Genomic DNA, 114,798 nt, shown 5'->3' with positions numbered 1-114,798 from the left:
AGTACGACGTGCTGCTGGTCTCGGACGAGGTCATCTGCGCCTTCGGCCGGCTGGGCACCATGTTCGGCTGCGAGAAGTTCGGCTACCAGCCCGACATGATCACCTGCGCCAAGGGCATGACCTCAGGCTACTCCCCGATCGGCGCCACGATCATCTCCGACCGGCTGGCCGAGCCGTTCTACAAGGGCGACAACACCTTCCTGCACGGCTACACCTTCGGCGGCCACCCGGTCTCCTCGGCGGTGGCGCTGGCCAACCTCGACATCTTCGAGCGCGAGGGCCTCAACCAGAAGGTGCTGGACAACGAGGGCGCCTTCCTGTCCACCCTCCAGCGGCTGCACGACCTGCCGATCGTCGGCGACGTGCGCGGCAACGGGTACTTCTACGGCATCGAGCTGGTGAAGGACAAGGCCACCAAGGAGACCTTCAACGACGACGAGGTCGAGCGCATCCTCTACGGCCACGTCTCCAAGGGGCTGTACGAGAACGGCCTCTACTGCCGCGCCGACGACCGCGGCGACCCGGTGATCCAGCTGGCCCCGCCGCTGATCTCCGACCAGTCGACCTTCGACGAGATCGAGCAGATCCTGCGGGCCACCCTCGCCGAGGCGTGGACCAAGATCTGACCCAGACCACCTGTCCCACCCTCCGCAAAGGGCGGCTCCCGGCAACGGGGGCCGCCCTTTGGCGTATCGCCGTAGTCATATATGTCTGATTTGATGTAGTTGACCCTGTGTGCCGCAACCCGTTCGTGTCCTTGCCGTTCTAATCTGACATCCGACACCTAGATCCGGAGGTTCTCTTGACAGCGGCCCCGCCGGACGGCGACGTACCCAGCGGCGACGTTCCGCGCGCAGACGCTCCAAGCGGCGACGCTCCAAACAGCGACCTGCTGTGGGCACGCGCGGTGGTCAAGTCGCACGACGGGACCCCGGCGCTGCGCGGCGCCTCGCTCGGACTGCGCGAGGGGGAGGTGCTCGCGGTCACCGGCCCGCGCGGGTCCGGCAAGACCACCCTGCTCAGCTGCCTGGGCGCGCTGCTGCCCGTCGACGAGGGCGAGATCTGGTTCGACGGCACCGCCGTGCACCGCCTCAACCGGGCCGGGCGCGAGCGGCTGCGCCGCGAGCACTTCGGCTACGTCGGCTCCGAACCGCAGCTCGTCCCCGAACTCACCGCCCGGGAGAACGTCGCCCTGCCGCTGCTGCTCGCCGGCGCCACGCACCGCGCCGCGTACACCGCCGCCGCCGAGTGGCTGGAGCGGCTGGACGTCGCCGACTGCGCCCGACTGCGCCCCGCCGACCTCATCCAGTCCCAGCGGCAGCGGATCGCCGTCGCACGGGCGCTCGCCCCGCAGCCCCGCGTCGTGCTGGCGGACGACCCCGTCGCCCCGCTGCACCGCGACGGACAGGAGCAGGTGCTGCGGATACTCACCACCGCCGCCCGCTCGCACGGCCTCACCCTGCTGCTCGCCCTGCACGACCCCGAACTGGCCAAGCACGCCGACCGCGCCGTGCCGCTGCTCGACGGGCAGCTCGACGCCCCGGTCGGCGCCCCGGCGAAGGCTGCCGCCCCCGCCCCCGCCTGACGCGCGGCCGCCCGGCCGGGCGGCCGCGCCCTGGAAGGAAGCCGTCCACCGGTGTTCTACCTCCGCCTGGCCCGGGGTTACCGGGTCCTCGACCTCGGTCGCTGGGTCCTCACCGCCGTGGCCTCCGCCGCCGTGGCGGCGCTGCTGCTGCGGGCGCTCGGCCGTACGCTGGTCGACCCGCCCGGGACCGGCACCGCGGCCTCGATCGCCCGCCTCGGCTGGTGCCTGCCGCCGCTCGCCGCCATCGGCTGGCTGGCCGCCTCCTGCGCGCGGGCGCTGCCCGGACAGCGGCCGGAGCGGGTCGCCGGGCTGACGGCCGCCGGCGCCGGACCGGCCCGCATCCGGCTGCTGCTCGCCATCGACACCGCGTTCGCCTGCACGGTCGGCAGCCTGCTGGCGCTGGTCGGCTTCCTGGTGCTGCGCAATGACATCGCCGGTGCCGGGCTCGCCCGCGAGGTCGGCATGGGCGCCGCCCTGCCGGCGGCGGCGCCGGTCACCCTGCTGCTGCTGGTCCCGCTGCTCGGCGCGGCAGCGGCGGCGGCCGCCGTACCGGCCCGGGACGGCCTGCCCGGACAGCGCGCGGAACCGGCCGTGCGCCGGCTCGGGCCGCTGCGCGCCGTCCTGGCGGCGGTGCTCATGGCGGCCGGGGTCGCGCTGGAGCTGTACGGGCGGCACTCCGGCGGCCACCGGCTGCGGGTCCCCGCCCGGCTGGGCAGCACTACCGCCACCACCGCCTCGGGCTGGGCGCTGGCCCTGCTCGGGCTGGCCCTCGCCGTACCGGTGCTGCTCTCCTGGGCGGGCGGGCTGCTGGCCGCCGGACGCCCGGACGCCACCCGGCTGCTGGCCGGGCGGGGCCTCCAGGCGGAAGCCGCCCGGCTCGGCGCGCCGGTCGCCCTGCTCACCCTCACCCTGGCCGTCGCCGCCGTGGCCGCCGCCCGCTGGGCGTCCGGCAGCGGGCCCGGCGGACCGCTGCCGGTGGTCGAGGCGGTACTGCTCGGCTGCTGCGCGGTACTGGCGGTCGGCGCCCGGCTGGTCGAGGCGCGTACCGTCCGCCGCCCGCAGCTGGCCCCGGTACGCCGCCTCGGCGCCCCCGCCACCCTGCTGCGCGGCGCCGCGCTGCTGCGGACGGCGGCGGCGGGCGGCGCGGTGCTGGTCACCGGCGCCGCCGCCGCAGGGTTGACGCTGCTGGCGCTGCTCGGCTGACCCGGCGGGTCAGCCGGCGGCGGCCAGCTGGCCGCAGGCGCCGTCGATCTCCTGGCCCCGGGTGTCGCGGACGGTGACCGGGACGCCGTGGGCCTCCAGCCGACGGACGAAGGCGCGCTCGTCCTCGGGCCGGGAGGCGGTCCACTTGGAGCCGGGGGTCGGGTTCAGCGGGATCAGATTGACGTGCACCCGGTGGTTCTTCAGCAGCCGGCCCAGCAGATCGGCCCGCCACGCCTGGTCGTTGATGTCCTTGATCAGCGCGTACTCGATGGAGATCCGGCGGTTGGAGCGCTCGGCGTAGTTCCACGCGGCGTCCAGCACCTCGGCGACCTTCCAGCGGGTGTTCACCGGGACCAGGGTGTCGCGCAGCTCGTCGTCGGGCGCGTGCAGCGACAGCGCCAGCCGTACGCTCAGGCCCTCCTCGGCCAGCCGGTTCATCGCCGGGACCAGGCCGACCGTGGAGACGGTGATACCGCGCTGCGACAGGCCCAGGCCCTCCGGCGCGGGGTCGGTGAGCCGGCGGATCGCGGCCAGCACCCGCTTGTAGTTGGCCAGCGGCTCGCCCATGCCCATGAAGACCACATTGCCCAGCCGCGCCGGGCCGCCCGGGATCTCGCCCGCCTGGAGCGCCCGCATCCCCGCCGCGATCTGCTCGACGATCTCGGCGGTGGACAGGTTGCGGGTCAGCCCGGCCTGGCCGGTGGCGCAGAACGGGCAGTTCATCCCGCAGCCGGCCTGGGAGCTGACGCACATGGTGACCCGGTCGGGGTAGCGCATCAGCACCGACTCCACCAGGGTGCCGTCGAAGAGCTTCCACAGGGTCTTGCGGGTGGTGTCGCCGTCGCAGGAGACATGCCGCACCACGGACATCAGGTCCGGCAGCAGTGCCTCGGCCAGCCGCTCCCGGGCCGCCGCCGGGACGTCGGTCCAGTCGGCGGGGTCGGCCGAGAGCCGGCCGAAGTAGTGGCGGGACAGCTGGTCGGCGCGGAACGGCTTCTCGCCCAGCTCGGCCACCGCCGCCCGGCGGTCGGCGGCGCTGAGGTCGGCGAGGTGGCGCGGGGGCTTGGCACCGCGCGGCGCGACAAAGGTGAGTTCTCCGGGAACAGGCATGGTGCCTCCAGTGTCTCAGGTCGGTGCAAATCCCAGGGCCGGGCCCCGGCATGGCGGGCAACGGCTGCGGCCCCGGGCTGATCGCCCGGGGCCGCGGCTGTACATACCAGCTGGTCAGCCGCCGACGAAGGCGGCCAGCAGCAGCCAGACCACCGGGGCGGTCGGCAGCAGGGAGTCCAGCCGGTCCATGATGCCGCCGTGGCCGGGGAGCAGGGTGCCCATGTCCTTGATGCCGAGGTCCCGCTTGATCATCGACTCGGCCAGGTCGCCCAGGGTGGCGATGACCGCCGCGCAGCCGCCCAGCACCAGGCCCTGCCACCAGACGCCGCCGTCGATCATCAGCTGCATGCCGAGCGCACCGGCCAGCATGGAGAGCGCGACGCCGCCGGCCAGGCCCTCGCGGGTCTTGCCGGGGCTGATGGTGGGGGCGAGCTTGTGCCGGCCGAACTTGAAGCCCACCGCGTACGCCCCGGTGTCGCTGCAGACGGTGACCAGCAGGAAGAGGATCACCCGCCGGGGGCCGTCGTCGGCGTGCAGCAGCAGGGCCACGAAGGTGGCCAGGAACGGCACGTAGAAGGCGGTGAAGACACCGGCGGTGACATCCCGCAGATAGTCCTGCGGGGGGCGGCTCATCCGGGCCACCAGCACCGCGAGCGCGGTGAGGGCCAGCACCGCCGCCGCGCCGCGCGTCCCGTAGGCGTACGCGGCGGCGACCATCAGCACCCCGCCGACCACCAGCGGGATCTGCGGGACGGCGACCGACTTGCGCTCCGCCAGCCTGCTGGTGAGCTCCCAGACGCCCATGCCGACCGCCGCCATCACCACGCCGAGGAAGAGCACCTTGACGAAGAAGAGTGACACGACGATCACCGCGCCGAGGCCGACGCCCACCCCTATCGCGGCCGGCAGGTTGCGGCCGGCACGGGGTTTGCGGGGCTGCTGGTCCGGCTGGGCCACGGTGGTCTCCTGCCCTGCCGGATCGGCGGTGCCGGGGGGTTCGGTGATGGCGGGGGTTTCGGTGATGGCGGGGGTTTCGGTGATGACGGACGTATGGGACAGGCCGGAGTGGGCCGGCGCCTGCGGGCCGGCCCACGGTTGGTGCGCCTCGACCCGGGGCGCGGGGCTGCCGGGCAGATCGGGCCCTGCGGGGCCCTGCGGGCTCCCGGAGCCGGGCGGCCGCCCGCCGGGAGGAGTCGGGGCGTGGTTCATCAGACCTCGAGCAGCTCGGCTTCCTTGTGCTTGAGCAGCTCGTCCACCTGGCCCACGTAGCGGGCAGTGACGTCCTCAAGCTCCTTCTCGGCGCGGCGGACCTCGTCCTCGCCGGCCTCGCCGTCCTTGACCAGCTTGTCGAGGGTCTCCTTGGCCTTGCGGCGGATGCTGCGGATGGAGATCTTGGCGTCCTCGCCCTTGCCGCGGGCCACCTTGATGTACTCCTTGCGGCGCTCCTCGGTCAGCTGCGGGAAGACCACGCGGATGAGGGAACCGTCGTTCGTCGGGTTGACGCCCAGGTCGGAGTCCCGGATCGCCGTCTCGATGGCCCGCAGCGCGCTCTTGTCGAACGGGGTGACGACCGCCATCCTCGGCTCCGGCACCGAGAACGAGGCGAGCTGGTTGATCGGCGTCGGGGCGCCGTAGTAGTCGGCGGTGATCTTGGCGAACATCGCCGGGTGCGCACGGCCGGTACGGATGGCGGCGAAGTCGTCCTTGGCGACCTGGACCGCCTTCTCCATCTTCTCCTCGGCCTCAAGGAGGGTCTCTTCGATCACAGTCTGCTCCTGTCCGGTTCCCTGCTCGCCCCTCGCCGCGCCCGGATGGCGGGCAAGGGGTCCGTAACGTCGTATCTCGCCGGGCCGCGCGGTGCGGTCAGGACTTGGCCCCGCGGCTGATCAGCGTGCCGATCTTCTCACCCCGCACCGCACGGGCGATGTTCCCGGCCGCGAGGAGTTCGAAGACCAGGATGGGCAGCGCGTTGTCCCTGCACAGCGTGATCGCGGTGGCGTCGGCGACCTTCAGGTCGCGGGCCAGCACCTCGGAGTACTCCAGGGCGTCGAACTTGACCGCGTCCGGATTGGACTTGGGGTCCGAGTCATAGACGCCGTCCACGCCGTTCTTGCCCATCAGCAGCACCTCGGCCTGGATCTCCAGGGCGCGCTGGGCGGCGGTGGTGTCGGTGGAGAAGTACGGCATGCCCATCCCGGCGCCGAAGATCACCACGCGGCCCTTCTCCAGGTGCCGCACGGCACGCAGCGGGAGGTAGGGCTCGGCGACCTGGCCCATGGTGATCGCGGTCTGCACCCGGGTCTCCACGCCCTCCTTGATCAGGAAGTCCTGGAGGGCCAGGCAGTTCATCACGGTGCCGAGCATGCCCATGTAGTCGGAGCGGGCCCGGTCCATGCCGCGCACCTGGAGCTCCGCACCACGGAAGAAGTTGCCGCCGCCGATGACCACGGCGACCTGGGTGCCCGAGCGCACCACCGCGGCGATCTCCCGCGCGATGGCGTGCACCACGTCGGGGTCGACGCCGAGACCGCCCCCGCCGGCGAACGCCTCACCGGACAGCTTCAGCAGCACACGGCCGTGCGCACCGATCTCAGCGGTCCCCTGCCCAGTCATCTGCATCGGGCGACTCCTTCTTGAGCACGTACACGTGAGGAGGCCACTGCCGCGGGAACCGATATGGTCACCTGCACGGCAATGGCCTCCTCGTCGTTCATGGTGTCGATCCCGCCCTCGGATACCGGAGGGGTGTTCGACGCATTCCGCTCTCTACCCTAGGGGTAGATGGGTGGAACGACCTCAGGCACCGACGCGGAAGCGGGCGAAGCGCTTGAGGGTGACGCCGGCCTCGTCCAGGACCTTCTGGACGGTCTTCTTGTTGTCCTTGGCAAACGCCTGCTCAAGCACGGCGCTCTCCTTGACGAAACCGGTGACGCGGCCCTCGATGATCTTCGGCAGGGCGGCCTCGGGCTTGCCCTCCTCGCGGGCGGTGGCCTCGGCGACGCGGCGCTCGCTCTCCAGCACCTCGGCCGGGATGTCCTCGCGGGAGAGGAACTTCGGCGCGAAGGCGGCGATGTGCTGCGCGACGTCCTTGGCGACCTCGGCGTTCTCCTTGTCGAGCTCGACCAGGACGCCGACCTGCGGCGGCAGGTCGGGAGAGGTGCGGTGCATGTAGGCGGCGACGAAGCCGTCCCCGGTGAACTGCGCGAAGCGGCGGAAGACGATCTTCTCACCGAGGGTGGCGTTGGCCTCGTCCACGAACTGCTGGACGGTCTTGCCGGGCTCGATCTCGCTGGCCAGCGCGGCCTCGACGTCGGCCGGGGCGGCCTTGGCGACGTGCGCGGCGATCGCGTTGGCGACCTCGACGAAGCGGTCGCCCTTGGCGACGAAGTCGGTCTCGCAGTTCAGCTCGACCAGCACGCCGGAGTTGCCGCCCTCGAGGAGGGAGACGACGGCGCCGTTGGAGGCGTCGCGGCCCTCGCGCTTGGCCACGCCCTTCTGGCCCTTGATGCGCAGGAGCTCGACGGCCTTGTCGACGTTGCCCTCGGACTCGTCCAGCGCCTTCTTGCAGTCCATCATGCCGGCGCCGGTGAGCTCACGGAGCTTCTTGACGTCCGCGGCGGTGAAGTTCGCCATGGTTGTGAATCTCTTCTCGCGTCTCGCGTGTCTGCTGGGGTGTCACCGGGGGCCGGCGGCGTCGCCACCGGGCCCGGCACAGGTGCGAGGGGCCGGCGGCCGCTGCGTGCTGCGGCGGCCGCCGTACCCCTCGACTGCGGAACGTCAGGCCTGGTCGCCCTCGGCGGCCGGGGCCTCGGCAGCGGCCGGCGCCTCGGTGGCGGGGGCCTCAGCGGCGGGGGCCTCGGCAGCCTCGGCGGCGGGCGCCTCGTCGGCCTTCTTCTCGCCCTCCAGGAGCTCGCGCTCCCAGTCGGCCAGCGGCTGGTCGGCGCCCGGCTCGACCTTGGCGTCACCGGCGGCGGCACCGGAGCGGGCGATCAGGCCCTCGGCCACGGCGTCGGCGATCACGCGGGTCAGCAGGGTGACGGAGCGGATGGCGTCGTCGTTGCCCGGGATCTTGTAGTCGACCTCGTCGGGGTCGCAGTTGGTGTCCAGGATCGCGACGACCGGGATGTTGAGCTTCCGGGCCTCACCGACCGCGATGTGCTCCTTCTTGGTGTCGACCACCCAGACGGCACTCGGGACGCGCTGCATGTCGCGGATGCCGCCCAGGGTGCGCTCGAGCTTCTCGTGCTCGCGCTGCAGGACGAGCAGCTCCTTCTTGGTCAGGCCGGAGCCCGCGACATCGGTGAAGTCGATCTCGCCGAGCTCCTTCAGGCGCTGCAGGCGCTTGTAGACGGTCGAGAAGTTGGTCAGCATGCCGCCCAGCCAGCGCTGGTTGACGTAGGGCATGCCCACCCGGGTCGCCTGCTCGGCGATGGCCTCCTGGGCCTGCTTCTTGGTGCCGACGAAGAGAACACTGCCGCCGTGGGCGACGGTCTCCTTGACGAACTCGAAGGCGCGGTCGATGTAGTTCAGCGACTGCAGGAGGTCGATGATGTAGATGCCGTTGCGCTCCGTGAAGATGAAGCGCTTCATCTTCGGGTTCCAACGGCGGGTCTGGTGACCGAAGTGGACGCCGCTCTCCAGCAGCTCCCGCATCGTGACGACGGCCATGGCCGTGCTCCTCTAGTTGTGCCCCCGCCGCGCCGGGGCGGGCAGGGTCAGCTCGGTTGTCCGCGGCGGTCGGGTGACCGTCGCGCCTGACACCCCGGCCGTGCCGTGCCGTGGGGGCCGGACGCAGCGGATGCTGTGTCGCGGCTCATCGGACCGAGCGGCACTCGCACCGTGCTAACGCGGGTTGCGAACCGCGTGCTGACGCATCGGTGGCGGGGCGTGCGAAGTCGACCCGGGCATGCCGGGTCGCGACAGAAGTGTACGGGACCGGTGGCATCACGGGCGACTCAGCGTTTCACCGGGTCGGAGAGGCCCTGGGCGGGGGCCGCGTCCCACCTGCGGGTGACGCCGGTTGTCCACAGGCCGGGGTTGTCCACAGGCTGCCGGACGGTGGTGGCGGCGGGCGGTGCGGACGGGCACCGTACCGGACATGACCGCTGCCCGGCCCGGTGCCACTCCGGGTCCTTCGTCGTACGGCTCCTCCGGTGACCGCTTCGGTGGCCGGAGGCCGGCCGCCCTGCTGGGCGGGTTGCTGCTGGTGCTGCCGGTGTTGCTGGTGCTGCTGGTACTGGCGGCGCTATCGGGGCTGCTGCTCGGCGCGCTTCCGGTGGCGGCCGCTGCGGGTGCGGGCGGTGGTCCGGTCAGCGGTGCGGTCGGGTCGGGCGGTGGGGCTGGTCCGGGTGGCGGGGCTGGGCCGGGCGGCGGGGTCGCGGCGGGGGCTTCGGCTCGGGCCTGGCCGGTCGCGGGGCGGATCGCCGTACTGCGCCGCTTCGACCCGCCGCCGCTGCCCTGGGCGCGCGGGCACCGGGGGGTGGACGTGGCCGCCGCCGACGGCGCCGAGGTACGGGCCGCCGCAGCCGGGACCGTCGCCTTCGCGGGACAGGTCGGCGGACGCGGCGTGGTCACCGTGGTCCACCCCGGGACCGGTACGCCACCGCTGCGCACCACCTACCTCCCGGTGGTGGCCACCCTGCCGGTCGGCAGCCGGGTCGCCGCCGGCGCGGTGATCGGGCGGTTGCGGGCCGGCGCCGACCACTGCGCGACGCCGTGTCTGCACTGGGGACTGCTGCGCGGTCGGCGGTATCTGGACCCGCTGGCACTGCTGGGCCTCGGCCGGGTGCGGCTGCTCCCGGGTCACTCTTCCCGGGCGACGCCGCGCAGGGCGAAGGCGACCGCAGTGGAGACGATCACCTCGGGGTCCTCGGCCGCGCCCAGTTCGAGCCTGCGTACCGCTGTCTCCACCACACCCTGGAGCAGCGCGGCCGCGAGCCCCGGCTGGGTGTGGCCCAGCTCCTGGAGCGCGGAGACCACCAGGCCGACCAGTCGCCCGTGCGAGGCGCGGATGCGGTCGCGGGCCGCGTCGTCCAGCTCGGCCGCCGAGATGGCGGCGACGGCGCGGTGCTGCGGGTCCCGCACCAGGGCCAGCTGGGTGCGGATGTACGCCTCGACCTGGCCGGAGGGCGTGTCGGCTGCGGCCATCGCGGTCTCGATACGGGCTGCCCAGACCGGGAAGTCCGCAGCGAACAGCTCCTCCACGACTGCGGCTCTGGAGCGGAAGTACTCGTAGACCGAGGAGCGCGCCAGGCCGGTACGCCCGGCGAGCGCGGGGAAGGTGAGGGCGTCGACCCCGCCCTCGGTGAGCAGCGCGCGAGCAGCGGCGAGGAGCGCGGTGCGCTGCATCTCGCGGTGCGCGGCCAGGTTGGCGGCTCGAATCTTCGGCACCCGTCCACTGTACGGAGGTACGTCGGCGCGTCGAACAGTGGCGCACCTACCGGGCGTCGGAGAGCTTGGCGCGTAGTTGCAGTACGGCCTTGGTGTGGATCTGGCTCACCCTGCTCTCGGTGACGCCCAGCACCTGACCGATCTCGGCCAGGGTCAGGCCCTCGTAGTAGTAGAGGGTCACCACCGTCTTCTCCCGGTCCGGCAGTGTGTTGACCGCGCGGGCCAGCAGCCTGCGCAGCTCGCGGTCCTCTGCCACCTCCACCGGGTCATCGGCGGCGGTGTCCACCAGGGTGTCCAACAGACTGAGCCCGTCGCCGCTCTCCCCCACCGGGTGCAGCAACTCGTCCAGGGCGGCCACGTTGGCCAGCGAAAGCTGGCTGAAAATGGCGTGCAGCTCCTCGACGGCGATGCCCATCTCGGCCGCCACCTCGGGCTCATGGGGGGTGCGGCGCAGCCGGGTCTCCAGGGTGGCGTAGGCACGCTCCACCGCCCGTGCCTTCTGCCGCACCGAGCGGGGGATCCAGTCCAGCGCCCGCAGCTCGTCGATGATGGCGCCACGGATGCGGCTGATGGCGTAGGTCTCGAACTTGATGGCGCGGTCGAGGTCGAACTTCTCGATCGCGTCGATCAGTCCGAAGACTCCGGAGGAGACGAAGTCGGCCTGCTCGACATTGGACGGCAGCCCGACGCCGACCCGGCCGGCGACGTACTTGACCAGCGGCGAGTAGTGCAGGATCAGCTGCTCGCGCAGGCGGCCGTCGCCGGTGGACTTGTAGGAACGCCACAGCTGGTCGAGCGCCGGACGCTCGCCCGGCAGGCCGCCGCGCCGGGCGCCGGGTGGCCTGGACGGCTCGGCCTGGACCTGGACCTGGGCTTGAGCCTGGACCTGGGCTTGAGCCTGCACCTGGGCCTGGGTGGCTGCGGTGGGGACGGCGTGGTCGGCCGTGGTGGTTCCGGTCGCCGTGCCGGCCGTGGTGGTACTGGTCGTCGTGGTACTGGTCGTCGTGGTACTGGTCGTCGTGGTGCTGGTTCCGGCGCCGGTGGTGGCCCCCTGCCCGTGCAGCCCGGAGCAGGCGTGGGCGGCGCCACCGGCCGTGCCCGGCCCCCTGACCGGCGAGTGGATCTCGGGGGCAGGGCCCGACCCGGCGGCCGATGCCGTCAGGGCCCTGTCGCCGCCGGTCGCTCTTCGCCGGGGAATATGTGTGGGCATGCGTCGTTGTGCGCCGTTCTGCCGAGTCGTGTGTCGGTATGGAAGTCGTGGCGAGCGTAGCGTGATCGGACCAGTGCCGAGAGCTACCACTCCTAGTCGTCCCTCGATCTGGTGGCCGGGTATGCCCAGGTCGGGGGGTTGCGGGCGGGGTACGGGCAGTGGCAAGGCGGCACCGCAAGGATTCCCCCCGGCCAGCGGTTGTACGGTGTTGCGTTCGATATCGATCGGGGGACCCGGCGTCACCCGGGCGGGGGCCGCCGATGGACGGTGGCCCGCCAGTGCGCGCCGAAGCGTTCGGCGAAGCCGAGCGATGCCAGCTCGTACAGCCGTTGCAGCACCTCGTCCGGAGGGAGCCCGACGGTGCGGACCACCGCTTCGACCGGTGCTCCGTCGGCCTGCGCCGGAAGCGCCTCCAGCACCCGCCTGGCCGGTGGCGGCAGCAGGTCGCGCGGCAGCACCGGGCTCTGGGGCGGCCGGGCCAGATCGCTGCCGATCCCGCCGACCAGCTCCACCACTTCGGCGGCGTCGGTGACCAGGGCCGCCGCTCCGGTGCGCAGCAGGGCGTGCACGCCGCCCGAGAGCGCCGAGGTCACCGGTCCGGGTACACCCAGGGTCAACCGATTGAGGTCTCGCGCCCGGCGGGCGGTGCTCAGCGCGCCGCTGCGGAGGGCCGCCTCCACGACCACGGTGCCCCGGGTGATGGCCGCGATCACCCGGTTGCGCAGGACGAACCGGAACCGGTTGGGGTGTTCACCCGGTGGCAGTTCGCTGACCAGCAGGCCCTGCTGGGAGATCCGGCGGAGCAGCTCGGTGTGGCCGCGCGGGTAGGCGACATCGACTCCGCAGGCCAGGACCGAGACGGTCGGGCCGCCCACCGCCAGGGCGCCGCGATGGGCGGCCGCGTCGATGCCGTACGCGGCGCCGGAGACCACCACCCAGCCGCGCTCGGCCAACCCGGCGGCGAGCTCGCCTGCGACATGGGCGCCGTAGGCGGTGCAGGCACGGGCGCCGACCACGGCGACCGAGCGCAGGGCGAGCAGTCGCAGTGAGGCGGTGCCGGTCGTCCACAGCCCGATCGGGCGGGCCGGGCCGAGGTCGTCCAGCTGGGTCGGCCACTCGGGGTCGCCGGGGATGACGAAGCGGCCACCGCGTGCCCGGACCCGCTCCAGATCGGCGGCCGGGTCGATCCCGGCGGCCCGTGCCCGGTATCCCGCCACCCTCGCTGCGCTGGCGCCCGGTGGTCGTCGGCCCTCCAGGAAGGTGCGCAGCAGGGCCACGGCGCCGAATTGCCGCAACCACCGGCCGATGGTGACGTCACCGGGCTCGGCCAGCCGGGACAGCGCCGCCCGCGCAAGCCGCTCCCGATCACCGGGCGCCCCCTCCCTCGGCGCCCCCTCCCCCGGAGCCGACGGCCCGGCTGGCACCGGTCCCTCACCGACCACCTCACTGGCCGCTGCCCCGCCCGGCGGCTCCCCCGCTGGGCTGACCGGTCGCGTCCTCTCTCCCGTCCCCTTCGCCACGCACGGCTCATCAAGGTCCAGGGCTACCTGTTCGAACGTCACCGGCGCCGGCCGGTCCGGGCGGTGGATGGGGTGAGTGCGGATCATCGGGGTCCTTTCGCTGCTGTGGTGGTGAGGTCGCCCAGGGGCTCGCCGCGTTGTACGCCGGTGCGGAGCACCAGGGCCGCGCGGACCTCGGCGCGGCCGGGGCGGTCGCGACCGGCCAGGTCCGCGACGGTCCAGGCGACCCGGAGCACCCGGTCCAGGCCACGGGCGGTGAGCAGACCGCGCTGCATCTCCCGCTCGGCGTCGTCCAGCGCGCCCGGCGCCAGCCGCCAGCGGGTGCGCAGCTCATGGCCGGGCACCTCCGCGTTGCCCCGCCACGGCGTGTCGCTGAGCCGGGCCGCCGCACGCTCGCGGGCTGCCCGTACCCGGGCGGCGACGGTCGCTGTGGACTCCGCTGCGGCGTCGCGCTCCAGGAGCTGCACCCGGGTCACCGGGTCCACCTCGACCCGGAGGTCGACCCGGTCCAGCAGCGGCCCGGAGAGCCGCCCCTGGTAGCGGCTGACCATGGCCGGGGTGCACTCGCAGCCCTCGCCCCGCCGGGAGTGGCGTCCGCAGGGGCATGGATTGGCGGCCAGCAGCAGCAGAAAGCGGGCGGGCAGTCGCAGCGAGCCCGCTGACCGGGCGACGATGACTTCGCCGGACTCCAGTGGCTGGCGCAGCGCGTCCAGCACCCGGACCGGGAATTCAGGGGCTTCGTCCAGAAAAAGAACTCCTCGATGGGCCAGCGAGACGGCCCCCGGGCGGGGCAGTCCGCTGCCGCCGCCGATGATCGCGGGCATGGTGGTGGAGTGGTGCGGGGCGCAGTAGGGGGCGGTGTCGATCAGCGGGCGGCCCGGCGGCAGCAGTCCGGCGACCGAGTGCACGGCAGTGACCTCCAGTGCCTCTTCGGGTAGCAGCGGCGGCAGCAGGCCGGGCAGCCGCTCGGCGAGCATGGTCTTGCCGGCCCCGGGCGGGCCCTTGAGGTAGAGGTGGTGGCCGCCCGCTGCGGCGATCTCCAGGGCGCGCCGGGCCTCGTACTGCCCGGCGACATCGGCCAGGTCCAGCTGGTGTGCCCGGCCGCCGCTCAGCCCTCGGGCGCTCACGCCGGGGAGGGCGAGCCCGGCCAGCAGCGGATCGGGGCGGCCGTCGGCAATCCGGTCGGGCGGCTCCTCGGGCACCGGGGCGTCGGTGAGGACCGCGATCAGCTGGCGCAGGCTGCGGATGCCGAGCACCGAGACGCCCGGGACCAGTGCGGCCTCGGAGGCGGTCTGCTCGGGGACGACGACCTGCCGGTATCCGGCGTCGGCGGCGGCCAGCACGGCGGGCAGTACACCGCGCACCGGCCGCACCCGGCCGTCGAGTCCGAGTTCGCCGACGATCAGCAGATCGGCGATGGTGGCGGGGTCGAGCCGTTCGGCTGCGGCGAGCACCGCGCAGGCCACCGCCAGGTCGAAGCCGCTGCCGCTCTTGGGTACGGACGCCGGGCTGAGGCCCACGGTGAGCTTGCGCTGCGGCCAGCTCTCCCCGCTGTTGACCACGGCGGCGCGGACCCGGTCGCGGGCCTCGCTGAGGGCCTTGTCGGGCAGGCCGACCAGGGTGAAGGCGGCGACGCCTGGTTCGAGGTCGGCCTGCACCTCGACCACTACGCCGTCGACGCCCACCAGGGCGACCGAGCAGGTACGGGCGAAGGCCATGTCAGACCACCCCGCGCAGATGCTCGACCAGTGCGGCGCCCCGGCGCCGCCCGGTGACGGCGATCAGGTCGATCCGCACCCCGCCCGGCGGGGCGGTCGCGCCCGGTGGTCCGCCGCGCAGCCGGGTGCGGTGCAGTGGCCAGCGCTCCCCGAGCCAGCGTTCGGCCAGCCGGCGCAGCCGGACGGCCTTGGCCTCGGTCACGGCCGCAGTCGGCCGTTGGAAGCCGCCCTCGTGGCGGGTCTTGACCTCGCAGACGGCGAGGGTGTCGCCGTCCAGGGCGACGATGTCCAGCTCTCCGTCCCGGCAGCGCCAGTTGCGCTCCAGGACGGTCAGCCCGGCCTCCGTGAGGCGGCGGGCGGCCACCTCCTCGCCGTAGCGGCCGAGGGCGGTACGTGGGTCCACGGGGATCACCTCCGGCTCAGCAGCGTGCCGGGGGCGGGGCCGGAGGGCGAGCGGCGGTGGGATTCCTGTGGACAACCCGGGGGTGTGGATAACTGATGTCACCCACACGAGTGAAAACAAGCGCCCTGGCTAGGCGCTCCACGTCGGTTCGATAAGAATCAGCGGCCGAAGCCCGCGTCGTCCGACGGCAGTTCGAGATCGGTCTTGGCGAGCTCCTCGACATTGACGTCCTTGAACGTCAGCACCCGAACCTTACGTACAAACCGGGCAGGCCGGTACATGTCCCACACCCAGGCATCAGCCATCGAGACCTCGAAGAAGACCTCACCCTGCACCGAGTGGACCTGGAGTTCGTAGTCGTTGGTGAGGTAGAAGCGGCGCTCGGTCTCGATCACGAATTTGAACAGGCCGACGACGTCGCGGTACTCCCGGTAGAGCTTGAGCTCCATCTCGGTCTCGTACTTTTCGAGGTCCTCGGCACTCATCCCCACGTCCCCTTAGCTGTCGCGCGTCCTCCCATTGTGGACCACCGGCGGGTTGCCGGGCGCCGCAGCGGCTCCGCCGCGCACCGCTAGCGTGCCGGACCGCCGCGCCGCCGACGGAGCAGGCCGTCGATCGGGCCGATCGCCGCCGTCACCAGGATGAGCAGCGCCCCGGCCACCGAGGCATAGGACGCCGCCGCCAGCGGCCCCGGCCCGGCCGCACGCGGGGCGCCCACCGGGTCGAAGGCGGCGGTGCGGTCCAGCACACCCAACTGCGAGGCCGGCCAGACGGTGCCGGCGACCCGGCCCACCACGTCGGAGGCCGGGACGGTACCGGAGAGCCGGTCCAGATGTTCGCGCGAGTCGAGAGAGGTAAGCCGGTTGTCACCCATCAGGAAGAGCCGCCCGGTCGGCACCTTCACCGAGAAGCTGCCGTTCACCGACCCCTTGGGCAGGTACGGCTCGTCGACCGCGACGCCGTCGACGGCCAGCCGCTGCCGGGAGTCGCAGCAGACCAGAGTGTCCCCGCCCACCGCGACCACCCGCTTGACCAGCAGCGAGTCACCCCAGGCGGCGTCCTTGAAGACCACCACGTCACCGCGCCCGACATCGGCGCCGTCGCTCTTGCGGGCGAGCACGGTGTCACCGGGGTGGATGGTGGGGTTCATCGAGTCGGTGGGCACGCGGTACGGCCGGTATTCGACGGCGATCAGGGCGAAGCCGCCGACCATCAGGACCAGGCCGATGGCGATGGCGACGCCTTGGAGCACCGCGCCCGGTCCGTGCGGCCGCGCCGCCGGGCCGGTCGGCGCCGGTGACCGCGCGGCGCCGCCGGGAGCCGCGCCCGTGGTCCGAGCGGCGGTCCTGCTCATCGGCACCGTCCCAGTTCGCCCGAGCCGCAGCGGCCCGCCTGCTTGCGGTGGCGCCCGCGAGGCCCGCCGCTCCCGACAGCCGTACCGGGACCGCCGGGCGGGGAGACAGGCGGGCCGTGGCACGTCCGAGCAGACTACTCGTCGGTACCACGGCCCGCGCAATGCCCCGGACGCGCTCGTCCGGCCGGTCCGGTCAGGCGGCGGCCGCCGCCCGGAGCCGGCGGCGGCGGATCACCAGGGTCAGCGGCACCGCGCCGGCCAGGCCGAGGGCCGGCGGGGCGAGCGCGCCGGCCGACAGGCCGCGCTGGTTGAAGGTGGCGGGCACCGGGAGCGTCGCCCACCGGGAGATCGGCCAGGCCACCACGAAGGCGCGGCCGACCACATTGCCCTGCGGGATGCTGCCGCCGCCGGGCTGGTCCATGTGGAAGCGGGAGTCCCAGGAGTCGTTGCGGTGGTCGCCCATCACCCAGAGCCGCCCGTCCGGCACCTTCACCGGCCCGAAGGGCTTGTCTCCGCAGGGGGTGGTGCCCGGGTAGACGTACGGCTCGTCCAGTGCCACGCCGTTGACCCGGACCGGTCCGGTGCCCTGGCACTCCACGGTGTCGCCGCCGACCGCGATGACCCGCTTGATCAGGTCCTTCTCGCTGGCCGAGGGCATCAGTCCGACAAAGCTGAGGACGTTCTGCACACCGCGCAGCACGGCGTTGGAGCTCCGCTCGGGCTCCTCGTTCAGCCAGCCGCCCGGGTCGTGGAAGACGACGACGTCCCCGCGCTCCGGCTCGGCGCCGAACCAGGGGGTGAACTTGTCCACCAGCACCCGGTCACCCTTGAGCAGGGTGTTCATCATGGAACCCGACGGAATCGAGAACGCCTGCACGAAGAAGGTCTTGATCACCAGCGCCAGGACCAGCGCGATGCCGATCAGGATCGGCAGCTCCTTCCAGAACGACCGCTGGCGGTGCTCATGCTCGGGGTGGTCCACGGCTGCCGCGCCCTTGGGCTCGTCCTGCGCCGCGCCCTCGTCGCCGTCTCCGTCGGCATCGGACGCGGCGGTGCCCGCCGCTGCCGTCCGGTCGCCGGTCCGGTGTGCTCGCTGTCCGACGGCTCCCGGGTCGCCCACGGAGTCCGCGGTACGGCTGCCGGGGTCCTCGGGTTCACCGGCGCCCGAACGGGTACCGATCACCAGATCCCCCACGACGTCTCCTCCCTGCTGTGCGAGCGCCACCGCGCCCACGCCAATCGGTGCCGCCCGCGGCACCTCGGTCCCAGACCTGCACGGCTCACACGATCCGCGCTCTCCAGGTGCCCGACGCCGCCCGCCGCACACCTGCGTCTCTCTATACACCCGCCGGGATCGCCCGCCGCGTGCGTACACGGCGCCTCCCGCCATTCAGCGGCGCGGGGGCACACCTCTCCGCCATCGGCGGACGGCGAGCGGCATCGCGCCCGCCACACCGATAACGAGCGACGGTTCTTCGGGACCCGGCTGCACCACCGGTCGGGGGGCGGATTGGCCAAGATTTTGACTACTTGGCGGTACGTCGGCGGCGTCGGGCAGCGCGGAGAGCGAGGGCGGCTCGGGCAGCCGGTGGACATGGGTGAACGGCCAGACGACCAGCATGGCGCGCCCGATGACGTTTCCGACCGGGATGGTGCCGCCGCCGGGGTTGGCCATGTGGACCCGGGAGTCGGCGGAGACATCGCGGTGGTCGCCCATCACCCAGAGCCGACCGGGCGGCACGGTCACCGTGAAGGGGATCTGCGACGGCAGGTTGCCCGGGGCGAGGTACGGCTCGTCTACCGGGGTGCCGTTGACGGTGACCCTGCCGTCGTCGTCGCAACAGGCCACGGTGTCGCCACCGACGCCGATCACCCGCTTGATCAGGTCGCCCTCGTCGTCGGAGGGCAGCAGCCCGATGAAGGCGAACACCCGCTTCACGCCGCGCGTCACCGGCCCGTCGGCGGACTTCTCGTGGTCCGTGTCCAGCCAGTGGCCGGGGTCCTTGAAGACCACCACGTCGCCGCGACGGTAGTCCTTGCCGAACCACGGGGTGAGCTTGTCCACCACCACCCGGTCACCCACCCGCAGGGTGTTCTCCATCGATGCGGAGGGGATCACGAACACCTGGAGCAGAAAGGTCTTCAGCAGCAGCGCGACCACCAGCGCCACCCCACCGACCAGCGGCAGTTCCCGCAGGTAGGAACGCTTGCGGCGGCGGGCGGCCCGGCGGGCTATTCGGCGCCGCTCGGCACGGCCCATCCCGGCGGTGCGGCGGCGCTTCTCACCGCGCCCGGCGTCGTCCCGGTCGGTCTCCCCCGGTCCGGGCGGGTCGTCCGCCGCCGGCTCGGGGACCCGCTCCCTACCCCTGCTCCCCATCCCGACCGCTCCTCCCTGCCGCCGCGTCCACCGCGCCGTACACCCCGGGGCGTACCAGGTGCCGCCAGTGCCCGACGGGGTAGACGATCCAGTCGGCCCGACCGATCACCTTGGACTCGGGCACGAAGCCGCCGCCCGGATCGCCCAGGTGGCCACGGGAGTCCTGGGAGGCGCTGCGGTGGTCGCCCATCATCCAGAGCTCCCCGGCCGGCACCTCGATGTCGAACGGCACCGAGGAGGCGGTGTCACCGGGGAAGAGGTACTCGGACTCGTCCAGCGGCACGCCGTTGACGGTGATCCGGTGCCGGCTGTCACAGCAGATCACCCGGTCCCCGCCGACGCCGACCACCCGCTTGACGTAGTCGTCATGCCCGGCGGTGGCCAGCCCCAGGTACGAGCCGAGCCCCCGCAGCGCGTCACCGAACCCGGTCGGTCCGGAGGAGTCGTCCCGGGTGAAGGAGCCACGGCCGTCGAAGACCACCACGTCACCTCGGTGCACCCGCCCGCCGAAGCGGTAGACGAGCTTGTTCACCACCACCCGGTCGCCCACCCGCAGGGTGTTCTCCATCGACTCGGAGGGGATCGCGAACGGCTGGGCCGCGTAGGTGTTCACCAGGGCCAGCAGCAGCAGGGAGAGCACGACCGGCAGCAGCAGCCCCCGGCCGCGCCGGGGGCGCCCGGCCTCCGGAGCGGCTGAGTCCGGGTCAGCCGGCTCGGGGCCGGCGGGCTCCGGGCCGGCCAACTCCGGAGCGGCCAACTCCGGAGCGGCTTCTTCCGGGCCGGCGGGCTCCGGGCCGGCCGGCTCCGGGGTGGCATCGGGGTCCACCGGAACGGCCGCGGACCGCGCCGGGGCCTCGACCCCGTCGTGGGGGCCGGAGACGCCGTCGCGGTCCGCGAGTGGTTCCTGGGTGCTCATCGGGCGAAGCCTATCCGGCCTCGTACGAGCAGTCCCGTCCCCGCCCGAAGCGGGGCCCGGCCGGAGCCGGGGTGTGGAGCAGCCGACCTCAGCGGTCGCGCTTCTCCTTGATCTTCGCGGCCTTGCCGCGCAGGTCACGCAGGTAGTAGAGCTTGGCGCGGCGGACGGCACCGCGGGTCACGACCTCGATCTTCTCCACGATCGGGGTGTGCACCGGGAAGGTGCGCTCGACGCCGACGCCGAAGCTGACCTTGCGGGCGGTGAAGGTCTCGCGGACGCCCGCGCCCTGGCGGCGGATGACGACGCCCTGGAAGACCTGGACACGGGAGCGGTTGCCCTCGATGACCCGGACGTGCACCTTGAGGGTGTCACCGGGGCGGAAGGCCGGGATGTCGTCGCGGAGCGACGCGGAGTCGAGGACGTCGAGCAGGTTGCTCATCGGGCTCTCCATCATGGGCGCCACGGGTCACCCACGGAATTCGCAAGGAAAGGGGGGTTGCTACTCGCCGGAGAGGCCCGGCCGCCGGCGTTCCCCCCGTGGCAGGGGCGCCTACACGCAGCAGCGGCCTATTCTTCCACACCACCGCTGTCCGGCTGAAATCGGCCCGCGGCCTCGTCCCAGCTCACACCCAACGCGTCCAGCGCCTTGCGGTCGTGCTTGTCGAACGCGGTCTTCTCCCAGCGGCCCACCAGATCGGGCCGCATCTCCAGGGTGCGGCGGAACGCCTGCTCCCGCCGCCAGCGGGCGATCAGGCCGTGGTTGCCGCTGAGCAGCACCTCCGGCACCGCCCGGCCACGCCACTCAGCGGGCTTGGTGTAGACCGGGCCCTCCAGCAGATCGGCCATGGCTCCGGGGGCGAAGGAGTCGTCACGGTGCGACTCGGCGTTGCCGAGCACACCCGGCAGCAGCCGGGCCACCGCCTCGACCATCACCAGCACCGCGACCTCGCCGCCGGCCAGCACATAGTCACCGATGGACGCCTCCACCACCGGCATCCGGTCGGCGGCCTCCTCGATGACCCGGCGGTCGATGCCCTCGTACCGGGCGGGCGCGAACGCCAGCCACGGCTCGCCGGCCAGCCGCTGGGCCAGCTCCTGGGTGAACGGGCGGCCGCTGGGAGTGGGGACCACCAGGGTGGGTACGGCGGCCGCGCCGAGTTCGGCGGCGCCCTGCTCCAGCACGGAGTCCAGCGCGGCGCCCCAGGGCTCCGGCTTCATCACCATGCCGGGGCCGCCGCCGTACGGGCTGTCGTCCACCGTGCGGTGCACATCGGTGGTCCAGTCCCGCAGGTGGTGCAGGTGGATGCCGAGCTGGCCCCGGGCACGGGCCTTGCCGACCAGCGAGACGTTCAGCGGTTCCAGGTACTCGGGGAAGATGGTGACGACGTCGATGCGCACGGCGCGGGTCACTCCTGCCCGTCGTCGTCGCGGCTGCCGGCCACCTCGGCCCGGTCGGGGTCGAGCAGGCCGGGCGGCGGGTCGATGACGGCCCGCTGGTTCTCCAGGTCGATCTCCGGGACGATCCGCGCCACAAAGGGCACCAGCACCTCGCCGCCGTCGGTGCGGCGCACCGAGAGCAGGTCCTGGTACGGCAGGTGGACCACCTCGGTGATCTCGCCGACCGCGCTGCCGTCGGCCAGCACCACGTCCAGTCCGATCAGCTGGTGGTCGTAGTACTCCTCGGGGTCCTCCGGCAGCTCCTCCGGGTCCACCTCGGCGATCAGCACGGTGTTGCGCAGCGCCTCGGCGGCGTTGCGGTCGCTCACGCCCGCGAAGCGCAGCAGCAGTCGGCCGCTGTGCACCTTGCCGGACTCCACGGTGAGCGGTCCGGCGGACGCCGGGTCGGTGAGCAGGACCGCGCCCGGGGCGAGCCGGAGTTCCGGCTCGTCGGTGCGGACCTCGACGGTCACGTCCCCCCTGATGCCGTGGGCACGGCCGATCCTGCCGACGACGAGCTGCACGGTGATCGCGCTCCTGTGTCTCTGCTGTGTCTCTGGCTGCGCTGCGTGTCCGGCTGCGCTGCGCCTCTGGGTTCCGCTGGGCGTCCGGCTGCGCGGTCCGCTGCCGGATTGCCGGGGTGGCGGAATGCCGGGGTACCGGGGTGCCGGGTGGGCGAATGCGGCAGGGCCGACCGGGACGAGGTGCGTCCCGGCCGGCCCTGTCGAAGAAGCCGTACGGCTCAGCGGACGTTGTCGACGTCGACCAGGTCGACGCGGACGTTCCGGCCGCCCAGCGCACCGACCACGGTGCGCAGGGCGCGGGCGGTGCGACCGCCCCGGCCGATGACCTTGCCCAGGTCCTCGGGGTGCACGCGCACCTCAAGGATGTTGCCCCGACGCAGGTTGCGCGAACGCACCTGGACGTCGTCGGGGTTCTCGACGATGCCCTTCACCAGGTGCTGGAGGGCGTCCTCAAGCATCCTCAGGCCTCGCTGGAGGCGGACTCGGCGGCGTCGGCCTCGGCGGCGTCGTCCTTCTTGTCCGACTTCTTGGCCTTAGGGGTGATGGCGGCACCGGTGGTGCTGTCCTCGAAGCCCTGGACGGCCTTGGCGAAGAGGTGGCTGTAGTCCTCGACCTTGGGCTCGGCGACCTTCAGCGGGGCCGGAGCCGGCTCGCCCTTGAACTTCTGCCAGTCACCGGTGAGCTTGAGGAGCGCGAGCACGGGCTCGGTCGGCTGCGCACCGACGCTCAGCCAGTACTGGGCGCGCTCCGAGTCCACCTCGATCTTCGAGGGGTCGTAGGTCGGCTGGTAGACGCCGATCTCCTCGATGGCACGACCGTCGCGCTTGGTGCGCGAGTCGGCGACGACGATGCGGTAGTGCGGGGCGCGGATCTTGCCCAGACGCTTCAGCTTGATCTTGACTGCCACTGGAGTGGGGTCTCCTGGTCTTGACGTGGGTGAGCGGCCGGGCGCGCCACGTGGGGTTGCGGGCGTCGGCTGCTCTACTGACACGCCAGCCGGAGGAGAGAGGGGTCCTGCTCGGCTGCCGAGTACTCAGCTGTCCATTCTGCCACAGGGCGGCCGGTGCTCCCGACCGCCGGAAACCGGGCAGCCGCCATCGCGGCGCCGCGAGGCCGCTGCCTGGCGGTGCCGTGCGGCACACCGGCCCGGGGCGCGGCCCTCGCGGGGCCGGGCCCTCAGGACTCCGGTGCCGGCTCGGCGATCCGGAACGGCTGCTGGCAGGCGCCGCAGACGATGGACGCCTGGGCGAGCACCGAGGGGACCACTCGGACGTTGCGCCCGCAGCCGCAGACCGCCTTGACCCGGACACCGCCACCGGAGGAGCCGTGGCGGGTGGCCGGGCCGCGGAAGGCGCGGCCGCGCCCGTCGCCGCTGACCGCCTCGGAGTGGGCACCGAGGGCCCGGTCGAGGCGCTCGATGGTGTCCGCGTACCGGGCGCGGGTCTCCGGCTCCATGGTGACCAGCGAGAACCCGCTGCTCGGGTGGGGCTCCACCGGGTGCGCCAACCCCAGCTCGTCGGCGATGCCGAGGAAGCGCCGGTTGTGGTAGCGCCCGGCCCGCGAGGTGTCGCGGATGCCCCGGGCGGCCGCCAGTCCGTGCGCCGCCTCGTGCAGAAGCCGCTCGAAGCTGAGCTCGGTGCCGCAGGCCGACGAGGACTCGCCGATCAGCGACTCCGGGGCCGCGAGATCGGGCAGGTCCGGATGGTGGCGCTGGATGTCGCTCCAGGCCGCGGCCAGTTCGGCCGCAAGAACGAGAGGCTGTGTCGTGCTCACGCTATGCCAACGAGGGAGTGCGGTCCGATGTTCCGCCCACGACGGATCTCTCGCGGTCCCCGGCTGCCGCGGAGTCCGCCCCGAGCTGCACAGAGGCAGCTTTCGAGCACCTGATTCAACGTCAAACTCCTGTCCCGTGCAGCTCATGGAGCGCATACGGAGGGTGAAATACGGCCCGCGGCCGCCACGAGATGGCCGCGGGCCGTACACGATATCTGCAGATCAGTAGGCGCGCGCCACGATGGCGACGTTACCCGGCTGGTCGTCGGCCGCCGGCACCGAGCCGTCGGCGGCGACCAGACAGCGCACGCTGACCCCCTGCTCGGCCAGCTTGGCCTCGCCCTCCGGGCCCAGCTCGGCCCAGGAGATGCGGCCCCAGCCGGTGGCGGCGGCCTCGACCGCCTCGTCCAGGGTCTTCACCTCAGTGGTGCGGGACTCCCGGCGCTCGCGCGACTGGCGCAGCAGCAGGGCCTGGTCCTCCTCCAGCGCGGCCGGCACCAGCGTCGGCAGCGCGTCGACCGACACCGGCTCCTTGCCGCCCGGGATGCGGCGGGCCAGCATCGCGGTGCCGCCCTCCAGGTCGCGCGGGCCGACCTCGACCCGCACCGGGACGCCCTTGAGCTCCCAGTCCACCGCGCGGCGGCCGAACGGGACATCGGTACGGTCGTCGACGACCACCCGGACACCGGCGGCCTCCAGGGCGGCGCCGATCTCGCGCACCTTGGCCAGCACCGCTTCGTCGCCCTTGATGGCGAGCACCACGGCCTGCACCGCCGCCAGCCGGGGCGGGACCCGTAGGCCGTTGTCGTCGCCGTGCGCCATGATCAGGCCGCCGACCATGCGGGTGGAGCTGCCCCAGGAGGTCTGCCACACGTGCTCGCGACCGCCGTCGGCGGAGAGGTACTGCGTGTTGAACGCCTTGGCGAAGTTCTGGCCCAGCTCGTGGCTGGTGCCCATCTGGAGCGCCTTGCCGTCGCCCATCATGCCCTCAAGGGTGAGGGTGTTGATGGCGCCGGCGAAGCGCTCCCGGGCGGTCTTGCGGCCGAGCACCACGTCGATGCCGAGGATGTTCTCCATGAAGTCGCCGTAGACGTCGCGGTGGATCATGTTGGCGTACGCGCGGGCGTCCTCGTAGGTGGCGTGGGCGGTGTGGCCCTCCTGCCAGAGGAACTCGGTGGTGCGCAGGAAGACCCGCGGCCGCATCTCCCAGCGGACCACATTGGCCCACTGGTTGATCAGCAGCGGCAGGTCGCGGTAGCTCTGCACCCACTTGGAGAAGTACTCATTGATGATCGTCTCGGAGGTGGGCCGGACGACGATCGGCTCGTCCAGCTCCTTGCCGCCGCCGTGGGTGACCACGGCCAGCTCCGGGGCGAAGCCCTCGACGTGCTCGGCCTCCCGGGTCAGGTACGACTGCGGGATGAACATCGGGAAGTACGCGTTGGCCGCGCCCGCCTTCTTGATCCGCGCGTCCATCTCCTGCTGCATCCGCTCCCACAGGCCGTAGCCGTACGGTCGGATGACCATGGTGCCGCGCACCGGGCCGTTGTCGGCCAGCTCGGCCTTGTTGATCAGGTCCTGGTACCAGCGCGGGAAGTCGTCCGCCTGGGGAGTGAGAACGGGAGCCTTTGCCATGGCCCGAATGGTACGGGGCCCGTGCGCCCGACCGTGAATCGCTCCCCCTGCCGCGCCCGGCCCGGCTGCGACCCAGGGGCGCACCACCGGCCGGCGCACGCGCCTCCCCGTGCTCCCCTGGACGCCGGACCGCGACGGGGGTTCTCTGTATCCGGGGGGTCGTGCACAGCCGTCGTGCACAGCCCTCGGGGGGCGTCGACCGTGCCGTGACCCGGCACAGCAGCCCACGTACCGGATGGGAGGCCACAGAATGGCTTCTGCTCAGGTGAGGAGTACGGCCGCGGAACCCGCGCGGGCCAGGCAGCGGGCCCGCGACTGGGCGGAGATCCAGGAACGCATGCTGGTGCCGCTGTACGAGGCCGTCTACCAGCGGCTGGAGGTCGGCCCTGCCACCAGCGTGCTCGGGCTGGGCTGCCGCTCGGGGCTGGCGCTGCTGCTGGCCGCCGCCAGGGGCGCGGAGGTGGCGGGGCTGGAGTCGGCCGGTGAGCTGCGGTCGCTGGCGCGGGACCGGCAGCTGCGGGTGCTGGCCGACGTGTACCGCGACGCCGCGCCCGGGGACGCGCCGCCGACCACGCACACGCTGGTCACCGCCTTCGAGAACCTCTACTGCGCGGCCGACCCGCCGGCCCTGGTGCGGCGGGCCGCCCGGCTCACGCTGCGGGGCGGGCATGTGGTGCTGGCGACCTGGGGGCCGCGTGAGCGCTGCCAGAGCGCCGGCGTGCTGGATGTCGCTCGGCGGCTGGCGGCGCCGGTGCCGGCTTCGGCTGCTCCCGGGGTCGTTTATGACCCGTTCGGGCTAAGCGCGCCGGGGAAGTTGGAGTCGCTGGTGGCGGGGGCGGGGCTGCGGCCGGACGGGAGCGGGCGGGTGTCGTGCCCGTTCGCTTATCCGGATCTGGAGAGTGCGGTGCGGGGGCTGCTGTCCACCGGGGTGTACGAGGCGGCTGCGGCGTACTCCGGGGAGACACTGGTGGGCAAGGAGCTGGCCGAGGCGCTGCATCCGTATCTGCGGGGGGATGGGTCGGTGCGGATGGCCAATGTGTTCCGGTATGTGGTGGCTCAGGCGGGGTGAGCGGGGGGTGGGGTCAGGGAGATTGGTTTACGGGGGGTGCTCACGGCCCTGGTGGGGTGGGGGCTGGGGTCGGGGGGTTGGTTTGCGGAGGTGGGGGGTTGGTCGCGCAGTTCCTCGCGCCCCTGGTGGGGTGGGGGCTGGGGTCGGGGGGTTGGTTTGCGGAGGTGGGGGGTTGGTCGCGCAGTTCCTCGCGCCCCTGGTGGGGCGGGGGCTGGGGTCGGGGGGGCTGGTTTGCGGAGGTGGGGGGTTGGTCGCGCAGTTCCTCGCGCCCCTGGTGGGGCGGGGGCTGGGGTCCGGGGGGCTGGTTTGCGGAGGTGGGGGGTTGGTCGCGCAGTTCCTCGCGCCCCTGGTGGGGCGGGGGCTGGGGTCCGGGGGGCTGGTTTGCGGGGGTAGGGGGTTGGTCGCGCAGTTCCTCGCGCCCCTGGTGGGGTGGGGGCTGGGGTCCGGGGGGGCTGGTTTGCGGAGGTGGGGGGTGCTCGCGCCCCTGGTGGGGTGGGGGCAGGGGTCCGGGGGATTGCTCGCGGCCCTGGTGGGGTGGGGGTTCTAGCGGGGTGGCCACTCTTCGGCGGTGAGGGCGTAGCGTTCGTGGTCGCGCCAGGCGTCGTTGATATACAGCATGCGCGGTGAGTAGCCCTCCAGGCGGAAGCCGAGGCGGCGAGCCATGGCGGCGGAGCGGATGTTGTCCGGCTGGACGTTGATCTCCAGGCGGTGCAGGGCCAGGCCGCCGGCGCCACGGGGGGCGAAGCAGCGGTCCACCACCAGCCGCAGGCCCTCGGTCATCCGCCCGGTACCGGCGTAGGGCAGGTAGGAGTCATAGCCCAGCGAGGCATTGCAGAAGCGGCCCATCGCGATGTTGGCCACGTTGCACTTGCCGACCAGGCCGCCGTCGGCGTTGTCCACGATCAGGAAGGTGCGCAGCGCGGGGCCCTGGCGTTGCAGCAGGTCGGGGAGGCCGTCCGGTTCCAGGGGGTTCCACGGGCCGATGTGGTCGGCGGACCTGCGCACGGCGGCGGCGTAGGCGTCGACGTCGGAGGGTCTGGGGTCTCGGATGGTCACTCGCACCCGTCCATCATCCTCGACGGGTACGGGACATCCTCGACGGGTGCGGGGCGGGGCCCGATGGGCGCCCGCCCCGCTCGCGTCACCGCCGAGGCTCACTGCCGGGTGTCACTGCGGGGGCAGCAGGTCCCGGAACTCCTTGGGCAGCTCGAAGTCGGCCGGTCCCTGGCCGGGGCCGAGGCCGAAGGCGCCGCCCGGCTGGGCCTCGGGGTTGGCGCGCCGCTCGGCGGCGGCCTTCTCCTCCGCCGCCCGCTTCAGCGGGTTGCCGGAGCGCTGCTTGCCCTTGGCCTTGCCCTGCTTCTTGGCCTGCTTCTTGGGGCCGCCACCGCCCATGCCGGGGATGCCGGGCATTCCCGGCATGCCCTGGCCGCTGGCCATCCGGGACATCATCTTGCGGGCCTCGAAGAACCGCTCCACCAGGTTGTTGACCTCGGTGACGGTGACGCCGGAGCCCTTGGCGATCCGGGCTCGCCGCGAGCCGTTGATGATCTTCGGGTCCTCGCGCTCGATTGGCGTCATCGACTTGATGATGGCGCCGACCCGGTCCACGTCCCGGTCGTCGATGTTGTTGATCTGCTCCCGGATCTGGCCCATGCCCGGCAGCATCCCCAGCAGCTTGGAGATGGAGCCCATCTTGCGGACCTGCTCCAGCTGGCCCAGGAAGTCGTCGAGGGTGAACTCCTTGCCGCCGCCGCGCAGCTTGGAGGCCATCTTCTCGGCCTCGGCCTGCGAGAACGTCCGCTCCGCCTGCTCGATCAGGGTGAGCATGTCGCCCATGCCGAGGATGCGGGAGGCCATCCGGTCGGGGTGGAAGGCGTCGAAGTCGTCGACCTTCTCGCCGTTGGAGGCGAACATGATCTGACGGCCCGTGACATGGGCGACCGACAGGGCGGCGCCACCGCGGGCGTCGCCGTCCAGCTTGGAGAGCACCACGCCGGTGAAGTCGACGCCGTCCAGGAACGCCTGGGCGGTGGTGACCGCGTCCTGGCCGATCATGGCGTCCACGACGAAGAGGACCTCGTCCGGCTGCACGGCCGTGCGGATGTCGGCGGCCTGCTGCATCAGCTCGGCGTCGATGCCGAGCCGGCCGGCGGTGTCCACGATGACGACGTCGTACTGCTTGGTTTTCGCGTACTCGATGGAGTCGCGGGCCACCTGCACCGGGTCGCCCACGCCATTGCCCGGCTCGGGCGCGAAGACGTGCACACCCGCCCGCTCACCGACCACCTTGAGCTGGTTGACCGCGTTGGGGCGCTGGAGGTCGCAGGCGACCAGCAGCGGGGTGTGCTTCTGCTGCGCCAGCCAGTGGCCGAGCTTGCCCGCCAGGGTGGTCTTGCCCGCACCCTGGAGGCCCGCCAGCATGATCACGGTCGGCGGCTGCTTCGCGAAGCGGACCCGCCGGGTCTCGCCGCCGAGGATGGCGATGAGCTCCTCGTTGACGATCTTGATGATCTGCTGGGCCGGGTTGAGCGCCTGGGAGACCTCGGCGCCCTGCGCCCGCTCCTTGATCTGCTTGATGAAGGCCCGGACCACCGGGAGGGCCACATCCGCCTCAAGCAGGGCGATGCGGATCTCACGGGCCGTGGCGTCGATGTCCGCCTCGGTCAGGCGGCCCTTGCCCCGGAGGTTCTTGAACGTCGCTGCGAGGCGGTCGGAAAGGGTGTCGAACACGTCGGTCGCGGGTCCCTCGTGGCATCGGTATGGGTACGGTCGTCGCCCCCAGGGTATCCGGCCGCCGTCCCGCCGGGGTCAACCGCTCCATTCCCGCAGCGGAACACCCGGCGCCCCGCCTCTCTCCTACCGGCATTAGTATTCGCACATCCGTCCGGAGGGGGGCGGACGCGCCGGCTTCCGGTGCCGACAACCACAGGGACGGGCATGGGATCGCGGAACACTCACGCGCATCGACCACTGGGATTCAAGGGCCGGGTCTGGCTGGGGCTGGGCACGGTGCTGATCGGCGGCGCGGGGGTCTCCGCCGTCGCGTTCGCGAGTGAGACCGAGCCGGTCCACCACCGGGCGGCCCACGCGCCGGTCACCCCCCGGCTCTTCCACAACGCGCTGACCGAGCTGCCCGCCGACGCGGCGCCGGCCGGCCGTGCCCGCACCGCCGGGAAGCACGTACGGGAGCGGGGGCTGACCCGGCGCGCCACCCAGCCGTTCAACCTGCTCGGCGTCAGCTGGGACAGCGCCCGTACCGAGATCGGCGCCGCCGTCCAGGTGCGCACCCGGTCGCTGGAGACCCGGCAGTGGAGCGCCTGGACCGACATCGAGACCTCCGACAGCGCCCCCGACCCGGGCGGCCGCGAGGCGACCGGCGCCCGGGGCGCCACCGAGCCGCTGTGGACCGGCCCCTCCGACGGCGTCGAGGTCCGGGTCGTACCCGGCAGCGGCACCCGGAAGCTGCCGGACGGGCTGCGGCTGGACCTGGTGGCCTCCGGCGACCTCCCGACGGGCGACGGCAGCGCCGCACCGTCCGCCGAGGCGGCCGCCCCGCGCGGCGGCGCGGGCACCACCCTGGCCGACGCGGAGCCCGCCGCCGCGACGGCCCCCGCACCGTCGGTGTGCACCTCCACCGGCACCACCGCGACCGTGCCGGCCAAGCCGGTCTCCAGCGCGCCGCAGCCCGCCATCGTCAACCGGCAGCAGTGGGGCGCCGACGAGTCGCTGCGCGACCAGACCCTGCCGTGCTACTCGACCGACGGCGTCAAGGTCGTCTTCGTCCACCACACGGCGGACAGCAACGACTACGTCTGCACGACCGACCCCACCGACCCGAACGGCTCCGCCGCCCGGGTGCAGGCCGAGTACGCCTACCACGTGAAGTCCGAGGGCTGGCGCGACGTCGGCTACAACTTCCTGGTCGACAAGTGCGGCACCATCTTCGAGGGCCGCTGGGGCGGCGTCGACAACGGCGGCGGCGAGTGGCTGCCGGTCTTCGGCGCGCACACGTACGGCTTCAACGCGGGCACCATGGGTGTCGCCGTGCTCGGCACGTACACCAGCACCGCCGCCGACCCCGCCGTGCTCTCCGCCCTCGCCAAGCTCGCCAACTGGAAGCTCGGCATGTACGGCATCGCGCCCGACAGCAAGGTGACCATGGTCGAGATGGGCACCGACGACGTCTCGAAGAAGACGCAGCGCTACCCCTACGGAACCGCCGTCTCGCTGGACGCGATCTCCGGCCACAGCGACGCGTACGTCACCGAGTGCCCCGGCACCCAGCTGTACGCCCAGCTGCCCGCCATCCGCACCCTCGCGGCGACCGGTCCCGCGCCGGTGGCCGTGCCCGCCCCGGTGCTCGGGACGCTGACCGGCGCGGTCAAGTCCGGCAGTACCTGGTACACCACCGGCAAGGTCACCGTGCCGTGGTCGGAGAGCTGGCCGTCCGGGGAGTTCAGCCGGTTCGAGGTGCTGGTGGACGGCAAGGTCGCCGCCAGTCCCGCCGCCACCGCCCGGTCCGCCGCCGTCACCCTGGCGGCGGGCAAGCACACCGTCGCCGTACGGGCCGTCCACGTCCAGGGCAAGACCGCCACCTCCGCCGCCGCGACCGTGCTCGCGGACAGCACCAAGCCGGTCTTCAACACGGCGCCGAACATGCAGCTCCGGGCCGGCACCGTGAACGCCACCGCCATCCCGGTCACCCTGACCTGGAAGGCCACCGACAAGCAGCTGCTGAAGTCGGTCGCGGTCACCGGGCCCACCGCCAAGACGTTCGCCCCGGCCACCACCAGCTGGGCGACCACCGCCAAGCCGGGGGCCTCCCGCAAGTGGTCGTTCAAGGCGGCCGACGTGGCGGGCAACTCCACCACCGCGTCGGTGGCCCGCACCCCGGTGATCTACCAGGAGTCCGCCGCCGCCAAGACCGGCAAGTGGACCAAGCGCAAGAGCAGCAGCTACCTGGGCGGCGCCTCGTACTCAAGCAACAGCAAGAACGCCAGCCTGACCTGGACCTTCACCGGGCGCAGCGTGATGTGGCTGGTCTCCCGGGCGACCGACTCCGGCAAGGTGACCGTCTACGTGGACGGCAAGAAGATCGGCACCTATGACGTCAAGGCAAGCAAGACGATGTACCGCCAGGGCGTGTGGGGCAAAAACTGGAGCACCAGCGGCAAGCACAAGCTGAAGATCGTGATCCAGGCGACCAAGGGCCGGCCCACCGTCACCACGGACGGGATCGCCGTCCTCAAGTGAACCCCTGATCGGCCCACTGACGCGGCGGCCGTACCGGGAGATGCCCGGTACGGCCGCCGCGTCAGTGCAGCGCCCGCTCCACCGCCGAGGCGACCTCGGCCGCTCGGGCAGCGGGGAGCGGGTGGCCGGCCGGGTCGGTGACGTAGAAGGCGTCCACCGCGTCGGCGCCCAGGGTGCTGACCCTGGCCGTACGAACCCGGACGCCGGTCTGCTCCAGGGCGCGGCCGATCCGGTGCAGCAGCCCGGGGGCGTCATGGGCGCGCACCTCCAGCACCGTCGCACGGGCGGAGGAGCCGCCCGGCGCCACGGTCACCCGGGGCGGCGGGGCGCCGGGCCGGTGGCGGCGCGGGGCGGCGGCGTCGCGCTCGGCGAGGCGCCGGGCGACGTCCAGCCCGCCGTCCAGCGCGCGGCGCAGGTCGGCCCGCAGCCGGGCCGGCTCCGGCAGGTCGCCGTACTCGGCGGCCACCGTCCAGGTGAGCAGCAGGACCGGCCCGGCCTCCCGGACGGCCGCCGCCCGCACGGTGAGGCGGTGCAGCGCCAGCACCCCGGCGACGGTGCCCAGCAGCGCCGGCCGGTCGGGCACCGCGAGGACCAGCTCGGCGGCGGCCGGTTCACCGGACCGGGGGCCGGGCGGCTGGGCGCGGACGGCCAGCACCGGGCCGCCGCTGCGGGCGGCCTCCGCCGCCAGCCGCTGCTCGGCGGCGCCGGGCTCGGCGGGCGGCGGGGCCGGGGGCGCACCGCTGGTCAGCAGCGCCTCCGCCCGGCCGACCAGGTCGGCCACCAGCGACGCCCGCCAGTCGCTCCAGGCGGCGGGGCCGGTGGCCAGCGCGTCGGCCTCGGTGAGGGCGTGCAGCAGCTCCAGTTCGCGGGCGGTGCCGACCACCCCGGTGACCGCCGCCACGGTGGCCGGGTCGTCCGGGTCGCGGCGGGTGGCGGTGTCGATCAGCAGCAGATGGTGCCGTACCAGCAGCGCCAGCACCTCGGCGTCCGCGCCGCAGAAGCCCATCCGCAGTGCCAGGTCGCGGGTGATCACCTCGCCCGCCTCGGCGTGGTCGCCGGGCCAGCCCTTGCCGATGTCATGCAGCAGGGCGGCCACCAGCAGCAGATCGGGGCGGGCGACCCGGCGGGTGAGCGCGGCGGCGCGGACCGCCGTCTCCACCAGGTGCCGGTCCACCGTCCAGCGGTGCACCGCGTTGCGCTGCGGGCGGCAGCGCACCCGCTCCCAGTCCGGCAGCAGCCGGGTGACCAGCCCCTCGGCCTCCAGCGCCTCCCAGACCGGCAGGCAGGCGCTGCCCGCGCCGAGCAGGGTGACCAGCTGCTCGCGGGCCTCGTCCGGCCAGGGCACCGGCAGCGGGGCAGCTTCGGCGGCGAGCCGCCGTACGGTGGCGTGGGCGACGGTGATGCCGGCCTGGGCGGCCGCGGCGGCGGCCCGCAGCGGCAGCACCGGGTCCTGGGCGGGCCGGGCGCTCCGGGCGAGGACGGCCTCGCCGTCCTGCTCCACCACGCCCTCGGCCAGCGGCCGCCGCTGCACCGGGCCCCGGTCGACGGCGCCCGCGGTGCGGCCCGGCCCGCCGAACAGGAACGCCGGGCGCTGCGGGCGGCGGCCCCGGCGGGAGCGGGCGGCCAGCACCCGGCCCACCTCGCGCCAGGTGACGTCGGAGGCGTAGGCGACGGTGCGGGCGGCCCGGTAGACCCGGCGCAGCAGGGTGTCGGCGTCCAGTACGCCCAGTTCGGTGGCGACCTGGTCCTGCTCCTGGAGGCTGAGCCGGTCGGTGGCCCGTCCGGCGGCCAGGTGCAGGGCGTCGCGGACGTCCGCGAGGTGCAGTACGGCGGCGTCCAGGCCGTCGCGCGGGGCGTCCGCGAGCCAGGAGGCGGCGACGGCGTCCAGCGCCACGGCGTCGCGCAGGCCGCCCCGGGACTCCTTGAGGTCGGGCTCCAGCAGGAACGACAGCTCGCCGTGGCGCTCGGCCCGCTCCTGACACATCCGGTGCAGCTCGGGGAGGCGCTGCGGTGCGGTGGCCCGCCAGTCCGCGAGGACGGTGGAGCGCAGCGCGGCGGTGAGCGCGGGGTCGCCGGCGATGTGGCGGGCGTCGAGCAGGCTCAGCTGGGCCTTGAGGTCGTCGGCGGCGACCTCGCGGACGGTGGCGAGGTCGCGTACGGAGTGATCCAGGGCGGCGCCGCTGTCCCAGACCGGGTACCAGAGCTGCTCGGCCAGGGCGGGGATGCCGCTGCCCCAGGTGTGGCCGTCGTGCAGCAGCAGCAGGTCGAGGTCGCTGCGGGGGGAGAGGGCGCCCCGGCCGTAGCCGCCGACGGCGACCAGGGCGACGCCGACCGGGGCGGGGCCCGCCGTGGCGGAGGGGGCGCGGACGGCGGCGGCTGCGCCGGCCAGCAGGGTGGCGAGCCAGCGGTCGGTGAGGGCGGCGAGCGCGGTGCGGCGGTGGGCGCCGACCGGGCCGGGTTCGGCGAGCAGCCGCTGCCGGGCGGCGGCGTAGTCGGTGGGGCGGTAGCCGGTGGGCTGGTGGTCGGTGCGGCGGTGGTCGGTCGGGCGGTGGCCCCGCACGGGGGTGTGGGGGTCGCTGGGGGTGTGGGGCACGGTCATCGGGTGGTCCCCGTTCCGTCGTGCCACGGCCGTCACCGGTCGCGGCGGTGTCGCCCGGGGCGCGGGCGGCGGACCCGCGACCGGTGGCGTGCCGGTCGCGGGCCCGCCCGCTGCGCCGGGGCTCGGCTCACAGCGCGTCCGGGCCCCGCTGCGCCGGGGCTCGGCTCACAGCGCGTCCGGGCCCCGCTCCCCCGTACGGACCCGGATCGCGGTCTCCACGGGCACGGACCACACCTTGCCGTCACCGATCTTGCCGGTGCGGGCGGCCTTGACCACGACGTCGAGCAGGTCGTCGGCGTCGTCGTCCTCGACCAGGATCTCGATGCGGACCTTGGGCACCAGGTCGACGGTGTACTCCGCGCCCCGGTAGACCTCGGTGTGGCCGCGCTGCCGGCCGTAGCCGCTGGCCTCGGTGACGGTGAGGCCGTGCACACCGAAGGCCAGCAGGGCGTCCTTGACGTCGTCCAGCCGGTGCGGCTTGATGACGGCGGTGATGAGCTTCATCGGGCGTCGACCTCGTTCTGCTGGGTGGCGGTCTGCTGCGGGGTAGCGTGCTGCTGCGTGGCGTACTGCGGGGTGATCGTGGCACCGGTACCGGCACCGATCGGGACGGCCATCCGGGCCACACCGCCGCCGAGCGAGCCGAAGTCGTACGCCGTCTCCGCGTGGTACGCCTGGTCGAGGCCGGTGACCTCGTCCTCCTCGGCGGCCCGGAAGCCGATGGTGCGGTCGATGGCCTTGGCCAGCAGCCAGGAGACGGCCAGCGAGTAGGCCGCCACCGCGAAGGCACCCGCCGCCTGCTTGCCGAGCTGGCCGAAGCCGGCGCCCGCCGTGAGGCCGTCGGTGCTGTCGAAGACGCCGATCAGCAGGGTGCCGAGCAGGCCGCCGACGGCGTGCACCCCCACCACGTCGAGGGAGTCGTCATAGCCGAGCCGGTACTTCAGCCCGACCGCCCAGGCGCAGACGGCGCCCGCGATGACGCCGATGGCGATGGCGCCCCAGACGTTCACCGCGGCGCAGGCCGGGGTGATGGCGACCAGTCCGGCGACCGCGCCGGAGGCCGCGCCGAGCGAGGTGAAGGCGCCGTGCCGGAGGCGTTCGTAGCCGAGCCAGCCGAGCATCGCGGCGCCGGTGGCGATCTGGGTGTTGAGGAAGGCCAGGCCGGCGGTGCCGTCGGCGGCCAGGGCGGACCCGGCGTTGAAGCCGAACCAGCCGAACCAGAGCAGCCCGGAGCCCAGCATCACCAGCGGCAGGCTGTGCGGCCGCATCGGGTCCTTCTTGAAGCCGATCCGCTTGCCCAGCACCAGCAGGGCACCGAGTGCGGCCATGCCCGCGTTGAGGTGGACGGCGGTGCCGCCCGCGAAGTCCTTCACCCCGAGCTTGAAGATCCAGCCGCCGGACTGCCACACCCAGTGCGCGACCGGGAAATACACCACGGTCACCCAGAGGGTGATGAACAGCAGCCAGGCGCCGAACCGCGTCCGGTCCGCCAGCGCCCCGCTGATCAGCGCCGGGGTGATCACGGCGAACATCAGCTGGAAGGCGGCGAAGGCGAAGACCGGGATCGAGCCGGTCAGTGTGGTGTCGGTGATGCCCTTCATTCCAATGAAGTCCAGGTTGCCCAGCAGCCCGGCGCCGGAGTCGGCGCCGAAGGCGAGCGAGTAGCCGTAGGCCACCCACAGCACACTGACGATCCCGAGGCTGACAAAGCTCATCATCAGCATGTTCAGCACGCTCTTGACCCGCACCATGCCGCCGTAGAAGAAGGCGAGACCCGGTGTCATCAGCATGACCAGCGCTGCGCAGATGAGGACGAACGCGGTGTCGCCCGCGTCGAAGCCCTTGGGCATCGGCGTCTCCTTGGTGTGAGGCCGCTCCGCCCACGGGGTCCCGTCCCATCCTTCCCGTGGGTTGTCGGCGCTGCTTAGGAGACTGGCGGAGGCCGGTTTCGCCCGATGCGCCCGGCTGTTTCACGGGGGTGACGACCGCCACCGGGGTGTTACACCCCGGTGAACGGCCGTAATCGGGCGGACGCTGTCGGGCTGATGCCGCCGGGCTTGTGTCCGTCGGGCTTGTGTCCGTCGGGCTTGTGTCCGCCGGGCTTGTGCCGTCGGGCTTGTGCCGTCGGGCCGGGGGTCAGATCGCCGCCGCGTACTCGGGGAGCACCGTGGTGATCCGGTCGGACAGCTGCTGCACATCCGACACCGAGGCGTACTGCCGCAGCGCGGCGTCGGTGGTCTTGCGGATACGGGTGTTCAGCCGCTCGGAGCGGACCCGCTTGGCGATGTCGACCGCCTGGTTGGCCATGTCGGCGGCGGCCTCCGGCTCGCCCTGGAGCAGATGGACGCTGGACATGCCGATCAGGTTGAAGGCGTACGACCGCCGGTGGGTGGCGTCCGCGCTGAAGAGGTCCACCGCCCGCTCCATCACCGGGGCGGCCATCGACGCGTACATCGGGCTGCGGGTGGAGTGGTAGGCGAGGTCGCGGAAGGAGTGCGCGTTCTCCGCGTTGAGCTCGGCCTCGGAGAAGAAGGAGATCCAGTCCGGATCGGTGTCGTCGGCGCGCACATCGCCGAAGGTGTCCTCGGCCAGCCGGGCGGCGCGGTGGCAGCGGTTGACCTCGCCCAAATTGGCGTAGGCGCGGGCCTCCATGGCGTGCAGCAGCGCGGTGGTGCGGGGCGTGGCGGTGTCGCGGCTGCCGTACTGGGCGAGGTGGATCAGCTCCAGCGCGTCCTCGCCCCGGTTGAGGTGGATCATCTGGCGGCTCATGTCGGAGAGGATCAGCGCGCCGAACGGGCGGTCGCCGGCCTCCTTGGCCGCGTGCAGCGCCAGCACGTAGTACTTCTGGGCGCTGGGGTGCATCCCCACGTCGTACGACATCCACCCGGCCAGGTGCGCCAGCTCGGCGGTGAGCCGGAACAGGCGCCGGGTGGTGTCCGCCGGGTAGGTCTCCTGGAGCAGGTCGGTGACCTCGTGCAGTTGGCCGACCACGGCCTTGCGGCGCAGGCCGCCGCCGTTCTGCGCGTCCCACTGGCGGAACATCATGGTGGTCTGCTCCAGCAGGTGGAGCTCCGGCGCGGAGAGCCGCCCGGTGTGCGGCTCGCCGCCGTTGGCCGCGGTCAGGATGGGGGTGGGGGCACCCGCCGGGCCGGGGGTGAGCCAGCGCTGCATGGGCTCGATCAGGGCGGAGCCGGCGGTCAGCGCCAGCGAGGTGCCCAGGAAGCCCCGGCGGTTGAGCATCAGGTCGCTGCGGGAGTACTCGCTGATCAGCTGGACGGTCTGCGGGCCGCTCCACGGCAGGTCGACCTCGCCCGCGCCGGCCACCGGGACGGCGGTGCGCAGCCCCAGGTCGGCCACGCTGACCACCGAGCCGAACCGCTCGGAGAACAGCTCGGAGAGGATCTTGGGGATCGGCTCGCGCGGCTGCTCACCGTCCAGCCAGCGCCGCACCCGGGAGGTGTCGGTGCTGATGTGGTGCGCACCCGTCTGCCGCGCCCGGCGGTTGACCTGGCGTGCCAGCTCGCCCTTGGACCAGCCGCTGCGCACGAACCATGACGCCAGCTGCTCGTTGGGTTGCTTGTCTCCCACCGGAACGCCCCCATACCGGGTTACCCCGCTGCATGCCCGATGGTTCCGGGCGGTGTCCTGAGTAGTGCCGCGATCACTGCCACATCACTGATTCAGACTCGCTGCCGCACCCGGTCCTCTACCACCCGGCCGGTGACCCGCGAGCTGACGCAGCGCCGCGATCCGCCGACCGAACGTAACGCCCTGTGGGCCACTCGGGGGAGCGTCGACGGGGAATCGCCACCATTCGCCACCCCAACGAGTGAACACATCCCTGCCATCCCGCGATTGACTGGTAGCCCGTCGGCCCCGGGGGCCGACATCGCGGAGCAGACAGAAACCGTCCGCAACGACGATCCCACCATCCGCCCGCGTCCCGCAATGGCGGGTCGGGGCACACGGAAGCCCGGCGGCGCGCGACCCGACCCGCACGCCGCCCGTCCGCGCCGCCTGCCGCACCGGCATGGCGACCCACTGTCACCGAGCCGTAACCACCGGCAACCGCAACCCGTTGGGGGAGGCATGGACAACCTGTTCGGCGATCTCAGGTTCGGCTCGCGGTTCGGCTCGCGGCGCCGCACCCGCGCCACCGCCCGCCAGGCGGCGGCCGAGTACGCCGGGCGCTGGGGCTGGGCCGTCGCCGCCGGCCACCCCGCCGGGCGGAACCGGGGCGGCACCGGGGCCGCCGACTGCCACTGCGCCGCGCCGCACTGCGCGGCCCCCGGCCTGCACCCGGCTGGCGCGGCCTGCCCCGAGGCCGGCCCCGGGGCGGACCGGGCCCGGGTGCGGGCGCTCTGGGAGGAGCAGCCGCAGGCGTCGGTGCTGCTCCCGGCGGGCCGTACCTTCGACGTGCTGGACGTCCCCGGCGCGGCCGGCCGCCGGGCGCTGGTGCGGCTGGAGCGGATGGGCACCCGGCTCGGCCCGGTGCTCGCCTCCCCGGCCGGGCGGGCGCTGTTCCTGGTGGCGCCGGGCGCCGCCCGGCAGCTCCCGGAGCTGCTCTACACCATGGGCTGGGACGACGCCTCGCTCGACCTGGTCGGCCATGGCAGCGGCGCCTATGTGGCCGCGCCGCCCACCGTGCTCGCCGGGCTGGGCCCGGCGCACTGGTTGCGCCCGCCCACCGCGGAGAGCGCCGGCGCACCACCGGAGGCCCGGCTGCTGCTGGGCACGCTGGCGTACGCCTGCCACCGCAGCCGTGAGCCGGCCCGCGCCGAGGTGGCCTGGCTCGCCTCCTGACCTCCTCCCCCGCGTCGCGGGCGGGCCGGCTTCCCCCTCCCGGGCCCGCCCGCGACACACCGAGGGCCGTCCCCGTGCCGGATACGGGGACGGCCCTCGGTCTTGCTGCTGCCTGGTCGCTCGGTCTGCCGGTCAGTCCCCGATCAGCGCGTCCACGAAGGCACCCGGCTCGAACGGCGCCAGGTCGTCGGCGCCCTCGCCCAGCCCGATGAGCTTCACCGGGACGCCCAGCTCCCGCTGGACCGCGATCACGATGCCGCCCTTGGCGGTGCCGTCGAGCTTGGTGAGCACGATGCCGGTGATGTCCACCACCTCGGCGAACACCCGCGCCTGCACCAGGCCGTTCTGGCCGGTGGTGGCGTCCAGCACCAGCAGCACCTCGTCCACCGGGCCCTGCTTCTCCACCACCCGCTTGACCTTGCCCAGCTCGTCCATCAGGCCGGTCTTGGTGTGCAGCCGGCCGGCGGTGTCGATCAGGACGGTGTCGGCGCCCTCCGCGCTGCCCTGCTTGACCGCGTCGAAGGCGACCGACGCCGGGTCGCCGCCCTCCGGTCCGCGCACCGTACGGGCGCCGACCCGCTCGCCCCAGGTCTGGAGCTGGTCGGCGGCGGCGGCGCGGAAGGTGTCGGCGGCGCCCAGCAGCACCGTACGGCCGTCCGCGACCAGCACCCGGGCCAGCTTGCCGGTGGTGGTGGTCTTGCCGACGCCGTTGACGCCCACCACCAGCACCACGGACGGCCGGCCGGCCGCCTCGGCGGAGTGATCGGCCGAGTGCAGCGAGCGGTCGGCGTCGGTGCCGATCAGCGTGACCAGCTCCTCGCGGAGCAGCTGGCGCAGCTCGTCGGGGGTACGGGTGCCGAGCACCTTCACCCGGGTGCGCAGCCGCTCCACCAGCTCCTGGGTGGGGGTGACGCCGACGTCGGCGGTGATCAGGGTGTCCTCGATCTCCTCCCAGGTGTCCTCGTCCAGGTGCTCGCGGGAGAGCAGGGCGAGCAGGCCCTTGCCCAGCGAGGTCTGGGAGCGGGAGAGCCGGGACCGCAGCCGGACCAGCCGGCCGGCGGTGGGTTCCGGCACCTCCAGCGGCGGCGCGGCGGCGGCCGCCTCCGGGGAGACCGTCGTCTCGGGCGCGGTGACGCCCGGCGGCAGCTCCACCTCCTCGATGGTCCTGGTGGGGGTGTCCCTGGGCGTCTCGGCTTCCTCGCCGACCCGGGGCTCGACGGTCGGCGCGCCCAGCGTGGGGGCCGACGACGGGGGCAGTGTCTTGCGCCGTCTGCCGCTGACGACGAGGCCGGAGATCGCGCCGATGGCGACCACGGCGATGGCTACGGCAAGGATCACGTATTCCATAACCCCCCCAGTATCGGTGCTGAGCCCCCGCCGCCATACCTGCGGCACCCTGCGAGTCCGCCACGCGGCGGTGCGGGGCGGGAGGGGCCGGTCGGCCCCGCCCCGCCCCGCAGGGGGTCATGCCTCGGCGGCGGCGATGTCGCTGACCTCGGCGTAGGGCGCGAGTTTGCGGATCGTCTCGATGCCCTTCAGGCACTGGTCCCGGGTGTCGTACGCGTCCCCGACGATCAGGACCTGGCCGTTGCTCGCCTTGAGGCGGAAGCGGAGGGAGCCGGAGTCGTCGGTGTATATCTCGAACTTGCCTGCCATGGGATTCCACCTTCCGTAGGTCGCCCCCCAGCCGCACCGTAAGGTCGCGGCGGCGGTCCCGGCATCCCCGGCTCGGTCATTCGGGTCACGCGGCCCGGCGGGGCAGCGGTGCCCGGTGGGCTGCCGCCAGTCGCCGGGGACGGTGCCGGGTGCAGTCGCTGGTGCTCCCCGGGGCTGACGGCCGTCAGGCCGGGCTCGGGGCCGGCTGCGCGGGGACGGCGCGGGCGCGCGGGCGGCGCTCGCGGTGCTCCTCGCGCAGCCGCTGGCTGATCACCTGGGAGATGCCGTCGCCCTTCATGGTGACGCCGTAGAGGGCGTCGGCGGACTCCATGGTGAGCTTCTGATGGGTGATCACGATGAGCTGGGAGGACTCCCGCAGCTCCTCCATGATCCCGATCAGCCGGCGCAGATTGGTCTCGTCCAGCGCCGCCTCCACCTCGTCCATCACATAGAACGGGCTGGGGCGGGCCTTGAAGATGGAGACCAGCAGCGCCACCGCCGTCAGCGACCGCTCGCCGCCGGACAGCAGCGAGAGCCGCTTGACCTTCTTGCCCGGCGGCCGGGCCTCCACATCCACCCCGGTGGTCAGCATGTTCTCCGGGTCGGTGAGCAGCAGCCGCCCCTCGCCGCCGGGGAACAGCCGCGAGAAGACGCCCTCGAACTGCGCCGCCGTGTCGTGGTACGCGGCGGTGAACAGCTGCTCCACCCGCTCGTCCACGTCCTTGACGATGTCCAGCAGGTCGCGGCGGGTCTTCTTGAGGTCGTCCAGCTGCTCGCTGAGGAACTGGTGGCGCTCCTCCAGCGCGGCGAACTCCTCCAGCGCCAGCGGATTGACCTTGCCCAGCTGCTGGAAGGCCCGCTCGGCGGCGCGCAGCCGCTTCTCCTGCTCGGCCCGGTCGTACGGGCGGGGCGCCTGGGCGGCATCCCCGTCTCCCCCGGTCTCCCCGTCTCCCCCGGCGGTCGACGGCACCGGCTGGTCCGGGCCGTACTCGCCCAGCAGCGCGGCCGCCTCGATGCCGAACTCCTCCAGCGCCCTGGCCTCCAACTGCTCGATGCGCAGCCGCTTCTCCGCCCGCAGCACCTCATCGCGGTGGACCGAGTCGGTCAGCTTGTCCAGCTCCTCCTTCAGCTCCCGGCCGCGCGCCCGCTCCTGGCCCAGCTCCGCCTCCCGGCCGGCGCGCGCCTGCTCGGCGGCCTGCCGCTCGGCCGCCGCCCGTTCCAGCGACACCTCCACGAAGGCCAGCAGCCGCCGCGCGCCGTACGCCACCGCCGCCGCCACCGCCGCCTCCTGCTCGGCGCGCCGCCGCCGGGCGGCGGCGCGGGCGCGGGCCTCCCGCTCGGCGCGGGCGCCCCGGTCCAGCGCGTCCGCCCGGCCCGCCAGGCCGCGCGCCCGCTCCTCATGGGTGCGCACCGCCAGCCGGGCGTCCATCTCGGCCTGCCGCGAAGCGGCGGCCTCCCCGGCCAGCCGGTCGCGCTCGGCGCCGTCCGGCTCCGCCGCCGCCGGGGCCTGCTCGGCGGCGGCCAGCCGCTCGGCCAGCGCCCGGTGCTCGGCTGCGGCCTGCTCCAGCGCCGCCTGCGCCTTGGCCACCGCCGCGCCCAACCGGTCGGCCTCACCGGCGGCGGCCCTGGCCTGCCCGCCGAGCCGGCCGAGCTGCTGGGCGACGGCGGAGCGCTCCTTCTCCGCGCTGCGGCGGCGTACCGACAGCTCCTCCACCTCGGCGGCCAGCTCCCGGCGCCGCTCGGCGGCCTCGGCGGACCGCGCGGCCAGCTGTCCGGCCCGGTCGGTCAGCTCCGCCAGCGCGGCGGTGGCCTCGTCCACGGCGGCCTGGGTCTCCAGCAGACTGGGCGCCCCGGCCGAACCGCCATGGGCGAAGCCGCGGCCCAGCAGATCGCCGTCTCCGGTGGCGGCGGTCAGTTCGGGGCGGGCGGCGAGCAGCGCTTCGGCGTCGGCCAGGGTGTCCACCACGGCCGTGCCGGCCAGCAGCCGGCGGACGGCGGGCAGCAGCGCGGCCGGGGCCCGGACCAGGTCGGCCGCCCAGCGGGCGCCGGGCGGCAGGGCGCCCGCCGGGTCCGGCGCGGCGGGGGCCCCGGCGACCAGCAGCGCGGCCCGTCCGGCGTCGTCGGCGCGGAGCAGCCGCAGCGCGGCGGCCGCCCCGGCCACGGTGTCGACGGCGACCGCGTCGGCGGCGGCGCCCAGCGCGGCGGCGACGGCCGCCTCGGCGCCGGGGGCGACGGTGAGCAGCGTCGCGGCGGGGCCGAGGATGCCGCCGAGCCGGTCGGCGGCGGCGAGCAGCGCACCGGTGCCGTCCTTGCGGCGCAGCCCGAGGGCCAGCGCGTCGCGGCGGGCGGTGAGGGCGGCGCGCTCCTTCTCGGCGGCGGTCGCGGCGTCGCGGGCCCGGCTGCGGGCCTCCTCCGCCTCGGTGAGCCGGTGGCGGGCGGCGGTCCAGTCGGCCTCCAGCCGCTCGTCACCGGCGTCCAGCCCGTCGACCTGCTCCCGCAGCAGCTCGTACGCGGTCTGCGCGGCCTCGGCGCGGGCCACCGCCTCGTCGCGGGCCACCGCGAGCCGTCCGATCTCGGCCTCGGCGCCGGCCGCGCGGGAGGCGGCGGCGCCGACCTGTCCCTGCAACCGGGCCAGCCCCTCGCGGCGGTCGGCGAGGGCCCGGTCGGCGGCCTTCAGTCGGCGCTCCTCCTCGGCGAGGGCGCGTTCCAGCTCGCCGCGCCGCTCCACGGCCTCCGCGAGCGCGTACCGGGCCTCGTCCAGGGCTGCGCCGAGGGCGGCCTCCTCCTCGCGGACCCGGGCGGCCTCCCGCTCCATGTCCTCGGGGTCGCGGCCGCGCCGCTCCTCGCCGGGCGCGGCGGTGGCGTGCTTGACCCGGGCGTCGGCCAGCCCGACGGTGCCGCGCACCCGCTCGGCCAGCGAGGAGAGCTGGAACCAGGTCTCCTGGGCCTGCCGCACCTGCGGTCCCAGCTGGTTCACCTGCGCCTCCAGCACCGCTTCGCGCTGCACGGCGTTGGCGAGCTGCTGCTCGACGGTGGAGCGGCGCAGCCGTAGTGCCATCTCGTCCGCGACCTCGGCCTGCACGGCGCGGCGCAGGGTGACCAGGTCGTCGGCGAGCAGCCGCAGCCGGGCGTCGCGCAGGTCGGCCTGGATGACGGCGGCGCGGCGGGCGATCTGGGCCTGCCTGCCGAGCGGCTTGAGCTGGCGGCGCAGCTCCGCGACCAGGTCCTGCACCCGGTTGAGGTTGGTCTGCATCGCGTCCAGCTTGCGCAGCGCCTTCTCCTTGCGCTTGCGGTGCTTGAGGACCCCGGCGGCCTCCTCGATGAAGGCGCGGCGGCCGGTGGGGTCGGCGTGCAGTACGGAGTCCAGCTGGCCCTGGCCGACGATGACGTGCATCTCGCGGCCGATGCCGGAGTCGGAGAGCAGCTCCTGGATGTCCAGCAGTCGGCAGGTGTCGCCGTTGAGGGCGTACTCGGAGCCGCCGTTGCGGAACATCGTCCGGGTGATGGTGACCTCGGCGTAGTCGATGGGCAGCGCGCCGTCGGTGTTGTCGATGGTGAGGCTGACCTCGGCGCGGCCGAGCGCGGGGCGCCCGGCGGTGCCGGCGAAGATCACGTCCTCCATCTTGCCGCCGCGCAGCGACTTGGCGCCCTGCTCGCCCATCACCCAGGAGAGCGCGTCCACCACATTGGACTTGCCGGAGCCGTTGGGGCCGACCACACAGGTGATGCCCGGTTCGAAGCGGAGGGTGGTGGCCGAGGCGAAGGATTTGAAACCGCGCAGGGTGAGGCTCTTCAGGTGCACGCGCCGCTCTCCTCGCTCTCGTCCCGCACCTTGGACTCTAACGGGGAGCGAAGGGTGGGCCGGGTGAGGCGCCGCGCGGTTTCACCGCCATCGGTGACGGGCAACCTGTTGTCGACCAGACTGTTGCGGACGGGGGGAACCTGCTTGGGGAACGACGAAGGGACGCCGGTGAAGGCGTCCCTTGCAGATTCCCGGCGGCACCGCTGCCTGATCGGGTTGGATCAGGTGAGGGCGGGCTCCCGCTGAGGTACGTCGATGCTGCTGAGCAGCCTCTGCTCGTCAGCGACGGCAGCCAGGGCGTCGTTCTCGGCCTGCATCCGGTTCAGCTCGGATTCCAGATCCTGGACACGCTGCTGGAGCCGTCGCATCTCGGCGAGCAGTCGCGGGTCGGGACCGCCGACGTAACCGAGAAGCGCCTTTGCCATGATGAGTGGTCCTCCACGCTGAGTGACCGACCTTTGTGAGGTATGGGTCGAGGGGGAAGGGTGCGCACCGCCACGCGCTCTTCGCAGATCCAGAACAGCTCTGCCGGGGGAAACACGTACGGGTGAGCGGGTTTCCAGCGTCTCACCAAACGCTGTATGGGTCAACACGATCACAGCGCGCGACGCCGGTCGTCCACCCGTACGGTGGTGTGTCCACACCGTGGGGACGACTGCGACGGCCGGTGGCCGGGCGATCACTACTAGGTGCGGAGTCAACCACGTCCCGGCCTGACCTGGCAACCATGTGACGCGGGCAGTTGCCGGAAGCACCCTGCGGCGGGCCGTTCAGCGCATCCCGAAGCCGTCGTACCCGGCTCGTGGCGTGCTCCAGATCTCAGTGACGCCGTCGACCCTGCCGGGCGTGTCGGCCTCGCGCAGCAGCCGCAGCAGCCGCTCGCACTCCTCCCGCGCGCCCTCGGCCACCACCTGGACCCTGCCGTCGGACAGATTGCCCGCATAGCCGACCAGGCCGATCTCCAGCGCCCGGGACCGGGTCCACCAGCGGAAGCCGACCTCCTGCACCCTGCCGCGCACCCAGGCGGTCAACCGGACGTGTTCCTGCATGGGACGACCCTAAGGCGGCCGGTCTCGCCTTTCCCTCCAGCCCCACCTGTCATGCCTGTACAGTCCTGCCATCACTCGTACGGGTGAGTAGCAGGCTTGTATCACCGGTCGGGGGGATCGGGAGGGTTCCGCTCAGCCATGTCCCGGCACGCGCGTACGTCCGCTCCACAGCAGCAGCCGCAGTCCCCGGCCGGGGAGGTCCCGGGGCGGCGGCGCCATGCCGCTGCCGCCGCTCCCCCGGTCCCGCCCGCCGGGCCGTCCTCCCATCGCCGGGGCGGCCGGGCCAGGCGCCGCAGCAGGGGGCCGGCCCGCGCCGTGCTGGTGGTCTGCTGCACGGCGCTGGCGGCGGGCGCGGGCGGGGTGCTCAGCGGCGTGCTGCCGCTGCCCTCGGGGCTGCCCGGCACCGTGGTGGCGGCGGGCGACCCCGGCGGCGACCCCGGCGCGGACGGCGGCGGGGTGGCGGCCACCGAGACCGGGGGGCCCGCCGGGGCGCAGGCCGCCCGAGCGGCGCGGGGGCGGCCGTCCGAGGCGGCGGGACGGGACGAGGACCGGGCTCCGGCGCCGTCCGCGACGCCCTCCCGTACGAAGCGGCCCGCCCGGCCGTCCGCCACGGCCAGTGCCCGGGTCACGGCCGCCACGACCACCGTGACGACCGTACGGGCGACTGCCACAGCCACGGCCGTTGTCTCCACCGGGACGGCGGACGGCAGTCTGGCGGGACTGGCGGCCGAGGTGGTGTCGCTGGTCAACCAGGAGCGGGCCGCGGCCGGCTGCGGGCCGGTCACCGCCGACGCCCGGCTGGCCGCGCTGGCGGCGGCGTTCAGCGACGAGATGGCGGCGCGCGGCTTCTTCGACCACACCGACCCGGACGGCCGGTCGCCGTGGGACCGGGCCAAGGCGGCCGGGATCACCAATCTGGGCGGCGAGAACATCGCGCGGGGGCAGCGGACGCCGGCCGAGGTGATGAACGCCTGGATGAACAGCCCCGGCCACCGGGCCAACATCCTCAACTGCGACTACACCACCCTCGGCGTCGGTGTCCACCAGGGCACCGGCGGCCCCTGGTGGACCCAGGACTTCGGCTTCTGAGCCTGCCCCTGGCGGGGCGCTGGGTGGCGCGGAGCGTTGTGGTTCACACCACTCGGGGGCGGCGGGTACTGGCGGTGCGGCGCGCTACGGCGGTGGGGGGTTGCTCGCGCAGTTCCTCGCGCCCCTGGCGGGGCGTTGGGTGGCGCGGAGCGTTGTGGTTCACACCACTCGGGGGCGGTGGGGGGTTGCTCGCGCAGTTCCTCGCGCCCCTGGCGGGGCACTGGGTGGCGCGGAGCGTTGCGGTTCACACCACTCGGGGGCGGTGGGGGGTTGCTCGCGCAGTTCCTCGCGCCCCCTGGCGGGGGGCTGCCCCTCCGGGGTCAGGAGGGTGGTGGCTGGCAGGTGGGGCAGAAGTAGCTGGAGCGGTTCATCCACGGCTCGCGGCGGATCGGGGTGCCGCAGCGGCGGCACGGCTCGTCGCGGCGGCCGTACGCGTCCAGGTCGCGGGAGAAGTAGCCGCTCTCGCCGTTCACATTGACGTACAGGCTGTCGAAGCTGGTGCCGCCGACCGCCAGCGCCGCCGCCATCACCTCGCGCGCCGACTGGAGCAGCAGCGCCGTCTGCGGCCGGGTGAGGCTGGCCGTGGGCCGCTCGTAGTGCAGCCGGGCCCGCCACAGCGCCTCGTCGGCGTAGATGTTGCCGACCCCGCTGATCAGGCCCTGGTCCAGTAGGGCGCGCTTGACGGTGGTGCGGCGGCGGAGCAGCGCGGTGTGGAAGACCTCGTCGTCGAAGCGGGGGTCCAGCGGGTCCCTGGCGATGTGCGCGATGGCCAGCGGGGTGGCCTCCGGGTCGCCGGGCTCGGCCTCGTACACGGTGAGGCCGCCGAAGGTCCGCTGGTCGACGAAGCGCAGTTCGCGGCCGCCGTCGGTGAAGCGCAGCCGGACCCGCAAATGGGTCTCGTCCGGCGCGTCGGCGGGCTGCACCAGCAGTTGGCCGCTCATGCCGAGATGGCCGAGCAGCGAGAAGCCGGTGTCGGCCAGCGGCAGCCAGAGGTACTTGCCGCGCCGGTGGGCCGGTCCGAAGGTGCGCCCGGCCAGCCGGGCGGTGAAGTCCGCCGGTCCGCCGAGGTGCCGGCGGACGGCGCGCGGGTGCAGCACCTGTGCCTCGGCCACGGTGCGGCCGGTGACCCAGCGCTCCAGGCCGCGCCGGACCACCTCGACCTCGGGCAGCTCTGGCATGCGCTAGGCGGCCGGGGTGGTGCCGTCGGCCGGAGTGGCGACACCGTACTTGTCGCGGATGCCGTGCCAGGCGCTCTGCGCGGCCTTCTGCTCGGCTTCCTTCTTGGAGCGGCCGGTACCGGTGCCGTACTCCTCGCCGCCGACCCGGGCGGTGGCGGTGAAGGTCTTCTCGTGGTCCGGTCCCGCCTCGCTGACCAGGTACTCGGGCACGCCGATGCCCACCGTGGCGGTGAGCTCCTGGAGTGAGGTCTTCCAGTCCAGCCCGGCGCCCAGGTTGGAGGACTCCTCGATCAGCGGGTCGAAGAGGCGGTGCACCAGCTCGGAGGCGGCGTCCAGGCCCTGGTCGAGGTAGACCGCGCCGATCATGGCCTCCAGCGTGTCGGCCAGGATGGAGGACTTGTCCCGGCCACCGGTGCCCTCTTCACCCCGGCCGAGCCGGATGAAAGCACCCAGGTCGAGGCTGCGGCTCACCTCGGCCAGCGCACGGGAGTTGACGACCGCGGCCCGCAACTTGGCGAGCTGGCCCTCGGGCAGATCCGGGTGGATCCGGTAGAGGGTGTCGGTCACCACCAGGCCGAGCACCGAGTCGCCCAGGAACTCCAGGCGCTCGTTGGTGGGCAGGCCGCCGTTCTCGTACGCGAACGAGCGGTGGGTGAGAGCACGTACCAGAAGGGCGGGCTCGAGTGTGTACCCGAGCCGCCCTTCCAGGACGTCGTTGGTGGTCGAGGTCGGCCGCCCGACCGCCTTACCCGTGGACTCGGCCCCGGATGAGGCACCCTTGCGAGAGGTCGTGGTTCCGTCCGACATCGATCCTTGCACCCGCCGATCAGACCGACAGGACCTGGCGGCGGTTGTAGGTACCGCAGCTCGGGCACGCGATGTGCGCCAGCTTCGGCTCGTGGCAGCGGTCGCATGCCACCAGGGCCGGGACCGCAGCCTTCCACTGCGAACGGCGGTGGCGCGTGTTGCTGCGCGACATCTTCCGCTTCGGAACAGCCACGGCTACTTCTCCTGGTTCTCGGCAGCACCCTTGCGGGCACCGCTGTCCTCGTCGTTCCCGTCACCCTCTCCCCCGGCCTTCGGCCGGGGGTGCCCCCCTTCGGGGGCGGCGGAGAGTCCTTGCAGTGCCGCCCACCGGGGGTCGACGGCGTCATGGTGGTGGTCCGGGTCGTCGCTCAGCCGCGCTCCGCACTCGGAGCACAGGCCCAGGCAGTCGTCCTGGCACACCGGCTGCAGCGGCAGTGCGAGCACCACCGCGTCACGCAGCACCGCCTGGAGGTCGAACAGGTCGCCCTCCAGGCGGTAAGTCTCTTCCTCGTCGTCCTCGTCGGACGGCCCGGCCGCGACACCGCGGACCCGGTCGTCCTCCGGGTAGTAGTACAGCTCCTGGAAGTCCACCTCGAGGTCGTCCTCGACGGGCTCCAGACAGCGTACGCACTCGCCGCGGAGACGGGCGGCGGCGGTACCGGTGACCAGTACGCCCTCCACCACCGACTCCAGCCGCAGATCCAGCTCGACGGGGCTGCCGGCGGGGACGCCGATCACGTCGATGCCGAAGTCGTCGGGGGCCTCGATGGTGCGGGTCACCCTGCGCATCGAACCCGGACGACGGCCCAGCTCGTGCGTGTCGAACACGAGGGGGTCGCGGTGGTCGAGGCGGTTCAGGATGTCCTGCTTCCTACGGCTCCGCGCGGTGAGGTGCGGAGCATACGGCTCGTGTGACTTGCGGCTCTGCGTCCCGACCGTCCCCCTGGGAGGGGAGTCGGGGCAGCCGACAACCCCGGCGCTGAACAGGCCGGAGCAGTCAGGATACCGGACCTGGGGGCCAGGCCCAACTTCGCTCCCCCGAGGCCCGCTGCGGGGCCGCTGCGGGGCCGCGCTCAGCGGCCGCCGCCCAGCTCCCGCAGCCGCGCCACGTCGATGACGCTGGTGTCGAAGAAGCTGGTCTCGTCCAGCCCGCCCTGCTGCTGCGGCACCGGAGCCTGCTCGGGGTAGCCGCCCTGCTGGGCGCCCCAGCCACCGTACGCCTCCTGCTGCGGGGCGTAGCCGGGCTGCGGCGGGTAGCCGGCCGCCTCCGGGCCCTGGGGGTAGCCGCCGACCGGGTTGCCGTACGGGTCCTGGGCGGCGGCCGGGTCGTGGCCCGGCCAGACCGGCTGGGCCTGCTGGGCCTGCTGGTCGGGGTAGCCGTAGCCGTACATCTCGGGGTACCCGCCCTGCCCGTCACCGAGGGCGGCGGCAGCGGCGTACGGGTCGGTGCCGGCCGGGGCGTACGGGTCGGCGGCGGCAGCGGCGGCGTACGGATCGGCACCGGGCTGCTGCGGCCAAGCGGGCTGGGCGGGCTGGGCGGGCTGGGCGGGCTGCGTGGGGTCGGCCCAGCCGGAGCCGCCGGGCACCTCGTCCTGGAACCAGGGCCGGCCCATCTCCTCGGCGGCGCCGGGGGCGCCGCCCTCCTCCGCCTCGGCGGCGGCGAAGCCGGCCGCGACGGCCTCGGCGCGGTCCTTGTGCTGCTGGGCCTGGTCGGCGGCGGCCAGATAGGCGGCCAGCTCGTCGATCGGCTGCTTGCCGAGCAGCTTGTCGCGGCCGCGCCCGACCGCCTCCAGGGTCTTGCTGAGCACCGTCTCCAGGGTGGCGAGCTTGACGTCGACGTACTCGTCCACCTCGGGGCTGGGCGAGACCCGCGGCCGGAACTCCTCGCCCTCCTCGCCGCCCTCGCCGTTCAGGTAGACCGGACTCTGGCCGTACTCGCCGCCCGCGTCGGGCCCGTGGCCGAGCAGCTTCTCCCGGCCCCGGCCGACCGCGCCGAGCGTCTTGGTGAGGACGACCTCGAAGTTGGCCAGCTTGCTGTCGACGTAGTCGTCGGCCTCCCGGCGCAGCTCCGCCGCCTCGGCGCGGGCCTCGGCGAGGATGCGGTCGGCCTCGGCCTGGGAGGTGCGGACCACCTCGGTGCCGGAGACCAGCGAGCCCCGCTCGGCGTGGGCACCCCGGATGATCTGCTCCGCCTCGGCGCGGGCCTCCGCGACCACCTGCTCATGGTCGGCCATCACCGCCTGGGCCTGGGAGAGTTCGGCGGGCAGTGCCTCCCGCAGCTCCCGCAGCAGGCCGATCAGCTCGGACCGGTTGACGACGCAGGACGCCGACATCGGCATGGATCGGGCGCTCTCGACGGCCGCGACGATGTCGTCGAGCTTGTTCTGCACGTCCACTGTGGCTCACGTCTTTCCGTGTGCGCCGGGGTGCGGCGGGGCGGCCCGGAAGCTGAGCGCCCGGTCGAACTCTACGACCACCGGGGGGTTCCGGGTGAACGGGTCCGGGGCCGCGACCCGGCCGGGCGGCGGCTGGTGACAGATCGGCAGAAAGCGTGTGCCCGGCGGCTACCGCTCGGCGGCGCGCTCGGCCATCCGCGCGGTGAGCCGGCGCAGCACCGGCCCGGGGACCAGGTGGCCGACGTCGCCGCCGTACGCCGCGACCTCCTTGACCAGGCTGGAAGAGAGGAAGCTGTAGGTCGGGGAGGTGGGCACGAAGAGGGTCTCCACGCCGGACAGGCCGTGGTTCATCTGGGCCATCTGCAACTCGTAGTCGAAGTCGCTGACCGCGCGCAGGCCCTTGACGATCGCCGGGATGCCCCGGTCGCGGCAGAAGTCGACCAGCAGGCCGTGGTGCGACTCCACCTGGACGTTGCCGTAGTCGGCGGTGACCTCCTCGATCATCCCCATGCGCTCCTCGACCGTGAACAGGCCGCGCTTGGCGGGGTTGATCAGGACGGCGACATGCACGACGTCATAGAGCTTGGAGGCACGCTCGATGATGTCGAGATGGCCGTTGGTGATGGGGTCGAAGGACCCCGGACAGACGGCGCGGCGCAACACGTGATCCTCGCTCTCCGGCCCCGGCGGCTCCGCCGTGAGGGTGGGCCGATCTGCTACCCGTTCGTTCCCGGCCGAACCGGACACATCATGATCCCGGAGCGGCGGCGGCGCGACCGTACCAGAGTGTCCCCTCGCCGTAGCGGCGGGAGCGCAGCGGCTCGAACCCCGTCGGCCAGCCGAAGTCGCCGCCCCTGGTGCTGCGTTCCACGGTGGCGAGTGCGTCGGCGGCGAGCCAGCCCCCGGCGTGGAGTGTGAGCAGGATCTCGCGTACCCCGGCGTCGGTGACCGCGTACGGCGGGTCGAGGAAGACCAGGTCGTAGGGGACGGCGGGCGGCGGCTCCTCGACCACCCGCTCGGCCTTGCCGTGCCGGACCTCGGCGCCGGGCAGCGCCAGGGTGCGGACGTTCTCCCGGATGGTCCGGGCGGCGCGGGCGTCGGCCTCCACCAGCAGGGCGTGCGAGGCGCCCCGGGAGAGCGCCTCCAGGCCGACCGCGCCGGAGCCGCCGTACAGGTCGAGCACCCTGGCCCCGTGCAGGGTGCCGCGCAGCGACTCCCAGGTGGAGAAGAGCGCCTCCCTGGCCCGGTCGGAGGTCGGGCGGGTGCCCTGTCCTGGCGGCACGGCCAGGCGGCGGCCGCCGGCCGCTCCGGCGATCACGCGGGTCATGGGGCTGGGCTTCCTCGGGGTCGGCGGTGGGGTACGCGCTCCACGCTATACGGCGGGAGCCCCGGCGGCGGTCCGGCGGGGCTCCCGCAGGCCGGTCTAGGAGGCGTCGGTGGCGGGTGCCTGGTCCGGTGCGCCGAGCAGGGTCGGGGAGGCGTAGCGGGACCAGGACAGGCAGCCGTCGGGCGGGCAGTACTCGGGGCGGCGCGGGTCATGGCCCAGCTCGCGCAGCTTGGTGCGGACGGAGTCGGGGGTGCGGCCGAAGCGGGCGGCGACCCGGGCCACGGTCTCGCCGTCGTGGAAGCGCCGCACCAGCTCCTCCTCGTGCTGCGGCACCCAGGGGGCGCCGTGGCCGGGGTAGAGCTCGCGGAGCACATCGCGGTCGGGGATGGGCTCGGAGACGTCGGCAACGATGGCGAGCGCCCGCAGCGCGCGGTTGAGGGCGATGCGCAGCGAGGCGACGTCCTCCACCGGGAGGCGGAGCCGGCCGGAGGCGAGCGGGTCGGCGGCCTGGCCGTCCCGCCAGCCGGTGAGGGTCAGGGTGACTTCGCGGTCGTCGTCGCTGGCGAGCTCGATCCGGAAGACCTTGTCGCCGAGCGGGAGTTCGTTGAGGTGACGGAATGCCATGTGATGAGCCCCCAGGTGTCCATGGGACAGGCACTGTCGGAGTGCCTCCCGAACACCTCCATTGTCGCGCAAGGCACTGACAATCGGCTCTGACCTGCGGCTTCGCGCTGGATCAGCCCTTCTCCAGATACTCGGCGCGCTCCTCGTCCAGCAGGCTCTCCAAGGCGCTCGCCAGATCCGGGTGGCGGGTCAGGTCGGGGTCGTCCGCGACCAGCCGGGCGGCCTCCTCGCGGGCGGCGGCGATGACGTCCTCGTCCTGGAGCACCGAGAGCACCTTGAGCGAGGACCTGACCCCGGACTGGGCCTGGCCCAGCACATCGCCCTCGCGGCGCTGCTCCAGGTCGATCCGGGAGAGCTGGAAGCCGTCCAGGGTGCCGGCCACCGCGTCCAGCCGGGCCCTGGCGGCGGTGCCGGCCGGCATGTCGCTGACCAGCAGGCAGAGGCCGGGGGCCGATCCCCGGCCGACCCGGCCGCGCAGCTGGTGCAGCTGGGAGACGCCGAAGCGGTCGGCGTCCATGATCACCATCACGGTGGAGTTGGGGACGTTGACGCCGACCTCGATCACGGTGGTGGCGACCAGGACGTCCAGCTCACCGGCGGCGAAGCGGCGCATCACCTCGTCCTTGGCCTCGGGCGGCATCCTGCCGTGCAGCACCTCCACCCGCAGCCCGGCGAGCGGGCCGCCGCGCAGCCGCTCCGCCACCTCCAGCACGGCCAGCGGGGGCCGCCGCTCCTCGGCGTCGGCCTCGGCGCCCTCGTCGACCTCCTCCAGGTCCGGTTCGGCGGCCCTGCGGGTCTTCCGGCGCGCCTTGGGGTCGTCCTCCTCGTCACCGATGCGGGGGCAGACGACATACGCCTGATGGCCCTTGGCGACCTCCTCGCGGACCCGCTCCCAGGCGCGGGCCAGGAAGTTGGGCTTCTCCAGCGCGGGCACCACATGCGAGGCGATCGGGGAGCGGCCGGACGGCAGCTGGTCCAGCACCGAGGTCTCCAGGTCGCCGAAGACCGTCATGGCGACCGTGCGCGGGATGGGGGTGGCGGTCATCACCAGCAGGTGCGGCGGCCGGTCGCCCTTGGCGCGCAGCGCGTCGCGCTGCTCCACGCCGAAGCGGTGCTGCTCGTCCACCACCACCAGGCCCAGGTCGTGGAAGCGCACCTTGTCCTCGATCAGCGCATGGGTGCCGACCACGATGCCGGCCTCGCCAGTGACCAGGTCGAGCAGCGTCTGCCGACGGGCGGCGGTGCCGGTGGAGCCGGTGAGCAGCCGGACCTTGGTGCCCAGCTCGGAGCCGCCGATCATGCCGCCCTCGGCCAGGTCGCCCATCATCTCGGTGATCGACCGGTGGTGCTGCTGAGCCAGCACCTCGGTGGGCGCCAGCAGCACCGCCTGGCCGCCGGTGTCGACCACGGCCAGCATCGCGCGCAGGCCGACCATGGTCTTGCCGCTGCCCACCTCGCCCTGGAGCAGCCGGTGCATGGGGTGCTCCTGGGCGAGGTCCGCGAAGATCTCGGCGGAGACCTGCCGCTGGCCCTCGGTGAGGGTGAACGGCAGCCGGGCGTCGAAGGCGTCCAGCAGGCCGCCGGCGGGTGCCGTACGGGCGACGGCGGGCAGTGCGCGGTCGGCGGCGCGGCGGCGGGCCAGGGCGACCTGGAGGACGAACGCCTCGTCCCACTTGAGGCGGGAGCGGGCCATCGCCACGTCCACCTGGGCGCGCGGCCGGTGGATGCGCTCCAGCGCCTCGGGCAGCGGCAGCAGTTCGCGGTCGGCGCGCAGCTGCGGGGGCAGCGGCTCCCCGACGCCCTCCCAGCCGGTGGCGGCCATGCTGTCCAGGGCCACCTCCACACACTGGGCGATCTTCCAGCTGGGGGCCTGCGCGGAGGCGGGGTAGACCGGGATCAGCCGCCCGGCGAACCGCTCGGCGGCGCCGGACCCCTCGTCGGCGTCCAGCAGCTGGTAGTCGGGGTTGGCCAGTTGCCGGACCCGCTGGAAGGCGCCGACCTTGCCGGCGAACATCCCCCGCGCGCCGGGGCGCAGCTCCTTCTCCCGCCACGCCTGGTTGAAGAAGGTGAGGGTCAGCCGGCCGCTGCCGTCGGTGACCACCACCTCCAGCCGGTTGCCGCGGCGCTGCCGGAAGGGGATGACGGTGACCTTCTCGATCCGGGCGACCACGGTGACGTGCTCGTCGACCTCCAGGTCGTCCAGCCGGGTCAGCTCGCCGCGCTCGGCGTACCGGCGCGGGAAGTGGTACAGCAGGTCGCCGGTGGTGTGCAGCTTGAGGCTGTCGGCCAGCACCTTCGCGGTGCGGTCGCCGACGAGCTTGTGGAGGGGTTCGTCAAGTGCGGACATCGGGTCCATTCCACCTCATGCCTCGGACAACGCGGCGGCGCCCCGCGCCTACTCCAGGCCGATCAGCAGCGGCGCGGACTCCTGGCCGCCGTCGTAGACCACCGTGTCGACCTCGGGGCGCAGCCGCCGCACATGGGCGACCAGCCGGTCCGCCAGCCGCTGCGGGACGCCCTCGCCGAGGATCAGGGTGAGCAGTTCGCCGCCGGCGGCGAGCATCCGGTCGAGCACCACCTCGCCGGTGGAGACCAGGTCGGCGCCGATCACGGCCACATCGCCGTCGATCAGGCCGAGGACGTCCCCCGCCTGGCAGACCCCGGCCATCGTCCAGGACTCCCCCTCGGCCACGGCCAGCTCGGCGTAGCGGGTGGCGCCGGCCGCCGAGGTCATGCCGACGACGTCCTCGTCGAAGCGCCGCCCGGTCTCGTGCACGGCGAGCGCGGCCAGCCCCTGGACCGGTGAGCGGGTGGGGATGACGGCGACCCGTATGCCGTCGCGGCGCAGCTGGTCGGCGGCGACCCCGGCGACCGCCCGCAGCTCGGCGTCGTTGAGCAGCAGCACCACCTCGCGGGCTCCGGCCCGGCGGACGGCGCCGGCCAGCTCGGCGCTGGACGGCGGCCGGTCGGGGTCGGCGTGCAGGACGGCGGCGCCGGCCTCGGTGCACAGCCGGGCGATGCCGGTGCCGTGCACCACGCTGACCACGGCCCGGCCCGGCTGCTCGTGGTGGTGCGGGGGCGGGTCGCCGCCCGCCGCCTGCCGGGCGGTGTCACCGAAGTGGGTGATCCTGATCCGGTGCGGGCGGCCGGCCGCCACTCCGGCCTCGACGGCTGCGCCGGCGTCGTCCACATGCACATGGACGTTCCACAGGCCGTCGCCGCCGACCACCACCAGGGAGTCGCCGAGCGCGTCCAGCCGGGCGCGCAGTGCGGGCAGCGCCTCGTCGGGGGCGTCCAGCAGGTAGATCACCTCGAAGGCGGGGTGGCCGGCCGCGACCGGCTCCGGGTCGGCCGCGCAGCCGCCGTCCGGCTCCATGGGGGCCTCCGGGTGGCGGGCGCGGCCGGGTTGCAGCGCGAGCGGGCCCATCGGGGTGTGGTCGGCCACGGCGTCCGCCAGGGCGCCGAGTACGGCGACCAGGCCGCGGCCCCCGGCGTCGACCACCCCGGCGCGGGCGAGGACGTCCAGCTGGCGGGTGGTGCGGGCCAGGGCGCGGCGGGACGCCTCGTGGGCGGCGGCGGCGACCTCGACCAGGCCGCCGGGGCAGTCGTGGGCGGCCTGCGCGGCGACGGCGGCGACGGTGAGCATGGTGCCCTCGACGGGCCGGGCGACGGCCTCGTACCCGGCGTCGGCGGCGCGGCGCAGTGCCCGGCGCAGCGCGGCGGCGTCCCCGATGGCCGGTCCGAGGTTGCCCGGTCCGAGGTTGCCCGGTCCGGGGCTGTCGGGTCCGGGGCTGTCGGGTCCGGCGCCGTCGGCCAGCACCTCGGTCATGCCGCGCAGCAGCTGGGCCAGGATCACCCCGGAGTTGCCGCGCGCCCCCAGCAGCGCGCCCCGCGCCATCGCCCGCATGGCGCCGGCCAGGCCGGGGGCGGCGCCGTCGGCGGGCTGCTCGAAGGCCCGGTCGAGCGCGGCGGCGGCCGACTCGACGGTGAGGTAGAGGTTGGTACCGGTGTCGCCGTCGGGTACGGGGTAGACGTTGAGCGCGTCGATCTCCTCGCGGGCCTGCCCCAGGGCGGCCAGCGACAGCCGGCACCAGGTGCGTACGGCGGGAGCGTCGAGCGTGTCCGGCACCGGGTCTCCTCACTGGCGCGTGCGGCGGACCCCGGTTCACGGTCCGCCCCGAATGGGCTGTCCAGGCAGGAAGGCTATCCGGGCCCGGAGGGCGGTCGGCGGCGGCCGGTGCCCGAGCCATGGTAGTTTCGTACTTACGGGAGCGGCGCGTGTATGCTGCTCCGGTTGCCCGGGGCCGACCCGGGCGTTCTCGGTCTGACCCAGTACCCGTACCCACGGTCCGCGGTCTTCCGGGGTTTTGGAACGTACCTGATCTGAAGTCTTTGGAGTGACTCCCGTGGCTGCCAACTGCGACGTCTGCGGCAAGGGGCCGGGCTTCGGCAACAACATCTCCCACTCGCACCGCCGCACCCGCCGTCGTTGGAACCCCAACATCCAGACGGTGCGTGCTGTGGTCGGTCGGACGCCGAAGCGGCTCAACGTCTGCACCTCGTGCATCAAGGCCGGCAAGGTCTCGCGCTGACGCGCAGGCCGGCACCCGGTTCGTCGAAGGCCGGTCCACCCCGCTGGGGTGGGCCGGCCTTCCGCTTGTCCGGGCAGGCTCAGGAGCGGGCTCAGCGGCCCGGGGCTCAGCGGCCGTCGATGCCGTGCGGGCGGCGGCCGGACCAGTCCGGTTCGACCTCGGCCCACTGCCGGGCCCACGCCTCGTCGTCGCGCCGCTCCAGGCTCCGGCGGGCGATGCCCGCGCCGGTCACGGTGAGGGCGGCGAACGCGGCGAGCGTACCGGCCGCGGCGAACCACGCGTCGGCGGCGATGTCGGCCCGGCTGCGCGGCGGCTGGGTCGGCTGCCCGGCGCCGTCCACCCACAGCGGCACCTTGGTCCCGGCGGCGGTGCCCGGGGCGACCATCACCGGGCCGCTCCTGGCGTGCCCGGCCGGGTAGCTCCACCGGGCGGCGGTCGGCACCTCGAACTGCTGGCCCACCCGGACCCGGTTGTCCGGCGCCCGGACCTGCGTCACCGCGGTCACCTGGTGCCGCCGCGCGGCCTGGGCGGCGGCGGCGTCCCGGCCGTGGCGGTAGACCATGCCGCTGGCCAGGGCGGCCAGCAGCGGGGCCAGCAGCAGCATCGCCACCAGGGCCAGCAGCAGCCTGGCCCGTCTGCGGTCGCTGCTGCGGCACAGGGGGTTGCGGTCGGCGGCGCACGCCTGGCGCAGGCAGAGCGTGGTGCGGCGCGCCAGCGTCCGGACGGGTCCGCGCCCGCTGCCGCCGCCGTGCGGCTGTGCTGTCTCGGCGGCCATCATCCTCGCCTCCCGAGCGTGCCCCGCAGTCGCGGAGGGACGACCGATCTCGCCTGCTGTTGCTGATGGGCCTTCCCCGAGAGCGCCCCACCCATGCGTACCGTCCCGCTCGGGCTCACCCGAGCGGGACGGTTCGGCCGGATCGCTCCATGCATGTGCGGGGTGCTCGCGCAGCGCGGAACTGCGGGCGTCACCAACGGGCGGACGGACTGTACGTACAGCCCACCACGCACATGCGTGGTTCCCGCGCAGTTCGCCGCGCCCCTGAACGATCACCCGGGGCCGCACGGGTCAGGCGCGGAGGCGCCAGGCGTGGTCGACCGGGCCGATGCCGGAGCCGAGGGGGAAGCCGGCGCGGATGGCGCCGGTGACGTAGTCCTTGGCGGCGGCGACCGCGTCGGGGATGTCACGGCCCTTGGCGAGTTCGGCGGCGACCGCGCTGGCCAGGGTGCAGCCGGTGCCGTGGGTGTGCCGGTTGTCGTACCGCTCGGCGCGGAACCAGTGCTCGCTGGTGCCGTCGCTGAGCAGGTCGGCGGCCTCGCCGGACAGGTGGCCGCCCTTGATCAGGACCCAGCGCGGCCCCAGCGCCAGCATCGCCTCGGCGGCCCGGTGCATGTCCTGCTCACCGGCCACCCGGACCCCGGTGAGCTGCTCGACCTCGTGCAGATTGGGCGTGGCGACGGTGGCCACCGGCAGCAGCAGCTCCCGTACGGTGGCGACCGCCTCGGCCGCCAGCAGCGCGTCACCGTGCTTGGAGACGCCGACCGGGTCGACCACCACCGGCGCGTCCACCCCGGCGAGCAGTTCGGAGACGGTGGTGACCAGTTCGATGGAGGCGAGCATGCCGGTCTTCACCGCCTGCACCCCGATGTCGTCCACCACGCTGCGGAACTGTGCCCGGACGGCCTCGGCGGGCAGCTCCCAGTAGCCCTGGACGCCCAGTGAGTTCTGCGCGGTGACGGCGGTGATCACGCTCATCCCGTGCACGCCCAGCGCCAGCATGGCCTTGAGGTCGGCCTGGATGCCCGCGCCGCCGCCGGAGTCGGAGCCGGCGACGGTCAGCACCCGGGGCGGGGCCTGGCGGGGGGCGACGGAGTCGGACGTGTGGATGTCGGGCATGGTCCCAACCTACCGCCGCCGTCTCAGAGCACCGCTTCGGCCTCCAGCAGCCGCTGCCGGGGGACGGTCTTGGGCTCGGCGATGGCGTCCGCGATCGGCATCAGCTCCACCAGCGTGCCGCGCAGCGCGGTGAAGTAGCCGGAGGCGCCCTTGTGGACGGCCTCCACCGCGTGCCAGCCGAACCGGGTGGCGAGCACCCGGTCACGGGCGGTGGGCGGGCCGCCGCGCTGGATGTGGCCGAGGATCACCGGCCGGGACTCCTTGCCGAGCCAGTGCTCCAGCTCCTGGGCCAGCCGGGTGCCGATGCCGCCGTAGCGGCGGTGGCCGTAGCGGTCGACGACGCCGGGGTCCAGCCGCAGCGTGCCGGGGGCCGGCCGGGCGCCCTCGGCCGCCACGACGATGGCGAACTTCTTGCCCCGGGCGAACCGCTCCTCGATCATCACGCAGACCGACTCGATGTCGAACGGCTTCTCCGGCAGCAGGATGCCGTGCGCACCGCCCGCCGTCCCGGCCTCCAGCGCGATCCAGCCCGCCTCCCGGCCCATCACCTCGACCACCATCACCCGCTGGTGCGACTCGGCGGTGGTCTTCAGCCGGTCGATGGCCTCGGTGGCGACCGACACGGCGGTGTCGAAGCCGAAGGAGGTGTCGGTGGCGTTGACGTCGTTGTCGATGGTCTTGGGTACGCCGACCACCGGCAGCCCGGCCTCGCAGAACAGCTGCGCCGCGGCGAAGGTCCCGTCGCCGCCGATCGCGATCAGCGCGTCGATGCCCAGCGCGGCGGCCAGCGCGGGCGCCTCGGCGACCGCCCGCCGGATGCGGGCGGGCTCGACCCGGGAGGAGCCCAGGATGGTGCCGCCCCGGGTGAGCAGGCCCTGGACGTCGTCGTGGTCCAGCGGCCTGGACCGCTGCTCGATCAGCCCCAGGTAGCCGTCCTCGATGCCGACGACCTCGTCGCCGTGCACGTCCACGGCGCGGTGCACCACGGAGCGGATCACCGCATTGAGGCCGGGGCAGTCGCCGCCACTGGTCAGCACACCGATGCGCATAACGTTGCCAGAGCTCCTGCCCGCCGTCTCGGCTCCCCCGGGTTCGGACATACCTCCCCAGACATACCCGAAGCAGCCGCCCGGCCCACCCGGACGCGCCGGTGCGCCGGGCGAGCCGCGCGCACGCCGGAGCGCGGCCGACCGCCGCACGCGGTCGCGGGCCAGGGCCGCTAGCCGCCGAAGTGGTCCCAGCCGCCCGCCCGGTCCCAGGGCGCGCCGTCCACGGTGACCGCGCCGGAGCGGCGGGGCGCCGCCACCTCGCCCACCACCCGCCAGCGGGCGGGCAGCGCCACCTCCGGCGGGAAGGTGGCGACGATGGCATGGTCCTCGCCGCCGGAGAGCACCCAGACCAGCGGGTCCACCCCCACCGCCTGCCCGATGTCGGCCATCTGGGCGGGCACGTCGAAGTCGGCGGCCCGCAGGTCGATGTCGACCCGGCTCGCCGCCGCGACATGGCCGAGGTCGGCGACCAGGCCGTCGCTGACGTCGATCATCGCGGTGGCGCCCAGCTCGGCGGCGGCCGGCCCGGCGTGGTACGGCGGCTCGGGGCGGCGGTGGGCCTCCACAAAGGCACGCGGCGAGCGGAAGCCCCGGGAGAGCACGGTGTAGCCGGCCGCCGACCAGCCCAGCCAGCCGGTGACCGCGACCACGTCGCCGGGCCGGGCGCCCGACCGGGTGACCGGCGCCCGGCCGCGCAGGTCGCCCAGCGCGGTGATCGCCAGCATCACGGTGTCACCGCGCACCACGTCCCCGCCGACCACACCGGCCCCTGCCACCTGGCACTCGTCCCGCAGCCCGTCCATCAGCTCGGTGGCCCAGGTGGCGGGCAGGTCGGCCGGGGCGACCAGGCCGAGCAGCAGGGCGGTGGGCACCGCGCCCATGGCCGCGATGTCGGCCAGGTTCTGCGCGGCGGACTTGCGGCCCACGTCATAGGCGGTGGACCAGTCGCGGCGGAAGTGGCGGCCTTCGAGCAGCACGTCCGTGGTGGCGACCACCCGGCCGTCGGGGGCCTTCACCACGGCGGCGTCGTCACCCGGGCCGAGGTCGACGGCCGGGTTGGGCGGCAGCCGGGCGGTCAGTTCCCGGATGAGTCCGAACTCCCCGAGCTCGCCCACGGTGCCCTGCATGTGCCGTCCTTCCCTGGACCACGGATCTCGTGTACGCCGGTCTTGTGCACAGCCGTCTCGTGTACACCGGTCTCGTGTACACCGGTCTCATGTACACCGGGCGGCCGCCACCCGGGGGCACCGCCGCCGCGGAGCCCGTACGGCCCTCCCAGCGCGCAGCGTAGCCCTGCCCGGCGACGCGGGTCTCCCCGCAGGGCCGTGCCGCGCGGTAGCGTGGCTTCGGGACGACGTGACGATCTCCACCCCCAGCTGCCAGGAGGTCCAACCGTGGTGCAGGCATACATCCTGATCCAGACCGAGGTCGGCAAGGCCACCGCCGTGGCCGGGGCCATCTCGGAGGTCCCCGGGGTGACCCGGGCCGAGGACGTCACCGGGCCGTACGACGTGATCGTACGGGCCGAGGCCGAGACCGTGGACGAGCTGGGCCGCCTGGTGGTGGCCCGCATCCAGCAGGTCGAGGGGATCACCCGGACCCTGACCTGCCCGGTGGTCCATCTGTAGCCCCCTCCTATGATCGGACGGTGACCGTCCCCGCCCGATTCACCTCCGGTACCGCGCAGCGCCGCCTGCTGCTGCTCTCCGCCGTGCTGGTGGCCCTGCTGGCCTGCGGCTTCCTGTGGTGGCGGTCGGACCCGAGGGTGGAGCCGCCCACCCCGGACGCCGCCGCCGCGCCGTACTGCGCCGCGCTGGACCGGGCACTGCCGCGCAGCGTGCAGGGACGCACGCGGCAGGACCCGCAGCCCGCCTCGCCGTACACGGCGGCCTGGCACAGCGATCCGCGTACCGTGCTCAGGTGCGGGGTGCCGGTGCCTCGGCTGCTGATCGAGCACCCGAAGTCCGACGCGGTCACCGTGAACGACGTGGACTGGCTGATCGAGCGCACCGGCGACGGCTACCGCTTCACCACGGTGGAGCGGCGGGCCGATGTGGAGGTGACCGTCCCGGACGGGGCGTATCCGAGCCCGACCGACGCGCTGCCGCCGATCTCGGACGCGGTGCGGAAGACCATCCCGTCCCGCTTCACCGAGTGAGGGGCCGCCTCACCGAGTGAGGGCCCGCTTCACCGAGTGAGGGGCCGCCTCACCGGATCACGCGTCAGCGCAGCCCGGTGGAGCGCCGCAGCGCCGCCTTCAGCAGCCGGTCGACCAGCTCCCGGTAGGGCACCCCGGTGGCCTCCCACATCTTGGGGTAGGCCGAGATGGGGGTGAAGCCGGGCATGGTGTTGATCTCGTTGACCACCCAGCGGCCGTCGTCCAGCCGGAAGAAGTCGACCCGGGCCAGCCCCTCGCAGCCCAGCGCCTCGAAGGCGCGCACCGCCAGCGCGCGCAGCGCGGCGGTCTCGGCGGCGGGGAGCCGGGCGGGGACCTCGACCTCGGAGGCGTCGATGTACTTGGCCTCGAAGTCGTAGAAGGCGAAGTCGCCGCCGACCTTGATCTCGGCCGGCAGGCTGGCGCGCGGCCCGTCCTCGAACTCCAGCACGCCGCACTCGATCTCGCGGCCGGCCAGGCCCTGCTCCACGATCACCTTGGGGTCGTGGCGGCGGGCCTCCTCGATCGCCGCGTCCAGCTCGGTGAGGTCCCGGACCAGGGTGATGCCCATGCTGGAGCCGGCCCGGCAGGGCTTGACGAAGAGCGGCGGGGTCAGCTCCCCGATCCGCTTGCGAGCGGCGGTCCGGCCGTCCTCGGTCTCCCAGTCCCGGGGGCGAACCACCGCGTATGGGCCGACCTCGATGCCGAACGAGGCGAGCACCCGCTTGGTGTACTCCTTGTCCATGCCGACCGCGCTGGCCAGCACCCCGGAGCCGACGTACGGCACCCCGGAGAGCTCCAGCAGGCCCTGGAGGGTGCCGTCCTCGCCCCAGGGGCCGTGCAGCAGCGGCAGCACCACATCGACCTCGCCCAGCAGCTTGGGCACGGCCCCGGGCTCGTTCCAGACCACCTCGCGGGAGACCGGGCTGACCGGCAGCACCACCTGGCCTTCGGCCGACTCCGCGACCTGCTCGACGCTGGGCAGCCGGCCGTCGGTGATGGCCATCCGCGCGGACTCGTCGCAGGTCAGCGACCAGCGGCCGTCCTGGGTGATGCCGATCGGCAGCACCTCGTAGACCGTCCGGTCGATGGCGCGCAGCACACTGCCGGCGGTGGAGACCGAGATGGCGTGCTCGGAGCTTCGCCCGCCGAAGACGAGGGCGACACGGAGCTTGCGCCCGGGGGCGGGCCCGTCCTGGTTCGCGGAGGTCGTTTCGCTGCTCATAACGCGGCCGACACTACCGGCGCGGTGCGGGCACGGCCCGGCGAGCGGCCGTCCGGCCGCCGCCCGTCCGGGTGTCCCCGCACCGCGCTGATGGGGCCGCTACCGGCGCTCGGCCTTCGCGGAGCGGGACATCAGCTCCTTGACCACCCGCCCGGTGGGCTTGCCGTTGTGCACCACGTCGACCACCGCCTCGGTGATCGGCATCTCCACCCCGCTGCGGCGCGCCAGGTCCAGCACCGACTCGCAGGACTTCACCCCTTCGGCGGTCTGGCTGGTGGCGGCGACGGCCTCCGCCAGCGTCATGCCACGGCCCAGGTTGATGCCGAAGGTGTGGTTGCGGGAGAGCGGCGAGGAGCAGGTGGCGACCAGGTCGCCCATACCCGCCAGCCCGGCGAAGGTGTACGGGTCGGCGCCGAACGCGCGGCCGAGCCGGGAGGTCTCGGCCAGGCCCCGGGTGATCAGCGACGCCTTGGTGTTGTCGCCCAGGCCCATGCCGTCCGCCATGCCGACGGCCAGCGCGATCACGTTCTTCACCGCGCCGCCCAGCTCGCAGCCGACCACGTCGGTGTTGGTGTACGGGCGGAAGTACCCGGTGTGGCAGGCCGCCTGGAGCCGCTTGGCGACGTCCTCGTCGGCGCAGGCCACCACCGAGGCGGCGGGCTGCCGGTTGGCGATCTCACCAGCCAGGTTGGGGCCGCTCACCACCGCGACCCGCTCCGGGCCCGCGTCGGCGACCTCCGCGATCACCTCGCTCATCCGCTTGGCGGTACCGAGCTCCACACCCTTCATCAGGCTGACCAGCACCGCGTCCGGCTCCAGCAGCGGCGCCCAGGCGGCCAGATTGCCGCGCAGCGTCTGCGAGGGCACCGCCAGCACCGCGAACTCGGCGCCGGCGGCGGCCGCCGCCGGGTCGCTGGTGGCGGTGATCGTTTCCGGCAGCCGCACCCCGGGCAGGTACGCCGGGTTGACATGGGTGCGGTTGACGGCGTCGGCCAGCTCCGCCCGGCGGCCCCAGAGGACCACCTCGCAGCCCGCGTCGGCCAGCACCATGGCGAAGGCCGTCCCCCAGGAGCCGTTGCCGTAGACGGCGCAGCGGGTCACTTGGCGGTCTCCTCGGGCGTGCCGGGCCGGGCGGCGGGCTCGGCGGGCTCCGCCGGCTCGCCGGCCTGGGCGGGCACCGTCTCGGCGGCCTCGGCGGCCCGCTGGGCGCGCCGCTCCTTGGCGCTGCGCCGCAGGTCGAAGCGGACGGCCGGCGGCTGCTCGCCCCGGATCTCCGCCAGCAGGGCGGTGATGGCGGCCATGATGTCCTCGGTGGCCTCGCGCAGCACCTCGGCGGTGAGGTCCTTGCCCCGGTACCGCTCCAGGTCCACCGGCGGTCCGGCCACCACCGTCACCCGCTGCCGGGGGAAGAACCGGAACCGGCGCTGCCCCGGCTTGGCGTACGGCGGGACGATCTCATGGGCGCCCCACTGCGCCACCGGGATCACCGGCGCACCGGTCATCAGCGCGACCCGGGCGGCACCGGTCTTGGCGGTCATCGGCCACAGGTCCGGGTCCCGGGTGAGGGTGCCCTCGGGGTAGACGGCGACGCACTCGCCGCTGTTCACCGCCGCCACCGCCGCCCGGAAGGCGTGCGCCGCGTCGGTGGACTCCCGGTAGACCGGGATCTGGCCCATGTTGCGCAGCATCATGCCCACGAAGGGGATCGCGAACAGCCCGGACTTGGCCAGGAGGCGCGGCGGGCGGCCGCTGTTGTACTGGTAGTGCCCATAGGTGAGCGGGTCGAAGTACGAGATGTGGTTGACGGCGGTGATGAAGCCGCCCTCCACGGGCATGTGCTGCCAGCCGCGCCACTCCCGCTTCACCAGGAGGAGCAGCAGCGGCTTCACGAGCACGGCCGCCAAGCGGTACCAGAAGCCGTATCCGGCGTTAGAGCGGCGGGCCACCCCAGGTCCTCCTCTGACTGCGCGGCACCCTGCGGGCCGCGGATCTTTGCCGTTCCCCGGCCTCCCCGGCGGTGGTCCGCGGAGACCGTCATCGGCCCGGTGGCGGCGGCCGGACCAGTCTGTCCCGCCGCTCGGCCGGCTGTCGAGGAACCCTCGCGCCGACCGGGCGCACGTGACGAAAGGCACGTCCGACGGCCCGGTGACCGGAGCGCGCGGGCGTCCGGCGGTACGAGAATGGCGCCGATGAACCAGGACACCGTACGCCCCTGTGCCGAAGCCGGCTGCGTTCCCCCCGCCGACTGGTCCCTGGTGCTGCCGCTGAAGCCGCTGGCGATCGCCAAGAGCCGGCTGGGCCCGTACGCCGGCGGGCTGCGCGGCGAGCTGGCGCTGGCCTTCGCGCTGGACACGGCGGCGGCGGCGCTGCGCTGCCCGGCGGTCGCCCGGCTGCTGGTGGTCACCGACGACCCGCAGGCCGGGGCGGCGCTGCGGGCCGCCGGGGCGCTGGTGGTGCCGGACGAACCGGCGCTGGGCCTCAATCCGGCGCTGCGGCACGGCATGGCGCGGGCCCGGGTGCTGGCTCCGGCGGCGCCGGTGGCGGCGCTGTCGGCGGACCTGCCGGCGCTGCGGGCGGCGGAGCTGGCCCGGGTGCTGGCGCGGGTGCCGGTCGGCGGGCGGGCGTTCCTGGCCGACGCGCCGGGGACCGGGACCACGCTGCTGGCGGCGGCGCCGGGCGTCGCTCCGGCACCCGCCTTCGGCGGCGGCTCCCGGCGGCGCCATCTGGCGTCCGGGGCCCGGGAGATCACGCTGCCGGACGTGCCCTCGGTGCGGCGGGACGTGGACACCGGGGAGGACCTGGCGCAGGCGCTGGCGCTGGGGGTGGGGCCGCGCACCGCCGCGGTCGCCGGGGCACTGCGGCCGTCGGGGCGCGGCGGGCGGCCGGTGGGGCGCCCACTACCCTGAGCGCATGCAGGCCACGGCTTTCACCTTCTCGCCCGACACGCGCTCCGGCTCGGTGCTGCTCGACGACGGGACGCCGCTGCCGTTCGACGCGGCGGCCTTCGACGCGGGGGGCCTGCGGCTGCTGCGGCCCGGTCAGCGGGTGCGCATCCGTACCGAGGGCGAGGGCGCGGCACGGCGGGTGGTCTTCCTCACCCTGCAGACCTTCCCCGATCCCGGCGCCTGAGCCGGGCGTACGGCGCGGGTACGGGCACGGCGCCGGGTACGGGGAGACGACGAAGCCGCAGGGCCCGGCCTCCGGTGACGCCGGGGGCGGCCTGCGGCTCGTGCCGTCGAGGGGTCGCACTGTCGCGGAATCGTGCTGTCGCGGGGTCGTGCTGTCGCGGGATCGGGGCGCCGGAGCGGCGGGGATCGGCGCGGCGGGGATCGGCGCGGCCGTCAGCCGGCCGGGGCGGCGATCTTGCGGGTGACCGCCCGGCGTGCGGCGGCCTTCCGGGCCGACGCGGTCTTCTTGGCGCCGGCCGAACTCTTCTTGGCAGGGCTCTTCTTGGCGGTCGACGCGGCCTTCTTCGCCGTGGTCTTCTTCGCCGCCGAGGCGGCCGTCTTGGCGGGCGCGGCGGTCTTGGCGGCGGCCTTCTTCGCGGCCGGCGCGGCCTTCTTCGCGGCGGCCTTCTTGGCGGCCGCCGGTGCGGCCTTCTTGGCACCGGTCTTCTTGGCGGGCCGCGCGGTGACGGCGGCCTCCGCCGCGGTGGCGGTGCGCTTGGCGGCGGCGCGCTTCACGGCCGCGGTCGTCCCGCCCTTGCCGGGGGTGAGCGAGCCCTTGGGGGCCTTCTTGACCGACGGGCCCTCCTTGGGCAGCTTCTTGCTGCCGCTGACCAGGTCCTTGAAGCCCTGGCCCGGCCGGAAGCGCGGTACCGAGGTCTTCTTGACCCGGACCTTCTCGCCGGTCTGCGGATTGCGGGCGAACCGCGCGGAGCGGTCCACCTTCTCGAACGTACCGAAGCCGGTGACCGAGACCCGGTCACCGGCCACGACAGCGCGGACGACGGTGTCGAGCACAGCATCCACTGCCTCGGCGGCGGCCCTACGACCACCGAGCTGCTCGGCCACCGCTTCGACAAGCTGTGCCTTGTTCACGTCTTCCCCTTCGGAAACCGGCACGCCGGTGAATCCACCGGCGTATTTCGCACGTTAGGCATGTATATGCAGTCTTGCAATTACCAAACGGACGAATCACCCTAGTGCCGCAGTGGATTCACGGGTCACCGGCCCGGCGGCGGGGGCAGCCGCCCGGCGTCCAGCTCGGCCACGATGCGTCCCAACCGCCGTGCCGCCGCCGGGAGATCCCGCTTCGCGGACTCGGTCACCGCGAGCAGTCGGCGGACCAACGCGACCCTGGTCTCCTCAGACACGTTCAGCGCACGCACTCGGGCGTGCGCCTGCTTCAGACGCTCGGCCACCACGGCGTAGAGCGCGGCCTCCTGCGGGTCGCCGCTCTCGTACGGGGGTTCAGGGCGGCGCTCCATGCTCCGATTGTGCCAGCTCGGGCGACTTGTCCCGGCGGCGGGTCCGGCGGCGGGTCCGGGTCCGGGAACGGCGAAGGCCGGCGGCCCGCCCCGAGGTGATCGGGAGCGGGCCGCCGGCCTTCGGTGCGCGGCAGCGGTCAGGCGACTGGCAGGGTGCGCGGCTTGAACGCGGGACGGGTCGCCTCGAAGGCGGCGATCTGGTCCTCCTGCGCCAGCGTGATGCTGATGTCGTCCAGGCCGTTGAGCAGCCGCCAGCGGACGTTCTCGTCCAGCTCGAAGTCGGCCGTGATGCCCTCGGCGCGCACCTGACGCGCCTCCAGGTCCACGGTGACCTCGGCCGTCGGGTCGGCCTCGACCAGCGCCCAGAGCCGCTCCACGGTCTCCTGCGGCAGGATCACCGTCAGCAGGCCGTTCTTCAGCGAGTTGCCCCGGAAGATGTCGGCGAAGCGGGACGAGATCACGGCCTTGAAGCCGTAGTTCTGCAGCGCCCAGACCGCGTGCTCACGGGAGGAGCCGGTGCCGAAGTCGGGCCCGGCCACCAGCACGGTGGCGCCCTGCCACTGCGGCTGGTTGAGGACGAAGGACTCGTCCTTGCGCCAGGCCTCGAACAGGCCGTCCTCGAAGCCGCTGCGGGTGACCTTCTTCAGCCAGTGCGCGGGGATGATCTGGTCGGTGTCGACGTTGCTGCGGCGCAGCGGGACGGCCCGGCCGGTGTGGTCGGTGAACTTCTCCATCGGTCTCAGGCCTCCACAGCGATGCGGTCGTTCAGGTCCGCCGGTGCGGCCAGCCGGCCGAGCACGGCGGTGGCGGCGGCCACCTGCGGCGACACCAGGTGGGTGCGGCCGCCCTTGCCCTGCCGCCCCTCGAAGTTGCGGTTGGAGGTGGAGGCGCAGCGCTCACCCGGGGCCAGCTGGTCCGGGTTCATGCCCAGGCACATCGAGCAGCCCGCGTGCCGCCACTCGGCGCCGGCGGCGGTGAAGACCTTGTCCAGGCCCTCCTCGACGGCCTGGAGGGCGACCCGCACCGAGCCGGGGACGACCAGCATCCGTACGCCGTCGGCGACTTTGCGGTCCTGGAGGATGGCCGCGGCGGCGCGCAGGTCCTCGATCCGGCCGTTGGTGCAGGAGCCGACGAAGACGGCGTCGACCTTCACCTCGCGCAGCGGGGTGCCGGCGGTCAGGCCCATGTAGGTCAGGGCGTTCTCGGCGGCGGTGCGCTCGGAGGGGTCGGTGAAGGACGCCGGGTCCGGCACGGCGGCGCTCAGCGGGGCGCCCTGGCCGGGGTTGGTGCCCCAGGTGACGAACGGGCTCAGCTCGCTCGCGTCGATGTAGACCTCGTGGTCGAAGACCGCGTCCTGGTCGGTGGCCAGGGTGCGCCAGTACGCCACGGCGGCGTCCCAGTCCTCGCCGGCCGGGGCGTGCGGGCGGCCCTTGAGGTAGTCGAAGGTGGTGTCGTCCGGGGCGATCATGCCGGCCCGAGCGCCCGCCTCGATGGACATGTTGCAGATGGTCATCCGCGCTTCCATCGAGAGCTTGCGGATGGCGGAGCCCCGGTACTCGATGACGTAGCCCTGGCCGCCGCCGGTGCCGATCCGGGTGATCACGGCCAGGATCAGGTCCTTGGCGGTGACGCCCTCGGGCAGCTCGCCCTCCACCGTGACCGCCATGGTCCGGAAGGGGGCCAACGGCAGCGTCTGGGTGGCCAGCACATGCTCGACCTGACTGGTGCCGATGCCGAACGCCAGCGCGCCGAAGGCGCCGTGGGTGGAGGTGTGGCTGTCGCCGCAGACCACCGTCATGCCGGGCTGGGTCAGGCCCAGCTGCGGGCCCACCACGTGCACCACGCCCTGCTCCACGTCGCCCAGCGAGTGGATGCGGACGCCGAACTCGGCGGCGTTGCGGCGCAGCGTCTCCAGCTGGGTGCGGGAGACCGGGTCGGCGATGGGCTTGTCGATGTCGAGCGTCGGGGTGTTGTGGTCCTCGGTGGCGATCGTGAGATCGGTCCGCCGGACCTTCCGCCCGGCCAGCCGGAGGCCGTCGAACGCCTGCGGGCTGGTGACCTCGTGCAGCAGGTGCAGATCGATGAAGAGGAGGTCGGGCTCGCCATCGGCGCGCCGGACGACGTGGTCGTCCCAGACCTTCTCCGCGAGTGTCCGTCCCATCGCTTTCCCTCCGACCGGCCGCACTGCCGGTCTTCTCGTGTGATGAAGCCGCCCTGCCGCCGCACCTGTACGCCGACGATTCCGGGCTGCCTCCCCAAGAGTGACGGAGATCCCGGGATAATGAACTTGCGTCTCGCGATCTGAGACTGCAATATCAGGGCATGGACAACTCTAGCGGCGTCGGCGTTCTCGACAAGGCGGCTCTGGTGCTGAGCGCTCTGGAGTCCGGCCCCGCCACTCTGGCCGGACTCGTCGCCGCCACCGGACTGGCACGACCCACCGCGCACCGCCTGGCGGTCGCGCTCGAGCATCACCGCCTGGTCACCCGGGACATGCAGGGGCGCTTCATCCTGGGACCGCGACTGGCCGAACTGGCGGCGGCGGCGGGCGAGGACCGGCTGCTGGCCACCGCCGGGCCGGTGCTGACGCATCTGCGCGACGTGACCGGTGAGAGTGCCCAGCTCTACCGCCGCCAGGGCGACATGCGGATCTGCGTGGCGGCCGCCGAGCGGCTCTCCGGCCTGCGGGACACCGTCCCGGTGGGCAGCACCCTGCCGATGAAGGCGGGCTCCGCCGCACAGGTGCTGCTGGCCTGGGAGGAGCCGGAGCGGCTGCACCGGGGTTTGCAGGGTGCCCGCTTCACCGCCACCGCGCTCTCCGGCGTACGGCGCCGTGGCTGGGCCCAGTCCATCGGGGAGCGGGAGCCGGGCGTGGCGTCCGTCTCGGCGCCGGTCCGCGGCCCGTCCAACCGGGTGGTGGCGGCGGTCTCCGTCTCCGGCCCGATCGAGCGGCTGACCCGCCACCCGGGCCGGATGCACGCCCAGGCCATCATCGAGGCCGCCGGCCGGCTCACCGACGCGCTGCGCCGCAGCTGACCCCCCGTCGCCCCGGAATCCCCCGCGTGGATTCCGGGGCGACGCGCGTTCCCGCAATCCCCGGGAAAAGCAGAAGTCCCCCGGCGCTGCCGGGGGACTTCTGTTGCTTGCGTCCAGCGAAATTCATCGCTGGGGTACCAGGACTCGAACCTAGACTAACGGAGCCAGAATCCGTCGGGCTGCCAATTACCCCATACCCCATCAGTACCCCCGACCGGATTCGAACCGGCGCTACCGCCTTGAGAGGGCGGCGTGCTAGGCCGCTACACAACGGGGGCTTGAACTGGTCTGGTACCCCCGACCGGATTCGAACCGGCGCTACTGCCTTGAGAGGGCAGCGTGCTAGGCCGCTACACAACGGGGGCGGGACCAGATCCACCGCACCGGCGGACCGGAGCGGAAGTCTCAAGAGTACCCCCGACCGGATTCGAACCGGCGCTACCGCCTTGAGAGGGCGGCGTGCTAGGCCGCTACACAACGGGGGCTTGATCTTGAGGTGGAGCGCTCATGGCCCGGCCCTCCGGTGACCGGAGGGCCGTGACCAGCGAGAACTCTCGCTGGGGTACCAGGACTCGAACCTAGACTAACGGAGCCAGAATCCGTCGGGCTGCCAATTACCCCATACCCCATCGCTCGACTCCCGGTGGGAGCTTCGCTTGGCTTGCGCCTCCTGGTCGGTCCTTGCGGTCCTTCCCGGGCGGCGCAGGAAGAACATTACCCGATGCCCGGCGCGGCTCCCAAATCGATAAGGCGTGGCAGCGCGGCCGGAGTCGCGAGCGTACGGCTGCCGGGCGCCCCGTGGCGACCCGATCCGGCCAGATCCGGTACGCCGCGCGCCGCCCGGGGCGGCGCAGCCGGTGGCAGGGCCCGCCACGGCCGGGGAACGGCCGGGGAACGGCGCAGGGCCCGCTCGGTGACGAGCGGGCCCTGCAAACGGTGCGGGAGGTCGGGCGCGCCGGTCAGCCCGCGTCGGCCGGGATCAGCTCCAGCGCGGCCCGCAGCCGGCGCAGGGTCTCCTCACGGCCCAGCAGCTCCATGGACTCGAACAGCGGCGGCGAGACCCGGCGGCCGGTGATCGCCACCCGCAGCGGGGTGAAGGCGAACTTGGGCTTGATGCCCAGCCCCTCCACCAGCGCCTCGCGCAGCGCGGCCTGGATGGGCTCCGGGGTGAAGTCCGCCAGCCCCTCCAGCGCCGCGACACCGGCCGTCAGCACCGGGCGGGCGTCGGCGGTGAGCACCTTCTGCGCGTCGGCCGGGTCGACCGCGAAGTCGGCCGGGGTGGCGAAGAGGAAGCCCAGCATCCCGACGACCTCACCGAGCACCACCATCCGCTCCTGGGTCAGCGGCGCGGCGCGGCCCAGCAGCGCCAGCTGCTCGGCGGTCGGCTCGGCGGGCAGCAGCCCGGCCGCCTGGAGGAACGGCACCAGCCGGCGGGCGAACTCGTCGGCGGGCAGCTCCCGCAGGTGGTGGGCGTTGATCGCCTCGGCCTTCTTCAGGTCGAAGCGCGCCGGGTTGGCGTTCACCTTGGAGATGTCGAACGCCTCGACCAGCTCCGCCATGGAGAACAGGTCGCGGTCCTCCGCGAGCGACCAGCCCAGCAGCGCCAGGTAGTTGAGCAGCCCCTCGGGGAGGAAGCCCCGCTCGCGGTAGAGGTTGAGCGATGCCTGCGGGTCGCGCTTGGAGAGCTTCTTGTTGCCCTCGCCCATGACGTACGGCAGGTGGCCGAAGTGCGGGGCGGTGCCGCTGCCGACGCCGATCTCACCGAGTGCCGCGTACAGCGCGATCTGACGGGGCGTCGAGGAGAGCAGGTCCTCGCCGCGCAGCACATGGGTGATGCCCATCAGGGCGTCGTCCACCGGGTTGACCAGGGTGTAGAGCGGGGCGCCGTTGGCGCGCACGATGCCGTAGTCGGGCACGTGCTCCGGCTCGAAGGTGAGCTCGCCGCGCACCAGGTCCTGGAAGGTGATGGTGGTGTCCGGCATCCGGAAGCGCACGATGGGCTTGCGGCCCTCGGCCCGGTAGGCGGCCTGCTGGGCCTCGGTCAGGTCGCGGCAGTGGCCGTCGTAGCCGGAGGGGCGGCCGGCGGCGCGGGCCGCGTCGCGGCGGGCGTCCAGCTCCTCGGTGCTACAGAAGCACTCGTACGCGTGGCCGGCCTCGCGCAGCCGGCGGGCGACGTCGGCGTAGACGTCCATCCGCTGCGACTGCCGGTAGGGCGTGTGCGGGCCGCCCACCTCGGGGCCCTCGTCCCAGTCGAAGCCCAGCCAGCGCATGGCCTCCAGCAGCTGCTGGTACGACTCCTCAGAGTCGCGGGCCGCGTCGGTGTCCTCGATCCGGAAGACCAGGGTGCCGCCGTTGTGCCGGGCGAACGCCCAGTTGAACAGGGCGGTGCGGACCAGCCCGACATGCGGGTTGCCGGTCGGGGAGGGACAGAAGCGGACCCGGACGGTCGGGTCCGGGGTTGCATTAACCACGCTTGATCACCTTGTTGGTGAGAGTGCCGATGCCTTCGATGGAGACGGCGACCTCGTCGCCGACGTGGAGGGGGCCCACACCCGCCGGGGTGCCGGTGAGGATGACGTCGCCCGGGAGCAGGGTCATCGCCTCGGAGATGTGGACGATCAGGTCGGCCACCGAGCGCACCATCTGGGAGGTGCGCCCCGCCTGCCTGAGCTCGCCGTTGACGGTGCAGGTGACGGCCAGGTCGGCGGGGTCGAGGTCGGTCTCGATCCAGGGGCCGAGCGGGCAGGAGGTGTCGAACCCCTTCGCCCGCGCCCACTGGCCCTCGCGCTGCTGCACGTCGCGGGCGGTCACGTCATTGGCGCAGGTGTAGCCGAAGACCACCTCGGGCACCCGCTGGGCCGGCACCTCACGGCACATCCGGCCGATGACCACGGCCAGCTCCGCCTCGTACTGCACATCGGAGGAGAACGGCGGGTAGGCGATGGACTCGGTGGGGCCGATCACCGCGGTGGAGGGCTTGAAGAAGGTCAGCGGGACCTCGGGCACCTGGTTGCCCAACTCCGCCGCGTGCGCCGCGTAGTTGCGGCCGACCGCGACGATCTTGTTGGGCAGCATCGGGGTGAGCAGCCGGACGTCGGACAGCCGGTGCCGCTCGCCGGTGGGCTGCGGTGGGCCGAACGGGTGACCGGCCAGGGCGTGTACGTAGAGGGATTCCGGCTGGTTGACGTCGCCCTCGATCACGCCGAAGGAGACGTTCCCGTCGATGGAGAATCTGGCGATGCGCACGGGTGGCTCTGTCCCTCTGGTCGACGGCTGATCGTCTCCCCAGGCTATCGCGGCACCCGTGGCCGCAGCGCGGCGCGACGGAGCGGACGACGGGGGCGGGGGCGCCGGGGCGCCCCCGCCCCGGGCGGCTCAGCCCTCGCGGACGGGCAGCTGCATCAGCACGGTGCGGCGCGGGTTGGCGGTGCTGCGGGGCAGCGGCGCCGGCTCGGCGGTCTCGTCGTCGCGGGCGGGCAGCGTCTGGAAACCCTCCAGCGAGGCGAGGGTGGTCCGCCGCGGGTTGGCCGTCGGACGGAAGCTCAGCGTGGACTTCGTGGACACGTGTGACCCCTAGTTGTCATGGATCTGGCAGCCGGTGGTGTCAGGGCCCGCAGAACGGGGCAGGACACCGGGAGGCGCCCGCCTGCCACCGACATCGCTCCCGCCCCGGAGGTCCCTGCACGTGGCCAGGGTAGGGATCTTCTTCCACAGGCACCGTGAGCGAGGCTACATCGCAGCCTGTGATTTTGGTCACAATTTGATTACAGAAAGCGACAATCCGGGCATTCGAGTCCCCTTCGATTTCCCGGCATCGGGCACAGTCCCGACATTTCCCTCCGGGCACCCCCGCCGCGTCGCATAAGCTACGACAGCCACGTGTCCGAAAGATGCAGTATTCCAGCGGCCGTGGCACACAGACCGTGAATACCGGCCAGCGGAGCGTAGCCAGGGTGAAGGCCCAGTGACGCCCCTTGTTGGAGATCCCCCGCTGTGCTGGAATTCCACGGACCGCCGGAGGCGCAGCCTTCGGAGCGCTGAGCAGCGCGGGGGCCGACACGGCGGTCCCGGGCAGACCCGGACGATCCGGGTTGCGGATTCGAAACTCGACACCGTCCCGCCGCGGCAGCGCGGGGGACGCCTGGTCCAGAGGTTGCGACGCTAGTGCAGGGACGTTTCAAAAGGGGTAGCGGCGCCGCAGGCGACCCGGAGGAGCGCGAGCCCGCAGCCGCCTCCCAGCAGGCAGATCCGAAGGCCGCACCGGGGGGAGCAGGGACCGCCCCCGACGCGGACAGCGGCGACCAGAGCCGCCGGGCGAAGACCCGGGCACGCCTGGAGCGGGCCAAGGCCCGGCGCAAGGCCACCGGTCTGCGCCGACTGGCGCTGCGCAACTGGCGCATCCGGACCCGGCTGATCGCCCTGCTGGTGCTGCCCGTGCTGGCCGCCCTGGTCCTGGGTGGCCTGCGCATCCAGACCTCGCTCCAGAACGCGCACCAGCTCGAGCAGATGACCGCCTTGAGCACCCTGGCCTCTCGGGCCACCGCCGTCTCCGACGCCATCCAGACCGAACGCGACATCAGCGCGGGGCCGCTGGTCCAGGGCAACCGCGACGACGACGACGTGCTGGCGGCACGTCATGACACCGACACCATCTACCACTCCTTCCTGGTGTCCGCGAAGGACTTCGAGTCGCTGGACCTGCCCGGCGGCTCGGCGGCCATCGCCCAGGTCACCAACGCCGTCAGCCGGCTGGCCACGCTGCGTGACTCGGCGTACAAGCAGCCCACCAACCTCCAGTCCACCATCACCGGCTACGACTCGGTGATCTCGGGCCTGATCGCGATCAGCCAGGAGCTGGCGCTCACCTCCAGCAACTCCAAGCTGATCGAGAGCACCCGCGCGCTCCAGCAGTTCTCCCTCGCCAAGGAGGACGTCTCCATGGAGCGGGCGCTGATCGGCGCGGGCTTCGCGATGAAGCCCAAGCCCGACCTCAGCTCCAGCGACGAGACCTTCGGCGCCAACCTGATCAGCAACGTCGACAGCTCGCTCACCACCTTCAGCGCGATCTACGGCGCGGACCGGGCGGAGGCGCTGCTCGCCCCGCTGTCGCTGAACGCCGAGGTGAAGATCTCCGACAGCTACGCGTCGCAGGTGCTCACGCCCAACGGCATCAACCAGGTCAAGCCGATGACCTACCTGGACTGGTACAGCACGTCCAAGGCCAAGATGACGCTGATGCACGGCATCGAGACGCGGCTGCTGGAGGAGCTCCAGGCGCAGGCGTCCGAGCTGCGCTCCGAGGCGCAGACCGAGACGATCATCAGCAGTGTGCTGATCGCCTTCGTGCTGATCGTCGCGGTGGCCGGCGCCGCCCTGGTGGCCCGGTCCATGGTGCGTTCGCTGACCCGGCTTCAGGAGGCCGCCGAGGACGTCGCCGAGCGGCGGCTGCCCGAGCTGGTCAAGACCCTCTCCGAGGCCGACCCGCACGATGTGGACGTCACGGTCGCCAAGGTGGGCGTCGACTCCACGGACGAGATCGGCCATGTGGCGCACGCCTTCGACATGGTGCACAGCGAGGCGGTCCGACTGGCCGCCGAGCAGGCGCTGCTGCGAGGCAACATCAACGCGATGTTCACCAACCTCTCGCGCCGCAGCCAGGGCCTGATCCAGCGTCAGCTGTCGCTGATCTCCGAGCTGGAGAGCCGCGAGGCCGACCCCGACCAGCTGGCCAGCCTCTTCAAGCTGGACCACCTGGCGACCCGTATGCGCCGTAACGGTGAGAACCTGCTCGTCCTCGCGGGCGAGGACCCGGGCCGCCGCTGGACCCGCCCGGTCCCGCTGGTGGACGTGCTGCGTGCCGCCGCCTCCGAGGTGGAGCAGTACGAGCGCATCGAGCTGGCCTCGGTGCCGTCCGCCGACGTCGCCGGACGGGTCGTCAACGACCTCGTCCACCTGCTCGCCGAGCTGCTGGAGAACGCGACCTCCTTCTCCAGCCCGCAGACCCGCGTCCGGGTCACCGGTCACGCCCTGCCGGACGGCCGGGTGCTGGTGGAGATCCACGACACCGGTATCGGCCTCTCGCCCGACGACCTGGCCGACATCAACGAGCGGCTGGCCAACCCCCCGGTGGTGGACGTCTCCGTCTCCCGTCGGATGGGCCTGTTCGTGGTCGGCCGGCTGTCGCTGCGGCACGGCATCCGTATCCAGCTGCGCCCCAGCGACTCGGGCGGCACCACCGCCCTGGTCATGCTGCCGGTGGACGTCACCAATGTGGCCGACCGCCGCGGCGGTCGGGGCGCGGCGTCCGGCAGGCAGCAGCGCAGCGCCGGACCGACCCCGCGCCAGCGTGCGGTCCCCGGCGCGGACGCGGCGGCGGGCGCCCTCGGCAAGGGCGCGCGCCCCGAGATCGGCGCCGGCGGCCAGGGCGCCCCGGGGCAGACCGGGTCCGGCCTGCCCAGCCGTGGCCAGCAGCTGCCGCCGACCGGCCCCGGCAACCCGAACATCCCCGGCCCCGGCAACCCCGGCGGCCGCAACCCCGGTGACCGCGCCGCCGAGCCCGGCCGCCGCAGGCAGCAGGACGGGCCCGCCCAGCGCCCGCAGCAGCCGATGCCCGCCGCCGAGCTGCCCACCGGCGACGGCGCCTGGGCCGGCGAGCACACCCAGCACGCCGCCGCCGGCCCGGACCCGCGCGGTGGGCAGGGCCAGCAGCACGGCCAGGCCCAGCAACACGGTCAAGCCCAGCAGCACGGCCAGCACGGTCAGCAGCACGCCCCGCAGCAGGGCCTGCCCGGCCGGGGCCAGGAGGCCGAGCGTCCGGCGCGCGGCTTCGCCCCGCAGCCGACCGGCCCCAACCCCGGCGGCCCGAACGCGGGTGGCCCCAACCCGATCAGTCCGGAGCAGCCCCGGCCCCAGCCGGCCGAGGCGCTGGACAGCACCGTGCAGTTCGCCCGGCCGCACTACGAGGCCGAGATCGACCCGCGCGACCCGCTGGGCCTCGGCCCGGTGCCGCCGGCCCCGCAGCCGCCGTCGCCGCAGCTGCCGGCCCCCGTGCAGCCGCAGCAGGGGCACCCCCAGCACCACCAGCAGCAGGGCGTCCGTGGCCAGGGCGTCCCTGACCAGGGCGTCCGGGCCGACCGGCCGAACGCCCCCCAGCAGCCGATGGCACTGCCCCCGGGCGGTGACACCGACCCGCTGACCCGCCCGATGAGCGCGGAGGCGGTCCAGCAGTCGGCCGGGGACGCCGGGTCGCCGATCTTCGCGGCGATGGAGTCCAACTGGTTCCGTACCGGCGCGGCCGGCCGGATGCGCGCGGTCCAGGTCAACCCGGAGCGCAACGCGAGCGCCCCGGCGCCCCAGGCCCCGCAGGAGCAGCAGGAGCCCTCCCGCAACCTGTTCCAGCCCGGTCCCGCCACCCCGCAGCGGCGGTCGGCCGCCCAGGCGCCGCAGCCCGGCGCCCAGCAGTCGGGCATGCAGCAGCCGGGCATGCAGCAGTCGGGGATGCAGCAGCAGCCGACCATCCAGTCCGGCATGCAGCAGCCGGGCATGCAGCAGGACCCGTCCGCCGCCGGAGCCCCATGGCGGTCCTCCGCGAACGACGAGCGCTGGCGGCGCGCCGAGCAGGTGCGCGAGCCGGCCTCGGACGGGATCACCCCGTCCGGCCTGCCCCGCCGTGTCCCCCGGGCCAACCTCGTGTCCGGCACCGCGGAGCAGGCGCCGCTGGGAGGCCCCCAGGTCTCCCGCGCGCCCGAGGAGGTCCGGGGCAGGCTCACCAACCTGCGCCGCGGCATCCAGCAGGGCCGCCGCGCCGGCGCCTCGGAGCCCCCACAGGCCCGGCCCGGCGGGTACCCGAACAACGGGACCGATGCATTCGGCAACGGCGCCTACGGCCCCGACCACCAGGAGCGTTGAGTTGAGCCAGATGAGCCAGGCGGCGAGCAACCTGAACTGGTTGATCACCAATTTCGTGGACAACACCCCCGGGGTGTCCCACACGGTGGTGGTCTCCGCCGACGGACTCCTGCTCGCGATGTCCGACGGCTTCCCCCGCGACCGGGCCGACCAGCTCGCCGCGGTGGCGTCCGGCCTCACCTCCCTCACCTCCGGGGCGTCCCGGATCTTCGAGGGCGGCGAGGTCAACCAGACCGTGGTCGAGATGGAGCGGGGGTTCCTGTTCCTGATGGCCATCTCCGACGGCTCGTCGCTGGCGGTGCTGGCCTCCCCGGACTCCGACATCGGCCTGGTCGGGTACGAGATGGCCCTGCTGGTCGACCGGGCCGGCGATGTCCTGACCCCCGCCCTGCGCGCAGAACTCCAGGGAAGCCTGCTGCACTGACCCTCACCTGTCCGGTGGCGCGGCCGTCCGGCCGCGCCACCGGGAGAGCCACCCCGCTGACCCGGGTGCGACCCGTGCAGCGCAAGGAGGATTCATGACCCCGCCCCCCGGATCGGCCGGCCCGTACGGAAACGGGTACGGCAACGGCTACGGTGACCAGCAGTCAGGCGACTACGACCAGCAGCCGCTGGTACGCCCGTACGCGATGACCGGCGGCCGCACCCGGCCGCGGTACCAGCTCGCCATCGAGGCGCTGATCACCACCACCGCCGCCGCCGGTCGGCAGGGCGGGCTGCTGCCCGAGCACCAGCGCATCGTGCACCTCTGCCAGGACATCAAGTCGGTGGCGGAGATCTCGGCGCTGCTGAGCATGCCGCTCGGCGTGGCACGCATCCTCGTCGCCGACCTGGCCGAAGCCGGCCTGGTCGCCATCCACCAGCCCGCTGCCGCGGGCGACGCCGGCGGACAGCCCGACGTGACACTGCTCGAAAGGGTGCTCAGTGGACTTCGCAAGCTCTAGGCCGGCCGACCCGGGGTACGGGGGGACACCGACCCGGGCGACCACCTCCGCGAAGATCGTCGTCGCGGGTGGCTTCGGTGTCGGCAAGACCACCCTGGTCGGTACGGTCTCCGAGATCAACCCGCTGCGTACCGAGGCCGTCATGACGTCCGCCTCGGCGGGCATCGACGACCTCACCCACACCGCGGGCAAGACCACCACCACGGTGGCCATGGACTTCGGCCGCATCACCCTCGACGAGGATCTGATCCTCTACCTCTTCGGCACCCCGGGCCAGGACCGCTTCTGGTTCATGTGGGACGACCTGGTACGCGGCGCCATCGGCGCCGTCGTCCTGGTCGACACCCGCCGGCTCGCCGACTGCTTCCCCGCGATCGACTACTTCGAGAACAGCGGACTGCCGTTCGTCATCGCGCTCAACGGCTTCGACGGACACCAGCCGCACAGCCCCGAAGAGGTCCGCGAGGCACTGCAACTCGGCCCGGACACCCCGATCATCACCACCGACGCCCGACGCCGGGACAGCGCCAAGTCCGCGCTGATCACCCTCGTCGAGCACGCCCTCCTCGCCCGGCTGAGGTAAGGGGCGGCGATGGGCGGCCCGGTCCACGCGTCCTCCGGCGCGTCGCGGGCCGCCCCGCCGCGCCGGGGGACGCGCCCCCGCGTGGCCCGTTCGGCCGCACGCCCCCGGACGGGCGTCAGGCTGGATAACGGTTCGGTAGGAATTTGCCTGGACGCGGTCACAGTACGTGCCCGAACCGGTCCGTTGTGCCCAACTTCCCACGGTCATTCGTCGCCCCGTGGGGGGAAACGTCTGATTTGCCTTCCACTCAAGGGTCATGCACAGCTGTTTGTTCCCCCCGGCGTGCACGTGCTGAAATTCCAGCTACTCCCGGGGCACCTCCGTCTGAGCCGCCGCGCAGCAGGCCGCGTCCCGGAGAGTGCCGCTGGATTGATCCATGGCCGTCGTACGGCCGAGAGGTTGTTGTCGAGTGAGGCGTAAGCAGCCAGAACCCCCGCAGCGGCGCCCCGAGCCCCGGACGGGAGCGGCCGCAGACCCCGGTACCCCGGTGGACCGTGCCGCCTTCACGCCCTTCACCGCCTCCGCCGAGCAGCCCGGCCCCGGTTCCCCGACCGGCTCGGGTTCAGCGGCCGGCTCGGGTTCAGCGGCCGGCTCGGGCCCAGCCTCACCGGCCGCCGCCGGGCACCGCACATCCGGCCTGTTCGGCTCCCTCTCCCCCAGCCACTGGCGGGTGCCCACCCGGCTGGTGGCCATCCTGCTGATCCCGGTCGTCATCGGCCTGGTCTTCGGCGGTCTGCGGGTCAACGGCTCGATCGACAGCTGGCAGAGCGCCAACCGGGCGGAGAAGACCGCCCGGCTGGCCGCCGCCGCCACCGGCCTCGCCGACGCGCTGGAGCAGGAGCGCGACCTGTCCGCCGTGCCGATCCTGACCGACGAGGGCAAGTCCAAGGTCACCGAGCTGCGCGAGGCCACCGACAAGGCGGTGGACGCCTATGAGCAGGCCTACCGGCCGCTCTCCGACGACCCCCGGCTGGCCAGGCGCAACACCGCCTTCCAGGACCTGCTGGTCTCGCTGCCCAGCCTGCGCGAGAACGCCTACAGCCCCCGGCTGTTCCCCACGGCCACCCAGAACGCGTACTCCACGCTGATCGCACCGCTGATGGCGTACGAGAACGAGGTCGGCTTCGGCAGCTCCTCGGTCACCAGCCGGGGCCGCGCCATCTACGCCATGACGCTGGCCAAGGCGTCCGCGTCGACCCAGCGGGTGCTGATGACGCAGCTGCTGCTCGGCAGCGGCACGCTCACCGCGCCCGAGGTCGGCAGCATGGTGCAGGCCATCGCGGTCTCCGGGAAGCTGGAGGAGGTGTCGCTGGACGAGTTCCGGTCCGGCACCACCGACGCGGACATGACGCTGTACCAGAACGCGCTGAAGCAGGAGGCGGCCACCGCCGTCCGCCAGGGCGGCGAGCCGAACACCCCGGTCAACCAGCAGATCCGGATCGCGCTGAGCGCCGTCCAGACCGCGGCCGCCACCGGCACCAAGAGCGGCGCCAAGCAGGCGCTGGCCGCCGCCGGGCGGCAGGGGGTGAGCCTGGAGAACTGGCTGGCCGCCACCGGCGCCCATGTGCAGACCTACCGCACCGTGGAGAACCGGTTCAACGAGCTGGTGCTGGCCGACGCGCACCGGATCAAGGTGGGCGCGCAGCACGACGCCATCCTCAACTCCGCGATCGTGCTTGCCGCACTGGCCGTCGCCGGCCTGCTGACCGGCTTCATCGCACGCTCTATGATCATCGGCATGCGCACCCTGCGCGCGGCCGCCCTCGACATCGCGGGCCACCGCCTCCCGGACCTGGTCGACCGGCTGTCCAAGACCGACCCGGACCGGGTCGACACCACGGTCCAGCCGATCCCCCTGCACGGCCGGGACGAGATCGGCGAGGTCGCCCGCGCCTTTGACGAGGTGCACCGCGAAGCCGTCCGGCTGGCCGCCGAACAGGCGCTGCTGCGGGGCAACGTCAACGCGATCTTCACCAACCTGTCCCGCCGCAGCCAGGGCCTGATCCAGCGTCAACTGGCGCTGATCACCGACCTGGAGAACAACGAGAACGACCCGGAGCAGCTGGAGAACCTCTTCAAGCTGGACCACCTGGCGACCCGGATGCGGCGCAACGGCGAGAATCTGCTCGTCCTGGCGGGCGAGGACCCCGGCCGGCACTGGAACCAGCCCGTCCCGCTGGTGGACGTGCTGCGCGCCGCCGCCTCCGAGGTGGAGCAGTACGACCGCATCGAGCTCTCCGGCATCCCGGAGGCCGAGGTCGTCGGCATCGCGGTGACCGACCTGGTCCATCTGCTCGCGGAGCTGCTGGAGAACGCCACCACCTTCTCCAGCCCGCAGACCCGGGTGCAGGTCACCGCGACCCGGCTGCCGGACGGGCGGGTACTGGTGGAGATCCACGACAAGGGCATCGGCCTCACCGTCGAGGACTTCGCGGAGATCAACCAGAAGCTGGCCCACCCGCCGACGGTGGACGCCACCATCTCCCGCCGGATGGGCCTGTTCGTGGTCGGCCGGCTCGCGGACCGGCATGACATCCGGGTGCAGCTGCGGCCGACCGGTGAGTCGGCGGGCACCACCTCGCTGGTGATGCTCCCGGCCGCCCTCATCAAGCCCGGCGGCGTGCCCGAGCAGCCGGCGGAGGAGCAGTTCACCGTCTCCCGGATCTTCGTGGAGCAGTCGCCTGACGACGACTCCTTCGAGCGGCTGCGCAGCGCCGCCGAGCTGGGCTTCGACGAGAGCCGCTTCGAGCGGCCGGAGGGGCCGCGCGCCCCGGGCGGCTTCAGCCCGGCGCTGGACTCGATGAACCGCTCCCGCCGCCTGGAGCAGCGCCGCCGGGCGGCGCTGGAGGCCGGCCCGAGCACGGCGGCACCGGTCCAGCCGCCGACCGCCCCCGAGCCCGCCGCCGCCGCACCGCAGCCCGCTGCGGAGCCGGTCGCCCCGGTGGCCGACGACTTCCCGGCCCCGCAGGACTACCTGGAGCAGGGGTACGACGGCAAGGGCGCCGAACCGCCTTACGCCGAGCCGGAGTTCGGCGGGCAGCAGTACGCGGCGCCCCGGTACGAGCAGGCCCAGTACGAGCAAGACCAGTACGCAGAGACGCAGTACGAGGCGCCCCAGTACGGCGACCAGCCCTACCGGAGCGACCAGTACGCCACCGCCCGGTACCCGGACGGCGAGCAGGCCCCCCAGGGCTTCCCGCAGGGCGACCACCAGCAGCCGGGCTACCAGCAGGACGGCTACCGGGAGCCCTTCCCGGGCGCTCCGCAGCAGGAGTACGCGGAGGAGTTCCCGGCCGACCCGTACGCCGGTGCCCCGTACGGCGGCGTCGGGCAGTTCAGCGGACCGGTGCGGCCCGGCTACGACCACGGCGCGGCCGCTGCCGACGGGTACCAGGCGACCCCGCCGACTCCGCCGCCGCCACCCGCGCCGACCCCGGCCGCGCACACCTCCGCCGGGCTGCCCCAGCGGCGTCCCGGGCAGGCGCTGCCGGGCGGAGGCGGCGCCGCGGCCGGCGGGCTGGGCAACCGGGCCATCGGCGGCCTGGAGAGCGGTGAGCGGCCCAACTGGTTCACCGGGGCCCGCGAGGCGGCGGCTCCGGCCGACGCGCCGGGCGCCCCGAGCGTCCCCGGCGGTCCGTCGGCCGGCGGCCCGTCGGCCGGCAGCCCGTCAGCCGGCAGCCCGGTGGCCGGCGGCCCCACCAGCGCCCCGGCGGGCGGCCCGTGGCAGCGCCCCGAGCAGTCGGCCGATCCCGGCGCCGGCGGCACGACGGCATCCGGCCTGCCCCGCCGGGTACCGAAGCAGAACCTGGGGACGGGCAACGCCCCGGCGGGGCCGCAGGACGGCCCCCAGATCTCCCGCGCACCCGAGGAGGTCCGGGGCAGGCTCACCAACCTGCGCCGCGGTGTCCAGCAGGGGCGCAGCGCCGGCGGTGACCCGTCCGTGACGGGTGGCTTCCGCGTCGATCAGGACGGCAACGAACAGCACGGCAGCACCGATCTCTTCGGCGGCTCGAACCACCAGGAGCGTTGAGTTGAGTCAGATGAGCCAGGCGGCACAGAATCTGAACTGGTTGATCACCAATTTCGTGGACAACACCCCCGGGGTGTCCCACACGGTGGTGGTCTCCGCCGACGGACTCCTGCTCGCGATGTCCGACGGCTTCCCCCGCGACCGGGCCGACCAGCTCGCCGCGGTGGCGTCCGGCCTCACCTCCCTCACCTCCGGGGCGTCCCGGATCTTCGAGGGCGGCGAGGTCAACCAGACCGTGGTCGAGATGGAGCGGGGGTTCCTGTTCCTGATGGCGGTCTCCGACGGCTCGTCGCTGGCGGTGCTGGCCTCCCCGGACTCCGACATCGGCCTGGTCGGGTACGAGATGGCCCTGCTGGTCGACCGGGCGGGTGCGGTGCTCACACCGGCCCTGCGCGCCGAGCTTCAGGGAAGCCTGCTTCACTGACGCTCGGCCGGACGCACTTCCCGGCCAGTCCCGGGCCCCCGCGAGGAGGGCCCGGGATCGGCCGTTGTACGACCGCCGGTAGTAGTGGGACGGACACTGCACGGCTCAGCACAGTCGCATCGCCCCGTCGCTCCATGTGAGGAGGAACCGTGACACCGCCCGACGACCGCAGCGGCCAATACGGCGTTCCGTATCCCGGAACGGGCCATGACGCCTTCGGTGCCCCCGGCACCGGGTACGGCCCTGGGGGGAACGGCACAGGCGGCCGCCCCGGAGGCGGGCAGCAGTTCCCGCAGCGCGGGGACGGCAGGCGCTGGCCGGATTCCGATGATTACGGCCAGGACTACGGCCAGCAGCAGTACGGTGAGCCCTACCCGCAGCAGCAAGACGCCGGCCAGTACGGCGGCGGCTACGGGCAGCCCGCTCCCGGCGCGCCCTACCCGGGCGGCCAGGTCCCCGCCAGCCATGCCGAGGACTTCCCCGAAGACTTCCCGGACGACGGGGGCGGTCAGAACGACGAGCCGCTGATCCGGCCGTTCGCGATGACCGGTGGGCGCACCCGCCCCCGGTACGAGCTGGCGATCGAGGCCCTGGTCTCCTCCACTGCCTCACCGGAGCGGATCGACAGCCTGCTGCCCGAGCATCAGCGCATCTGCGAGCTTTGCACCGAGATCAAGTCGGTCGCGGAGGTCTCCGCGCTGCTGAGCATGCCGCTCGGCGTGGCACGCATCCTCGTCGCCGACCTGGCCGAAGCCGGCCTGGTCGCCATCCACCAGCCCGCCGCCGGGGGCGAATCCGGCGGACAGCCCGACGTGACACTGCTCGAAAGGGTCCTCAGTGGACTTCGCAAGCTCTAGCCCGGCTGCCGCGACTCGCGCCACCACGTCCGCGAAGATCGTCGTCGCAGGCGGTTTCGGTGTCGGCAAGACCACCCTCGTCGGCGCGGTCTCCGAGATCAATCCGCTGCGCACCGAGGCCGTCATGACGTCCGCCTCGGCGGGCATCGACGACCTCACCCACACCGCGGGCAAGACCACCACCACGGTGGCCATGGACTTCGGCCGCATCACCCTCGACGAGGATCTGATCCTCTACCTCTTCGGCACCCCGGGCCAGGACCGCTTCTGGTTCATGTGGGACGACCTGGTACGCGGCGCCATCGGCGCCGTCGTCCTGGTCGACACCCGCCGGCTCGCCGACTGCTTCCCCGCGCTGGACTACTTCGAGAACAGCGGACTGCCGTTCGTCGTGGCCCTCAACGGCTTCGACGGACACCAGCCGCACAGCCCCGAAGAGGTCCGCGAGGCACTGCAACTCGGCCCGGACACCCCGATCATCACCACCGACGCCCGACGCCGGGACAGCGCCAAGTCCGCGCTGATCACCCTCGTCGAGCACGCCCTCCTCGCCCGGCTCCGCTGAGCCGGGACAGCGGGGGGTCGGCGGCCGCCCGGCCGCCGGCCCCCCGCTGTCCCGTGCTTGCGGGCCCGTCAGCCCAGAGCCCCCGTCAGCCCGGAGCCCCCGTCAGCTCAGGGCCCCGGCAACCGGGTTCAGACCTGCGGGTCCATCCCGGCCCGCAGCAGGCCGTAGGTGTAGGCGTCGTCCAGCGCCTGCCAGGAGGCGGCGATGACATTGGACGCCACGCCCACCGTGGACCACGCGCCGGCGCCGTCGCTCGTCTCCACCAGCACCCGGGTCTCCGAACCGGTGCCGTGCCGGCCCTCCAGGATGCGGACCTTGTAGTCCACCAGCTCCAGCTTGGCCAGCTGCGGGTAGATCCGCTCCAGCGCGATCCGCAGCGCCCGGTCCAGCGCGTCCACCGGGCCGTTGCCCTCGCCGGTGGCGACCAGCCGCTCGCCCTTGGCCACCAGCTTCACGGTGGCCTCGTTGACCGCCTCGCCGGCCGGGGTCTGCTCCACGATGGCCCGCCAGGACTCCAGGGTGAAGAAGCGCTCCCGGCGGCCGCTCACCTCGTCGCGCAGCAGCAGTTCGAAGGAGGCGTCGGCGGCCTCGTAGGTGTAGCCGGCGCTCTCCTGCTCCTTGATCCGGGCGACGATCCGGCCGACCAGGTCGCGGTCGGCGGAGAGGTCGTAGCCCAGCTCCTTGCCCTTGAGCTCCACCGAGGCGCGGCCGGCCATGTCGGAGACCAGCATCCGCATGGTGTTGCCGACCAGCTCGGGGTCGATGTGCTGGTAGAGGTCGGGGTCGACCTTGATGGCGGAGGCGTGCAGGCCGGCCTTGTGGGCGAAGGCGGAGACGCCCACGTACGGCTGATGGGTGGAGGGCGCCAGGTTGACCACCTCGGCGATGGCGTGCGAGATGCGGGTCATCTCGGCGAGCCGGCCGGCGGGCAGCACCCGGCGGTCGAGCTTGAGCTCCAGCGCGGCGACCACCGGGAAGAGGTTGGCGTTGCCGACCCGCTCGCCGTAGCCGTTGGCGGTGCACTGCACATGGGTGGCGCCGGCCTCGACGGCGGCCAGGGTGTTGGCGACGGCGCAGCCGCTGTCGTCCTGGGCGTGGATGCCGATCCGGGCGCCGGTCTGCGCCAGTACGTCCGCGACGATCTCGTGTACTCGGCCGGGCAGCGTGCCGCCGTTGGTGTCGCAGAGCACCACCACGTCCGTACCGGCCTCGTGGGCGGTGCGGACCACGGCGAGGGCGTACTCGCGGTTGGCCCGGTAGCCGTCGAAGAAGTGCTCGCAGTCGATGAAGACCCGGCGGCCCTGGGCGCGCAGGTGGCGGACGCTGTCCCGGATCATCTCCAGGTTCTCGTCCAGGGTGGTCCGCAGGGCCAGTTCGACATGGCGGTCATGGGACTTGGCCACCAAGGTGACCACCGGGGCACCGGACGCCACCAGGGCGGCCAGCTGGGGGTCGTCGGCGGCGCTGCCGCCGGCCCGGCGGGTGGCGCCGAAGGCGACCAGTTGGGCGTTGCTCAGCTCCAGCTCCTGCTGGGCGCGGGCGAAGAACTCGGTGTCCCGGGGGTTGGCGCCGGGCCAGCCGCCCTCGATGAAGCCGACGCCGAACTCGTCCAAGTGCCGGGCGATGGTGAGCTTGTCCGCGACGGTGAGGTTGATGCCCTCGCGCTGCGCGCCGTCGCGCAGCGTGGTGTCGAAGACGTGGAAGGCGTCGCCCAAGGGGCTCGGCCCGCTGCTGTTGGCCTCGGTCATGGCCGTGGTCTCCTGTCCGGGTGGGTACAACTGCCGGGTTCCCGGCTCCACTGTCCCCCTCACCGCGGGCTCCGGCCGGTGTGGGGGCCTCCTTGTGGGAGGTGCCACGCCGCCGGTCCAAAACAAAAGACCCCTCGCGGGTGCGAGAGGTCTGCGCGCGGGTCTGGGACACGGTGGTCGCTCCGTGTCGGGTCGAACGGAGCGGTCACTGCGGACCGGCGCGCCTGCTGCCAATAATCAGGACGAGCGAGGACACGGTCGCAGTCTCGCACATCGGCCGCCGGTTGCGGCACCCGATCTCAGTATGCGGTCGCGGTACGGCGCCCGGCCCGGGGCCGGGCGCCGTGGCGGGCGGTCAGACGATGGTGTGCATCCACCCGTGGGTGTCGGGCGCCTGGCCGGTCTGGACGTCCAGCAGCGCCTTGCGCAGCCGCATGGTGACCGGGCCGGGCTCGCCGGTGCCCACCGTCCAGTCGGCGCGGGTGGACTTCACCGAGCCGACCGGGGTGATCACGGCGGCGGTGCCGCAGGCGAAGACCTCGGTGAGGGTGCCGTCGGCGTTGCCGTTCTTCCAGTCGTCGGTGGAGATCCGGGCCTCCTCGGTGGCGTAGCCGAGGTCGCCCGCCAGCCGCAGCAGCGAGTCGCGGGTGATGCCGGGGAGCAGCGAGCCGGACAGCTCCGGGGTGACGATGCGGGCGTCGTCGCCCTCCCCGTACACGAAGTACAGGTTCATGCCGCCCATCTCCTCGATCCAGCGGCGCTCCACGGCGTCCAGCCAGACGACCTGGTCGCAGCCCTGCTCGGCGGCCTGGGCCTGGGCGACCAGCGAGGCGGCGTAGTTGCCGGCGCACTTGGCGGCGCCGGTGCCGCCGGGTGCGGCGCGCACGTACTCCTCGGAGAGCCAGACGGAGACCGGCTTGACGCCGCCGGAGAAGTAGGCGCCGGCCGGGGAGGCGATCAGCATGAAGAGGTACTCGCGGGCCGGCCGCACGCCGAGGCCGACCTCGGTGGCGAACATGAAGGGCCGCAGGTAGAGGCTCTGCTCGGCCTGGGTGGGCACCCAGTCGGCGTCCTGCTTGACCAGTGCCTCCACGGCGGCGACGAAGGTCTCGACCGGCAGCTCGGGCATGGCCAGGCGGCGGGCGGACGTCTGGAACCGCTCGGCGTTGGCGGTCGGCCGGAAGGTGGCGATGCTGCCCGCCTCGGCGCCGCTGCCGCTCTGCCGGTACGCCTTCAGGCCCTCGAAGATCGACTGCCCGTAGTGCAGCGTCATATTGGCCGGGTCGATCTCCAGCGGCCCGTACGGCACCAGCTGGGCGTCGTGCCAGCCGCGGCCCTCGGTCCAGCGGATGGTCACCATGTGGTCGGTGAAGATCCGGCCGAAGCCGGGGTCGGCCAGCCGGGCCGCGCGCTCGGCCGCGTCCAGCGGCTGCGCGGAGGGCTTGAGTTCGATCGTGAGGGGGGCCTGGGCAAGGGGGGCCGTGGTCATGGCTGCGTGAGTCCTTCACCGTCTCGTCGTGGCGGGTCGCCGGGCCGCTCTCGGCGCAGTGGAGCGGTCGGGACCCAGTTCGATGGTCGCACCTCCGAGGCCGGGTCGGACAGCCGCGGTCTACCGGACGCCCGGTTGGTGACGGATCGTCGCGGTTCTACCACGGAACGCCGTGAAGCGGCCCGGGAGGCGTGCCGGATGCCGGGAGCAAATGGATTGCTGTCCGCCGGTTCCGGCAAGCTGTCCGGGCCGCTTCACGGGGAAGGGCGCGGGTGGGTGGGCCGGCGGGTCAGCCGGCTACTCGGGCGGCGAGCGCGTCGCCGACCTGCGAGGTGGAGCGGGCCTGGCCGGGGGTGCGCTCGGCGAGGTCGGCGGCGACGGCCGCCTCGACCCGGGCCGCCTCGTCCGGCAGGCCGAGGTGCTCCAGCAGCATCGCCACGGAGAGCACGGTGGCGGTGGGGTCGGCCTTGCCCTGGCCCGCGATGTCCGGCGCGGAGCCGTGCACCGGCTCGAACATCGATGGGAACTCGCCGCTGGGGTTGATGTTGCCGCTGGCGGCGAGGCCGATGCCGCCGGTGACGGCGGCGGCCAGGTCGGTGAGGATGTCACCGAAGAGGTTGTCGGTGACGATCACGTCGAACCGCTCGGGCTGGGTGACGAAGAAGATCGTCGCCGCGTCCACATGCAGGTAGTCGGTGCTGACCTCGGGGAACTCCTGGCCGACCCGCTCGAAGATCCGGGTCCACAGGTGGCCGGCGTGCACCAGCACATTGTTCTTGTGGACCAGGGTCAGCTTCTTGCGGGGGCGGGCGGCGGCGCGGCGGTAGGCGTCACGGACCACCCGCTCGATGCCGAAGGCGGTGTTGAGGCTGACCTCGGTGGCCACCTCCTGCGCGGTGCCGGTGCGCAGGGTGCCGCCGTTGCCGACATACGGGCCCTCGGTGCCCTCGCGGACCACCACGAAGTCGATGGCGGGCTCGCCGGCCAGCGGGGAGCGCACCCCGGGGAAGAGCTTACCCGGGCGGAGGTTGACGTGGTGGTCGAAGGCGAACCGCAGCTTGAGCAGCAGCCCCCGCTCCAGCACGCCGGACGGCACGGAGGGGTCGCCGACGGCGCCGAGCAGGATGGCGTCGTGGCCCTTGAGCTCCTCCAGCACGGCATCCGGCAGGGTCTCACCGGTGGCGTGCCAGCGGCGGGCGCCGAGGTCATACTCGGTGGTCTCGACCTTGGTGCCGGCGGGCAGCACCGCGCCGAGCACCTTGAGGCCCTCGGCCACCACTTCCTGACCGATGCCGTCACCGGGGATCACTGCGAGGCGAATGCTGCGAGACATGGCCGGAACCCTACTCCTCGTCCCAGGGACTGACATGCCATGTCCGCTATGTGGACGGTGCGAGTCGTCCGGTCCGCCGCACCGCCCGGCGGCCGCCGGGCCGGGCGCCGTTCACCCCGCCGTACCGCCCCGGCCACCGGGCGCTGCGATGGTCCGGCCATGGACATTCCTCGTATGGGCGTGCCCGCGCGGCTCGCCGGGTGGACGTGACCCCGGCCGCCCCCGGCGGCAGGTCGGCGCTGAAGGTCACCGCGCTGACCGAGGCCGGGGTGCGGATCGACCAGGTGACGATCGTCCGCAAGGCCGGCACCACCTCGCTCTGAGCCCCGCTGCGGACGGCCGGTGCCCCGGGCGGGGGGGCACCGGGCCGTCCGGCGCTCAGTACGGCGTTCAGTACGGCGGCAGTCGGAGCAGTTGGACGCGCCGGCCGTCGGTGTTGCGGTGGTGGACCAGCAGCAGCCCCTCCGGGAACGGCAGCCCGTACGGGTCGTCGTCGCGGCGCACCGTCAGCAGCAGGCCGGGCTGCTCGGGCACCGCGACGGCGGCGGGCCCGCCGAAGCCGCCCACCCGGACGTCCAGCGCCGGACGCAGCACGTCCAGCGGCAGCACCGGGCGGTCGCCCCGCAGCCCGATGGCGTCGTACGCGCCCCGGACGTCCGGCACCCCGGAGACATCGGCCGGTCCGGTCCACAGGGCGTAGCGGATGCGGGCGGTGCTCTGGCGCAGCCCCGGCAGCGCGGCCAGCCGGACCGGCAGCACCACCGTGTCGCTGTCCAGCAGGCCGGTGCCGGGGTCGCCCCAGCGGGTGTCCAGCGGCTGCACATCCAGCTCCTGGCCGGTGGCGGCGTCCAGCGTCCTGGCGACCAGGACGTCACTGCCGGCCAGCCGGGTCGCCTCCACCACGGCGTCGGTGCGGCCGTCGCCGTCGGTGTCCAGCGAGGCCCGTACCGCGACCCGGCCCACCGGGGTGGGCGCCGCCGCCCAGCTGGTGGCGACCAGGTAGAGGGTGCCGTCCTCCAGCGGGTCGCCGCCCCGGTCCGCCACCGCCGGGGCGTCGCTGGCGGCGCCGGCCACCCGCAGGTCGGCGGCCCGGTCGCCGGGGTAGGGGGCGCAGTCGCGGGCCCCGGGCGGGCGGGTGGCGCAGTCCGGCCAGCGGTCGCTCTCGCCGCCCAGGACGAAGGCGCTGAGCAGCGAGGACGCGGTGTTCACACCGCCGGGCCCGTCGGGCTGCCCGGTGATGCGCAGCAGGACACCCGACCCGAACGGCAGCCGGGGGGCGGGGACGGCGGTCAGCCGGGTGGCCGGGTGCGGTGCGGCGAAGACCGGTACCCGCAGCTCGGGCAGCGCACCGTCCGCCGGTGTCAGCACCAGCCGGCCGGATGCCTCCGGCCGGTAGGCGCGGGCGTGCCCGGCCTGCTCCAGGTCGATGGTCGGGTCGGGGTGCTCGGCCAGCTCTGCGGGCACCGGCACCCGCAGGGTCACCCGGAGCGTCGCGGTGCCGCCGGGCGGCACGGTCAGCTCGGCGGGGCTCACGGCGTAGTCGGCGCCGGGCAACTCGGTGGCCGCCCGGTAGCCGGTGCGGTAGGTGAGCGGGCGGTCGCCGAGGTTGCGGACCTCGACCTCGCGGGTGAGCGAGAGCGGCGCGGTGACCGGCACCTCCCCGAAGGAGACGCCGACCGCGCCGGGCGGCACGTCCCGGCCGGCCGCGTAGGCGACGGCCGGGGTGCGGACGGCCTGGTCGGCGCGGACCCGGCCCGCGCCGACCCGCTCCGGGCCGTACACCCGGCCGCCGCCGCTCTCGCCGGTGCTGAGGTCGGCGGTGGCGGTGTTCATCAGGGCCGCCTTGACCTGCTCGGACGTCCAGTCGGGGTGGGCGGCGCGGACCAGGGCGGCGATCCCGGAGATGTGCGGGGCGGACATCGAGGTGCCGTCCTTGCGGACGCCCGCGCTGCCGGTGCCGACCGCTGCGGAGAGGATGGTCTCGCCGGGGGCGGTGATGTCCGGTTTGACCAGGCCCGGCAGGCCGTTGCCCCGGGAGGAGAAGGCGGCGAGCGTGTCGGCGCGCTCCGGCCGGTCCTGCGGGACCGAGCCGCGCAGGGTGTTGCCGGGCACGGCGAGCTGCACCCGTACGGGGGCGTCGGTGCCGGAGGCGGCGGCGAGCAGCCGTCGGCCCTCGACCGGGGCGACGATCACGGCCGGGATGCGGGCGTTGCCCTCGATCTCACCGACCTGGTCGCTGTCGGCGGCGAACAGTACGCCGATCGCGCCCGCGTCGGCGGCGTGGTCGGCGCGGGTGGCGGAGCCACAGCTGCGGTCGGCGTCGCGGGTGGTCCAGGCGAGCACCGCGATCCGGCCGCGCAGCCGGGCGGCGTCGGCGGGGTCGAAGGGTGCGCAGCCGTCGGCGTTCCCGGGGGCGGCGCCGTCGGTGGCGGCGGCGGGCAGGGCGAGGGTTCCGGTGACGTCCTGGGTGTCCCAGCCGGTGTACTTGGTGCTCCAGTGGCCGGGCACGACGACCCCGGCCGGGTCGGGGTCCGGGTGCGCCGCCGGGGCCGGGGTCGGGCTCGGCGCGGGGGTCGGGCTCGGCGGTGCGGCGGGGGTGGTGGGTGCGGGGGTGGTGGGTGCGGGGTCGGCCGGGGGTGCGGCGGCCCGCCGGGAGCCGCCGCCGGTGACCGGGCCGGGCTCGCCCGCAGCCGGAGGCGCGCTGCCGCCGCCCGGACCAGGAGCCACGGCACCCGGGCCCGGAGGCGCGGCGCCCCCGCCCGGAGCCGAGCCGTCCCCACCCGGGCCCGCGCCACCGACCGCCGGCCCCTCGGGCCCCTGGGCCGCAGGCAGCACCCGAAAGCCGTCCGCGTCGGTGTGCCCGTCCACCGAGGCGGCGACGGCGATCACCCGGGAGGCGATGGCCGGGCTGGAGCCGACCCCGTACACATCGCCGTCGTTGCCCGACGAGGCGACCACCACCGTGCCGGTGGCGGCCAGCCGGTCGGCGGCGACCGAGTCGCCGTCGCCGGGAGAGCCGAAGCCGCCGCCCAGCGAGAGGTTGACCACGTCCAGCCGGTCGCTGAAGTCGCCGTTCTGGTCGGGGTCGGCGGCGAGGTCCAGCGCGTGGGCGATCTCGTCGGAGGAGCCGTGGCAGCCGAAGACCCGCAGCGCGTACAGGGTCGCGCCCGGCGCCGCGCCCGGCCCCACCCGGAAGGACCCGGGGTCCAGCCCCGGCCGGTAGGGGCCGGGGTACGTCCTGCCGTCCCGGGTGACGCCGAAGCCCGCGGCGGTGCCCGCGACATGGGTGCCGTGGCCGTTGGCCGTGCAGTCCAGCGGGTTGGGGTCCGGGTGCGGCTCCGGCTGGTAGGGCCGTACGGCGGGATCGGTGTTGTAGTCGTCCCCGACCAGGTCCTGGCCGCCGACCACCTTGGCGTTCGGGAACAGCCCGGCGGGCGCCGGGCGGGCGCCGTCCACCGCCTTGAAGGCGGCGGCGGTGCCCGGTCCGCCGAAGTCGGCGTGCGTGTAGTCGATGCCGCTGTCGATGATGCCGATGGTGACGCCCTTGCCGATGTCGCCGGGCACCGCGTCCGCGCCCGCCCAGACGGCCGGGGCGCCGGTCAGCGGCACGGAGTGGGCGTTGGCGCGGCTCTTGTGGGCGATCGGGTGGACGGCCCGTACGCCGGGCAGGTCGCGCAGCCGGTCCAGCTCCCCGGCGGGGAGCCGCACGGCGACACCGGAGACCACGGCCGTCGTGCGGTAGAGCACCTCGGCGTCGGGCAGCGCGCGGTGCAGCGCCTGCTCCAACCGGTCCTCGGCTCCGGCGACCGCACGCCGCTGCTGCCCGCCCGCGCTCGCGGCGGCGCGGTGCACCTCCGGCGGGCTGCGCCGGGCGCGGCGGGCGCCGTCCTCGGCGCTGTGCCACGCCTGCCAGCTGCTGGGGGTGTCCAACTCCAGCAGCGCGGTGACCGGGACGCCGTCGGGGGCGGCGGCCGCCCGGGAGACGGGTCGGCCGGTCGGCGGGTGCGTGAACAGGCCGGAGGCGGCGAGCAGGGCGAGGACGGCACCGCCGGCGGCGGCTCTGCTGACCACCGCCCGGCCGGCGGCCGGGCGGACACCGCCGGTGTGCAGCGGTCGCGGTCGGGGCGTACGCACGGATCGGCCTCCCCCGGGAGGGGTGGACTGATCCGCGACCGGCGGTGGAGGTGCGCCGTCGCCGGGTCGCCTCCGGTGCCGGTCGGCGGCCGCCCGCACCGCACGAGCGGCGATCACCCTTCCGGAGGGATCAAATTACGATCATCCCGGCAATCCACCGGGCCCGGCAGGACCGGCCCCGGCAGCGGTGCACCCGTAGGAGTGAAGCCGACTCATCCGGACGGCGGTCCGCCCGCGCCCGGTGTGCGGGCGCCGGTCAGTGGCCGTGCCCGGTGGCCCCGCCGTTGTCCCGGCGGTCCAGGGCCCGCTGGAGGGCGGCGGCGGCGTTGCGGCGGGCGGTGTCGTCGTGCTTGGCGGTGGTGTCGGTGGTGGGCATACCGGGACTCCGTTCCATGACATGCGGTGGGCATGAGGGTGGATGTCTGGCCTCTCGGCATCGCGTGAGGCGGTGGTACGCCGCAGGGGTCGCCTGCTCAAGCGCGTACGGCTCAGACGGGCGGCGAGGTCCGGAAGGGGTGCCCGGTCACCCAGGCCGCGAACCGTCTGGCCATTTCACGGTACGCCGTCGTCGCGGCCACTGTCCGCTGATTACTCGGACTTCCTACTATCTGAGACGCCGCCGCCATACCCTTTCGGAAGCCCGGTGAGCAACCCGCCCCGCCGGGGAAGCGTCAGTACCTGGGGGGCGGCCGCCCCACCGGTCGACAGGGGGCACAGGTGCGGGTGCGGATATGGAGCAGGCAGGGTGCGGCGGCGGCGCTGGCGGCGGCAGGGGTGGTCAGCGCCCTGCTCCTGGCCCCCGGGCTCGGCGGAGGCGGCGGCGACCGGCGGAGCCCCGCCGCTGGAACCGCCGGACCCGCCCGACCCGCCGACCGCGCCACCCCCACCGCCCAGCCGACCTGGGACGGCAGCACCGAGGTGCTCGGTGACGGCTCCACCGCCTACACCGGCCCGCAGCCCGAGCAGCCCCCGGTGCGGAAGCTGAAACCCGGCGAGAAGCCGCCCCAGTTCGTGGTCTTCTCCTGGGACGGCGCCCTGGAGAACGACGACCACCTGTTCTCCCGCTTCCGCCAGGTCGCCCGGGAGAGCAACGCCCGGATGACCTTCTTCCTCAGCGGCATCTACCTGCTGCCCGACGCCAAACGAGGGCTCTACCACCCGCCGCGGCACCGCCCCGGCAGCTCCGCCATCGACTTCCCCACCGACCAGCACATCCGGGACACCCTGGCCCAGCTGCGCCTCGCCTGGGAGGAGGGCGACGAGATCGGCAGCCACTTCAACGGCCACTTCTGCGGCCAGAAGGGCGGCGGCGACTGGAGCACCGAGGAGTGGTTGAGCGAGACCCGCCAGGCGTACTCCTTCGTGGAGCACTGGAAGACCAACACCGGCTACACCGACCTGCCGCCGCTGCCCTTCGACTACCGCAAGGAGCTGGTCGGCGGCCGGGCGCCCTGCCTGGAGGGGCAGCGGACGCTGATCCCGGCGGAGAAGCAGCTGGGCTGGCGGTACGACGCCAGCTCGCCCGGCGACTTCCAGCTCTGGCCGTCCAGGATCGACGGCATCTGGAACTTCCCGCTGCAACTGGTGCCCTACCCGGGCCAGGACTTCCAGGTGCTCTCGATGGACTTCAACTTCCTCTACCACCAGTCCGGCGACAGCACCGAGGGCGACCCCGCGAGGTACGCCACCTGGGAGCGCGAGGCCCGGCAGGGCTACCTCAACGGGTTCGAACGGGTCTACCACGGCAGCCGCGCCCCGATGTACATCGGCAACCACTTCGAGACCTGGAACGGCGGCATCTACATGCAGGCCGTGGAGGACGTGATGCGGGACGTCTGCCGCCGCCCCGAGGTGCGCTGCGTCTCCTTCCGCGAGCTCGCGGACTGGCTGGACGCCCAGGACCCGGCGGTCCTGGCCAGGCTGCGGCTGCTGGACCCCGGCGAGTCGCCGGACTGGGCGACCTACCTCTCCGCCGACGCCGTCCGCCGGTAGTCGGCCCGCAGGTAGTCGGCCCAGACGGCCGCCGGGTAGTCGCCCGCCGACACCGGCCGGCGGCCCAGCGCCTTCATCGGCAGCAGCTCCTGCGTCCTCGGGTCGATCCGGAAGACCGCCACCGCCGTGGACAGCTCCTCGGTGCCCCCGTCCTCGGTGCCCCCATCCTCGGTGCCCCCGTCCTTGGTGTAGCCGGCGAACCAGACCGCCGTACCGTCCTGCGCCGCCCCGGGCAGCGCCGCCACCCGCCGCCCCGGTACGGCGGCGGACCGGGCCGCCCCCTGCCGGACGGCGCCCAGCAGCGCCTGATCGACCTGGCCGGCCACCTCGGCGCTGAACGCCCGGCGCGGCACGGGCGGCGGCAGCGCGATCCCGGTCCCGCCCCGGCTCACCCGCAGCACCGAGTACGGCTCGGTGTGCATCCCGCCCGCCGCGAAGACGGCATAGGCGTCGGCCAGCCGGATCGGGCTCGGCGTGGAGTTCCCCAGCGCGAACATCGGCACCGGCTCCCCCATGCTGCCCGGCAGCAGCCCCGCGTCGAGGGCGGCCCGGCGCACCCGGTCCAGCCCGACGTCCATGCCCAGCTGGATGACGGGGGTGCTCACCGACCGCTCCACCGCCGTGCGCAGCGGGATCGGCCCCCAGGAGCGGCCGCCCTCGTTGGCCGCCCGGACGACCTTCCCGGACCGGTCCCAGTACGGCCCCTCCGGGGTCCGGACCGCGAGCGAGTCGTCACCGTTGTAGACCGTCTCCGGGGTGACCGGGGTGCGCGGCCCGTCCCGGGTGAGCGCCACCCCGTCGCGCAGCGCGGCGGCGTACACGAACGGGGTGAAGGCGGTGCCGACCGGGACGATGGTGGAGTCGGCGTCGTTGAAGCCCTGCCGCAGGTAGTCGGGGCCGCCGTACAGGGCGACGATGCGCCCGTCCGGCCGGACCGAGGCCGCGCCCACCCGGACGTCGCGGTCGCCCGGGTGCGCGGCGGGCGCCAGTTGCCGCAGCCGCCTGCCGACCGCTTCGGCCAGCGCGTCCGTCCGGGGCCGCTCGAAGGTGGTGTGGATCTGGTAGCCGCCCAGGTCCAGGGAGCGGTCGGAGATGCCGGAGTGGGCGATCACATACCGCCTGGCGGTCTCCACCAGATAGCCGAGCTGCCCGGTCAGTCCGGCGGGCTTGACCGGCTCCCGGGGCTCGGGGAAGACGGTGTAGCGGGCGCGCTCGGCCGCCGAGAGGCTGCCGGTCCGCACCATCCGGTCCAGCACCCAGGTCCAGCGCCGCACCGCCAGCCGGTGGTTCTCCGGGCCGAGGGCGGGGTCGTACACCCCGGCGCCCTTGAGCAGCCCGGCCAGGAAGGCGCCCTCGCTCGGGTTCAGCTGGGAGACGTCCTTGCCGTAGTAGGCCTGGGCGGCGCGCTGGATGCCGTAGGCGCCCCGGCCGAACCAGCTGGTGTTGAGATATCCCTGGAGGATCTGCTGCTTGGTCAGCCGATTGTCCAGTTTGATCGCGATGAAGAGTTCGGTGAATTTGCGGGACAGGGTCCTGCGCTGGTCCAGATAGGCATTCTTGACGTACTGCTGGGTGATGGTCGATCCGCCTTCGGTGTCGCCCCCGCTCAGCATGCGGAAGACGGCCCGGCCGATCCCCGAGGGGGAGACGCCCCGGTCGGAGTAGAACGTCGCGTTCTCCGCCGCCAGCACCGCGTTCTGCACCGGCGCCGGCACCTTGTCCAGCGGCACCTCCTGCCGGTCGACCTCGCCGGTGCGGGCCATCTCGGTGCCGTCCGCCCAGTAGTAGACGTTGTTCTGCTGGGTGGCGAAGGCGTTCAGGTCGGCCGGTATCCCGGTGCGGGCGTAGGCGATGCCGACCACGCAGGCCGCCGCGCCGAGGAGGAGCAGCAGGGCCGCCAGCCACTGCCGCCAGGACGGTGTCCAGCGGCGGACGCCGCGCCGCCCCGCGCGCGGGTAGTCGATCCGCAGCCGGTGGGAATGGCGTCGTCCGCGCGGGGCGCGGTGTATTCGGGCGGGCGCGCCGCCTGCCGTGTGCGGTCCGGCGGAATTGCGGCGCATCTGGCCCCCACGGTCCGGTGTCCGCCCCCCGCAGGGCGGACCAGCGACGGCACAGTACATTCCGGCGGGCCCCGGGGCGGCCGTGGCGGATGCCGGTCGGCGGATATCGAGCCAATGCGCGGATCACCGGCCCCCGGTGCGACTGCGTACCGGTCCGGAGCATGCCGGTGCCCCGCCGCTGGACAGCGGCGGGGCACCGGTGGGGCGAGCGGGCGGGGTCAGTCGCCGAGGTTCACCGAGCGGGCGAAGGTGGCGCCGATCTCACCGGCGATCTCGGAGAGCACCGGCTGCGGGATCTCGCTGTCCACGGTGAGCGAGACCAGCGCCTGGCCGGACTCGTCGTCCCGGGCGACCTGCATGCCGGCGATGTTGATGCCCGCGTCGCCGAGCACCCGGCCGAGGGTGCCGACCACGCCCGGCCGGTCCTCGTACTGGAAGAACGCCATGTGGTCGGTGAGGACCACGTCCACGTCGAAGGAGTCGACGCCGACGATCTTCTGGATGCGCTTGGGGCCGGACAGCGTGCCGGAGACCGACACCGTGCTGCCGTTGGCGAGGGTGCCGCGCACGGTGATCACATTGCGGTGCTCGGGGCTCTCGCTGCTGGTGGTCAGCCGCACCTCGACGCCGCGCTCCTGGGCGAAGAGCGGGGCGTTGACGTAGGAGACCGTCTCCGCGACGACGTCCTCGAAGACGCCCTTGAGCGCGGAGAGCTCCAGCACCTTGACGTCGTGCTGGGTGATCTCACCGCGCACCTCGACGTCCAGCCGGACGGCGACCTCGCCGGCCAGCGCGGTGAAGATGCGGCCGAGCTTCTCCGCGAGCGGCAGCCCGGGGCGTACGTCCTCCGCGATCACGCCGCCCTGGACGTTGACCGCGTCCGGGACCAGCTCGCCGGCCAGCGCCAGCCGGACCGACCTGGCGACCGCGATGCCGGCCTTCTCCTGGGCCTCGTCCGTGGAGGCGCCCAGGTGCGGGGTGGCCACCACGTTGTCGAACTCGAACAGCGGGGAGTCGGTGCAGGGCTCCTTGCTGAACACGTCCAGCCCGGCGCCGGCGACCCGGCCCTCCTTGAGCGCGCTGACCAGGGCCGCCTCGTCGACGATGCCACCACGGGCGGCGTTGACGATGCGCACGGTCGGCTTGACCTTGCGCAGCGCCTCGTCACCGATCAGGCCGAGCGTCTCGGGGGTCTTGGGCAGGTGGACGGTGATGAAGTCGGCCACCTCCAGCAGCTCGTCCAGCGAGAGCAGCTTGACGCCCATCTGGGCGGCGCGGGCCGCCTGGATGTAGGGGTCATAGGCGACGATCTTCATGCCGAAGGCCGACATCCGCTGGGCGACCAGGACGCCGATCCGACCGAGCCCGACCACGCCGAGGGTCTTCTCGGCCAGCTCCACGCCGGTGTACTTGGCGCGCTTCCACTCACCGTTCTTCAGCGCGCTGTTGGCGGGCGCGATGTTGCGGGCGACCGAGATCAGCAGGCCGCAGGCCAGCTCGGCGGCGGTGACGATGTTGGAGGTCGGCGCGTTGACGACCATCACGCCGGCCTTGGTGGCGGCCGAGACGTCCACGTTGTCCAGACCGACGCCGGCCCGAGCGACCACCTTGAGTTTGCGGGCGGCGGCGATGGCCTCCGCGTCGACCTTGGTGGCACTGCGGATGAGGATGGCGTCGACGTCCGCGATGGCGGGCAGCAGCTCGGCCCGGTCGGCGCCGTTGCAGTGGCGGATCTCGAAGTCGGGGCCCAGTGCGTCCACCGTGGCGGGCGAGAGCTCTTCGGCGATGAGGACGACAGGCTTCTGGGATGTTGCAGCGCTCACGACAGTTTGTCCTTACTGTCCGGATTCTCCCCGGCCGCGGGTCCTGGGTGGCGTACCTCGCGAGCTGTTTCCGGAGACCGGAACAGCGGCATGGGGAACGGTGGCATGCCGCGTTGAAGACGCACGACGCTGTGAGCCTGACGCGCACTGGGAAGTGTATCGACGTACGGGCTGCCGACCCCTCCCCAACGGCGGAATCACCCGCTCGGGATCCTACAGGCCGGCCGAGAACTGGGGCTCGAACGGGAATGTGCGACGGCGGCCGCCCCGGAGTCGGAGACGGCCGCCGCCCGGAGGCTGCTTACGCCTCGTCGTCCACCCAGCTCATCAGCTTGCGCAGCTTCTTGCCGGTGGTCTCCAGCAGGTGCTCGCTGTCGGCCTTCTTGTACTCGTTGTACTTCGGCAGGCCGGCCTTGTACTCGGCCATCCAGGTGTTGGCGAAGGAGCCGTCCTGGATCTCGGCCAGGACCTGCTTCATCTCGGCCTTGGTGGCGTCGGTGACGATGCGCGGGCCGGTGACGTAGTCGCCCCACTCGGCGGTCTCCGAGATGGACCAGCGCATCTTCTCCAGGCCGCCCTCGTACATCAGGTCGACGATGAGCTTCAGCTCGTGCAGGCACTCGAAGTAGGCGATCTCCGGCTGGTAGCCGGCCTCGACCAGGGTCTCGAAGCCCGCCTTGACCAGCGCGGAGGCACCGCCGCAGAGCACCGCCTGCTCACCGAAGAGGTCGGTCTCGGTCTCCTCGGTGAAGGTGGTCTTGATGACGCCGGCCCGGGTGCCGCCGATGCCCTTGGCGTAGGACAGTGCCAGCGCCAGCGCCTTGCCGGTCGCGTCCTGCTCCACGGCCACGATGCACGGGACGCCGCGGCCCTCCTCGTACTGGCGGCGGACCAGGTGGCCGGGGCCCTTGGGGGCGACCATGCAGACGTCCACGCCCGCCGGGGGCTTGATGAAGCCGTAGCGGATGTTCAGGCCGTGGCCGAAGAACAGCGCGTCGCCGTCCTTCAGGTGCGGCTCCACGGACTCCTTGTAGACGTCGGCCTGGATCGGGTCCGGCACCAGGATCATGATGACGTCGGCCTCGGCCGCGGCCTCGGCCGGGGTGACCACGCGCAGGCCCTGCTCCTCGGCCTTGGCCTTGGACTTCGAGCCCTCGTGCAGACCCACCCGCACGTCCACGCCGGAGTCGCGGAGCGACAGGGCGTGGGCGTGGCCCTGGCTGCCATAGCCGAGAACCGCGACCTTGCGGCCCTGGATGATGGACAGGTCGGCGTCGTCGTCGTAGAACAGCTCGGCCACGGGGGCACATCTCCTTGCGTGATGGTGGTGACACCGGGTTACGTACTCACCGTACGCGGCCCCGGTGCCCAGGTGCGGTAGGTAGTCGGGGGTTGAGACGGGGTGCGGCCCCTGCGGGGCGCCCCCGGGGGCCGGACGGCTCAGGCCGAGCGGTCCAGGGCGCGCAGCGAGCGGTCGGTGATGGACCGGGCGCCACGGCCGATGGCCACCATGCCGGACTGGACCAGTTCCTTGATCCCGTACGGCTCCAGCATCCGCAGCATGGCTTCGAGCTTGTCGGAGCTGCCGGTGGCCTCGACGGTGACGGCGTCGGGTGAGACGTCGACGGTCTTGGCGCGGAAGAGCTGGACGATCTCCACGATCTGCGACCGGGTCTCGGCGTCGGCGCGGACCTTGACCAGGGCCAGTTCGCGCCGGACGGCGGCGGCCGGGTCCAGCTCCACGATCTTGATGACGTTGACCAGCTTGTTGAGCTGCTTGGTGACCTGCTCCAGCGGAAAGTCCTCCACCGAGACGACGATCGTCATCCGGGAGACGTCCGGGTGCTCGGTCGGGCCGACGGCGAGCGAGTCGATGTTGAAGCCCCGGCGGGAGAACAGGGCGGCGATGCGGGCGAGCACGCCGGGCTTGTTCTCGACCAGGACGGAGAGCGTGTGCTTGGACATGGGTCTGGCTTCCTCGTTCTGCTGGGTCCCGGAGGGCGGTGCTCAGTCCAGCTCGTCGCCGAAGTCGGGGCGGACGTCCCGTGCGGCCATGATCTCGTCGTTGCTGGTGCCGGCGGCGACCATCGGCCACACCATGGCGTCCTGGTGGACGATGAAGTCGATGACGACCGGCGCGTCGTTGATCGTCATCGCCTCCTTGATCACCGCGTCCAGCTGGTCGGGGCTCTCGCAGCGCAGCCCGTAGCAGCCCATGGCCTCGGCCAGCTTGACGAAGTCCGGGACGCGGGTGCCGGCCGCCGGCGGCGCCACGCCGTCGTGGCCGGGGCCGCTGTGCAGCACGGTGTTGGAGTAGCGCTGGTTGTAGAAGAGGGTCTGCCACTGGCGGACCATGCCCAGCGACCCGTTGTTGATCACCGCGACCTTGATCGGGATGTTGTTGAGCGCGCAGGTGACCAGCTCCTGGTTGGTCATCTGGAAGCAGCCGTCGCCGTCGATCGCCCACACCTGGACGTCCGGGCGGCCGGCCTTGGCGCCCATCGCGGCCGGGACGGCGTAGCCCATCGTCCCGGCGCCGCCGGAGTTCAGCCAGGTGGCGGGCTTCTCGAAGCCGAGGAACTGGGAGGCCCACATCTGGTGCTGGCCCACGCCCGCCGCGTAGATCGCGTCCGGGCCGACCAGCTGGCCGATCCGCTCGATCACCTGCTGCGGGGCGAGCCGGCCCTCGGGGGCCGCCTCGTAGCCCAGCGGGTAGGTGGCCTTCCAGCCGTTCAGCCGCTCCCACCAGGCCGCGTAGTCGCCCTTGCGGCCGGCCTCGTGCTCGGCCTGCACCGCGACGATCAGGTCCGCGAGCACCTCGCGGGCGTCGCCCACGATCGGCACGTCGGCGGCGCGGTTCTTGCCGATCTCCGCCGGGTCGATGTCGGCGTGCACGATCTTGGCGTTGGGCGCGAAGGTGGACAGCTTGCCGGTGACCCGGTCGTCGAAGCGGGCGCCCAGCGCGAAGATCAGATCGGCCTTCTGGAGGGCGGTGACCGCCGGGACGGTGCCGTGCATGCCGGGCATGCCCAGGTGCTGCGGGTGGCTGTCGGGGAAGGCGCCCATCGCCATCAGGGTGGTGGTGACCGGCGTACCGGTCAGCTCCGCGAGGATGCGCAGCTCCGCCGTGGCGTGCGCCTTGAGCACACCGCCGCCGACGTAGAGCACCGGGCGCTTGGCGTTCACCAGCAGCCGGGCGGCCTCGCGGATCTGCTTGGCGTGCGGCTTGGTGACCGGCCGGTAGCCGGGCAGCGCGGTCTCCACCGGCCAGCGGAAGACGGTCTGCGCCTGGAGCGCGTCCTTGGCGATGTCGACCAGCACCGGACCCGGGCGGCCGGTGGCGGCGATGTGGAACGCCTCCGCGATCACCCGGGGGATCTCGGCGGGGTCGGTGACCAGGAAGTTGTGCTTGGTGATCGGCATGGTGATGCCGCAGATGTCCGCCTCCTGGAAGGCGTCCGTACCGATCGCGGCGCTGGCGACCTGCCCGGTGATGGCGACCATCGGGACGGAGTCCATGTACGCGTCCGCGATCGGGGTGACCAGGTTGGTCGCGCCCGGCCCCGAGGTGGCCATGCAGACGCCGACCTTGCCGGTGGCCTGCGCATATCCCTCGGCCGCGTGGCCGGCGCCCTGCTCGTGGCGGACCAGGATGTGACGGACCCTGGTCGAGTCCATCAGCGGGTCGTACGCGGGAAGGATGGCGCCGCCCGGGATGCCGAAGACGGTGTCGGCGCCTACGGCCTCCAGCGAACGGATGAGCGACTGGGCGCCGGTCATCGTCTCGGCGGTGTGGGCACCGGTAGCGGAGTGGGCTGCCGGGGTGTCCCCGCGATGCGGGGCGGCCTGCTCAGTCATCTGCCTGTCTCTTCTCGGGTTGCGCCACGGGGCGAGGCTTCCTGCGGCGGTCGCCCGGCGGCGCTCGGTGGCTGTCTTCCATGGTGCGCGGCCGGTGCGGTGGACTGCGAATCGCGGCCCTCGCGGCCCCCGTGGGGGGCTGCTGCGGGCAGTGGTCGGGCGGGTCGAGCGGGTTTCGTGCAGCAAAAAACCCCTCGTGCCCAGGGCATGCGAGGGGTAGCGCGTCAGCTTCTGCGATCCGGCACTGCTGTCCGGTCAGCCGACGCGCCCGCCAAGTACGAGAATTCGGGTGCGCATGGCCTTGACCTTCCTCCTGGGCGAAGGGCGGTGTCAAGCGGGTGGGACGGACGTCTCATCATGCGGACCGGCCATGGATCGGTGTTCGGGCAGGTCGGAGGGGTGGTGGAGCTGTACGAAGCGGGGTCGCCTCGGGTCCGCCCGCACCTCCGGACGAGTGGCGGCGGTACGCAGCAGGTCGGCGGCCGGGGGCAGCGGCCGGTGCGGCTCGGCGCCGCCCGGCCTGGGCAGCGGCAGCGTCCGCCGCAGCAGCGCGGCGCGCAGCAGCCGGTCCTCCAGCGGTCCGGCGAACAGCAGCCCCTGGCCCTGCCGGCAGCCCAGCTCCCGCAGCACCGCGGCCTGCCCCGGCGCGTCCACCCCCTGTGCCACCGTGGCCATGCCCAGGTCGCGGCCCAGCCGCAGCACATGGCCGGCCAGGATGCGGGTGAGCGCGGACTCCGCCACCCCCTGCACCAGCGCGCCGTCCAGCCGGAGCATCTCCACCGGCAGCCGCCGCAGCCAGGTCAGCGAGGCGGCGCCGGTACCGAACCCCTCCAGGGCCACCCGCACGCCGAGCCGGCGCAGCGCGGCCAGCCGGCGGCCCAGCTCGTCCAGCCCGGCGGCGGGCTCGCCATGGCCGCCGCCGACCGCCAGCACCAGCAGGCCGGGCGGCAGGCCGCTCTCCCGCAGCGCCCGCTCCACGGTCTCCACCGTGCCCGGCGCGGTCACCCGGGCGGCCGCCAGCTGCACCGTCACCGGCACCGGCGGGGCGTCGCGGTCCCGGTCCTGCCGCCAGCGGGCGGCAGCCTGGGTGACCGACTGCCGCAGCAGCCAGTGCGCGAAGCGTGAGGTGCGGTCGTCGGCGTCGCCCGGCATGTACTGCGCCGGGGCCAGCGGCTGCCCCTGCGCGGAGTGCCAGCGGGCCAGCGCCTCCACGGCGGTGACCTGCCCGCTGGCCAGGTCCACCACCGGCTGGTGCAGCAGGGTGAGCCGCCCCTCCCGGACGGCACCGCGCAGCCGCTGCTCCCGCTCGGTGCGGCGGTTCAGGTCGGCCCGGAGCTGCGGGGAGTACACCGCGACCCGGCCCTTGCCCGCCGACTTGGCCCGGTACATCGCCAGGTCGGCGTTGCGCATCAGCTCGGCGGGGGCGGTGCCGGGCCCGGCGAAGGCGATGCCGATGCTGGCGGCGACGGCCAGCTCGGTGCCGCCGAGCGGGTACGGCTCGGAGAGGACAGCGCGCAGCCGCTCGGCGATGTCGCGCACCTGGCCCTCGTCGATCCGGCCGGCCACCAGGGCGGCGAACTCGTCGCCGCCGAGCCGGGCGACGGTGTCGCCGGCCCGTACCGCCTCCTGGAGCCGGCGGGCGGCCTGCACCAGCAGCTCGTCCCCGGTCTGGTGCCCGGCGGTGTCGTTGACCGCCTTGAAGCCGTCGAGGTCCAGGAAGAGCACCGCGACGGTACGGCCCTCGCCGCGCACCCCGGAGAGGGCGGCCCGGACCCGGTCGGTGAACAGCGCCCGGTTGGGCAGGTCGGTCAGCGGGTCGTGGAAGGCGTTGTGCTGGAGCTGCGCCTGGAGCCGGACCCGCTCGGTGACGTCCCGGCTGTTGAGGATCAGGCCGTCCCGGTAGCGGTTGACGGTGGACTCCACATGCAGCCACTCCCCGTCGCCGGAGCGGAACCGGCACTCCATCCGGGCGGTGGGCTCGGCGGCCGGGCCTCCCGCCAGGAACCGCCTGACCTCCCAGAGCACATGGCCGGAGTCGTCGGGGTGGACCAGGTCGAGCAGTCGGCCGCCGACCAGCTCGGCCGGGTCGCGCCCGTAGACGCCGAGGGCGGCGGGGCTGACGTAGGAGAGCACGCCGTCCGGCCCGGTGATCATGATGACGTCGCTGGAGCCCTGCACCAGGGAGCGGAAGTGGGCCTCCTTCTGGGACAGCTCCTGGGCCAGCGAGATGTTGTCCAGCAGCATGATGCCCTGCCGGATGATCAGTGCCAGCACCACGGTGCAGCCGGTGACCAGCACCACCCGGTCCATGGAGTGCCGGCCGAGGGCGCCGTGCAGCAGCGCGGCGGTGCAGACCCCGGCGGCCAGATACGGCGTCAGGGCGCTGAACCAGGGCGTGGCGTGGCGGCGGCGGCCGGCCATCGAGGGGTGGGCCCGCACCGGGCCGGTGGTCTGCGGGGAGCGTCCGGACGCCCAGGGGGCCCAGGCGAGCAGCAGGCTGCCGGTGAACCAGCCGGCGTCCAGCAGCCCGCCGGAGTGGTAGCCGCTGCGCAGGGTGGGCGACATCCACAGCGCGTCGCAGACGACGGTGACGGCCAGGCCGAGCAGCGCGGTGCCGACGGCGGTCCGGTTGCCGTCCCGGGCCCGGAAGCGCAGCCCGAGCACCACGCTGACCAGCAGGATGTCCAGCACCGGGTAGGCGAGCGCCAGCGAGAGCCGCAGCAGGCTGTGCTCGTCGCTGCGGGCCGGCCCGGCCAGTGCCAGGCTCCAGCTGAGGGTGAACAACGAACCGGCGATCAGCCAGCTGTCCAGCAGCAGGCAGACCCAGCCGGCCGCGGTGCGCGGCCGTTGGGCGAGCGCCAGCAGGCCGATGACGGCGGGCGGCGCGAACAGCAGGAAGGCGTAGTCGGCGGCGGACGGCGAGGGCACCGGGACGCGCAGCACCACCTCGTACCAGCCCCAGGCGGCGTTCCCGACGCCGGTCATCAGCGACGAGACGCCGAACAGCAGCCAGGCGGGCCGGGACCGGCCACGGCCGGTGCAGCCGCGCACCGCGCAGGAGACCGAGGCGGTCAGCGCCGCCCCGGCGAGGCCGAAGTCGCCCATGGCGGAGGCGAGCCGGACGGAGCCCCAGCCGGTGGCGGCGCCCAGCACATAGAGGCCGCAGACGGCGGCGAGCAGCAGCCGGGCGGTCCGGGCGCCGGTGGACAGCGTCCCGGTCGGCGCGGCATCGGTGGAAGTCAACCGACATCTCCCCCTCCGGCTCGGGGGCTCCGCGCCCCCGGGCTGCGGTGGTACCGCCGCCCGCGTCCGGCTCCCGCCGGGCTGGTAGGCCGACCGCCGCCGCACGCCGCGCCCCATTCCGGAGGGGGACGATACACCAAATCCGTCACTCAGCGGCACACACACACAACTCACAGTAACGGTAAATGCGCGTGCATGTGCAAGGTCGCGGCAGAACGGCTCGTTCGGGGGAGTGGGACGGCCTCCCGGGGCGGGGTGGCTCCGGTCAGGGTGTACTCTCCCCGCCCGCGCGATCCGCCCGCGCGATCCCGGGCGGGCGCGCGACGCGCGGGCGCGGTCAGCCCACGATGCGGTTCTCCAGCGGCTCGCCCGCCGCGTACCGGCGCAGCTGGTCCGAGAGCAGCCGCAGTGCGCGCGGCAGGAACGCCGAGGTGCTGCCGCCGACGTGCGGGCTGATCAGCACACCGGGTGCGTGCCACAGCGGGTGGCCCGGCGGCAGCGGCTCGGGGTCGGTGACGTCGAGGGCGGCGCGCAGCCGGCCGGACTCCAGCTCGGCGAGCAGCGCGCCGGTGTCCACCACCGGGCCACGGGCCACATTGACCAGCAGCGCGCCGTCCTTCATCCGGGCCAGGAAGTCCTGGTCCGCCAGCGCGCGGGTCTGCTCGGTCAGCGGGACGATCAGCACCACCACGTCGGCGTCCGGCAGCAGCTCGGGGAGCTCGGGGAGCGCGTGCACCGGTCCACGGGGCGTGGACCGGGCGGTGCGCGCCACCCTTCGTACGCGGCATTCGAACGGGAGCAGCCGGTCCTCGATGGCGGCTCCGATCGCGCCGTGCCCGACCAGCAGCACCGTCCGGTCGGCCAGCGCCGGGTAGAAGCCGGACCGCCACTGCTCGGCGTCCTGACCCCGGACGAAGCCGGGGATGTCACGCAGCGCGGCCAGGATCAGGGCCACCGTCAGCTCGGCGGTGCTGGCGTCGTGCACACCCCGGGCGTTGCAGAGCGTCACACCGGGGGGCAGTGCCGGGAGTACGTCGTCCACCCCGGCGCTGAGGGTCTGCGCCACCTGAAGCCGGGGCATCCGGGACAGCAGCGGCAGCGCCGCCGCGGTGTTCAGATAGGGGAGGGCGAAGAAGCCGACGGCGTCCAGCACCTCCTGCGGGGGCGGCGGGGTGGTGCCGTCCCAGTGGTGGGCGGTCAGACCGGGCGGCAGCTCGCCGGTCTCGGCCGGTCCGTAGGGCAGCAGGACGGTGGGCAGTGGTGCGGCGGGGCGTGGTGCGGCGGGGGTCGCGGACATGGTGCCGAATCTATGCCCTGGTGCCGGGCGGGCGCGGAACCGGGCCCGCTCCCCAGGCCGGTCGGCGGTCTTGGCGCGGCGACCGCGCGGGGTGAGGATGGGGTTCGTACGGCCGTGCGGAAGGCGATGGCGGCCGGGAAGGAGGCACCGTGTTCGGCAGCATCTTCGAGGAGCTGTTCGCACCCGGCCGCAAGCACCAGGAGGATGAGCGCAACCGGCTGCTGGTCACCCGGGACGACGAGGGTGACGCGGCGCCGGGCCGGGGCCCGATCGACCTCGCCTCGGGACAGGTGGTGGTCCGCCGCCCCGACCCGAGCTGACCGGCCCGTCCCGCCCGAACCCGCTCAGCCCGAACCGATCCCGAACCGATCCCGAACCGGTTCTGCCCGGTCAGGCGCCGGACGCCGCCAGATCCTCCGGGAAGAGCCGCATCCGGTGGGCCAGCGCCGCCGCCTCGCCACGCCCGCCGACGGCGAGCTTGGCGAGGATGTTGGAGACATGCACACTGGCCGTCTTCGGTGAGATGTACAGCGCCGCCGCGATCTGCCGGTTGGTACACCCCCGGGCCAGCAGCCGCAGCACATCGCGCTCCCGCGCGGTGAGCCCGAGCGCCGCCGCCGGGTCCTGCTCGGCGGCGGGCTCCGGCCGGGCGCCGTCGCAGGCGCCGTCCAGCGGCAGCCGGGCCCGCTCCGCGAGCACCGCGATCTCGCGCAGCAGATGGACGTCGCCCCGGCGGCGGCCGACCTCCTCGGCCTCCCGCAGCAGCGTCGCCGCCGCCGCCCGCTCCCCGGCCGCCGCCTGCGCCTCTGCGGCCCGCAGCAACGCCATGACCAGCGGATACGGCCGACCCAGCGGACGCAGCGCCGCCACCGCCGCCAGCCAGCCAGCGGGGCCGTCCCGACCCTCGGCGCGGGCCAGCTCCGCTTCCAGCAGCAGCGCCCAGGCGGCGTAGAGCGGCACCGCCCGGGAGAGCGGCGCGGCGGCCGCCCGGACGGTGGCCAGCACCTCGGCCCGGCCGGGGTCGGCGGCGGGCAGGCCCCGGGAGTCGGCCTCGGCCGCCACACCGTGGACCAGCAGCGGCCAGGCGTACTGCTCGTACCCGACCGGGAAGCCGTCGCCCACCCCGGCCAGCAGCTCCGTCCGGGCGTCGGTGAAGCGGCCGGTGCGGGTGGCGGTCCGCACCGCCAGGTCGAAGGCGGGCAGCACCTTCTGCGGCTGGGGGCGGGAGTGGCCGCTGCGGGAGAGGGACAGGTGGTGGGCCGCCTGCGCCGGGTCGTCGCGCAGCAGGGCCAGCTCACCGCGGAGCAGCTCCAGGAAGTCGCCGTGGACGACGTCGGCCGGGCGGTCCTCCTCGTCGGCGAGCAGCGCGGCGGCCTCCTCGTGCCGACCGAGCGCGAGCAGCGCCTCGGCGAGGTTGCCGGTCAGCAGCACGCCGTTGTAGCGGGTCATTCCGTAGCGGCGGGAGAGCGCCAGGCCCTCCTGGGCGGCGGCCACCGCCTCCTCGGCCCGGCCGACCTGCTCCAGCAGCGAGGCCAGGCTGTTGTAGGCGCGGCAGTGCAGGTCGGGGTCGTCCACGTCGGCGGCGCGGGCGCAGACCTCGCGCAGCCCGGCCAACCCGGCCTCGGTCTCGCCGAAGTCGCAGCGCAGGGTGCCCAGGGTGAGCAGCGCGTGCAGCTCCACCGAGCGGGCGCCGACCTGGCGGGCGATGGCGGCGGCCCGCTCGGCCATCGTGATGTGCTCGCGGCCGGGCCGGGTGAGCATCCCGTCGGCGGCGGCCCGGCTGAGCACGTCCGCCTGGACGGCGGAGGGGCCCCGGCCGTCGATCAACGCGCGGGCGCGCTCCAGCTCCGGGCCGCCGAAGGTGCCGTTGTAGTACCGCACGGCCCGGCCGCGTTGCAGCCAGAACCAGGCGGCGCGGTGCGGATCGGTCCGCTCGTCGATCTGACGCAGCGCCATCTTGACGAACCGCAGGCCCCGGTCGCGGTCGCCGGCCCGCCGGGCGGCGACGGTGGCCTCGGCCAGCACGTCCGCGAAGCGCAGCCGCTCGCAGTCGGCATCGCAGGTGCCGGGGTCGCAGCTGCACGGCGGGTACGACTCGTCGGCGTAGTCGTACGGCCGCAGGGCCGGCAGCACCTCGTCCGGTACGTCGTCCCAGATCTCCAGGGCGCGCTCCAGCATCCGCAGCTGCTCGGCGAAGGCGTTCCGCCGGCGGGCCTCGCGGCCGGCGTGCAGCACGGCGGGCAGCGCACGGGCCGGGTCATGGGCGTGGTACCAGTAACTGGCCAGCCGGGCGGCGCGGACGTCGCTGCGGACCAGCGAGGGGTCGGCCTCCAGCGCGGCGGCGTACCGCCGGTTGACCCGGCTGCGCTCGCCGGGCAGCAGGTCGTCGACCACCGCCTCGCGGACCAGCGCATGGCGGAAGCGGTAGCCCTCGCCGTCCGGGTCGGGCACCAGGATGTTGGCGCCGACGGCGGCCCGCAGCGCCTCGATCAGGTCGTCCTCCGGCAGGGCGAGCACGGCGGCGAGCAGGCCGTACTCGACGCTCGAGCCGCCCTCGGCCGCCACCCGGACGACGGTCTGCGCCCGCTCGGGCAGCGCCTCGACCCGGACCAGCAGGATGTCGCGCAGCGAGTCGCTGAGGCCGACCCGACACCCCTCGCTGTACGAGCAGGCCAACTCCTCCACGAAGAAGGGGTTGCCCTCGGAGCGGCGGAAGATCCGGGAGACCAGGTCGCGGTCCGGGGTGGCGGTGCTCAGGATGCCGGCGAGCTGCTGCTCGACCTCGGCCCGAGCGAACCGGGGCAGCTCCAGGCGCTGCACGGTGCGCAGCCGCTCCAGCTCGGCCAGGAACGGCCGCACCGGGTGGCGGCGGTGCAGGTCGTCGGTGCGGTAGGTGGCGACCACCACCACCCGGGCGCGGTGCAGGGTGCGGATCAGATAGGCGAGCAGCTCACGGGTGGAGCGGTCGGACCAGTGCAGGTCCTCCACCGCGAGCACCAGGGTGCGGTCGGCGGCCAGCCGCTCGAAGAGCCGGGCGGTGTGCTCGAAGAGCCGGGCGCGGCCGTACTCGTCGTTGGACTCGGGGGCGGCCTCACCGAAGTCGGGCAGCAGCCGGGCGAGCCGGCTCTCATGGCCGTCGGCGGCCTGCTCCAACTCGCTGCCCAGCGCGCGGTGCAGGCGGCGCAGGGCGGTGACCAGCGGTGCGTACGGCAGGCCCTCGGCGCCGACCTCCAGGCAGCCGCCGAGCGTGGTGACGGCGCCGGCCGCATCCGCCGCCGTCAGGAACTCCTCCAGCAGGCGGGTCTTGCCGACGCCGGCCTCGCCGCCGATCAGCAGCGCCTGCGGCTCCCCGTCGTCGGCGCGGCCGAGCGCCTCGGTGAGGGCCGCCAACTCGCGGTCGCGGCCGACGAAGACGGGGCTGACGGATATGCGCTGCACCCTGTCGAGCATGCCACAGGGGTCCGACAGCGGCCGCTGGATTTCGGCGCCGGCCGGCTCGGGGCCGACACCCGGCCGGACCGTCAGCACTCGCGTACCCGGCCCGGGGCCTCCGGCGCCGCCGGGCGCACCACCCGGGCGAGGCGGCGCAGCAGCCCCAAGCGGGCGGCGCGCTGCCCGCGCCGGGCGGCCCGCGCCTCGCGTACCAGGCGCTCGTACGCGGCCTGACGCTGCAACTCGATGGACCGGTAGCGGATGTAGTCGTACTCCAGCACGGTGGTGTTCCCCCTTCGGAATTCCCGGCCCGACCGGTTCGGCCGGACCGTCGTCCTGAGAGGAGCCTGCTCGCCCAGGGGGGTGCGCCGCATCGGCAGCCTGCCGCATCTTCCGAGGTCCGGGGGCCTTAGGGCGGCCCGGTGGGCGGCCCGGTGGCGGCCCAGGTGGGCAAAGGCGAGCGCCGCCGCCCCCTGGATCGGGGGCGGCGGCGCGGATGCGGGCCTGAGTGCCGGCTACGGCCTAGGACGGGCCGGGCGGAGTGCCTAAGGGGTACTCAGACCGGCGCGCGGGCCGTCAGCCCTGGACGCCCAGCCGCTCAAGGATCAGCTCCTTGACCCGGGCGGCGTCGGCCTGGCCACGGGTGGCCTTCATCACCGCGCCGACCAGGGCGCCGGCGGCGGCCACCTTGCCGTCGCGGATCTTGTCCGCCACGCCCGGGTTGGCGGCGATGGCCTCGTCCACGGCGGTGCCCAGCGCCGAGTCGTCGGAGACCACGGCCAGGCCGCGGGCCGCGACGACCTCGTCCGGCTCGCCCTCGCCGTTCAGCACGCCGTCGATGACCTGGCGGGCCAGCTTGTCGTTGAGCGAACCCGCGGCGACCAGCGCGCAGACCCGGGCCACCTGGGCCGGGGTGATCGGCTGGGCGGTCAGGTCGGTGCCGGTCTCGTTGGCGCGGCGGGCCAGCTCGCCCATCCACCACTTGCGGGCCTGGTCGGCGGGGGCGCCGGCCGCGATGGTCTCCAGGATCGGGTCGATGGCGCCCGCGTTGAGCACCGCCTGCATGTCCTTGTCGGACAGCTCCCACTCCTGCTGCAACCGCAGCCGGCGCAGCCGGGGCAGCTCGGGCAGACCGGCCCGCAGCTCCTCGACCCACTCGCGGGACGGGGCGATCGGCACCAGGTCGGGCTCGGGGAAGTAGCGGTAGTCCTCCGCCTCCTCCTTGATCCGGCCGGAGGTGGTGGAGCCGTCCTCCTCGTGGAAGTGCCGGGTCTCCTGGACGATGATGCCGCCCTCGTCCAGCACCGCCGCGTGCCGCTGGATCTCGTAGCGGGCGGCGCGCTCCACCGAGCGCAGCGAGTTGACGTTCTTGGTCTCGGAGCGGGTGCCGAACTTCTCCCGGCCGATGGGGCGCAGCGACAGGTTGACGTCGCAGCGCATCTGGCCCATTTCCATCCGGGCCTCGGAGACGCCCAGCGCCTTGATCAGCTCGCGCAGCTCCGCGACGTACGCCTTGGCGACCTCGGGGGCGCGGGCGCCGACCCCGGTGATCGGCTTGGTGACGATCTCGATCAGCGGGATGCCGGCCCGGTTGTAGTCCACCAGGGAGTACTCGGCGCCGTGGATGCGGCCGGTGGCGCCGCCGATGTGGGAGGACTTGCCGGTGTCCTCCTCCATGTGGGCCCGCTCGATCTCGACCCGGAAGGTGTCGCCGTCGACCTCGACGTCCAGATAGCCGTTGAAGGCGATCGGCTCGTCGTACTGGGAGGTCTGGAAGTTCTTCGGCATGTCCGGGTAGAAGTAGTTCTTCCGGGCGAAGCGGCACCACTCCGCGATCTCGCAGTTCAGCGCCAGGCCGATCTTGATCGCGGACTCCACGCCGACGGCGTTG

At 73.7% G+C, this 114,798-nt stretch carries 97 protein-coding genes, 5 tRNA genes and 1 pseudogene (2 of these 103 cut by a window edge); 25 read left to right on the top strand and 78 right to left on the bottom strand.

Annotation, left to right across the window (positions count from 1 at the left end):
* From ACIQGZ_RS07795 to ACIQGZ_RS07785, 3 genes are all read left to right on the top strand, one after another.
* Nucleotides 1-626, top strand: partial view of an aspartate aminotransferase family protein gene (locus tag ACIQGZ_RS07795; RefSeq protein WP_402599921.1) — the 3' portion only. It extends 751 nt beyond the left edge of the window; the window shows 626 of its 1,377 coding nt (coding positions 752-1,377); the start codon falls outside the window, past its left edge; it ends in the stop codon at nt 624-626.
* 263 nt (nt 627-889) lie between these two features.
* Entirely contained in the window at nt 890-1,585 is a 696-nt protein-coding gene (locus ACIQGZ_RS07790; RefSeq protein ID WP_402600020.1) for an ABC transporter ATP-binding protein, read from the top strand.
* 51 nt (nt 1,586-1,636) lie between these two features.
* Nucleotides 1,637-2,788 carry a hypothetical protein gene (locus ACIQGZ_RS07785; RefSeq protein ID WP_402599920.1) on the top strand — a complete coding sequence of 384 codons (1,152 nt, stop codon included), beginning with the start codon at nt 1,637-1,639 and terminating at the stop codon, nt 2,786-2,788.
* Between the two features lie 9 nt (nt 2,789-2,797).
* On the opposite strand, the gene rlmN is transcribed toward ACIQGZ_RS07785, so the two are convergent.
* The 7 genes from rlmN to ACIQGZ_RS07750 all read right to left on the bottom strand — a co-directional run bounded on the left by rlmN (nt 2,798) and on the right by ACIQGZ_RS07750 (nt 9,482).
* Nucleotides 2,798-3,898, bottom strand: a complete 1,101-nt coding sequence (rlmN, locus tag ACIQGZ_RS07780) for a 23S rRNA (adenine(2503)-C(2))-methyltransferase RlmN (RefSeq protein WP_402599919.1) — start codon at nt 3,896-3,898, stop codon at nt 2,798-2,800.
* Between the two features lie 114 nt (nt 3,899-4,012).
* Complete coding sequence (locus tag ACIQGZ_RS07775) at nt 4,013-5,107, bottom strand: phosphatidate cytidylyltransferase (RefSeq protein ID WP_402599918.1); 1,095 nt, start codon at nt 5,105-5,107, stop codon at nt 4,013-4,015.
* On the bottom strand, nt 5,107-5,664 hold the full coding sequence (gene frr, locus ACIQGZ_RS07770) for a ribosome recycling factor (protein ID WP_402599917.1): 558 nt from the start codon (nt 5,662-5,664) through the stop codon (nt 5,107-5,109). The genes ACIQGZ_RS07775 and frr overlap by 1 nt, the downstream gene beginning before the upstream one ends.
* Before the next feature lie 97 nt (nt 5,665-5,761).
* Nucleotides 5,762-6,517 (bottom strand): UMP kinase, encoded by a 756-nt coding sequence (gene pyrH, locus ACIQGZ_RS07765; protein WP_402599916.1) that lies wholly within the window; start codon nt 6,515-6,517, stop codon nt 5,762-5,764.
* 177 nt (nt 6,518-6,694) lie between these two features.
* Nucleotides 6,695-7,531: a translation elongation factor Ts gene (gene tsf, locus ACIQGZ_RS07760; RefSeq protein WP_402599915.1), complete on the bottom strand. Its 837-nt coding sequence runs from the start codon at nt 7,529-7,531 to the stop codon at nt 6,695-6,697.
* Nucleotides 7,532-7,675: 144 nt separating this feature from the next.
* Nucleotides 7,676-8,566: a 30S ribosomal protein S2 gene (rpsB, locus tag ACIQGZ_RS07755; protein WP_402599914.1), complete on the bottom strand. Its 891-nt coding sequence runs from the start codon at nt 8,564-8,566 to the stop codon at nt 7,676-7,678.
* Nucleotides 8,567-9,143: 577 nt separating this feature from the next.
* Nucleotides 9,144-9,482, bottom strand: a complete 339-nt coding sequence (locus ACIQGZ_RS07750) for a hypothetical protein (RefSeq protein WP_402599913.1) — start codon at nt 9,480-9,482, stop codon at nt 9,144-9,146.
* Between ACIQGZ_RS07750 and ACIQGZ_RS07745 the strand changes: the two are divergent.
* Nucleotides 9,378-9,599 (top strand): annotated as a pseudogene (locus tag ACIQGZ_RS07745) (peptidoglycan DD-metalloendopeptidase family protein); the annotation flags it as partial. The gene ACIQGZ_RS07750 and the pseudogene ACIQGZ_RS07745 sit on opposite strands and share 105 nt — an antisense overlap.
* Before the next feature lie 101 nt (nt 9,600-9,700).
* On the opposite strand, the gene ACIQGZ_RS07740 reads toward ACIQGZ_RS07745, so the two are convergent.
* From ACIQGZ_RS07740 to proS, 17 genes are all read right to left on the bottom strand, one after another.
* Nucleotides 9,701-10,264: a TetR/AcrR family transcriptional regulator gene (locus ACIQGZ_RS07740; protein ID WP_402600019.1), complete on the bottom strand. Its 564-nt coding sequence runs from the start codon at nt 10,262-10,264 to the stop codon at nt 9,701-9,703.
* Between the two features lie 70 nt (nt 10,265-10,334).
* A complete protein-coding gene (gene whiG / locus ACIQGZ_RS07735) occupies nt 10,335-11,105 on the bottom strand; it encodes an RNA polymerase sigma factor WhiG (protein ID WP_402600018.1) in 771 nt (256 codons plus the stop codon).
* A 632-nt stretch (nt 11,106-11,737) separates the two neighbouring features.
* Nucleotides 11,738-13,105 carry a DNA-processing protein DprA gene (dprA, locus tag ACIQGZ_RS07730; protein WP_402599912.1) on the bottom strand — a complete coding sequence of 456 codons (1,368 nt, stop codon included), beginning with the start codon at nt 13,103-13,105 and terminating at the stop codon, nt 11,738-11,740.
* A complete protein-coding gene (locus ACIQGZ_RS07725) occupies nt 13,102-14,736 on the bottom strand; it encodes a YifB family Mg chelatase-like AAA ATPase (RefSeq protein WP_402599911.1) in 1,635 nt (544 codons plus the stop codon). Before ACIQGZ_RS07725 ends, dprA begins: the two co-directional genes overlap by 4 nt.
* A gap of 1 nt (nt 14,737) precedes the next feature.
* A complete protein-coding gene (locus ACIQGZ_RS07720) occupies nt 14,738-15,139 on the bottom strand; it encodes a YraN family protein (RefSeq protein ID WP_402599910.1) in 402 nt (133 codons plus the stop codon).
* Between the two features lie 158 nt (nt 15,140-15,297).
* The gene (locus ACIQGZ_RS07715; protein ID WP_111491589.1) at nt 15,298-15,624 is read right to left on the bottom strand and encodes a DUF2469 domain-containing protein; all 327 of its coding nucleotides are present in this window, start codon (nt 15,622-15,624) and stop codon (nt 15,298-15,300) included.
* Nucleotides 15,625-15,710: 86 nt separating this feature from the next.
* Complete coding sequence (gene lepB, locus ACIQGZ_RS07710; RefSeq protein WP_402599909.1) at nt 15,711-16,493, bottom strand: signal peptidase I; 783 nt, start codon at nt 16,491-16,493, stop codon at nt 15,711-15,713.
* Nucleotides 16,494-16,686: 193 nt separating this feature from the next.
* A complete protein-coding gene (gene lepB / locus ACIQGZ_RS07705; protein WP_402599908.1) occupies nt 16,687-17,688 on the bottom strand; it encodes a signal peptidase I in 1,002 nt (333 codons plus the stop codon).
* A 195-nt stretch (nt 17,689-17,883) separates the two neighbouring features.
* A complete protein-coding gene (gene lepB / locus ACIQGZ_RS07700) occupies nt 17,884-18,870 on the bottom strand; it encodes a signal peptidase I (protein WP_402599907.1) in 987 nt (328 codons plus the stop codon).
* A complete protein-coding gene (gene lepB / locus ACIQGZ_RS07695) occupies nt 18,854-19,786 on the bottom strand; it encodes a signal peptidase I (RefSeq protein WP_402599906.1) in 933 nt (310 codons plus the stop codon). The genes lepB (ACIQGZ_RS07700) and lepB (ACIQGZ_RS07695) overlap by 17 nt, the downstream gene beginning before the upstream one ends.
* A gap of 88 nt (nt 19,787-19,874) precedes the next feature.
* The gene (rplS, locus tag ACIQGZ_RS07690; protein WP_402599905.1) at nt 19,875-20,225 is read right to left on the bottom strand and encodes a 50S ribosomal protein L19; all 351 of its coding nucleotides are present in this window, start codon (nt 20,223-20,225) and stop codon (nt 19,875-19,877) included.
* 128 nt (nt 20,226-20,353) lie between these two features.
* Nucleotides 20,354-21,184 carry a tRNA (guanosine(37)-N1)-methyltransferase TrmD gene (gene trmD / locus ACIQGZ_RS07685; RefSeq protein WP_402599904.1) on the bottom strand — a complete coding sequence of 277 codons (831 nt, stop codon included), beginning with the start codon at nt 21,182-21,184 and terminating at the stop codon, nt 20,354-20,356.
* 8 nt (nt 21,185-21,192) lie between these two features.
* Nucleotides 21,193-21,747 (bottom strand): ribosome maturation factor RimM, encoded by a 555-nt coding sequence (rimM, locus tag ACIQGZ_RS07680; RefSeq protein ID WP_402599903.1) that lies wholly within the window; start codon nt 21,745-21,747, stop codon nt 21,193-21,195.
* A gap of 218 nt (nt 21,748-21,965) precedes the next feature.
* Complete coding sequence (locus ACIQGZ_RS07675; protein WP_402599902.1) at nt 21,966-22,205, bottom strand: RNA-binding protein; 240 nt, start codon at nt 22,203-22,205, stop codon at nt 21,966-21,968.
* A gap of 2 nt (nt 22,206-22,207) precedes the next feature.
* On the bottom strand, nt 22,208-22,654 hold the full coding sequence (gene rpsP, locus ACIQGZ_RS07670) for a 30S ribosomal protein S16 (protein WP_402599901.1): 447 nt from the start codon (nt 22,652-22,654) through the stop codon (nt 22,208-22,210).
* A gap of 269 nt (nt 22,655-22,923) precedes the next feature.
* Entirely contained in the window at nt 22,924-23,520 is a 597-nt protein-coding gene (locus ACIQGZ_RS07665; RefSeq protein WP_402599900.1) for a hypothetical protein, read from the bottom strand.
* Between the two features lie 222 nt (nt 23,521-23,742).
* Nucleotides 23,743-25,155, bottom strand: coding sequence for a proline--tRNA ligase (gene proS, locus ACIQGZ_RS07660; RefSeq protein ID WP_402599899.1), 1,413 nt, complete (start codon nt 25,153-25,155; stop codon nt 23,743-23,745).
* A 265-nt stretch (nt 25,156-25,420) separates the two neighbouring features.
* On the opposite strand from proS, the gene ACIQGZ_RS07655 reads away from it, so the two are divergent.
* A complete protein-coding gene (locus ACIQGZ_RS07655) occupies nt 25,421-26,224 on the top strand; it encodes a class I SAM-dependent methyltransferase (RefSeq protein ID WP_402599898.1) in 804 nt (267 codons plus the stop codon).
* Nucleotides 26,225-26,767: 543 nt separating this feature from the next.
* On the opposite strand, the gene ACIQGZ_RS07650 is transcribed toward ACIQGZ_RS07655, so the two are convergent.
* Nucleotides 26,768-27,286 (bottom strand): GNAT family N-acetyltransferase, encoded by a 519-nt coding sequence (locus ACIQGZ_RS07650; RefSeq protein WP_402599897.1) that lies wholly within the window; start codon nt 27,284-27,286, stop codon nt 26,768-26,770.
* Nucleotides 27,287-27,391: 105 nt separating this feature from the next.
* On the bottom strand, nt 27,392-28,954 hold the full coding sequence (gene ffh, locus ACIQGZ_RS07645; RefSeq protein ID WP_402599896.1) for a signal recognition particle protein: 1,563 nt from the start codon (nt 28,952-28,954) through the stop codon (nt 27,392-27,394).
* Nucleotides 28,955-29,161: 207 nt separating this feature from the next.
* On the opposite strand from ffh, the gene ACIQGZ_RS07640 reads away from it, so the two are divergent.
* Nucleotides 29,162-31,477 (top strand): peptidoglycan recognition protein, encoded by a 2,316-nt coding sequence (locus ACIQGZ_RS07640; protein ID WP_402599895.1) that lies wholly within the window; start codon nt 29,162-29,164, stop codon nt 31,475-31,477.
* A gap of 61 nt (nt 31,478-31,538) precedes the next feature.
* Here ACIQGZ_RS07640 and ACIQGZ_RS07635 read toward each other — a convergent pair whose 3' ends face one another.
* The 4 genes from ACIQGZ_RS07635 to ACIQGZ_RS07620 form a co-directional block, all read right to left on the bottom strand.
* Nucleotides 31,539-34,076 carry a [protein-PII] uridylyltransferase gene (locus ACIQGZ_RS07635; protein ID WP_402599894.1) on the bottom strand — a complete coding sequence of 846 codons (2,538 nt, stop codon included), beginning with the start codon at nt 34,074-34,076 and terminating at the stop codon, nt 31,539-31,541.
* A gap of 165 nt (nt 34,077-34,241) precedes the next feature.
* Nucleotides 34,242-34,580, bottom strand: coding sequence for a P-II family nitrogen regulator (locus ACIQGZ_RS07630; RefSeq protein ID WP_402599893.1), 339 nt, complete (start codon nt 34,578-34,580; stop codon nt 34,242-34,244).
* Nucleotides 34,577-35,926, bottom strand: coding sequence for an ammonium transporter (locus ACIQGZ_RS07625; protein ID WP_402599892.1), 1,350 nt, complete (start codon nt 35,924-35,926; stop codon nt 34,577-34,579). Before ACIQGZ_RS07625 ends, ACIQGZ_RS07630 begins: the two co-directional genes overlap by 4 nt.
* Nucleotides 35,927-36,212: 286 nt before the next feature.
* Nucleotides 36,213-37,664 carry a hypothetical protein gene (locus ACIQGZ_RS07620; RefSeq protein ID WP_402599891.1) on the bottom strand — a complete coding sequence of 484 codons (1,452 nt, stop codon included), beginning with the start codon at nt 37,662-37,664 and terminating at the stop codon, nt 36,213-36,215.
* A gap of 501 nt (nt 37,665-38,165) precedes the next feature.
* Between ACIQGZ_RS07620 and ACIQGZ_RS07615 the strand changes: the two genes are divergently transcribed.
* Nucleotides 38,166-38,879 (top strand): bifunctional DNA primase/polymerase, encoded by a 714-nt coding sequence (locus ACIQGZ_RS07615; RefSeq protein WP_402599890.1) that lies wholly within the window; start codon nt 38,166-38,168, stop codon nt 38,877-38,879.
* 132 nt (nt 38,880-39,011) lie between these two features.
* Here the strand turns inward: ACIQGZ_RS07615 and ftsY are convergent, their stop codons facing one another.
* From ftsY to ACIQGZ_RS07590, 5 genes are all read right to left on the bottom strand, one after another.
* Nucleotides 39,012-40,226 (bottom strand): signal recognition particle-docking protein FtsY, encoded by a 1,215-nt coding sequence (gene ftsY, locus ACIQGZ_RS07610; RefSeq protein WP_402599889.1) that lies wholly within the window; start codon nt 40,224-40,226, stop codon nt 39,012-39,014.
* Nucleotides 40,227-40,343: 117 nt separating this feature from the next.
* The gene (locus ACIQGZ_RS07605; RefSeq protein WP_402599888.1) at nt 40,344-40,535 is read right to left on the bottom strand and encodes a YegP family protein; all 192 of its coding nucleotides are present in this window, start codon (nt 40,533-40,535) and stop codon (nt 40,344-40,346) included.
* Between the two features lie 184 nt (nt 40,536-40,719).
* A complete protein-coding gene (smc, locus tag ACIQGZ_RS07600) occupies nt 40,720-44,337 on the bottom strand; it encodes a chromosome segregation protein SMC (protein ID WP_402599887.1) in 3,618 nt (1,205 codons plus the stop codon).
* Nucleotides 44,338-44,558: 221 nt separating this feature from the next.
* Nucleotides 44,559-44,762 (bottom strand): hypothetical protein, encoded by a 204-nt coding sequence (locus tag ACIQGZ_RS07595; protein ID WP_230655036.1) that lies wholly within the window; start codon nt 44,760-44,762, stop codon nt 44,559-44,561.
* Nucleotides 44,763-45,107: 345 nt separating this feature from the next.
* The gene (locus ACIQGZ_RS07590) at nt 45,108-45,386 is read right to left on the bottom strand and encodes an acylphosphatase (RefSeq protein WP_402599886.1); all 279 of its coding nucleotides are present in this window, start codon (nt 45,384-45,386) and stop codon (nt 45,108-45,110) included.
* Nucleotides 45,387-45,524: 138 nt separating this feature from the next.
* Here ACIQGZ_RS07590 and ACIQGZ_RS07585 point away from each other — a divergent pair, with 138 nt between their 5' ends.
* A complete protein-coding gene (locus ACIQGZ_RS07585; RefSeq protein ID WP_402599885.1) occupies nt 45,525-46,475 on the top strand; it encodes a CAP domain-containing protein in 951 nt (316 codons plus the stop codon).
* Nucleotides 46,476-46,795: 320 nt separating this feature from the next.
* Here the strand turns inward: ACIQGZ_RS07585 and mutM are convergent, their stop codons facing one another.
* The 10 genes from mutM to ACIQGZ_RS07535 form a co-directional block, all read right to left on the bottom strand.
* A complete protein-coding gene (mutM, locus tag ACIQGZ_RS07580) occupies nt 46,796-47,653 on the bottom strand; it encodes a bifunctional DNA-formamidopyrimidine glycosylase/DNA-(apurinic or apyrimidinic site) lyase (protein WP_402599884.1) in 858 nt (285 codons plus the stop codon).
* A gap of 3 nt (nt 47,654-47,656) precedes the next feature.
* On the bottom strand, nt 47,657-48,460 hold the full coding sequence (gene rnc / locus ACIQGZ_RS07575) for a ribonuclease III (RefSeq protein ID WP_402599883.1): 804 nt from the start codon (nt 48,458-48,460) through the stop codon (nt 47,657-47,659).
* Between the two features lie 19 nt (nt 48,461-48,479).
* The gene (gene rpmF / locus ACIQGZ_RS07570) at nt 48,480-48,653 is read right to left on the bottom strand and encodes a 50S ribosomal protein L32 (protein WP_111492989.1); all 174 of its coding nucleotides are present in this window, start codon (nt 48,651-48,653) and stop codon (nt 48,480-48,482) included.
* A 2-nt stretch (nt 48,654-48,655) separates the two neighbouring features.
* Entirely contained in the window at nt 48,656-49,240 is a 585-nt protein-coding gene (locus ACIQGZ_RS07565) for a YceD family protein (protein WP_402599882.1), read from the bottom strand.
* Between the two features lie 293 nt (nt 49,241-49,533).
* Entirely contained in the window at nt 49,534-50,856 is a 1,323-nt protein-coding gene (locus ACIQGZ_RS07560) for a cell division initiation protein (protein WP_402599881.1), read from the bottom strand.
* 168 nt (nt 50,857-51,024) lie between these two features.
* Nucleotides 51,025-51,516 carry a pantetheine-phosphate adenylyltransferase gene (coaD, locus tag ACIQGZ_RS07555; RefSeq protein ID WP_402599880.1) on the bottom strand — a complete coding sequence of 164 codons (492 nt, stop codon included), beginning with the start codon at nt 51,514-51,516 and terminating at the stop codon, nt 51,025-51,027.
* 88 nt (nt 51,517-51,604) lie between these two features.
* The gene (rsmD, locus tag ACIQGZ_RS07550; RefSeq protein WP_402599879.1) at nt 51,605-52,183 is read right to left on the bottom strand and encodes a 16S rRNA (guanine(966)-N(2))-methyltransferase RsmD; all 579 of its coding nucleotides are present in this window, start codon (nt 52,181-52,183) and stop codon (nt 51,605-51,607) included.
* A 96-nt stretch (nt 52,184-52,279) separates the two neighbouring features.
* Nucleotides 52,280-52,807: a hypothetical protein gene (locus ACIQGZ_RS07545; protein WP_402599878.1), complete on the bottom strand. Its 528-nt coding sequence runs from the start codon at nt 52,805-52,807 to the stop codon at nt 52,280-52,282.
* A gap of 112 nt (nt 52,808-52,919) precedes the next feature.
* A complete protein-coding gene (recG, locus tag ACIQGZ_RS07540; protein WP_402599877.1) occupies nt 52,920-55,154 on the bottom strand; it encodes an ATP-dependent DNA helicase RecG in 2,235 nt (744 codons plus the stop codon).
* Between the two features lie 48 nt (nt 55,155-55,202).
* A complete protein-coding gene (locus ACIQGZ_RS07535; RefSeq protein ID WP_402599876.1) occupies nt 55,203-56,936 on the bottom strand; it encodes a DAK2 domain-containing protein in 1,734 nt (577 codons plus the stop codon).
* Nucleotides 56,937-57,213: 277 nt separating this feature from the next.
* On the opposite strand from ACIQGZ_RS07535, the gene rpmB reads away from it, so the two are divergent.
* Nucleotides 57,214-57,399 (top strand): 50S ribosomal protein L28, encoded by a 186-nt coding sequence (rpmB, locus tag ACIQGZ_RS07530; RefSeq protein ID WP_009714771.1) that lies wholly within the window; start codon nt 57,214-57,216, stop codon nt 57,397-57,399.
* Nucleotides 57,400-57,505: 106 nt separating this feature from the next.
* On the opposite strand, the gene ACIQGZ_RS07525 is transcribed toward rpmB, so the two are convergent.
* From ACIQGZ_RS07525 to ACIQGZ_RS07510, 4 genes are all read right to left on the bottom strand, one after another.
* Entirely contained in the window at nt 57,506-58,174 is a 669-nt protein-coding gene (locus tag ACIQGZ_RS07525; protein WP_402599875.1) for a hypothetical protein, read from the bottom strand.
* Nucleotides 58,175-58,465: 291 nt separating this feature from the next.
* Entirely contained in the window at nt 58,466-59,293 is an 828-nt protein-coding gene (gene thiD / locus ACIQGZ_RS07520) for a bifunctional hydroxymethylpyrimidine kinase/phosphomethylpyrimidine kinase (RefSeq protein WP_402599874.1), read from the bottom strand.
* A gap of 23 nt (nt 59,294-59,316) precedes the next feature.
* On the bottom strand, nt 59,317-60,342 hold the full coding sequence (locus ACIQGZ_RS07515; protein WP_402599873.1) for a 6-phosphofructokinase: 1,026 nt from the start codon (nt 60,340-60,342) through the stop codon (nt 59,317-59,319).
* 170 nt (nt 60,343-60,512) lie between these two features.
* On the bottom strand, nt 60,513-61,469 hold the full coding sequence (locus ACIQGZ_RS07510) for a thiamine-phosphate kinase (RefSeq protein ID WP_402599872.1): 957 nt from the start codon (nt 61,467-61,469) through the stop codon (nt 60,513-60,515).
* Nucleotides 61,470-61,736: 267 nt separating this feature from the next.
* Between ACIQGZ_RS07510 and ACIQGZ_RS07505 the strand changes: the two genes are divergently transcribed.
* Both ACIQGZ_RS07505 and ACIQGZ_RS07500 read left to right on the top strand, forming a co-directional pair.
* The gene (locus ACIQGZ_RS07505) at nt 61,737-61,970 is read left to right on the top strand and encodes an Lrp/AsnC family transcriptional regulator (RefSeq protein WP_402599871.1); all 234 of its coding nucleotides are present in this window, start codon (nt 61,737-61,739) and stop codon (nt 61,968-61,970) included.
* A 20-nt stretch (nt 61,971-61,990) separates the two neighbouring features.
* Nucleotides 61,991-62,500 (top strand): DUF3515 domain-containing protein, encoded by a 510-nt coding sequence (locus ACIQGZ_RS07500; RefSeq protein ID WP_402599870.1) that lies wholly within the window; start codon nt 61,991-61,993, stop codon nt 62,498-62,500.
* Nucleotides 62,501-62,564: 64 nt separating this feature from the next.
* On the opposite strand, the gene ACIQGZ_RS07495 is transcribed toward ACIQGZ_RS07500, so the two are convergent.
* The 3 genes from ACIQGZ_RS07495 to ACIQGZ_RS07485 form a co-directional block, all read right to left on the bottom strand.
* Entirely contained in the window at nt 62,565-63,722 is a 1,158-nt protein-coding gene (locus ACIQGZ_RS07495) for a D-alanine--D-alanine ligase family protein (protein ID WP_402599869.1), read from the bottom strand.
* Between the two features lie 99 nt (nt 63,723-63,821).
* Nucleotides 63,822-64,823 (bottom strand): NAD(P)H-dependent glycerol-3-phosphate dehydrogenase, encoded by a 1,002-nt coding sequence (locus ACIQGZ_RS07490; protein WP_402599868.1) that lies wholly within the window; start codon nt 64,821-64,823, stop codon nt 63,822-63,824.
* Entirely contained in the window at nt 64,820-65,668 is an 849-nt protein-coding gene (locus ACIQGZ_RS07485; RefSeq protein WP_402599867.1) for a lysophospholipid acyltransferase family protein, read from the bottom strand. The genes ACIQGZ_RS07490 and ACIQGZ_RS07485 overlap by 4 nt, the downstream gene beginning before the upstream one ends.
* A 243-nt stretch (nt 65,669-65,911) precedes the next feature.
* Between ACIQGZ_RS07485 and cofC the strand changes: the two genes are divergently transcribed.
* Both cofC and ACIQGZ_RS07475 read left to right on the top strand, forming a co-directional pair.
* Nucleotides 65,912-66,628, top strand: a complete 717-nt coding sequence (gene cofC, locus ACIQGZ_RS07480; protein WP_402599866.1) for a 2-phospho-L-lactate guanylyltransferase — start codon at nt 65,912-65,914, stop codon at nt 66,626-66,628.
* A 4-nt stretch (nt 66,629-66,632) separates the two neighbouring features.
* Nucleotides 66,633-66,851, top strand: a complete 219-nt coding sequence (locus ACIQGZ_RS07475; protein ID WP_402599865.1) for a hypothetical protein — start codon at nt 66,633-66,635, stop codon at nt 66,849-66,851.
* A 212-nt stretch (nt 66,852-67,063) separates the two neighbouring features.
* On the opposite strand, the gene ACIQGZ_RS07470 is transcribed toward ACIQGZ_RS07475, so the two are convergent.
* The 4 genes from ACIQGZ_RS07470 to leuC form a co-directional block, all read right to left on the bottom strand.
* Nucleotides 67,064-67,762 carry an HU family DNA-binding protein gene (locus ACIQGZ_RS07470; protein ID WP_402599864.1) on the bottom strand — a complete coding sequence of 233 codons (699 nt, stop codon included), beginning with the start codon at nt 67,760-67,762 and terminating at the stop codon, nt 67,064-67,066.
* Between the two features lie 125 nt (nt 67,763-67,887).
* The gene (locus ACIQGZ_RS07465; RefSeq protein ID WP_402599863.1) at nt 67,888-68,151 is read right to left on the bottom strand and encodes a hypothetical protein; all 264 of its coding nucleotides are present in this window, start codon (nt 68,149-68,151) and stop codon (nt 67,888-67,890) included.
* A gap of 137 nt (nt 68,152-68,288) precedes the next feature.
* Complete coding sequence (gene leuD / locus ACIQGZ_RS07460; protein ID WP_402599862.1) at nt 68,289-68,885, bottom strand: 3-isopropylmalate dehydratase small subunit; 597 nt, start codon at nt 68,883-68,885, stop codon at nt 68,289-68,291.
* A gap of 5 nt (nt 68,886-68,890) precedes the next feature.
* Nucleotides 68,891-70,312, bottom strand: coding sequence for a 3-isopropylmalate dehydratase large subunit (gene leuC, locus ACIQGZ_RS07455; protein ID WP_402599861.1), 1,422 nt, complete (start codon nt 70,310-70,312; stop codon nt 68,891-68,893).
* Nucleotides 70,313-70,473: 161 nt separating this feature from the next.
* Between leuC and ndgR the strand changes: the two genes are divergently transcribed.
* A complete protein-coding gene (gene ndgR, locus ACIQGZ_RS07450; RefSeq protein WP_402599860.1) occupies nt 70,474-71,187 on the top strand; it encodes an IclR family transcriptional regulator NdgR in 714 nt (237 codons plus the stop codon).
* A 129-nt stretch (nt 71,188-71,316) separates the two neighbouring features.
* Here the strand turns inward: ndgR and ACIQGZ_RS07445 are convergent.
* The 8 genes from ACIQGZ_RS07445 to ACIQGZ_RS07410 form a co-directional block, all read right to left on the bottom strand.
* Nucleotides 71,317-71,388: transfer RNA gene (locus tag ACIQGZ_RS07445), tRNA-Gln, on the bottom strand.
* Between the two features lie 4 nt (nt 71,389-71,392).
* Nucleotides 71,393-71,465: transfer RNA gene (locus tag ACIQGZ_RS07440), tRNA-Glu, on the bottom strand.
* Nucleotides 71,466-71,476: 11 nt separating this feature from the next.
* A tRNA-Glu gene (locus tag ACIQGZ_RS07435) sits at nt 71,477-71,552 on the bottom strand.
* A 47-nt stretch (nt 71,553-71,599) separates the two neighbouring features.
* Nucleotides 71,600-71,672: transfer RNA gene (locus ACIQGZ_RS07430), tRNA-Glu, on the bottom strand.
* 72 nt (nt 71,673-71,744) lie between these two features.
* Nucleotides 71,745-71,816 (bottom strand) — tRNA-Gln (locus tag ACIQGZ_RS07425).
* A gap of 330 nt (nt 71,817-72,146) precedes the next feature.
* Entirely contained in the window at nt 72,147-73,658 is a 1,512-nt protein-coding gene (gene gltX / locus ACIQGZ_RS07420) for a glutamate--tRNA ligase (RefSeq protein WP_402599859.1), read from the bottom strand.
* Nucleotides 73,651-74,433, bottom strand: coding sequence for a fumarylacetoacetate hydrolase family protein (locus tag ACIQGZ_RS07415; RefSeq protein WP_402599858.1), 783 nt, complete (start codon nt 74,431-74,433; stop codon nt 73,651-73,653). The genes gltX and ACIQGZ_RS07415 overlap by 8 nt, the downstream gene beginning before the upstream one ends.
* 129 nt (nt 74,434-74,562) lie before the next feature.
* Nucleotides 74,563-74,751, bottom strand: coding sequence for a hypothetical protein (locus ACIQGZ_RS07410; protein WP_402599857.1), 189 nt, complete (start codon nt 74,749-74,751; stop codon nt 74,563-74,565).
* Between the two features lie 600 nt (nt 74,752-75,351).
* Here ACIQGZ_RS07410 and ACIQGZ_RS07405 point away from each other — a divergent pair.
* From ACIQGZ_RS07405 to ACIQGZ_RS07370, 8 genes are all read left to right on the top strand, one after another.
* Nucleotides 75,352-79,095 (top strand): nitrate- and nitrite sensing domain-containing protein, encoded by a 3,744-nt coding sequence (locus ACIQGZ_RS07405; RefSeq protein WP_402599856.1) that lies wholly within the window; start codon nt 75,352-75,354, stop codon nt 79,093-79,095.
* 10 nt (nt 79,096-79,105) lie between these two features.
* Nucleotides 79,106-79,519 carry a roadblock/LC7 domain-containing protein gene (locus ACIQGZ_RS07400; protein WP_402600017.1) on the top strand — a complete coding sequence of 138 codons (414 nt, stop codon included), beginning with the start codon at nt 79,106-79,108 and terminating at the stop codon, nt 79,517-79,519.
* A gap of 94 nt (nt 79,520-79,613) precedes the next feature.
* Nucleotides 79,614-80,039: a DUF742 domain-containing protein gene (locus ACIQGZ_RS07395; RefSeq protein ID WP_402599855.1), complete on the top strand. Its 426-nt coding sequence runs from the start codon at nt 79,614-79,616 to the stop codon at nt 80,037-80,039.
* Nucleotides 80,020-80,622: a GTP-binding protein gene (locus ACIQGZ_RS07390; protein ID WP_402599854.1), complete on the top strand. Its 603-nt coding sequence runs from the start codon at nt 80,020-80,022 to the stop codon at nt 80,620-80,622. Before ACIQGZ_RS07395 ends, ACIQGZ_RS07390 begins: the two co-directional genes overlap by 20 nt.
* A gap of 670 nt (nt 80,623-81,292) precedes the next feature.
* Nucleotides 81,293-84,652 carry a nitrate- and nitrite sensing domain-containing protein gene (locus ACIQGZ_RS07385; protein WP_402599853.1) on the top strand — a complete coding sequence of 1,120 codons (3,360 nt, stop codon included), beginning with the start codon at nt 81,293-81,295 and terminating at the stop codon, nt 84,650-84,652.
* 10 nt (nt 84,653-84,662) lie between these two features.
* Nucleotides 84,663-85,076 (top strand): roadblock/LC7 domain-containing protein, encoded by a 414-nt coding sequence (locus ACIQGZ_RS07380; RefSeq protein ID WP_402600016.1) that lies wholly within the window; start codon nt 84,663-84,665, stop codon nt 85,074-85,076.
* A 149-nt stretch (nt 85,077-85,225) separates the two neighbouring features.
* Entirely contained in the window at nt 85,226-85,933 is a 708-nt protein-coding gene (locus tag ACIQGZ_RS07375) for a DUF742 domain-containing protein (protein ID WP_402599852.1), read from the top strand.
* Complete coding sequence (locus ACIQGZ_RS07370) at nt 85,914-86,498, top strand: ATP/GTP-binding protein (RefSeq protein WP_114914476.1); 585 nt, start codon at nt 85,914-85,916, stop codon at nt 86,496-86,498. Before ACIQGZ_RS07375 ends, ACIQGZ_RS07370 begins: the two co-directional genes overlap by 20 nt.
* A 128-nt stretch (nt 86,499-86,626) precedes the next feature.
* Here the strand turns inward: ACIQGZ_RS07370 and cimA are convergent, their stop codons facing one another.
* From cimA to ACIQGZ_RS07355, 3 genes are all read right to left on the bottom strand, one after another.
* On the bottom strand, nt 86,627-88,246 hold the full coding sequence (cimA, locus tag ACIQGZ_RS07365; protein ID WP_402599851.1) for a citramalate synthase: 1,620 nt from the start codon (nt 88,244-88,246) through the stop codon (nt 86,627-86,629).
* Nucleotides 88,247-88,601: 355 nt separating this feature from the next.
* Nucleotides 88,602-89,735: a branched-chain amino acid aminotransferase gene (locus ACIQGZ_RS07360; RefSeq protein WP_402599850.1), complete on the bottom strand. Its 1,134-nt coding sequence runs from the start codon at nt 89,733-89,735 to the stop codon at nt 88,602-88,604.
* A 289-nt stretch (nt 89,736-90,024) separates the two neighbouring features.
* On the bottom strand, nt 90,025-91,068 hold the full coding sequence (locus ACIQGZ_RS07355) for a 3-isopropylmalate dehydrogenase (protein WP_402599849.1): 1,044 nt from the start codon (nt 91,066-91,068) through the stop codon (nt 90,025-90,027).
* Between the two features lie 200 nt (nt 91,069-91,268).
* On the opposite strand from ACIQGZ_RS07355, the gene ACIQGZ_RS07350 reads away from it, so the two are divergent.
* Complete coding sequence (locus tag ACIQGZ_RS07350) at nt 91,269-91,391, top strand: hypothetical protein (protein ID WP_402599848.1); 123 nt, start codon at nt 91,269-91,271, stop codon at nt 91,389-91,391.
* A 67-nt stretch (nt 91,392-91,458) separates the two neighbouring features.
* Here the strand turns inward: ACIQGZ_RS07350 and ACIQGZ_RS07345 are convergent, their stop codons facing one another.
* Nucleotides 91,459-95,202, bottom strand: a complete 3,744-nt coding sequence (locus tag ACIQGZ_RS07345; protein ID WP_402599847.1) for a S8 family serine peptidase — start codon at nt 95,200-95,202, stop codon at nt 91,459-91,461.
* Nucleotides 95,203-95,919: 717 nt separating this feature from the next.
* Here ACIQGZ_RS07345 and ACIQGZ_RS07340 point away from each other — a divergent pair.
* Complete coding sequence (locus tag ACIQGZ_RS07340; RefSeq protein ID WP_402599846.1) at nt 95,920-97,194, top strand: hypothetical protein; 1,275 nt, start codon at nt 95,920-95,922, stop codon at nt 97,192-97,194.
* On the opposite strand, the gene ACIQGZ_RS07335 is transcribed toward ACIQGZ_RS07340, so the two are convergent.
* The 7 genes from ACIQGZ_RS07335 to ACIQGZ_RS07305 all read right to left on the bottom strand — a co-directional run bounded on the left by ACIQGZ_RS07335 (nt 97,164) and on the right by ACIQGZ_RS07305 (nt 109,475).
* Complete coding sequence (locus ACIQGZ_RS07335; protein ID WP_402599845.1) at nt 97,164-99,254, bottom strand: transglycosylase domain-containing protein; 2,091 nt, start codon at nt 99,252-99,254, stop codon at nt 97,164-97,166. The genes ACIQGZ_RS07340 and ACIQGZ_RS07335 overlap by 31 nt on opposite strands.
* A 218-nt stretch (nt 99,255-99,472) precedes the next feature.
* Nucleotides 99,473-101,077 carry a phosphoglycerate dehydrogenase gene (gene serA / locus ACIQGZ_RS07330; RefSeq protein ID WP_402599844.1) on the bottom strand — a complete coding sequence of 535 codons (1,605 nt, stop codon included), beginning with the start codon at nt 101,075-101,077 and terminating at the stop codon, nt 99,473-99,475.
* A gap of 301 nt (nt 101,078-101,378) precedes the next feature.
* Nucleotides 101,379-102,377 carry a ketol-acid reductoisomerase gene (gene ilvC, locus ACIQGZ_RS07325; RefSeq protein ID WP_402599843.1) on the bottom strand — a complete coding sequence of 333 codons (999 nt, stop codon included), beginning with the start codon at nt 102,375-102,377 and terminating at the stop codon, nt 101,379-101,381.
* Nucleotides 102,378-102,517: 140 nt separating this feature from the next.
* The gene (gene ilvN / locus ACIQGZ_RS07320; protein WP_402599842.1) at nt 102,518-103,042 is read right to left on the bottom strand and encodes an acetolactate synthase small subunit; all 525 of its coding nucleotides are present in this window, start codon (nt 103,040-103,042) and stop codon (nt 102,518-102,520) included.
* 42 nt (nt 103,043-103,084) lie between these two features.
* Entirely contained in the window at nt 103,085-104,935 is a 1,851-nt protein-coding gene (locus ACIQGZ_RS07315) for an acetolactate synthase large subunit (RefSeq protein ID WP_402599841.1), read from the bottom strand.
* A 330-nt stretch (nt 104,936-105,265) separates the two neighbouring features.
* Nucleotides 105,266-108,178 (bottom strand): putative bifunctional diguanylate cyclase/phosphodiesterase, encoded by a 2,913-nt coding sequence (locus ACIQGZ_RS07310; protein WP_402599840.1) that lies wholly within the window; start codon nt 108,176-108,178, stop codon nt 105,266-105,268.
* A gap of 337 nt (nt 108,179-108,515) precedes the next feature.
* Nucleotides 108,516-109,475 (bottom strand): 2-hydroxyacid dehydrogenase, encoded by a 960-nt coding sequence (locus ACIQGZ_RS07305; RefSeq protein ID WP_402599839.1) that lies wholly within the window; start codon nt 109,473-109,475, stop codon nt 108,516-108,518.
* A gap of 149 nt (nt 109,476-109,624) precedes the next feature.
* Between ACIQGZ_RS07305 and ACIQGZ_RS07300 the strand changes: the two genes are divergently transcribed.
* Entirely contained in the window at nt 109,625-109,795 is a 171-nt protein-coding gene (locus ACIQGZ_RS07300; protein WP_402599838.1) for a DUF6191 domain-containing protein, read from the top strand.
* 70 nt (nt 109,796-109,865) lie between these two features.
* On the opposite strand, the gene ACIQGZ_RS07295 is transcribed toward ACIQGZ_RS07300, so the two are convergent.
* From ACIQGZ_RS07295 to gatB, 3 genes are all read right to left on the bottom strand, one after another.
* The gene (locus ACIQGZ_RS07295) at nt 109,866-112,925 is read right to left on the bottom strand and encodes an AAA family ATPase (protein ID WP_402599837.1); all 3,060 of its coding nucleotides are present in this window, start codon (nt 112,923-112,925) and stop codon (nt 109,866-109,868) included.
* 71 nt (nt 112,926-112,996) lie between these two features.
* Nucleotides 112,997-113,188: a hypothetical protein gene (locus ACIQGZ_RS07290; protein ID WP_402599836.1), complete on the bottom strand. Its 192-nt coding sequence runs from the start codon at nt 113,186-113,188 to the stop codon at nt 112,997-112,999.
* A 295-nt stretch (nt 113,189-113,483) separates the two neighbouring features.
* A protein-coding gene (gatB, locus tag ACIQGZ_RS07285; RefSeq protein WP_402599835.1) for an Asp-tRNA(Asn)/Glu-tRNA(Gln) amidotransferase subunit GatB crosses the window boundary here: on the bottom strand, nt 113,484-114,798 show its 3' portion. Its footprint extends 191 nt past the window's final position; only the last 1,315 of its 1,506 coding nucleotides appear in the window; its start codon lies beyond the right edge, outside the window — the gene reads right to left on this strand; its stop codon occupies nt 113,484-113,486.

The sequence above is a fragment of the Streptomyces sp. NPDC092296 genome (assembly GCF_044755465.1).
Taxonomy (GTDB): Bacteria; Actinomycetota; Actinomycetes; order Streptomycetales; family Streptomycetaceae; genus Peterkaempfera.
This window is presented reverse-complemented; position numbering and strand designations above follow the sequence as displayed.

Excerpts from the sequence above, each read along its gene's own strand:
- rlmN (WP_402599919.1), bottom strand. The coding sequence starts at position 3,898 with ATGCCTGTTCCCGGAGAACTCACCTTTGTCGCGCCGCGCGGTGCCAAG.
- ACIQGZ_RS07775 (WP_402599918.1), bottom strand. The coding sequence starts at position 5,107 with ATGAACCACGCCCCGACTCCTCCCGGCGGGCGGCCGCCCGGCTCCGGG.
- pyrH (WP_402599916.1), bottom strand. The coding sequence starts at position 6,517 with ATGCAGATGACTGGGCAGGGGACCGCTGAGATCGGTGCGCACGGCCGT.
- tsf (WP_402599915.1), bottom strand. The coding sequence starts at position 7,531 with ATGGCGAACTTCACCGCCGCGGACGTCAAGAAGCTCCGTGAGCTCACC.
- rpsB (WP_402599914.1), bottom strand. The coding sequence starts at position 8,566 with ATGGCCGTCGTCACGATGCGGGAGCTGCTGGAGAGCGGCGTCCACTTC.
- dprA (WP_402599912.1), bottom strand. The coding sequence starts at position 13,105 with ATGATCCGCACTCACCCCATCCACCGCCCGGACCGGCCGGCGCCGGTG.
- ACIQGZ_RS07725 (WP_402599911.1), bottom strand. The coding sequence starts at position 14,736 with ATGGCCTTCGCCCGTACCTGCTCGGTCGCCCTGGTGGGCGTCGACGGC.
- ACIQGZ_RS07715 (WP_111491589.1), bottom strand. The coding sequence starts at position 15,624 with ATGAGTGCCGAGGACCTCGAAAAGTACGAGACCGAGATGGAGCTCAAG.
- lepB (WP_402599909.1), bottom strand. The coding sequence starts at position 16,493 with ATGAGCAGGACCGCCGCTCGGACCACGGGCGCGGCTCCCGGCGGCGCC.
- lepB (WP_402599907.1), bottom strand. The coding sequence starts at position 18,870 with ATGGGGAGCAGGGGTAGGGAGCGGGTCCCCGAGCCGGCGGCGGACGAC.
- lepB (WP_402599906.1), bottom strand. The coding sequence starts at position 19,786 with ATGAGCACCCAGGAACCACTCGCGGACCGCGACGGCGTCTCCGGCCCC.
- rplS (WP_402599905.1), bottom strand. The coding sequence starts at position 20,225 with ATGAGCAACCTGCTCGACGTCCTCGACTCCGCGTCGCTCCGCGACGAC.
- ACIQGZ_RS07675 (WP_402599902.1), bottom strand. The coding sequence starts at position 22,205 with ATGCTTGAGGACGCCCTCCAGCACCTGGTGAAGGGCATCGTCGAGAAC.
- proS (WP_402599899.1), bottom strand. The coding sequence starts at position 25,155 with ATGGCAAAGGCTCCCGTTCTCACTCCCCAGGCGGACGACTTCCCGCGC.
- ACIQGZ_RS07640 (WP_402599895.1), top strand. The coding sequence starts at position 29,162 with ATGGGATCGCGGAACACTCACGCGCATCGACCACTGGGATTCAAGGGC.
- ACIQGZ_RS07635 (WP_402599894.1), bottom strand. The coding sequence starts at position 34,076 with ATGACCGTGCCCCACACCCCCAGCGACCCCCACACCCCCGTGCGGGGC.
- ACIQGZ_RS07630 (WP_402599893.1), bottom strand. The coding sequence starts at position 34,580 with ATGAAGCTCATCACCGCCGTCATCAAGCCGCACCGGCTGGACGACGTC.
- ACIQGZ_RS07625 (WP_402599892.1), bottom strand. The coding sequence starts at position 35,926 with ATGCCCAAGGGCTTCGACGCGGGCGACACCGCGTTCGTCCTCATCTGC.
- ACIQGZ_RS07615 (WP_402599890.1), top strand. The coding sequence starts at position 38,166 with ATGGACAACCTGTTCGGCGATCTCAGGTTCGGCTCGCGGTTCGGCTCG.
- ftsY (WP_402599889.1), bottom strand. The coding sequence starts at position 40,226 with ATGGAATACGTGATCCTTGCCGTAGCCATCGCCGTGGTCGCCATCGGC.
- ACIQGZ_RS07605 (WP_402599888.1), bottom strand. The coding sequence starts at position 40,535 with ATGGCAGGCAAGTTCGAGATATACACCGACGACTCCGGCTCCCTCCGC.
- ACIQGZ_RS07595 (WP_230655036.1), bottom strand. The coding sequence starts at position 44,762 with ATGGCAAAGGCGCTTCTCGGTTACGTCGGCGGTCCCGACCCGCGACTG.
- ACIQGZ_RS07590 (WP_402599886.1), bottom strand. The coding sequence starts at position 45,386 with ATGCAGGAACACGTCCGGTTGACCGCCTGGGTGCGCGGCAGGGTGCAG.
- ACIQGZ_RS07585 (WP_402599885.1), top strand. The coding sequence starts at position 45,525 with ATGTCCCGGCACGCGCGTACGTCCGCTCCACAGCAGCAGCCGCAGTCC.
- mutM (WP_402599884.1), bottom strand. The coding sequence starts at position 47,653 with ATGCCAGAGCTGCCCGAGGTCGAGGTGGTCCGGCGCGGCCTGGAGCGC.
- rnc (WP_402599883.1), bottom strand. The coding sequence starts at position 48,460 with ATGTCGGACGGAACCACGACCTCTCGCAAGGGTGCCTCATCCGGGGCC.
- rsmD (WP_402599879.1), bottom strand. The coding sequence starts at position 52,183 with ATGACCCGCGTGATCGCCGGAGCGGCCGGCGGCCGCCGCCTGGCCGTG.
- ACIQGZ_RS07545 (WP_402599878.1), bottom strand. The coding sequence starts at position 52,807 with ATGGCATTCCGTCACCTCAACGAACTCCCGCTCGGCGACAAGGTCTTC.
- recG (WP_402599877.1), bottom strand. The coding sequence starts at position 55,154 with ATGTCCGCACTTGACGAACCCCTCCACAAGCTCGTCGGCGACCGCACC.
- ACIQGZ_RS07525 (WP_402599875.1), bottom strand. The coding sequence starts at position 58,174 with ATGGCCGCCGAGACAGCACAGCCGCACGGCGGCGGCAGCGGGCGCGGA.
- thiD (WP_402599874.1), bottom strand. The coding sequence starts at position 59,293 with ATGCCCGACATCCACACGTCCGACTCCGTCGCCCCCCGCCAGGCCCCG.
- ACIQGZ_RS07515 (WP_402599873.1), bottom strand. The coding sequence starts at position 60,342 with ATGCGCATCGGTGTGCTGACCAGTGGCGGCGACTGCCCCGGCCTCAAT.
- ACIQGZ_RS07510 (WP_402599872.1), bottom strand. The coding sequence starts at position 61,469 with ATGCAGGGCACCGTGGGCGAGCTCGGGGAGTTCGGACTCATCCGGGAA.
- ACIQGZ_RS07495 (WP_402599869.1), bottom strand. The coding sequence starts at position 63,722 with ATGAGCAGCGAAACGACCTCCGCGAACCAGGACGGGCCCGCCCCCGGG.
- cofC (WP_402599866.1), top strand. The coding sequence starts at position 65,912 with ATGAACCAGGACACCGTACGCCCCTGTGCCGAAGCCGGCTGCGTTCCC.
- ACIQGZ_RS07475 (WP_402599865.1), top strand. The coding sequence starts at position 66,633 with ATGCAGGCCACGGCTTTCACCTTCTCGCCCGACACGCGCTCCGGCTCG.
- ACIQGZ_RS07465 (WP_402599863.1), bottom strand. The coding sequence starts at position 68,151 with ATGGAGCGCCGCCCTGAACCCCCGTACGAGAGCGGCGACCCGCAGGAG.
- leuD (WP_402599862.1), bottom strand. The coding sequence starts at position 68,885 with ATGGAGAAGTTCACCGACCACACCGGCCGGGCCGTCCCGCTGCGCCGC.
- leuC (WP_402599861.1), bottom strand. The coding sequence starts at position 70,312 with ATGGGACGGACACTCGCGGAGAAGGTCTGGGACGACCACGTCGTCCGG.
- ndgR (WP_402599860.1), top strand. The coding sequence starts at position 70,474 with ATGGACAACTCTAGCGGCGTCGGCGTTCTCGACAAGGCGGCTCTGGTG.
- ACIQGZ_RS07400 (WP_402600017.1), top strand. The coding sequence starts at position 79,106 with ATGAGCCAGGCGGCGAGCAACCTGAACTGGTTGATCACCAATTTCGTG.
- ACIQGZ_RS07395 (WP_402599855.1), top strand. The coding sequence starts at position 79,614 with ATGACCCCGCCCCCCGGATCGGCCGGCCCGTACGGAAACGGGTACGGC.
- ACIQGZ_RS07380 (WP_402600016.1), top strand. The coding sequence starts at position 84,663 with ATGAGCCAGGCGGCACAGAATCTGAACTGGTTGATCACCAATTTCGTG.
- cimA (WP_402599851.1), bottom strand. The coding sequence starts at position 88,246 with ATGACCGAGGCCAACAGCAGCGGGCCGAGCCCCTTGGGCGACGCCTTC.
- ACIQGZ_RS07360 (WP_402599850.1), bottom strand. The coding sequence starts at position 89,735 with ATGACCACGGCCCCCCTTGCCCAGGCCCCCCTCACGATCGAACTCAAG.
- ACIQGZ_RS07355 (WP_402599849.1), bottom strand. The coding sequence starts at position 91,068 with ATGTCTCGCAGCATTCGCCTCGCAGTGATCCCCGGTGACGGCATCGGT.
- ACIQGZ_RS07335 (WP_402599845.1), bottom strand. The coding sequence starts at position 99,254 with ATGCGCCGCAATTCCGCCGGACCGCACACGGCAGGCGGCGCGCCCGCC.
- ilvN (WP_402599842.1), bottom strand. The coding sequence starts at position 103,042 with ATGTCCAAGCACACGCTCTCCGTCCTGGTCGAGAACAAGCCCGGCGTG.
- ACIQGZ_RS07315 (WP_402599841.1), bottom strand. The coding sequence starts at position 104,935 with ATGACTGAGCAGGCCGCCCCGCATCGCGGGGACACCCCGGCAGCCCAC.
- ACIQGZ_RS07305 (WP_402599839.1), bottom strand. The coding sequence starts at position 109,475 with ATGTCCGCGACCCCCGCCGCACCACGCCCCGCCGCACCACTGCCCACC.
- ACIQGZ_RS07295 (WP_402599837.1), bottom strand. The coding sequence starts at position 112,925 with ATGCTCGACAGGGTGCAGCGCATATCCGTCAGCCCCGTCTTCGTCGGC.